This is a genomic window from Cellulosilyticum sp. ST5, from assembly GCF_046529625.1.
GTDB classification, from domain to species: Bacteria; Bacillota; Clostridia; order Lachnospirales; family Cellulosilyticaceae; genus Cellulosilyticum; species Cellulosilyticum lentocellum.
Window position 1 is genome coordinate 3,054,894 of record NZ_CP132338.1, and the last position, 115,343, is coordinate 3,170,236.

The window sequence follows — 115,343 nt, forward strand, 5'->3', positions numbered from 1 at the left end:
ATCCTCTACATCTACTACTTTAATAGTATTTGAAGGACTGCCACTAGCCATTGCATCATTTGCCATTTTTTCAATGTGTATTTCAAAATCTGCTTTTGGAATACCATATGCTTCAAGACTAGGAATTTCACATCTACTACAAAGCTCTGCTAATGCTTCTAAAAATTTACCACTTGCTATTTCATCAGTCATCGTATCATCAGCTACACCAATGATTCTTCCTAGCGTTCCAAAGCGTTCATAAGCACCATCCACCACATAACTCAGGCATTCTCCTATCAGCATTGCATTAGAAATTCCATGTGGTACATGAAAGAGTGCACCAATTGGTCTACTCATACCATGTACTAGGGTAACAGATGCATTATTAATACATACTCCAGCTTCAAAGGCCGCAATAGCCATTTCTTCTCTTGCTTTAGCATGATTACCATCATTATATGCAATAGGTAAGTATTCAAATATACGTTTCACAGCAGATAGTGCATATAAATCCGTTAGCGTATTACTTTTTCTTGAAGTATAAGCTTCTACTGCATGAGTTAAAGCATCCATTCCCGTTGCTGCTGTAATATGCTTTGGTGATGAATAAGTTAAACTAGGGTCAATTACTGCTAGCTGAGGTAAAAGTGCATTGCCTTTTAGAAGCATCTTAATATTTTCCTTAGTGTCTGTGATAATGGTAAACTTAGTCGTTTCTGACCCTGTACCCGCTGTTGTTGGAATCAGTACCATTGGGGGAAATGTGCCACTTATTTCTTTCCCCATATAGTCTGAAACCTTGCCTCCTAGCACACTCATAGCTGCAATAGCCTTTGCACTATCTAGTGGGCTTCCACCACCTATACCAATACAAAAATCACAGCCATTATCCTTATATAAATTGACTCCTGCTTCTATCATTTCATCTGTAGGTTCTCCTGTAATATCGTTAAAGACAGTATATCCAATCCCCCACTGATGCAAATAATCTGTTAAAAGTTTTAAGGTGCCTAACTTAGTAATCATCTTACCAGTTACAATAAACGCTCTTTTTCCATAGCTTTTAATCGTTGTTTCACAAGAAGCTAATGCCCCCTCACCTATGACTACTTTTCCTGGTAATGTAAACTCATATGCCATTTATTCTACCCCCTTCAAGAAACACTGAAATCAAGAAATCTTCCTATCTACATTGTCTAATACTTCATCTAATTTTGCAAGCTCCTCTATAAGTTGCTCTTTGGTAATGATTAATGGTGGGGCAATTAAAATCATATTTTCATGGGAATAAGTCATAAACCCTTTTTCTTTTAGCATGCCAATAATTTTTCCCATGACGCCTTCAGGATCTCTACCATAAGGTACTAATGGCTCTTTTGTCACCTTGTCTTTGACTAACTCCACAGCTGAGAAAAGGCCTATATAACGTACATCTCCCACTGATGGATGTGCTGCTTTCATTTCTTCTAGTTTTTCTCCTAATACCTTTCCAACTGCTACTACATTATCTAGAATATGAGCTTCTTCATAGTATTCAACGCATGCTATACCAGCTGCACAAGCTAGAGGATGACCGCTATACGTTAAACCACAAGAAAGTAAATGATCATCAAAGTAAGCTGCTATTTCTTTACTTACGACGCAGCCTCCAAGTGGTATATAACCACAGGTAACACCTTTGGCAAAGGTAACAATGTCCGGTTTGACATCAAAGTTCTCAAAACCAAATAATTTACCTGTTCTTCCCCAACCTGTCATTACCTCGTCACAAATCATTAAAATACCATATTGATCACAAAGGGCTCTTACACCTGGCATATAGCCTTTAGGTGGAATAATAACGCCATTAGAACCTGTTACTGTTTCCATAACAATAGCTGCTATGCTATCTGGCCCTTCATACTGAATTTGCTCTTCTAATTTTCTTATGTAATAAGCTGTTGCTGCTTCCTCTGATTCAAAACAAATGGCTTCTCTATAAAGATACGGATCGAAAAATTTCACAAAGCCTGGAATACCTGGTTCTAAGGGATATCTCCTTGGTTCACCTGTTAAGTTGCCAGCCCCAAAAGAAGAACCATGATAACTTCTATAGCGACTAAATATTTTATTTTTTCCTGTAAACATCCTTGCCATTTTAACGGCATTCTCATTAGCATCTGCCCCAGCATTAGTGAAAAATGCTTTGCCCATATTATCTGGCATCAGCTCTACAATTTTCTTTGCCAGCTTTGCTCTGGATTCTGCTCCATAAGAAGGAGAAATGAAACAATACTGATCAACTTGCTTTTTAATGGCATCTCCTATGGCTTTATTCCCAAAACCTAAATTCATATTAACTAACTGAGACGACATATCTGTATAGCGATTGCCTTGATCATCCCAAAAGTAAATGCCTTCGCCTTTAACTACCGGAATAGGGTTTAATCCTCTTTGTTTACTCCAAGATTGTAAGTTATAACTTGTTAATGTGCTTTTAATTTCTTCTCCTGTCATATCCTCTTCCTCCCTCAATCTTTTCTTAATCTATCTAAGTATTATCATAGGCTACTTCTTAGATAAAATGACAAAGGGGCCTATCCTATACGGATAAGCCCCTTTGCTTCCTTGTATCTTATGGCTATTATAGCTCCCTCCATTTTTCTTCGCAATTGCCATCTGCCCATTTTTGATTGTGCAATTGCACATCATCCTATTTTTTATTTTTTAGGGACTCCACTTTTAGAGTACATATAGATAAGTGTAAAAACAAATAAATAAAGTTTAAAACCAGAGTCTTAAAGCCTTAGTTTCCTATCACAAGGGTGCACCGGCTAAGACTTTTAGGAGCTCCTCACTCTTCGTTTTAACTTTTATACTTACACCCATAGTCTCTTTACATGTAAGTCGTACTGAGGAGCTACTGCTATGTGCTTTTAGAGCTGCAAGGTAAGTTGTAAAGGTTAAAATAAAGTGCTGGTAAACAAAGAAGCCACCTTTAAGTTCACAAACTAAAAGGTGGCTTCTTTGTTTATATTTCTTTAAAATCTCTACCTTTAAATATCCTTATAGGATTTCCTCTTATAAGCCTATTTTGTTCTAGCCAGGCTAGTTGCTTTTCTTTTTGATTTGCATCTTCATTAACCTGTGCTAGTAAGTCAAGTAGCCTATTCATGGCAATTTGCTTATTCATATGCTGGCTCCTTGCCTCTGTTGATACTACTGCTATACCTGTAGGCATATGAATAGCTCTTACACCTGTTTCCACTTTATTGACGTGCTGTCCGCCTTTTCCCCCACTTCTAAATGTTTCAAACCGAATAATTTCCTCTGTTGATACTTTCTTTACTTCTTCTAAAATACTGACATCAATATACCAATTTTTTCGTTTGCAGTTAGCCCTATAGGGGCTTTCACAAATCCACAACACAGAACCTTGCTTCAAGTCTGCTGCCTCATCTAGCTCACAAGTTATATAAGTAAAGCATCCTTTCGCTTTACCCTGATGGGCCTCTACTAACTTTAGATTTGAATACTCTTCCTTTAATTTTTCAAAATACATGCCAACTGCTAGTTCACATTCACAAGGACCTTTACCTGAACTTATTTGCACTTTCATAAGTCACCTACCCTTTATATGTGATAAGCGGTCTTAATGTAGCCACCACTTCAATCAAACCAAATTTCATCAGACTGTCTATAACTTGCTCAATATTTTTATAAGCTTCTGGCGCTTCTTGAAACAAGAGATTCGTATCATGACATACTACCTTACTCTTTAACTCTGTGCATCTAATGCTATCTCTATCATATTTATTATTGATTCTAGATTTACATAAGCTTCTAGCCCATTTTCTTCCCGCTCCATGAGACAATGAATCTAGGGATAAACTCGTGTCTTCTTTTGGCATACAAATATAACTAAGGCTTCCTCTAGATCCTGGAATAACAATAGGTCCTACCTTAGAAGAAGTCGTTCCTTTTCTATGAATAAATCCTTCACTGGTTTCTTCTAAGAAATTATGATAGCAATCTATCACCGTTACAATTTCATCGTTAACGCCTAAATGCCCTAATAGCTTTTTAGCAACTAGTTCTCTATTGCGCCTTGCCCATATCAAAGCTTTTTCATGTTCTTCCAGATAAGTGACTGCTTCATCTGAATTTTTCAAAATGCCTTCTGGCTTTAAATGTGCACGTAAGATCTTTTCTCCATAGCCTCTTGAACCGCTATGCACTAACAGGAATACTTTATCTTTTTCTAAGCCTAGCTGCTCATATAAATCCTTATTGACCACCTCATGAATACACTGGAATTCTGCAAAATGATTACCATTTCCTATAGTTCCCAATTCTAAAATAGGACTTTCTTCTTCATAGGGATTCATAATCCATAAATCAGAAAGTTGACGAATATTACTTAGGCGTGTTACCCATTTGTCTTGTTTATACTTCTTCAATTTAACGGCTGTCTCAAAAAGTCCCATACCACAGCCTATATCATTCCCAATCAAATGAGGATAAAAACGATTTTGGCTAAGAAGTGCTATTCCAATAGGTGATTTCCCCGCATGCAAGTCTGGTAATCCTACTACCCTTATGACATCTTTTAATTGACTTACACCTACTAATTGATCTTTTGCTATTTGTTCAATCCAATTCTTCTCATTACTTATTAATACTATCTTTTCATTTCCCATTCATATTCTCCTTAATAAACATAACCTTTTTCTAAATTTGAACACAAAAAAAGTACGCAAACACACTGCGCACTTTTAATCTCTTTTATTAGAAAAAGTGTATCGTTGTTTGATATAAAAAATTATTGATTTGTCACCTTTTTCATATTTTCCAACATAACGACCACTCCTCTGTTTATCAAGATAAATATTTTATATTTTCAGACTTATTATATCACTTATAGGATGCAAGTCAAGTTTTTAATTCACCTTTATTATTACTCATGTGTTTAATTATAACCTTATTTTCTTAATCTCTTAGGCTCATCACGACTTCTTCCAACACCTCAAAATATTTCTCAAAGGTCTTCCTGCAGCACATAGGGTCTGAAATAGTAACTCCCTCTGCTCTTAGTCCAATAAGTGAAAAGCCCATTGCCATACGATGGTCATCATAAGTTTCAACTCTTGCTGCTGTTGGCTCTCCTGGATAAATGGTTATCCCATCCTCATCTTCCTCACAACGAATTCCCATTTTACGAAGTTCAGTAGTTATAGCTTGTATACGATTGCTCTCTTGATATTTGATATGACCAATTCCTTTTATAACTGTAGGTGAGTCTGCAAAAGGTGCAAGTGCGGCTAATGTAATCGCTTGATCTGAACAAGCATGCATATCCGCTGTAATGCCTTTATATTTTCCATCTGCTGGACCTTTTACACAGATTCCCTCTGGTGTTTCCTCTACAGTACATCCCATTTCTTCTAAGAAGCTGATAAATTGGATGTCCCCTTGTAATGAATCAAAAAAGACATTTTCCACTACCACCTCTATGCCTAAAAGTGCTGCCATACCATAGAAATAACAAGCTGCAGATACATCTGGTTCTATCTGATACTGCTTTGCCTCATAGGTTTGTCCCTTTGAAATAAAATATTGATGTGCCTGTGATTCTCTAACCTCTAGGCCAAATTGTTTCATCATCTTAATTGTCATATCAATATAAGCCATACCATGTGTGCCTTCTAAAGAAATCGTTACATCCTCCTTAAAGCAGGTAGAAGCAATAAGAAGTGCACTTAAAAACTGACTGCTTTTTTCAATATTCACACTCATTTGATCTTTAGTCACAGGTTTACCTCTTAAGGTAAATGGGAAACAACCTTCTTCTAGTTCATAGTCCACTTCTGTTCCCAAACCTTCTAGCGTATGAAGTAATGGTGCCATAGGACGTTTTCTCATCTGCTCTGAGGCATCTAATTTGTATACTCCATCCGACACCCCTAAAAAAGCTGTTAAAAAACGTGCTGCTGTTCCTGCACTTCCTACATAGATTGCTGCCTCACGCTTTGGCACTTTTCCCTTTAAGCCATGTACTTTAATCATACATGCTGCTTCATCTACTTCTGTTTCAAACCCTAACTCTTGCACACATTGCAGAAAATGACGTGAATCATCACTAAAAAGTGTGCCTTTTAATTCACTGATTCCATCTGCTAATGTAGCAATAAGCAGTGCCCTATTGGTAATACTTTTAGATCCTGGTACACTCACCTTAACTTTTTTATTTGTATTTATTTTATTAAAAAGTGTTTTTACCTCATATACTTCCTGCTTCCACATCTACTTAATTCCTTCCTGTTTTATAATTCCTTTCTACTATTTCATAACACCAATATAATTTTCTGATTATTATAACATAGTTTTCCTTTTCCACCTAGTCCTCTCATTAGTAAAAGCTTAACACATTCTAAGTATTGTTCATAGAAAAAGCCTATAAAATATCATTAATATAAAACCCCAAATATAATTTCACACGATCTTCCAAATCCATGGGGTCAAGCCCCGTAATCTTAGCAACCTTTTTAAGCTGATTAGTGACCGTATTACGATGAACGTACTGCTTCTCAGAGACAATCTGAGGACTTCCGTTATTTTCGAGATAAATCTTTAAAAAGCTCATTATATCTGTCTGATTCTCCTTATCATAGGCCTCAATTTTACCCACACACTCCTTATAAAAATCTCTTAATACTTCTTTATCTTCCACAGATAAAAGGAGCTTATACACACCTAGTTTATCATAGTAAACCTCTTGCCTTTGTTGTTTTTTTGCCATTCGCAAGGCTTCTAAGGCCCTATTAAAATTACATTGTTGATTTCTAATATTTCTCGTATTAGAGCTTACCCCCATATAAAATTGCCACTTAGGTACTTCTTTGTCTGTGATGCTTAAATATTTTTCTATAAAATTCTCTACTTCATAAACACTATAATCCACTAATGCTAAAATCAAATCTCCATTATAAGAAAACGCCACATAAAGCTCATGAATGCTTCTAGCAATACTTTCTGCATATCTCTTTAATCGTTCTATCTTTACTTCGCCATCCTCTTTACTATCTGCCACTACTGAAATCGCAACAAAAGAGAACCGTCCCTCTCTTTGATAACCATAGCGTTCCATATGGGTAATTTGGGTTTCTAAATCCCCAATACCAAAGATAATATTCTTAATGGTGGTTGACATGCTCATTTCAACATCATCATTTTTCATAATACGATGGCAAAAATCTCTAGTCATATCAACCATTCGTGTCTGCCAAGGAATTGTAAAAAGAGGCATCTGCACTTCATCACAAAATTCAATAACCGACCTAGGTACTTCTTTTGTATGAGGGCCAATATTAATAACAAAAGCTGCTGTGCCCACTGCATAAAGCTTTTTAGCAAAATTAAGAAACCATTCTTCTCCTGTGTTTAATATACCAGCAGTAAAGATAAGCTCTTGGCCATGTAAAAATTTACTGACATCTTCATCTTCAATAATATGTACCCACTGTACAAGACGATCTAATCCTTGCTTCCCTGCAATCAATTTCATCTGATAAAGAATAGTAGCATTTTTAAACAACTTCCTTACAGTAATAGCCATGTGTCCCCCTCCTTTTGACCTCTAGCCGACAAACCCCTTTTTTCATATAAAAAGGGACATACTGATTCTCCAGTATGCCCCTTTGCACATTATCTTTTATTTTAGTCGTCATTTTTTATTTTTTCAAGTCATTTATTAAAGCAACCTATTTTATTGAGTAATACTCTAATCTCTGTTTCAATCATTTCATAATCGACTACACTTCTAATAGATTAACCTTAAAAGGTGAAGCTGGCAAGTTTTCTTTATTATATAGATTAGCATTCTCAGGGTTGTCTTCCCATGCATATCTTACTTCTACAGGTTGTTTGATGCACTCATGCCAAACTATTACTTCATTATCTTTTATACTTGATCTTGCAGGAATGAAACGCTTGCCATCTGGCGATATAGTAAATCCTTCTAATTTTCCACCTTTAGCTAGTAGCCCACTGCCTATATGTTCAAAGGTAAGTATCACTTGATCTGCCGATACTCTAGCTCGTTTAAATATGGGGCCGCTGCAAACAATAGGTTCATTATAAACTAAACTTCTTGCTATCAGTGCTAGTCGTTCACCTACGTCCTTTTTGTTTAAAGGATGTAAATCATTCCATTCACCAATATCAATAGTGACTGCCATTCCTGTATGGGCTACTTCTAATGTTTTAAGCTGCGCATCTCGAATTTCAGCCCAAGTACTGTAGCAATATTCACATCCTATATTTTTAAAATTAGGAAGTTGCACATATATAAAAGGTAATTTTTCATTTTGCCACACTCTCCGCCAGTCCTTAATAAGCAGTTCAAATAATTGCTTGTATTTCTTAGGTAACCTACTCGCATTGGATTCTCCTTGATACCATATAACCCCTTTAGGCACAAGATTTTTTAAAGGCGCAATCATCCCATTATGTACCCCTATTGGTTCAAATTGTATAAAAATTTGTGGTGCTAATGCTTCTATTGCTGTGCCAGTACCTACTTTATATAACCACTTACCTTTTAAATCAACACTTTCATTTGCTGTTTCTATTTGATAAGGCTTATCTGGAGTGAATCCTCCTTCTCCCCGCCAACAGACCACCCGTATAGCAAGTATATTCTCTCCTTCTTTTAAAATCCCCTGGGGGATATCATATATTCTAGGCGGATATTGATAACCTGTTTCTCCTATCTTTTGCCCATTGATATATACCGTATCGCTATCAATAATAGTGCCTAGCAAAATCCTAGCTTGTTTTTTTATCATACTTGGCGGTATATTAACCTTTTTTCTAAACCAAACGACACCTGCATCTAAATACATCTCCTCATTTTTCCAAATAGTAGGAAGCTGTATAGTTGCCCAATCCTTATCTTCATAATCAACTTCAAACCATCGAGATTCTTTACTACTCATACCTCTGTCAAGATTATCAAGCCTTTGAAGCCATTGGTTAATTCTTTCCTCATCCTTCTCTAGTACTTGTCTTATATAATCTTTATTCTTGTACTTAGCTATCTGCTCTATATATTCCGGCATTGCCTTAAGTCCTTCTTCACTAATCCACGCTTCTGCGGGTGTTCCTCCAACAGCAGTGTGTATTAAACCTATTGGGACTTGATATTTTTCAAACAGCTTTTTCGCAAAAAAGTAGCCAGTAGCCGTAAAATCCTGTACATTTCTTTTCGTTAAAGGTTGCCAATAACCCTCAATGAGTTCCTCTTGTGGGGCCTCGAAATCATATGCCATGGGAACTTTAAACATTCTAATTAATGGATTTACATAACTATTAATTTCATCTCTATAGCGTTCCATCACCCTACTTACTGGCAATTCCATATTGGATTGACCTCCACAAATCCATAAATCACCCATTAGGATATTCTGTATAATAATCGTCTTATCTGCTTTAATCTCCATGTTATAAGGCCCACCATCTGGTAATGGCTTCAAACATACTTCCCACTTTCCTTCTCTATTTCCTTCTGTCTCATAAATAGTATTGACAAACTTAACAGTTACTTTCTTTCCTTCGCCAATATATCCCCAAATTTTATTAGGCTGTTCTCTTTGTAAAATCATTCCATCGCCAATTAATTTAGGTAATCTCAATTCGTTGCTATTAGCCACTTTATTCATCCCCCTAAATCCTCTATCAATTTGCTTTATTTTCTACCCGACCTATTTTCGTTTCTCACGTACTGTAAATTTATACTGAGTCTCTGATTGATAAATACTATCAGGTCTAAGTATACATGGCTCCTTAAAAACTTCCTCATATCCAATAGCACATTTTTGTGTTTCAAAACATACACCATACCTTATGGCTTGCTCTGCTATTTTCAATTTTTCATTAGGGGGATTATTCATGGTATACATTACAACGCAAGGTTCTGTTGTTGTTATTTCCATACACCTTTCTGAAATAGGGTCATATAACTCTACTACTTTCCCTTCTCCTTGATTCAATAACCATAGATGATCATAGCCTTTTCCATATCTAAGCTGCACTGAATCATTATGAATATCCCTACCTATTGGCTTTGCCTTTCTAAAGTCAAATGAATATTCCTCATCTACAGATAAAAATTCACCTGTTGGAATAGATTCGTTATCTAATTCAAATATACTATCACTATCTATCCACACTTCTTGTTCCAATATTGAACGTTTCCCATTTCCAGACAAATTAAAATAAGCATGATTTGTGAGGTTAACTATGGTTAATTGATCTGTCACTGCTTCGTCTTGTATGGAAAGTTCATTATCATTATTTAGTATATAGGTTACTTTCACCTCTACATTTCCAGGAAAGCCTTCTTCCCCATCTTTACTTTTGCAGCACAATTGAAGTCTTATTTCATCATCCTTGCATTGTACCATTCCATCCCAAAACTTATGATGGAATCCTTCTGGTCCTCCATGTAGCATATTGCCATTCTCATTTTGGGTTAATGAATAAACTTTTTCATCCAACGTTATTTTTCCTTGATGAATACGCCCTGCCATTCTGCCTATTGTAGCTCCTATGTATCCTGGATTTTCCTCATATACATTAATGTCTTGCCATTCCAGCACAACATTTTCAAACTTTTCCTCTTTATCCGGTACGATAACCTTAGTTAATGTTGCCCCTAAATTAAGCACTTCTACTTTCATTCCTACATCATTAGTCATCAAATACTTGATGATACGATTTCCTTTTTTTGATATCGTTATACTTGTATCACATTTCATTATTTATTTCATCTCACTCTCATTCTTAGATACAACGAAGGTAGCTACGCTCTCTTCTAAACCGCTTATTGTTATTAGCAGTTCATTAGCTAAACTTGCAAACTGCTCTACTATCGAATGTTGCTCCTCACTTAGTGCATTAACTTCCTCTACAGCAGCAGCATTTCCTTCGTTAACACAAGCAATATTCTCCATTTTTTTAATCATCTCATCCTTATACTGCGTCATTAACTCTATTCTAGAATTTACTTGCTCTAGGCCTACACTTATTTCTTTCAAATCATTAATCATAAGATTTAAAGACTCATAAGTTTTATTTACAGCTACAGATTGCTCTTCTAATAATTGATTTGATTTAACTACTAAATGAGTAGTTTGAGCTACCTTCCCTTCAATTCCCTTTAATGCGTCTTTTACATGATTAGAGGAATCTTTTGACTGAGTCGCCAGATTTCTTACTTCATCCGCTACCACAGCAAAACCTCTACCTACATTTCCGGCTCTTGCTGCTTCAATACTGGCATTTAAAGCGAGTAAATTAGTCCGCTCACTAATATCATCTAAAAAAGTCATTATTTCTCCAATAGTCTTCGTTAATGTACTTAGTTCCATAATACTTTGACTAATCTCAGCTGACACACCATGAGTAGAAGTCACTGTTGTATTAAGAAATGTCATGTTACTGCTTGCATCTTCAATAATTTGTCTTGTACCTTGAGTATGCTGCAATAAAACGTTTGTATTTTCGATGACTACTTGAATACTACTTGCCAGTTGTTCCATTACCGATACACTATTACTAATATCCTCTGTTTGGCTATTTGAGCCCTCTGCTATATTACCAATGGAACTTGTCAGTTGCGAAATACCTTCTATTGAAGTAGTACTACTTCTTTTAAGAATGCCTGCAGCCTCCACACTATGTTCAACAGTATTCTTCGCTTGCTTTAGCAATTGTTGTATATTGGCTATCATATGATTAAAGCTATTTCCTAGTTCTGAAATCTCATCATTACCTTTAGTCTTAGCGAATACTGTTAAATCTCCTTCTTCTGCTTTTTTCATAAGCCCCTTTAATTGCATTACTGAATTGACAATTCCCTTTGAAATAGTACTTCCCATAGTAATGGCTACTAGCCCAATAATGATTACCATAAGCCATATTAGATTAACGACCTTATCAATTCTATTCGTTAACATTTTCTGTGGAATCTCAGCTACTATCACCCAGCCATTATTAGTTTTTGCACTCGCCACTAAATTCCCATTTACTTCTTCAGACCATTCTTCCGCTTCTAAATCAATGTGAGCTACAACTTGTTCCTTTATAGATTCATCAACATTGGAGCAAATCACCTGGCCATCTACATTTAAAATGCTTACATTAGACCCCTCAAATAAATTGATATTATTTACCTTTTCCTCTAATATGTCATACTTCGCCTTTACCACTAAGAGACCTACTCTTTTTGCAGTCTTTATATTAATAACTTCTTTGTAAGCAAAAACTTCCTTTGCGCCATTTGTATTAATAATCTCCCACTTCACTTCTTCGGTAGTATCTCTACCTACAAAACGCTCTACATCTTCTTCCTTCAACTTAATTCCAGACAAAATCTTTGTTCCATCATCCATTAATAAAGCAATATCTTCTATGTTCTTATCCAGGGATACACTATAGTTAATTTGCGTTACTATACTTTTTATAATATTGTGCTTTTCTAAATCATTAGCATTATTCTTAGGTTTTATTGCTATTTTGGCGTACTCACCAACCAAATTATTAGTCGAAGCATTTAAGTCATTAATAATAATTCTAGTCATACCACTTTCTATACTTTCTGTATAATAACTTGTATTGGCCCCTGTCTGCTTAACCATCTCTATGGCCATTTGGCTCGTTATATCTCTAACTGTAACCTTTGATTGACTGGCTGAAAATAAATTAACAGCAACTAATGGAACTACTGTACAAAGAATATATGAGCTAATCAATTTCCTCTTAATAGAACCTCTTTTCTCTACTGTTTTTTTATCTTTTACTTTCTTTTTATTTAGATTTTTTTTAGCCATTAAGTGTAAGTTCTTCATCTGTATTCCCCCTATTTTTAATCCGTCATTTCTTACCTTAAGCAAATCTAACAATCAAATTTTACTTATCATTACCTTTATATTCAAACCAACCAAAATCCGCATGATTTTTACTCATCTTTCCATTACTACTTGCATACATACCTATACAAGTTCCAACAAAACCTCCTGCTTTATCAGTACTTAATATGCTTGCATCCACACCTGTTACCAACTCATACATCTGTTCAGGATCACTGCCATAATAAAAGTTGAAATTTTGCCCTCTCCCTACTATCTTCATACATATTGGTGAATCACTAAATTGACTTTCAGCTATTAACTTATCTTCTCCTGCTTCACATTTTATAAGCCTAATAACCGTATCACTTTGCTGCATACCATACTCATATCTAAAGTGATATCTTTCATTTTGAATAAGCACAAGGCCTGCAACTTCATTTATAGTATCCGGAGTAAATTCTAATAATGTACTGACTATAAAATCTTGATGCTGCTGCCTTAAACATATAAGACTTGGATGAACCAATTCTTTTATGCTCTCTGGTCTTAACTTAATTCTAAGATACCCCTTCCTCGCTCCTAGGCTACAAAAGTCTCCTTTTGGTCCTCTAAGAGAAATCCATTTATGACTTAATTCACTTCCTATAAAATGAGTACATGCATCTTCGGGCATCACCTCAAACCAAGGTAAGTCTGGTGCCTTACTCATTTCCTCTACAATGCCTTTTCCCTCGTTAACAATAGGCCATCCATTTTCCCAAATAACATTTACCAAAAAGGTCTCTCTCCCAAGATTCCTATAATAGCCCCCATAAGGCCTAGACCCTAGCAAAACCATCCACCATGTACCATCCTGAATCTGTACTAAATCTCCATGTCCTACATTAACAATGGGATAATGCCTACCTAAGTGCCTATGTGTCAAAATTGGATTTGCAGGATTTCCTTCGTAGGGTCCTATAATCTGTTTACTTCTAGCTATTGTTATAGAATGCTCATGACCTGTTCCACCTTCTGCTATCATTAAATAATAGTATTCATCTTTTTTATAAAGATGAGGTCCTTCTGGCCATACCGCATTATTAAAAGCGCCTTGCCATAAAACATACTTTTCGCCTATTAGTCTTCCTTGTTTTATATCTAATTCCTGTAACCAAATCTCATTATCTCCATAATACCTGGAAACTTCTTTTGGTTTTTCCCTTGTTCCTACATAATAAACTCTTCCATCCTCATCAAAAAATAGACTTGGATCTATTCCTTCTGCTTCTAGCACAATAGGATCTGACCAAGGTCCTTCCGGTCTTGTGGCCGTAACATAAAAATTTCCTTCACCTGATATGTTCGTTGTAATCATATAAAAAATACCTTCATGATATCTTAGCGTTGGCGCATAAATGCCACCTGAGTGCTCGGCTCCTTCTAAATGTAATTGACTACTTCTTTCAAGCACATGCCCAATCTGTTTCCAATTCACTAAATCTTTACTATGAAAAATAGGCACTCCTGGATAATAAGCAAAACTTGATGTCACAAGATAATAGTCCTCATTAACCCTACATATAGATGGGTCAGGGTAAAATCCTGGCAAAATAGGATTAGAAAAGTTTCTCATGCTATTGCTCCTTTACGTTCATAAATTAACAATTCTTCATCTTTCATCCTTCATTTTCCTTGAATTTTCTATTTATAAAAAAAGGACAGTATTGATATCTACTGCCCTTCTTATTTAGCTGATTACCATATTCTATAGTTACCACTTAAGGCTAGAAAGGCAAATGCATATAAACAATTATCGTAATACCTTCTGTCACCAGTTCGGAGTGGCGTTTCCCAAAACCTTTGAACACATAACTCACTATATTTTCCCTTGGTAGCTAAAGAACCCATGGCATTAGTAGCTATAATTGCCACTGGATGTAAAGCAGGCTGATCTATAATTGTGCCGTCAATTTCATAAACACACTCTGCATTATCTTTCACTGTATCACAGAAGAATTTTTGAATTTTGTCTGCGCATTCACTTTCCCATTCGCTTTTTCCAAACCAAGCATAATCAAGCCCAATATTAGCAATTACACGATAGGCGTCACTATAATAATATCCATGCCCTTCCTCGTATCTTGGTCTTCCATCATAATTACTATATTCAGGTGCTAATCCTGTTTCAGGATGACAAGCTTTTTTTAGAAATTCTCTACTAGCTCTAGCTGCTTCCTTCCAAAAGTCTCTATCTTCTTCATTAGCCCATAAAGCAAATAGTTCATAAAAATGTGGTAGATGATAAGATGGATCTGTAAAATCAAGTTCTGGGACAAACTTAATCAGCTTATTGGTAGGCTCCCACATAGGGTTTCCTCTCCCATCTTCACCCTTATGGACACATTCATGAAGAAGGTTCTGCGCTTCTTTCGTGTAGTTAAATATACCTACTCCATCCCCCCATCTATGTGCTGCAAAAAATAGGGCCATTGCAAAATACTCTTCACCATCTGGAGCTGAACCTTCAGAATTTCTTTTTCCTCCTGGAGAAACAGACCACGCAAAATAACCTTTATTGTCTCCTTCACTATGCCACATATAAGTTTTTGTCCATTTCCACAGACAATTAAATTCTTTTTGCATATTTCTTTGTACACAGATCATCATTCCATAAGACATACCTTCTGTACGTACATCTATATTTCCAGTATCCAAGATATATCCCATATCATCTTCTACCAAATGATAGAGCCTCTCGTCCTCTGAGCCATAAAAAATAGTATTAATAATTTGATTAAGCCTATCTTCTATTAATTCTTTATCGTAGCCTAATGCTTCAAATAAATTAGGATAGTTGTCTTTTTTAATATATTCCATTATTCTTTTACTCCTCCGATGGTTAAACCTGTTACAAAATATCTTTGTAAGAATGGATATAAACATACAATTGGAAGGGCTGTTATAACTGTGGTTGCTGCACGCATAGTTAATGGAGATACTGTATTACCTGCATTCTTCATTGCTTCAGCATTACTTCCTTGATTCATTACAGAAGAAAGAAGCTTCATTAACTCATACTGCAATGTTGTAAGATTACTAGATGTACGATTATAAAGCATTGCATCAAACCATGAGTTCCATTGATATACTGCAATAAATAATGCAACTGTTGCAAGTACTGGCTTACACAATGGTAAAATAATCTTCATAAAAATTGTGAAATGTCCTGCTCCATCTACTTGGGCTGACTCAACTAGACTATCAGGTAGTCCATTCATAAATGTTCTAATAACAATCATGTTAAAAGCGCTTACCATACCTGGTATAATATAAACCCAGAAATTATTGGTCAATCCAAGATTTTTATATAAAACGAATGTTGGAATTAATCCTCCATTTACATACATGGTTAAGACATATATAAATGAGAGTTGTTTTTTGAAAATAAATTCTTTTCTACTTAAGATATATGCTAATAAAGACGTAACAAATAATTGAGATACTGTTGCGATGACTGTTCTTAATACAGATATTTTAGTTGCAGTAGGTAATAATTCATTATTAAATACTGTCTTATAATTTTGCAACGACCATTGTCTTGGCAAAAGATAAATGCCACCTCTTAATGCATCTGTTCCATCGTTAAAAGAGTATGCTATTGTATTGACTATGGGATAAAGTATGATTAATGTAAACAATGCTAAAATAATCATATTAACTACATCAAAAACTTTATCTCCTATTTTTTGCTTTTTTAATGATTGCGTCCTCATCTCAATTCCTCCTCTAGAATAATCTTTCTTCGCCAGCAGCCTTAGCAAATCTATTAGCTAGGAAAATTAAGACAATACTAACTACGCTCTTAAAGATACCCGCTGCTGTCGCTAATGAATAATCTGCTAAACTAATACCATATCTAAGAACATAAATATCAATAGTTTGAGAAACCTTTTGAACTAAACCATTTGTTAATAGATATTGCATATCAAATCCGGCATTTAAGATATTTCCAATGTTTATAATTAAAAGGATGAATATTGTTGATTTAATACCTGGTAAGGTTACATGTAGGATTTTTCTGAAACGACCAGCGCCATCAATAGCTGCTGCTTCATAAAGCTCAGGATTAATAGCTGTAATTGCAGCCAAGTAGATGATACTACCCCATCCTGTTTCCTTCCATACATTAGTTATACCTACAATTCCCCAATAGTATTTAGGTTCTGATAAAAAGTTAATGGGCTTATCTATAATATGTAATTTTAGTAATAGCTGATTGAGAATACCTGTATCCATTGAAAGTACTTGAAATACAAGCCCTACTACAATAACCCAAGACAAAAAGTGTGGTAAGTAAGAAACTGTTTGTATAAATTTCTTAGCTTTTACATTTCTTAATTCATTTAATAAAAGGGCAAATCCTATGGAAAAAACAAAACCTAATACTAAATTAATCAAGCTCATAGCTAACGTATTTCTAATAACCCCTAAAAATACGTCATTTGAGAATAATTGTTTAAATTTAGCAAACCCTACCCATGTTTGATCAAAAAATCCCTTGGCTGGCTTATAATTTTGGAATGCCATAACCCACCCAGCTAATGGTGCATAGTTGAAAATAATAACATAGATTAAAAAAGGTAGTGATAAAAGAATCAATTGCTTTTGTTTCTTTATTTCACTCCAAGATATTCTCTGTTTCGCTTCTACTGTCTTTTGTGCTTTTGGCTTGCCTATCCCTTTATTTAATTGAACTTGAGCCTGCCTACTCATACTTCCTCCTCCTTTAGTGTCAACTCATAAGTTTATATTCTCTATTGCAAGCAAAAAGGGGACTCTTAATTAATATCACCTATAAAGAGCCCCCCTGTTCTTATTTTTTTACCATTTGATTTTTCTATTTACCTTGTGCAACGTCAACTCTTCTTCTTACTTCAGCTGTGAGTGCATCTTCATAGACTTTCATATCAACTCTCTCACCAAGAACTGACATATATTGATCCCATGCACCTTGGAAGTCGTCTGACATAATTACTTTTGGTAGCCATTCATGTTTTACTTCATCCATATTTACTTTAGCTAAACCGTAATCTGTATCAGCTGTCCAAGTGTTTGAATAAGACCACATTGGGTACCAATCAGAGTTTTCTCCAGCTTCATTTACGAATTCTGCAAATGTTTTATATCCATATGCATCCATAACTTTTTTCTTAGCCTCTGATTGACCATCATAGTACTCACCTGGTTGGTAGTTTGGTGCATATGCATTAATACCATCTAAATTCATACCAACATAATGTGGGAAGTAAGAATAACCTGAGTTACATAATTCATTTATAAGATATTCTTTATCTAAAGCTTTCGCTCTTTGTTCTTCTGTTCTATAAAATACCCCATCATCACCTACCATGTAGTCGATACCTTCTTCGCCCCACCATACTAATGTTTGTATTTCTTGTGAAAGCATATCTTCAATCATTTGGAATGCACCTTCAGGATCTTTACAGCTAGTTGTAATACTTAAACCATTTGATACGTCAAGTGAATAACCACTGTGCCATTTTGGTTCTGTGCCCTCGTCCATTACAAGTGGTAATGGCACATAAGCGTTATCATAAAGTCCTTGTGTTTCAATAGATTGTTCTGCAGTTTGGAAGTTCCAGTATTGATCAACTAAACCTAATACACGTCCTGTAGAAATCTTAGCAATATATTGATCGTAATTTAATGTGAAACATTCTGGGTCAATTATACCCTTCTTGTACTCTTCATTTAACTTATTAAAATATCTTTTTGCAATATCAGTAGTATTATAGTTGTATGCTGTTAAGGTTTCTGGGTCTACAATACAGCATCCATCATTTGGATAACCTGCTAAGAACATTGGAGGATTTTCCAAGCTGTAGTAACGCCAGTCATCACAAATCATTTCAAATCCGATATTTTCTAGTCCGCCTTCCATAGTTGGATTAGCTTCCTTATATTTTGCAATTAAATCAAAATACTCATCAACTGTTTTGATTGTTGGGTATCCTGCCCACTCTAATACACGAATTTGAATCCAGAATGCTTCATCATTGTGATAGGTTTGAGTATCTTTTCCATTAACTACACCAAACTGAGGAATTAAATAAATATGACCGTCTTCTGATCTTACCTTGTTCCAATCACTCTCAGATAAATAATTTTTAATGTTTGGATATTTATCCCAGTACTCATCAATTGGAAGAAGTGCTCCTGCATCAATTAACAACGACGTACCATCTGAGCCTACAACGAAGTCAGTATAGTCGCCACCAGCAACCATTGTTCCGATACTTTCTTTTGCTGTTTGACCTGTTAACCAAGTAATCTTAGCTTTTGCGCCAATTTTTTCAGCAATTTTATTGTATACTCTGTTGTCGGTTGGTATTTCTGTTCCAGGCATTGCTATGTACATTGAGAATTCTTTAATGTCCTTTGCCTCTGTCGTTGTATTCTCACCAGATGCACTTGCTGTAACCTCTTTTGCTGTCTCGGTAGGTTGATTTGTACCATCATTGCCGCATCCTACGCCTAATGAAGCTATCATTCCCATTGCTCCAAGCAGTGCTACAAAAGATTTTAACTTTTTCATATTATCCCTCCACTCGAATTTTAAAATATACCATCTTTCAAGTCGTTACCTGCTGAATATTATTTTCTGATATATCCTCTACTTCTTTACAAGTTAATGTTACCAATTTATCTTGCTCCCCTCAACCCAACAAACTATATAAGAAATATATACAAACTATATATTTTTATATTTTATATCCTGATATAGTTGTGTATTTTTAACCATTATTTAAATGCAAACTCATTCACCCGTTATCATTTCATATACTATTTACTATTATTCTATTCAATCTTTTATATGTAACATTTAAAAACTATATAAATATGTATTAATCTAATTTATCAAACTATTAACAGTCTTCTTTTGTTTTTTTCAAAAACTGTTTACGATATTGCAAAGGCGTTTTTCCTTTTAAGCGTACAAATTTATTAATAAAGTAATCTAGATTGTTATATCCTACTATTTGAGCAATATTACAAACCTTATCATTAGTTCTGATAAGAAGTTCCCCCGCTTTTTCTATTCTGTAATTATTTAAATAATCTTTGAATGAAATACCATGGTTTTTCTTAAAAATTTGTCCTAAGTAAGCACTATTAATATAATATTTTTCGCTCAATGACTTTAAACTTAAATTTTGCATATAATGCATTTCTATTTCTCTTTCTACTTCTTTTAACACACCATGTGAATTGGTTTGTCTTAATTGTGCTAAATAATTTGCAAAATCTTTTACAAAAGCCTTAAAATGTTTTGCACTTCCTCTAACTGCAGATTCTTCAAAAGCACATTGACTAATATAATGTAACACTTCTTCCTGATCTACATCTGGGTCTAATTCTTTAGCTAAATAAATAAACCTACAAAGTAAGTAATCAATATTTATATTGATAATCTTTGGATTGATATTATGTACCTGGAAATTTAAATAGATTTTTTCTACACATTCATCAATTTTATCTACTTCATTTTCTTCAGTATAATGAATGAGCTCATCCATATATTCTTTTTTGATACCATAGGTATTAGACTTTACCGCTGACGTCTCATCATAAAAAGCAATGGCTTTATCATTTTTGTAGTTTTGAAACGATTTAGCAATGACAGCTGACTTAAAAGACTCACTAATTTGATCAATACGGTTAACCTTTTGTCCAATATAGACATTAAACTTATACTTTTGATTAGACTTCATATACTCTTGTAAATCTACAATATATTCTTTCTCACTCATCTTTTTTTGAGCAGAAAAATTTCTAGTATATATAAACCCAATACCATAAATTTCATTACGCTTGTCTACATCTAAAAAGGCATACTTTTCATATGGTGCGATATAGCATTTTAACGTCTCACAAAATTCCTTGAGTGCTTTTCTTCTTTCATCCTTACTCAACCTTTCAAACTTTTCATCATTCAAGCTGATTTCTATACTCATATATCTTAGATTAGTACAATATGGTAATTTATCTTCTACATATGAAATATCACTTTGACCATATATGCCAGAACACAATGCATTTAAATGACGCTCTAACGCGATTTGTTCAGTATATTTCTTATCTTTTGCATTTTTAATTTCTTTGTTATACGCCTCTTTAAACTCTAATAATACTCTTATCAATTCTTCTTTTTGTATTGGCTTCAAAATATAATCCACTACATTATACCTAATAGCTTGTTTAGCATATTCAAACTCATAATAACCACTTAAAATAATAATTTTTAAGTCCTTAGATTTATAATTTCTTATATGTTCTACTAACTCTATTCCATCTACTTCTGGCATCTTTATATCTGTAATGATTAAGTCGTAATTATTGTCTTCTAAAAGGCTTATTGCTTCCTTCCCATTTGTTGCTTCTCCTGTGATCTTAAATCCATATTCCTCCCAATCAATCAAAATCTTTAGCCCTTGACGAATAAATGGTTCATCATCAACAATTAATACATTAATCATCTTTTTTCCCCCTCTATTTCTATTTTCCCTAATGGCATTTGAATCATAATATCTGTCCCCTGCCCTAGTTCACTATCTATATCAAATACAAGCGTGTTCTCACAATACAAATTCATTCTTATAAGCGCATTTAGCATCCCTGTACTCTTACATTCACTTAGTTTATTTATATTGGGGTCTTTTAATACTTCCCTTAGTAGTCGGAGTTTTTCCTCGGACATTCCACATCCAGAATCACTAATTTCTATAAATACATTTTCCTCATCCTTTGTTATAGCAACAGAGATTATTCCTGATTTTGATATTCCCTCTATTCCATGTATGCATGCATTTTCCACAAAGGTTAAAATACTTAGCTTTGGAATCTTAATCTTCTCACATCCTTCCATAACATAAAAACTGAAAGATATCTTATCACCAAATCTATACTTCTGTATGTTTGCATATTGCTGAACGAAAACTATCTCTTCTTCTATACAGATATAATCATTATTCCACGACAAGGATTTTCTCAGAATTTGAGATAATGCTTCTATTACATCAGCTGTCTCATTTTCTTCTTTTAGCAAACTTCTCATTCGTATACTTTCTAATGTATTAAACATAAAGTGTGGATTAACTTGACTTTGTAAAGCTTTTAATTCAGCACCTTTTCTAGATAATTCTGACGCCTGTTTTTCTGCATTTTTTTTAAAAACAACCTCTATTAGTTCCTTTATTTTAAGCACCATTACATTGTAGCTTTTAATAAGATCCCCAATCTCATCCTCCCCTACACTTCCTTCTATTAATTGAAATTCTTCTTGCTTTACCTTCTCAAAATAAAGTTCCATCAATTTTATTCTTCCACTAAACGACTTGGAAATAAGAGTAATAATAATAGTTGGTAACAGTAAATTAATCATAATTAAGTACCACACCATCTGTTCAGATTCTTTAATCATTTTACCTATTCCAATCTTCATGGGCATGATATAAATTGTCCATTCATCTGAAGCTACTCTAAAGTTATCTTGATAGGTAGCTTGATTAATATCCAGTTCACTTTGAGGTAAAAATGCCTTCCTTTCATTTTCAGCTATCTGATTAGAAAATAATACGTACTCTTTATTACATATGTATATATCTCCGTCTATTTTTTCATTTAAAATCTCATTTTTAATAGCCGTATACTGCAAATCAATCTTAACAAACTTTTCCATTACTCCTGTGTCAAAATAATCTAGTTTTTGAATAAGGCTAATAGTACGAGGCGCACTTTGTATACCTAAGTACTTCTTTTTTTCATCATAATAGGTTGCTAAATAAATATCCTTTCCGCTATGCACGAATTCTTTATACCATTCCGTACCTAAGATAGTATCAATCCTCCAAAAGCTTCCCCCATTGATAATAGTAGCATTATCCGTATACAAAATAATTTGATTAATCTTTTGGGAGTTATAGTAATACCTCAGTACATTATTTTGAAGTGTTGTTTTATAATCACTAAAATACTCTAAATTAGAAGTATAATCTCTTACTAAAAATTGATTAATCACTTTATCTGTACATAAATTACTGGCTATGGAAATACATCCCTCTACTTCTGATTGAATATTGTATTTTATACGATCCATTACATTTTGCATACGGATTGCTTCTTGATTACGTGCATTACTTTTTATAGCAGATATTACTACCCAATTTGTGACAATGACAGGTATTAAAACACAAAAAACATAAATGATAGCTAGCTTATTTCTTATCTTTAAATTATTTATAACATTTCTATATTTCATTAACTGCCTCCCCCTTTATGTCTTTTGTTAGTAAAAATGAATAAACTTTTTATTTCAAATATATACTATTATACAATTTTCATTAACTATATTCAATTTAATTAACATAATATTCTTTATCTTTAGCATTATGTCTAAGTCCCTTTTATGTAAAACATCCAATTTTATATTAAAAATTCAAGGCACTTTTACTTATAGAATTTTTAATATAAAAAAAGGTAGCTTTCTCAACTACCTTTTTTATTTATACTAAAGAATTTCATCAAATAATTCTTTTTCCTTAATTTCTTCTCTCTTTCTATTAACAAAAAGGATTTTCTGTAGGATACCTTACACCCTTAGGTTGGTTATATCCTATTTCATCTATATCTACTCCGATATATTTAAATACCTCATATAACGTTTTTCCGAACTTACCAAAAGCAACTGCTCCATGATGAGGATAATTCTTTTCAATGAGAACATGACGATAGAATCTTCCCATTTCTGGAATAGCAAAGATACCAATAGCACCAAAAGAACGGGTTGCAACAGGTAATACCTCTCCTTCAGCAATATAAGCTCTTAGCTTTGCATCTGAGGTACTTTGTAATCTGAAGAATGTAATATCTCCCGGAATAATATCTCCCTCAAGTGTTCCTTGTGTTACTTCTTCTGGTAGACTTCTTGCCATAATCATTTGATATTTCATAGCACAGAATGAAAGTTTCTTAGTGCTTGTATTTCCACAATGGAAGCCCATAAATGTATCTTTTAGTGTGTATTCAAATCGACCTTTGATGTCCTCTTCGTAAATATCAGATGGTACTGTATTGTTAATATCTAATAAAGTTACTGCATCTTCGCTAATGACTGTTCCAATAAATTCACTTACTGCTCCATAAATGTCTACTTCACAGGACACTGGGATTCCCATACCTGTTAAACGACTATTCACATAGCATGGTACAAATCCAAATTGTGTTTGGAATGCTGGCCAACATTTGCCCGCAATAGCTACATATTTTCTAATCCCCTTATGTTCTTCAATCCAATCTAATAATGTTAATTCATATTGAGCTAGCTTAGGTAAAATTTCAGGTTTTAAATTGCCATCCCCTAATTCTGCTGCCATATCCTTAGCAACTTCTGCAATACGTGGGTCTCCGTCATGTTTTTTAAATGCTTCAAATAGGTCAAGTTCTGAGTTTTCTTCAATCTCAATCCCTAAGTTATAAAGTTGTTTGATAGGTGCATTACAAGCCAAGAAATTTTGTGGCCTAGGTCCAAAAGAGATTACCTTTAAGTTATTAAGTCCCACAATAGCTCTGGCAATTGGTACAAATTCAGCTATCATCTCTGCTACTTCACTTGCTGTACCAACTGGATATTCTGGTATGTAGGCTTTAAGATTGCGAAGTTTTAAATTGTAGCTTGCATTTAGCATACCACAGAAAGCATCTCCACGACCTTGCACTAAATCTTTGCCGGTTTCTTCTGCTGCAGCCACATACATAACAGGTCCATCAAAATACTTCGCAATTAATGTTTCCTCTGTTTCTGGGCCAAAATTTCCCAGGTAGACTACTAAACCATCACATCCTGCTGCCTTTACTTCTGTTAATGCTTTTTCCATATCTTTTTCTGTCTCGACCACGGTAGGGCATTCATAAATTTCTCCTTTATATGCTGCTACCACTGCTTTCCTTCTATTTTCGGATAAAGACATAGGAAAACAATCTCTGCTTACTGCAATAATACCTAATTTTACTTCTGGTAGATTCTTCATCATGCTATTAATTCCTCCTGATATTTTTATTGTTTTTAAAAGTAGTTTAAAAAGTAATCATAATATAATATTTTTACCTTTTAGCCCAACAAAAGCACCTTCTTTTTCTAATCCTGCCTCAGAATGAGCTATAAGCCATTTATTACGTGCAAATAACAAGCGATCTTCTTTGATATTGTATTCTTTTTCAATAACTGTGTTAGTTCCTTTAGGTAATACAACAACACACTTAAATCCTTGTTCATTTATATTCTTAACTTCCATTTTCTCCTCCTTAAACATAATTAGTTTAGTGGATAAACTATAATTTATATATAACACTTATTTCTTGAAGCTGCAATATTATTTTTTATAACTTGTATTTTTAATTAATAATCTCATTATTTTCTCTATACTTCTTAGGGTTTTCATACTTTTAAACCTATGCTAATATAATCAATAAAACTAGGAGGACAATTTATGCCTATAGGTAGTCAGGAACTTATTCGTGATATTAATTCGCGTCTTATACTTACTCAACTTATAAATAATGGTCCTATGTCTCGTGCCGCCTTATCCAAAAATCTTGGCCTAACTAAAGCAACTATTTCAGCTATTGTTCAAGAGCTTATAGATAAATATCTTATTACTGAGTTGGGTAGTGATAATACTTCAAGAGGTAGAAAACCCATTTTACTTTCTTTCAATCCGTATTGTGGTCATAGTATTTCTATTAATTTAGAGTATGAAAAACTCACCTTGATGACCTGCTACTTAAATGGAGAGCAGGCTCAAATCCATCATTACAACAATAATAGATCTGACTCAGAAATAGTAAGCTATCTTATTTCCATTATTCAAGAGCAACTTGATATACTTCCCTCTACTCCTTATGGCATTGTGGGGATTTGTATTGGTATTCATGGTGTCGTTAGTCAGAACCAAATTACATTTGCTCCATATAGTCCATATTGTGATATTGACTTTTCCACTTTATTAGAAAAGCACTTTTCTACTTCTGTTTATTTAGAAAATGAAGCTAATTTATCCATTATTAGTGAAAAAGCATTTTGTTATCACTACCCTAATATGGTAGGTATTAGCATCCATTCAGGAATAGGATTGGGGCTTATTATCAACCATGAACTCTTTTCTGGCTTTAATGGTAATGCCGGTGAATTCGGACATACCATTGTAGAAGTCGATGGAAAACCTTGTCCTTGTGGTAACTTAGGATGTTTTGAGCAATATACTTCTGAACGTTCTCTGCTATTAGATTTTACAGAAAAGAAGCATTTACCTACTGCTAGTATAGAAATGTTAATTGAGGCTTATCGTACACAAGATCCTATAGCAATCGAAATTATTCAAAGCTTTATTAAATATATGGCTATAGGTATTAATAATATTTTAAATGTGCTTAACCCCAATGTTATTGTCATCAACTGTGCTCTCACTACTGAATTTCCACTTTTGCTTGAACAAATCTCAGCACTTTTAAAAAATAGAATGCATAACTTCTGTCATCTTGTTCCTTCAAAATTACAAGGGACTTCCGTTCTAATAGGTGGCGTTTGCATTTGTACCAAGCATTTCTTAGGCTTGCAGGATTTAGATTTTAAAATTAATTTTTCTCATGAAATACTTAAGGAGTAGGAACCATTGGTTCCTACTCCTTTTTTATTAAGAAAATATTCTTTTTTACCTAAATGACTATTTTTAGCATTCCTGCAGAAAAATAGTTATTATTAATAGTAATTTAGTTAAATTGATATAATTATTAGTGATTTTCTCTTTAATTAGTTGGTATGCCTTTAATTTTCTGAATGCTATGATTAAATATGTATAAGATTTTATTTATTTTTATTTGTGTAGAGTCAACTTGCACAATTTTTCATTGAAACAAATTTATCAAAGAAGGAGAATGAATATGAGTCTACTAAAAAAAAGGATAGCTTATCTCACAACTTCAACTTTACTTGCAAGTTCAGTGCTTGGAATAACACCTTGTCTCTTTGCTAGTTCAACGCCAAGCACTATCACCTACAATTTTGATGGAGGTACTGAGGGCTGGATAGCAAGAGGAGATGCGCAGGTTACTACAACCAGTTCTAGCCTCACCATTGATTCAACTAATCATTGTTTGTATGTAACAAACAGGACCTCTAATTGGCATGGTGTTTCAAAAGAGCTAAAAGATACACTTAAAGCGGGTGAAACCTATACATTTAGTGTCTATGTAAAATATGATGAAGGTGCAGATACCGAATCACTTAGCTTAACTTTAGAAACAGGACTAGAGGAAAATGGTTATATCACTATCGCTAGTAATTCCGCTGTATCAAAGGGTGAATGGACCCAGCTAACAGGTGAAGTTACCGTACCAGAAGCTGCAACCAAAGCTAATGTTTATATGGAAGCAGCCAACGCTGATCTTAGTTTTTATGTAGATGAGCTTAAAATCACAGGTTCATTTGCTACTGATTCTCCAGAGGTTCCTAATGCTCCCCTTACTACTTGGGATTTTGAATCAGGCCTAGGTGATTGGTCAGTCAGAGGTTCAGGCGAAGCAACAGCAGAAGTTTCTACTACTGCACCTCATGGCGGCAATCAGTGCGCTTTTGTATCTGGTCGTACACAGGATTGGAATGGTATCCAAGTCAATCTAACAAATTCAGCTAAAAAAGGTGGCAAATACACCTTTGAAGCTTGGGTAAAATATGATGCAGCCGACGAAGGCACTGAGCAATTCGTTCTAGCATTACAATATGATGCTGAAAGTGAATCTAGCACTCAGTATAAATGGATTACTAATGCTGATGTCAAAAATGGTGAGTGGACTAAATTGCAAGGTGAATATACCTTACCTAAAGACTTTACTGACATTTCTCTTTACATACAAGTTAATGGTAGTACAATTGATTTTTATGCGGATGATATTACAATGCAAGGTGAGCCCGAACTAGATATAGAAATTCAAAAAGATATTCCTTCTTTGAAAGAAGTGTATAGTGATTATTTTAAATTCGGTACGGCTATTGCTTCTAATAACTTAAATGACCTAGAACAAGAGCTAGTACTCAAACACTTTAATAGCATCACTCATGAAAATGCTTTAAAACCAGAATCAATTTTAGACCATGCTGCCACTATAGCGTATATGAATGCTAATGGTGATCAAACACATCCTCAAGTTACCTTAAGTTCCGATGCTAAAGCGACTTTAGATTTTGCTAGGGATAATCATATTCCTGTAAGAGCCCACGTTCTTGTATGGCATTCACAAACGCCAAACTGGCTATTTACAGAGAATTACTCAACAGAAAAAGATGCTCTTGTTGTTTCTAAAGAAGTGATGAAACAAAGGTTAGAAAACTATACTAATGCTTATTTCAAATTATTATCAGAAGAATATCCTGATGTTGATTTTTATGCTATTGATGTAGTCAATGAAGCTGTCAACCCAGACCGCCCAGATGGTTTACGTGCTCCTGCCACAGTAGCTACTACTTCTGGTGATGATGATAATGATGAAAACGCTAATAACTCTATGTGGATGACAACCATTGGTGCTGAATTCATTGAAGATGCTTTTACTTATGCAAGGGCTGCAGCTGACCAATATATGCCAAATGTAAAACTTGCATATAATGACTATAATGAGTGTGATTCTAAAAAAACTGAAATTATATATAGCATTTGTAAGGATCTTTACGATAAAGGCCTCTTAGATGTTGTTGGTATGCAGGGACATTACAATATGTCTTCACCAAGTACCTCCCAATTTGAAAATGCACTGCTTAAATATGCTTCAATTGGTGATAATATTGAAATTCAAATTACCGAATTAGATATCACTCAAGATGATACTTCTGAAGAAGGATTAATTAAACAAGCTTATCGCTATAAAGGATTCCTTGATATTATGAAAAAACTAGATTCTGAAGGTGCTGCAAATATCACTTCCTGTGTTGTGTGGGGTGTAAAAGATGATGAATCTTGGAGAAGTGAAAGACTCCCTCTTCTTTTTGATGCTGACTATCAAGCTAAACCTTCATTCTGGGCAATCACAGATTCAAGCAAACTTCCTGTTCTTGCTCAAGAAGTAAAAGCTTATAGCCTAGGCAGCAAGGATTATACTCATGCTTTTCTAATTCAAAAAGGTACTGCTTTAGAAACAACTAGTGGTACTCAAATTGCTTCCTATAAGGTGGCTTGGGATGCAAATAATATTTATGTTAATGTCATTCCTGCTGAAAAAGGTAAATCTGGCACTGTAAAAGTATTCGTTGACGACAATAGCATTTCAGCTAACCTTACTGATAATACCGTGATTCAGATTCCTTTATCAGAGGCAGTTTCTGAGAGTGATACTTTAAGCTTTGATCTCTTTGTCCAAGTTGGAGACGAAAAAGCTACTTGGAACAATCTAGCTTATGATGGTACCTCTACACCAAATAAATCTAATTTTGGAAAACTATTACCTACTAAGGCTCCTCATTTCGCTTCTGCCATCAAAGGCACACCTATTATTGATGGAAAAATTGATGAACTTTGGAGCAAAGCTGAAACCATCAATGTTGATACCTTCTCTGTCGGCACCTCTGGCGCTACTGCTACTGCCAAGGCTCTTTGGGATGAGAATTACGTTTATATCTTAATGGAAGTTAAAGACAGCTTATTAAGTAAAGCAAGTGCCAATACCTACGAACAGGATTCAGTTGAAATCTTTATTGATGAAGATAATGCCAAATCCACTTCTTATGAATTAGGAGACATTCAATACCGTGTCAACTTCGATAATGAACGTTCTATCAACGGTGCTTCTGATGCAGACAGCTTTATTACAGCAACCCAAATTATTGATGGTGGTTATATTGTGGAAGCTGCTCTTCCTTCTCGCATTGCTGCCTTCACTAAGAATCAAGTTATTGGGTTTGATTTTCAAATTAATGATGATGCAGATGGGAATGGCAAGAGAGATAATGTATCTAACTGGAATGATTTAACTGGCAATGGTTGGTCAAGTACAGCTGGCTATGGTGTTTTACAATTAATCAAACCTAATACTACAAATGATTCAGGTTCTGGGTCTGGGTCTGGTACTGGGTCAAGCTCGACTTCTACCTCAACTACATCCGTTAACAAAACTCCTGACCAAATCATCGCGTCTGCTTTATCCGACAATACAGCACTTGAATTATCTATTGGCACTACTCCTATTACTATTAGTCAAAATTCAATTGAACAGTTATCTACTCAAGAGAGGGCTTTAGTATTGAAATCTGGAAAAGTAACAGCAACAATAACACCTGCCTTTATCAATACTAATCTCTCTAATGCTAATAAGATTTTATCTTCATTAGAAGTATCTATGCTACCAGTATCAGATACATTATTTACCTCAATCAAAAATCAATTAGCAAAAGATAATAACTTGTCTATAGTTGGTACTTCAGCTAACACGAGTGTTATAAATATTAAAGGACATAGTAGCCTTTCAACATTTACCGAACCATTACTCCTTAGTGTCGATTTAGAGAATGCAACCATTACTGATTCTTCTCACTTGACTTTAGCAAGAGTTAGTGAGAATACTGATGGTACTTTCACATTCACTCAACTAGGTGGAGACTACCAGTTAAATAATCATACTCTTACCGGATATGTTACTGAGCCAGGTACTTATATTGTTATTGAAAAGAAAAACCTTATTAAGTTAAACTTAATAATTGGCAAAACTACAATAAACTCTAACCAGTCTACTAGTATTACCAGTGATACTGCTCCTAAAATTGTAAATGGTACAACTATGGTACCTCTCCGTTTTGTAGCAGAACAACTTGGTGCAGACGTTAAATGGAATGCAGTAAATAAAGAAATAACCTTATTACTTGACAATCAAAAAGTAATCTTAAATATGGGCAAAGGTCAAACCTCTTCTAACCCAGAAGCAATACTTGAAAACGGTAGAACTTTAGTTCCTCTTAGATATGTTTCTGAAAATCTTGGCGCTAATGTCCTATGGATTCCAAGTAGTAAAACCATTGAAATTGTAAAATAAGCTTCTCAATTCCCCCTATCGTAATATATAATAAAATAAGCTTACTGAAGGAATCCTCCCTTTCCAGTAAGCTTATTTTTAATAAGTACACTTCTTATTACATAATTCCATAGCACAACTAGTGGTTCCTATACACTCTAAACTAGTAATAACCAATGGCATTAAAATGCTACTCACATTTTTAATACACTTTATATATCACTCACTCTATCCTTACTTTCATGCTTCAAAATAGAATAATAGAGTCTATCTTTGTAGTGTCCCTCTATAAAGAAGAAGTCCCGTAAGGCTCCCTCATATCTAAATCCACATTTCTTAATCACTCTTTCAGAAGCTTCATTTCCTTGTCGATGACAAATTTGCACCTTATGTAGATTAATTTTCTCGAAGCCGTAGTCAATAACAGCCTGAGTAGCTTCAGTTGCTAATCCTCTTTTTTGAAACTGTCTTCCTATACAGTACTCAGTCTCAGCAAAATGATTTTGACTATTCACCATAAAAAAGGCTATTTGACCAATACATTCTTTGCTCTCTTTAAGAATAATCGCCCAGCGATAAATATCCTGTTTTTCATAAGCTTCTATATATTTCTTTAGAAGTCCAGTAATCTCCTCCTTTGTTTCATAAACAGGCTCTCCATACATACCTTGTACTTTCGGGTCACTTACCCAATTCTTCTGCATTGCCTCACTGTCTTCATATGTAAATCTTCTTAATGTCAAACGTTCAGTATTTATTATCTCTGTACCACAATGTGTTAACATATATTCTTTCCTCTCTATACTTTATTTTTGATTTGTTAAATTCTTCTTATATTCTCGACTTATCATATTCCTACTTTTATAATTTGTACAACAAATCATATATAATATCAATTCATATTACCAATCCCTATGCTGAATAGTATGATAACTAAAAGCTATACAACAAAAAGCACCTTTTCGGGTGCCTTTCTTTTCTCATATACTCACATTTTACTACAGACACACATTATCAAGAACTAAACATTATCTCATCCCTATTTTAAAAATTTTCTGTTATTTATGCAAATAGCCTAGTATACTTTTTAATTAATGTCAATTTAAATCATAGATTTGTATACATCTTTTAATATATTTCAACATTGCTTGTATGGCATTAAATTTGTTAATTTAATTTTAAACGCAAAAAAACACCCTTTCGGGTGCTCTCTTCTCACCTCTCAAATATAAGCACAAAGTTCGTGCTTATCATGTATTAGTGCAAATTACGCACTAATCAAGAAGAAATACTACAACCATTTAACCTGCTACCATAGGCATTAAGAATCTCTAAGCTTTGCTATAAGTAGTCATGCAACTACCCATAGTTTATACGGCATTAGCGTTTGTTTCCAAACGTTATCCCCTGCATAGGACAGGTTATCCACGCGTTACTCACCCGTTGGGCACTAATCTTGGAGAGCAAGCTCTCTCAGTTAGTTCGACTTGCATGTGCTAAGCACGAAGCTAACGTTCATCCTGAGCCAAGATCAAACTCTCATATGAAATTTGATAATAAGCTTAGTTGTTTTGGCTTGAGCTTTATGCTCATTTACTTGTACATAATAACTTTAACCTAGGCATCGCGTTTTGAAGCTGTACTCATTTACTTCTTACAAAGCTTAATGAATCGACTGGTTTTATGATTACTATTTTGTTTGCAAAGTTCATTATTTACATTACCCTCAGCAATAAGCATTTTGTTATCATGTGATACTTGACAATTGTCAACTATTTTAGAGCTATTTTTATGCATAAATTTCTTTAATTTAAGAATAAAACCATATTATTTCACTGGTTTTTGAATGAGCAATCCTTCACCCTTTACAAACTCAGTAGGTGCAATGCCTGTATACTTTTTAAACACCTGACAAAAATGCTTATACTCATTAAACCCCGTCATATCAGATATTTCATATACTTTATGTGTTCCTTCATTAAGCAGTTCTATAGCTTTTTGTAGTCTACACTTATGTAATATTTCTAAAAACGTCTGAGAAGTTTCTTCTTTAAGCTTTCGACTTAAATAGCTACTACTAACTCCTAGTTCTTCAGCTATGCCTTCTATGGTTAACTTATGATTATAATTTGTTTTGATGATACTTAAGGTTTTCTCCACATAAGGATTACTTGCCTCTTGGCGCTCGATATAAATTTCAAGATTACTCAGTTGTATCTCACTTTTATCTTTTGTCTTCTCCAACCAATTACTATAGGTACGTTGCTCGTATATTTCTCTTCGCATTTTTTCAACAATATTCTTTAATGCCTCTTCATCTACTGGCTTCAATAAGTATCCATATACTTTGAGGTTTATTGCCTTCTGGGCATATTCAAACTCCGAATAGCTGGTCAGAATAATACTCTTAAAGTCTCCTATGCTTTTAGCTGCCTCTAACATTTGAATCCCCGTCATTTTAGGCATAATGATATCTGTAAAAACAATATCTGGTCTAAGTTCTTGTATTTTTTCTAATCCCTCCTGCCCATTCCTAGCCTCACCCACAATGATGCACCCCATACTTGTCCAATCTAAAGTATGTATAAGGCCTTTCCTAATCATATCCTCATCTTCCACAATTAAAACCTTCAGCATCCCGCTCCCTCCTTTTATTGATTGGTAATATTATTTTTACAACCGTACCTTGGCCTACTTCACTTTTTATATCTATACCGTAAGCCTTACCATACATTAATTGTATGCGTCTGTGTACATTGTATATCCCAATATGAATGGATGGATTACTCTCCTTTTTGAGTAGCTCTTGTAACTCCTGCAACACTTCTAATTGCATGCCTACGCCATCATCATAAATAACAATTACCAAATCATCCGCCAAAAAACTTATTTTCATCCTAACCATCAGTTTCTCCTTATCTCCAAAACCATATTTAATTGCATTTTCTATAATAGGTTGAAAAATAAGTTTAGGGATAATACAGTCTTCCGTTCCTCTTTCCATATAAACGGTGTAGTTAAACCTTTCATGGAAACGATATTTTTGAATCAGTAAATAGCTCTTCGTATATTCTAAGTCTTCAGCGATTGTTACATCTAAAATAGTGTTGTTAATGCTATACCTTAATATAGAAGATAAGCTAACAATCATTTTGTTTACAGCTTCTGGTTCTAGTTTTGTCATATATCGAATATGCTCAAGGGTATTAAATAAGAAATGAGGATTAAACTGAGATTCTAGTTGCTTAATTTCTGCAATGCTTGTTTGCCTAATTTTTTCTTCATTACTGACAATAAGGTCCTTAATACTAGCCAGCATCAAATTATATGATTCACCTATTATTTCAAATTCATCATAGGACTTAATATGTAAAGTTACATCTAAATTACCTGCCTGTACTTCTTGAAATGCCTCTACCACTTTGTCAATAATCTTAGTTTTTTCTTTAGTGATTTTTTTTGCTACTTTTAACATCACGATACTTAAAAAAGCTAAAATACCAGTAAAAAAGATGCCTGCCCAAATAAAAACATTATATAAGTTTCCGATGGCCGTAAATGTATAAATGTTTAATTCTCCTTGGATAATGCTACTTGCTTGTTTATAATATCTCTCTCCCTCTATGGTAATATAGCTATTTTCTGTTTTAAATTCATCTTTTATCTTATCTAAAGAATTAGTAAAACCTGAACAACTAGCTAAAAACAATTTATCATATTCATCCGTCACCATAATGTGGGTAATAGACGTCCCTGATGTTTTTACAAATTCATCTCCATATAATACAAATATCAAATATCCCTTAATAATATGATCTTCTACAATTGCCTTTCCTATGAGAAGCTTTGTACGGCTTAAATTATCTTTATAGATTTTATTACACTCTAAAATTGCCTGCCTAGGATAAGCGTTCATTCTTTTAGTAATCCCCCAAGATATCTGGCTATCCTTTGGGATAAACGCAGGTATTTCTCTAGTGCTCCCTGCTAGCATTTGAAAGTTTTTATCTAAAACATAAAAATCCACTTCTTCTTCTATACTATTAGTAATATGGTATAGTTCTTGATAAGCATCACTTTTATACTTGGGGTCCTTAAGTTTTTGATAAAAGCGGGTATTCTCCGTAAGCTCAACTGCTTTACTTATAAAATCATTAACAACCCATTCTAATTTCTCTTGCATTCGCGTATTCTTATCTTCTGTCTGAAAAATGATGGTATGATGCCAAATAGCAAATACCACACCATAAGTAATTAAGGCAATTACTGCAATAGGAATAAGGGCATAAACAACAAATATACGATAAATAGCTTCCTTAAAATATCGTGGTCTTTGTTGTTTCATGCCCTCACCTCATTTCTTTACATAAGTTTTCGACTCAAACAAACATTTTTTAATATTTTATTTTATTATACATTTTTCATCATAATATGTCATGTATTAAATATTAACATCTTTACTTCCTGATAATTTAAAGAAAATGAGAAGTGAAATAACAGTTGTTACAGTTAGTATGGTTGATAGAGCTGCTGCGGTACCATAACTCGCCCTAATAACCTCCGTATAAATTGCTACTGACATGGTTCTTGTATTACCTGTATAGAGAATAATGGATGCGCTTAACTCATTAATAACTGTAATCCAGCTCAGAATTGCACCTGCTAAAACACCTGGAAGCATCATGACTGCTGTTATCTTAAAGAAAGTGCGAACAGGAGAATAACCTAAACTAATAGATGCTTCTTCCATACTTGGACTAATTTGATATAAAATAGCTGCACTAGAACGTAGTGTATACGGCAACCTTCTAATAACAAAAGCCACAAGCATGATAATAACTGTTCCACTTAATAACAATGGCCTTTTATTAAAAGCTAGTAATAAAGTAATACCCAGTACAGAACCTGGAACAATGTAAGGGAACATTGTTACTGTATCAATAATACTCGTAAAAATATTCTTCCTACGTGTAGATAGATAAGCAATAAACATACCTAATAAGATGATAATGATAATGGCAATAATACCATAAATATAACTATTAGCAATTGCTTTTCCAGCATTCTTTAAGACTGATCGATAACTGTCTAAAGAAAAACCTGAAGCAAACATAGAGCCTTTTGTTTTTAAGAAAGATGTATAGATAACTGTAAGCTGAGGAATAATAGATAAGAATACTAAAATATAAATAAATGCATGCATTAAGAAACCACTTATCCCCTTAGCCTCTTTGGGCTGAATAGGACGTAATGAACTCATTGTGAATGATTTTTTATTAACCACATATTTCTGAGCCATAAAAAGTAATGCTGTAATCAATACCATAATGGATGCCATTGCTGCTGCAAAATTTGCTTGCCCACCTACTTCACTAATAAACTCCGAGTAAATAATGACTGGCATAACACTAAACCCTTCTCCAATTAACATAGGTGTTCCGAAGTCTGCTAAAGCATTCATAAAAACTAAAAGGGCACCTGCTAATACGGTTGGTAAAATCAGTGGAATGATAATGGTAATAACTTTTTTAACAGAATTACAACCAAGACTTTCTGCTGCTTCACTTAAAGAAACATCTATTTTTTTTAGTGCACCAGACACGTAAAGGTAAATAAAAGGATATAATTTCAGGGTAAATACCAGTAAAATTCCTCCAAACCCATAAACCGAGGGTAGTTCAATACCAAATGTGTTAAGAAAAAACTTAGTAATCACACCACTTCTACCACCTAATAAAATCCATGAGTAAGCGCCAATAAATGGGGGTGATAGCATAGAGATAATAACCAATACCTCTATTAATCCTTTACCTTTAATCTTATAGCAAGTCATAAAGTAAGCAGTAGGTGCACCAATTAATATGGCTAAAAATGTTACGCTAACTGTTACCTTAAAGCTGTTAATCATAGACTGATAATAATACTTTTTCTCAAAGAATTTAGCAAAATTACTTAAAGTAAAAGCACCGGTCTCAGCATCTTGAAAGCCACTTATAAATAATGAAAAGAGTGGATAGATCAAAAACAATGCAAATATCGCCATAATGACTAGTGTCATCGTGCTCCAGAAATCCCATCTGATTTTTGCTTTATTCATATGCACTCACATCCTTAATTAGACTTTGACTGCCATCGTCTGTAAAAATATTAATTTTAGACTTATTAGGAGCTAGAGTAATGGTTTCACCCACTTCATAAGTTCTCTCAGCATGCCCTATGTCTTGTGAATACTCAATAGAAGGCTGTCCTGGTACAATCATATCCTCCTCAAATGCTAATTCATAATTTACATATTTACCTAAAAAGGTTTTACTCTTAATAGTTGCACTAATACCTTTATCAGCAATAGCAAACTCTTCTGGACGCACTGCAATAATTACATTAGCTTTATCTCTAGTTTCTTCAACCAAGGTATCCATCTTCATCTCATACCCATTTCTAAACTTCACAAAAACACCTTCATTAGTTGCTGTTAATACACCCTTAAATAAATTAGAATGTCCTATAAAAGTAGCTACAAAAATATTAGTTGGCCTGGTATATATTTTATATGGTTCACCTACTTGTTGAATCACTCCTTCTTTCATAACTGCAATTCTATCAGAAACCGCTAAAGCTTCTTCTTGATCGTGGGTTACATAAACGGTTGTAATGCCTACCTCCTTTTGTACATCACGTATAGCACCTCGCATTTCCACTCTTAACTTCGCATCTAAATTAGACAGGGGCTCATCCATTAATAGCACACTAGGATGAATAACTATAGCACGTGCCAATGCCACACGTTGTTGTTGTCCACCTGAAAGCCTTTCTGGTAAACGATCTTGATATTCCTCTATCTTTACTACCTTTAAAATTTTATCTACTTTTTCCTTCATCTCTAGTTTATTTAATCTTCTCAATTTCAATCCATATTCTACATTCTGTCTTACTGTAAGATGCGGAAATATTGCATAGTTCTGAAATACCATACCAATATTTCGTTTATGTGCAGGAATATCATTAATAACTTCCTCTCCAAACTTAATAACGCCACCTTCTATACTATTAAAACCAGCTATCATCCGAAGTAACGTTGTCTTTCCACAGCCTGATGGACCTAGTAATGTAAAAAATTCGCCATTTTTAATTTTAATAGATAAATTCGGGATAACTGTCACATCTCCATATTTTTTTACTACCTCTTGGGCACTGATTGAAACACTCATTGTATCCCCTCCTCGTTTATATTTAGTTGTAATAAAGCCCACATAGGATATCCCAATGTGGGCCATAATTTAACCTTGTCTACTAGAACTATTGAGCACTTGTAAAAATATCTTTAAATTTATCTAACCACTCTTGTTTTTTCTCTACTACAAGTTCTTCATCATCATAAATTAAATTAATATTTTCCAATTTTTCAAGCCCTGCTGGTGCTGGTACATCTTTTCTTACAGAACGGCGATTAAGTTGCTCAATTATAATGGTTTGTGCATCTTTACCTGTTACAAAATCAATGAATTTCTTAGCATTTGCCATATTTTTAGCATCCTTAATAATATAAACGCCATCTGGTTTAGAAATAACGCCCTCTTTCATATAAACGAGCTTAACAGGTGCACCGTCAGCTACATATTTAGCTCCACCTTCCTCAAATGTAAGCCCTACTGTATATTCTCCATCAGCTACACCCTTATATACTGCTGAAGAACCACTTAGCAATTTGCCATCTAAGTTTTCACATAATTTCTCTACGTAATCCCACCCATCTTCAGGATTACCATTTCCCATTGCATAAAGCATATTAATTAAATGTTCATAAGAAGATGAAGATTTAGACGGATCACAATGAGCAATTTTCCCCTTTAACTCAGGATTTAATAAATCTTCATATCCTTCTATTTTAATATCACCTATAAGATCTGTATTTACCATAATAACGCTAGGGATATTAGTAAAACGAGTTAATGGTCCTTCAACATTCTTCATATTATCATAAACATATTCTTCATTAATGGATTGATAGTTTTCAAATAAGTCTTGTTGAGGCTTCATTGTAGAAAGTGAACCACCCCAGAAAATATCTCCAAGGGGATTACCTTGTTCAGATTCAACTCTCTTTAGAAGTTCTCCAGTACCAGCAGCTACTACTTCCACAGAAATACCTGTTTGTGTTTCAAATTCACTTACTAACGGTTCAATAAATTCAAGTGGATGTGGGCAATAAATAACCAAGTCCTTCGTTTCTGGATCCGTTTGTTCCTGTTGTGTAGCTTCTGTTGTAGCTTTCTGTTCAGGTTCACTACTTGTGGTTGGTGTACTGGTAGTTCCACCACATCCTACCATTGAAACAGCCATCATAATACTTGTAACTAGCACCGCAAATTTCTTCATATTACTTCCCCCCTAAAATATTATTTATTGATTTTATTTTAAATTTTTTACCATTTTATCTCAATCCCAAAAAACCTTTAAAATATCCTTAAAACTGAACACATTAATCTCATAAATGGTAGTATGCAAAAAAGACACCTTTTCAGATGCCTTTTAACTTGCTTTTTGTTCTGTTTGCATGTTGCCTGCTTCTTTTGAAACTAAGTTGCTTATTATACCGTGTACAGTTATTTATTATTTTTTCCTCTCAAATCAATCTTTACCCACTTGACATCTTCATGTGTTTCCTGAATTATTTTATTTAATGTATCATTCTTGTCTACAATAGATTTTTTATCTTGATGTATATCAATGTATGAAATCGTATTAGTTAAATGATTTAATGGTATATCCTCCCCTTGCTCCAGCACATTTGACTCAGGCATTTTTTCATCACAGTACATCTCATTACCTGGAATAGGCTCCTTTTCAATTTGCTGACTTCCACTCTGGTTAGCCATTAATAACTCTAAGTCAGGTAAAATATTTAAAATTTGTTGTATACGTTTATCAAATATTTGTCTGTCCATTGGTTCATTGCAATAATCACTATAGACTTTCATTTGATATTCAAATAGACATTTTTTCATTGCATTTAAAAGCATTTCATTTACAGCACTATTACTACCTTTATCAGATAAAATTTCTTTATATATAATGATAATTTCTTCATTATTAGTTAGTGTCTTATTTTGCAAAAGAATCGGTGTATTTAAAGTACTACAGACATACTGTTTATGAGTCTTTTCTAACTCTTCAATAGGAATAATAACTTTTATCTCTGGTGCCAAAGGATATTCATCATAATCACCTATGCATATAGGTTCATCACCTAATTCAACGCTTCCCATCCCCTCAAAACTTACCTTTACCCAATGTGTATGTCTTCTCTTCCTTAAATTATTTTTCATATCATTCATTCGTATCATCAATTTAGCTAACTTTTTATTGGTAATCTGCAAAGAGCCAATGGCTACTTCATTTGCTGACTTTATTACAGATATTCTCATTTTATTTATCTCCTTACTGCTCCATCATTCACTCTTTGTTATACAAAGTTTTTCATTTTATATCTTAAACTATAGTTGTTTTACAGTAAAGAAGTAATCCGGACTAGATTCACTAAAAAACAGCCTCATTTACTAATTCAATAAAACGTTTAGTTACTTTAGTACCTTCGGCACATGATACAACTGATTTTGGTTCAAATTTGTTACCGTTTTTACCGCCCATTGCACCAGGCATTTGTGCTCTTTTAACAGCTTCTTTTGCCCAAGCACTGATTTTATTGTTATCTGAGAAGTTATTTTCTGCTTGATTTTTAGGCATTCTAAATTAAATGCTTTTACATAATTATTTTAAATAACTGCCATTTGTTCACGGCCGATACCTTGATTTGGTTCAAACTTACCATTACCTGTACCGTTTACAAATTTATTTTCATTTGCCATTCAACATATCCCATGTAGTAAGCATCTGATTTTACATCACTAAAGTTGCTGTCTATACAACCACTTACATCTATACCTGCTAATCTCCCAAGAACTGTTACAAACATTCCTCTTGCCATAGTTGTGTTTGGACTAAATGAGAGATTGTTAAGTTTGTGGCTTTATCGGCTTCTCTACCACTTACTTGATTTTTATCTGCAGCTAATACATTCACTTGCCCTACGCTCAAAGCCACTGCTGGTGTAGGCACTATAGTAAAAACGTGTTTCTTGATACTTTTCTCTTGCTCATATAACTTGGGATACTTAACTATTGACATAAAGCCCATTTACAAGAAATCATAGTTTTTTACAAAAAAAACACCCTTTCGGGTGCTCTCTTCTCATACTCTCAAAAACAAATACTACAACTATTTAACCGTTTTATCTAGGTCAAACCCTCGAACCGTTAGTATTGGTCACCTCAATGTATTACTACACTTACAGCTCCAACCTATCTACCTCATAGTCTCTAAGGGGTCTTACTCCTTTCGGATGGGAAATCTTATCTTGTGGTCTGCTTCACGCTTAGATGCCTTCAGCGTTTATCAGATCCAGACTTGGCTACTCTGCTATGCCTTTGGTAAGACAACAGATGCACCAGTGGTCCGTCCATCCCGGTCCTCTCGTACTAAGGACAGCTCCACTCAAATTTCCTGCGCCCACGACGGATAGGGACCGAACTGTCTCACGACGTTCTGAACCCAGCTCGCGTACCGCTTTAATGGGCGAACAGCCCAACCCTTGGAACCTGCTTCAGCTCCAGGATGCGATGAGCCGACATCGAGGTGCCAAACCTCCCCGTCGATGTGAACTCTTGGGGGAGATAAGCCTGTTATCCCCGGGGTAGCTTTTATCCGTTGAGCGATGGCAATCCCACTTTCATACCACCGGATCACTAAGTCCTACTTTCGTACCTGCTCCACCCGTCGGTGTCGCAGTCAAGCAACCTTATGCCTTTGCACTCTTCGAATGGTTTCCGACCATTCTGAGGTTACCTTTGAGCGCCTCCGTTACTCTTTAGGAGGCGACCGCCCCAGTCAAACTGTCCACCTGACATTGTCCCAGACCCGGGTAACGGGCCATGGTTAGAAGTTAAGTATTACAAGAGAGGTATCCCACCGGCGACTCCACCTAGACTGGCGTCCAGATTTCTCAGTCTCCCTCCTATCCTGTACATGTAATACCCAACCTCAGTATCAAGCTACAGTAAAGCTCCACGGGGTCTTTCCGTCCTGTCGCGGGTAACCAGCATCTTCACTGGTACTACAATTTCACCGGGTGCGCTGTCGAGACAGTGCCCAAATCATTACGCCTTTCGTGCGGGTCAGAACTTACCTGACAAGGAATTTCGCTACCTTAGGACCGTTATAGTTACGGCCGCCGTTTACTGGGGCTTAAGTTCAAAGCTTCGACTTACGTCTAACCTCTCCCCTTAACCTTCCAGCACCGGGCAGGCGTCAGCCCTTATACATCACCTTTCGGTTTAGCAAAGACCTGTGTTTTTGTTAAACAGTTGCTTGGGCCTATTCTCTGCGGCCTACCTAAGTAGGCACCCCTTCTCCCTAAGTTACGGGGTCATTTTGCCGAGTTCCTTAACAACGCTTCTCCCGTCGGCCTTAGGATTCTCTCCTCATCCACCTGTGTCGGTTTACGGTACGGGTACCTATCACGCAATAGCAGCTTTTCTCGGCAGTGTGGATTCAGCAACTTCTCTACTTTAATTTCGATCCCCATCACACTTCATCCTCGCCTAACGGATTTTCCTGTTAGGTGCGACTTTGTGCTTGGCCCAGGATACCATTCCTGGGTTTGCTTATCCTCCTGCGTCCCTGCAGTTCTGATAATAGGTAGTACTGGAATATGAACCAGTTGTCCATCGACTACGACTTTCGTCCTCGCCTTAGGTCCCGACTTACCCAGAGCAGATCAGCTTTACTCTGGAAACCTTGGATATTCGGCCTACAAGATTCTCACTTGTATCTCGCTACTCATTCCGGCATTCTCACTTGTAATTACTCCACAGCTCCTTACGGTACTGCTTCTGCGTCGTTACAACGCTCCTCTACCAATCCACTATTGTGAATTCCATAGCTTCGGTGGTGTGTTTTAGCCCCGGACATTTTCGGCGCAAGATCTCTCGACTAGTGAGCTATTACGCACTCTTTGAATGAGTGGCTGCTTCTAAGCCAACATCCTAGTTGTCTTCGAAATCTCACATCCTTTTCCACTTAACACACACTTGGGGACCTTAGCTGATGGTCTGGACTGTTTTCCTTTTGACCACGTGTCTTATCACTCGTAGTCTGACTGCTGATGGTATCTTGATGGCATTCTTAGTTTGATATGCTTCGGTAAGCTTGTGGGCCCCCTAGGCAATTCAGTGCTTTACCTCCATTAGACTCCTATCAACGCTAGCCCTAAAGCTATTTCGAGGAGAACCAGCTATCTCCGGGTTCGATTGGAATTTCTCCGCTACCCACACGTCATCTCCACCTTTTTCAACAGATGTGAGTTCGGACCTCCATTACCTTTTACGGTAACTTCATCCTGCACATGGGTAGGTCACCCGGTTTCGGGTCTACTAACAATGACTATTTTGGCGCCCTATTCAGACTTGGTTTCCCTTCGGCTTCGTACCTCCTGGTACTTAACCTTGCCACAGCTAGTAACTCGCCGGACCGTTCTACAAAAAGTACGCGGTTGCGCATCATATGGCGCTTCCACTGCTTGTAAACATAGAGTTTCAGGTTCTCTTTCACTCCCCTCCCGGGGTTCTTTTCACCTTTCCTTCACAGTACTATGCGCTATCGGTCACCGAGGAGTATTTAGGCTTGGGGGGTGGTCCCCCCGGCTTCCCACAAGGTTTCTCGTGTCTCGTGGTACTCTGGATACTGCTAGGCTTCACTTGGATTTCGCTTACGGGATTATCACCCTCTTTGATGAGACTTTCCAGACTCTTCAGCTATCCGCATTCCTGCCACGTCGCAGTCCTCAACCCCAGATTACAAGTAATCTGGTTTGGCCTGTTTCCCTTTCGCTCGCCGCTACTTAGGAAATCGATGTTTCTTTCTCCTCCTGAAGGTACTTAGATGTTTCAGTTCCCTTCGTTCCCTTCCTATAGTTATGGATTGGCTATAGGATGACAGAGGTTTGCTCTGCCAGGTTTCCCCATTCGGATATCTACGGATCAAAGTTTATTTGCAACTCCCCGTAGCTTTTCGCAGCTTATCACGTCCTTCATCGGCTCTCGGTGCCAAGGCATCCACTCTACGCTCTTAGTAGCTTGACCTATTTAGAGTCAGTTGATGAAACAAGTGTACTTCTTGTTGAATTTACTGACTCTCACACCCGGAGGGTGTTTGTTTGTACAGCGTTCAACTTTATCGAAGCCTTATTCCACGACTTTCTCTGGTCGTTTCGTGCCTTGTTAATTATCATTTCTGATAAAAACAAAGAATGTTTTAAGTCATTTCTGACTATATCGGTTAAATTGTAGATTTTACACCCTGACAAACATTTTTGCATTATACAATGCGTGTACATTTATCGTTAGGCGCAAGTTATATTGCTATAACTTACAAATCTATAATTGTTGTAGTATTTGTTTTTCAAAGTACGATGATTACTTATTAAGTAATCTTTGTTTTGTCGCTGCTTACTGCTGACGACTTGTATAATACTACACCATTGCATTACATAAGTCAACACTTATTTAAAAATTTTTATGTCGCAATAGTGTTCTTAATTTAGCTATAGCAAAACCATCTTTTAAGTATAAATACTAAACTAATTAGTTGCGCTACTCTATTTTTGCTGTAGCTAGAATACAATTAATTAATTCTCTATGGTCTATATCTCTATTGCTAGCTATCACTACACTCCAAAAATAGCCTTCATTATCATAAATTTTTATAATTATGTTCTTGCCTCTTCCTGTCTGCATAGCCTTTATATACTCATCTTCAAAATTTATACTGCCTTGGTCCATTGTTCCATTTACCAAACTTATATATTTAGTTACTAGAAGAGCAGGTAAAAATGCTATTTCTTCACTACTCATCTCATTATTAATATCTTGTATAACACTATTCTCAGTTATCTTTTGATACATATATCCTGAATCTAATACTTCTTTCCCATATGTCTTTACTAGATATGCTCTACACTGTTGTGCTGTTTCTTCTTTTAAACAGTCTATTATGACTTGAAAAGTAGGTGCTTTATATTTTTGCATAACAAGCATTTGAAAACCTTTGTTTGCATTTATGACTATAAATACTTTACCATTTTCTAGTTGCTTAATTTCTTGCTTATAATCGTTACTATCACCGGGTAATTGAAATTTCAGATTATCAAGTGCAACAGATTGTAGTTCTTTATAGTTCTTTATTTTTTCCCTGTCTATTTCCCCTTTTTCTACTCGTTTAGTCATTGCTTGTGTATTTTCTATATCAATTACTTTATTAAATTCTTGCTGTAATAAAACAATTGTTTCCTGTTTTGATTTAGTTCTGTTTTCAAACTCATCCATTATTTCTTGAATATGTTCATATCTATCTGTATTTTCTTTTTCCTGAACAACTGAACTTTCTTCTTGACTTGTTATATTGCTTTTCTTCTTGTTTTGAATACCTACCACTAAAACTATGATGATGATGCCTACCAGTACACATACTTCTATAAATAGTCTTTTATTTCTCAACTCGTTTCCCCCTAATAGTTCATTATTAAATTCTTTATGTGGCATAACCCTTTTTATAAATGCACAAACAAATTCCATCTTATATTGGCTCCCAATGGTTATCTATGTATTCATTTCTTCTCTTTTATTGCTTACCTTTTAATATGTCTTCAATATAATAAGGTAAAAGCTTCATTTGGTAATCACTAGGAGCTTTCTTAAATAAACAGTCTAAGAAATATCTCTCCCATTCATCATATTTTATGCCACCCTCCACATAAAAGCCTTTCTTACACTCCCACGAGCTCGAATATACACGATAGCTCCAGCATCCTCCAGGCCTTACCGGATATATCATACATCTTCCTTCTTCTGAAAGCATTGGACAAGGTAGATTAAGAGCAAAGTAATCTGCCATAAAATGATAGATTTCTTTTTCTGCTGTTCCAGATATATAATATTTATTCTGTTCTGTATCTAAACCACTTGCTTTGATGCAGTTCTTCCATTCCTCTACTTTTTCTAAAATACTTTCTTTAATCTCTGGTGCAAATTGACTCATATAAATAGCAATAGCTTTTGCTTCTGTGGGAAGCACTTGAATAGCTTGCTTACAGCATGCACTACATCCCACACTGCATACACAATGTATTCCTGTTTCTTGTTCAACCTGATCTAACTTACTCGTAACCTTTCTAATCTCGTTACTTATCCATTTTGTTAGAATCTTATCATCGATACTATTAGGTAATGTTATTAATCCTTGTTCTTTAGCTACTGCTACTTCCTCCATAGATTTTTGCCAAAGCCTATCCATTTTTTCTCCCAAATGCTCACGCATTTTATCTCCTCCTGTAATGGTCATCATTTATTGGCCTTTTTGTATGTATGATTTATCCTTTAGTTGACACTACTTCTTATACAGATACAGTACTTAATAAATTACTTTATTCTTCTATTCATATCTTGGGTATGCAATGAAGTGTACAAATGAATAAATTAGAAGTATAAGTAGTTTATTTCTAGTATAAGTAAATGTCTTTGTAATCACAATATTTATTAAATATTTAAAATTTAATTTTACAAAACTTTATTTTCAAGATATGTACTGATTAGTATTTCTTATGAAACATTCATTCCTTTTAAATATGTAATTACTTTTTTGAACCCGATCATCACTATTAATCTACAAATTTATAGCTTATCGTTCTATGGTTAAAACAGAAAAAGTGTGTATCTCATAGTTTTAGTTCACTACAAGGTACACACTTTTAGGCAAAACAACGTTTTTATCACAGCTATTTTAGAAGAAACGCTTTTTAATCTCTTCATATTTTTCTACTGTTAAAAGAGCATCTTTATCTATGTCTTTAAACTTTACAATATAAGTCCAACGCCCATAAGGTTCGATTTTAGTAATTTGAGATAAATTAATAAGATATGATTTATGACTGCGTAAAAATTGATCTGGTTCTAGCTTAGTCTCTATATCACTTAAGCTAGCTGTAGTGGTGAAAGCATCCCCTTTAGTATAAATGACTGTACTGTTATTTTCTCTTTGAACTAAAATAATGTCATTAATATCCACAAAACTCATACTTTCTTTACCCTTTACTAACAGTTTATTAAGACCTTGTTCATATTTAACGATTTTATCAATCTCTTCGTTTCTTTGTGGCAATTTAAGTGCTTTAATTCTCTCTAACGTTTGACTTACTCTTTCCACATTAAAAGGTTTTACTAGGTAATCAAAAGCGTAGACTTCAAAGGCATTGGACATAAATTCATTATGAGCTGTGGCAAAAATAATTTTAGTTTTAGGGTCTAAATCGGCTATTATTTTAGCACATTCTAGACCACTCCCCCCATTAATTTCGATATCTAGAAATACAACCTCTGGTTTTTCCTTAGTAAACAGCGAGATGGCCCCTAGCATTTGATCACTTTCTCCTACCACTTCAAAGCCATCTACACGCTCAATAATCTTTCTTAAAAGCGTTCTTATACCTTCTTCATCTTCTACAAGTAGTACTTTTATTACCATAGCTCCCCCTTATCTTCTATGTCTTTTCTTATACTTTGGTTCTCCTAAAACTTCTGCCCATAAAATAGCTTCTCTTAACTGCTGCTTATTAGGTCTAGAAAAACTACTTGTTGGCATCTGCTCAGATACTGTAGCTAACTTCTTTACTTGAGTCACAGATAATGGTGGTGCTTCAACTTCTGAATGTGTTTTCTTTTTCTTTACGAGCTTCTTCTTAGTATGTTTTTGGGGACCACTTTCCTCTTCTAAGGTATATTGGCCTTCAAATTCTTCTAAAACCCCTCTATTATTCGCTTCATCATCTTCATACTGTTTATCATAACCATTGGCACATCTCTTTTGATTACTCACATTATTCTTTTCCCCACTTATGGAGAAACTGTCTTCTAGTTGACGTCTCAGCTCCCCTTCTAGACCTAGTAAAGCTCCTAAATTAACTGTTGAAGTTGCCATCCCTATTACCTCCTAAAGGGCTTTCCTTTTCCTTTGTTTTAGAAAGGGCAGCTCTCATTTCGGTGTCTGCTTTTAAGTTTTGCATATCATAGTAGTCCATAATCCCTAACTTACCTTCTCTAAGTGCATAAGCTAGGGCTTTTGGCACTTCTGCTTCTGCTTCTACTACGTAAGCTCTCATTTCTTGTTCTTTGGCCACAGCCATGGCTCTTCTTTCCTCTGCTTTAGCTTGAGCAATATTTTTGTCTGCTTCTGCCTGAGAAATTTGAAGGTGTGCACCGATATTTCTACCTACATCTATATCTGCAATATCGATAGACAAGATTTCAAATGCTGTCCCTGAATCTAAACCTTTGCTAAGTACACGTTTTGAGATATGATCCGGATTTTCGATAACTTCTTTATGAGAAGTTGCTGAACCAACAGTGGTAACAATACCTTCACCAATTCTAGCAAGCACAGTAGCTTCTCCAGCACCACCTACTAAACGTTCAATATCAGCTCTTACTGTTACTCTTGCTTTTACTAAGAGCTCAATACCATCTTTGGCTACAGCTGATACATTAGGTGTTTCAATCACCTTAGGTTGAACGCTCATTTTAACTGCATCTAATACATCACGACCTGCAAGGTCAATGGCTGCTGCCTTTTCAAAAGGTAATTCAATTCCTGCTCTTTCTGCTGCAATAAGCGCATCTACTACTTTATCTACATTACCACCTGCAAGGTAATGTGCTTCTAACTGATTAACACTTAAGCTAATGCCTGCTTTAGTTGATTTAATAAGTGGCAAAACAATTCTAGATGGTACAACACGTCTTAGTTTCATACCTATAAGGTTAAAAATACTTACCTTTACATTAGCCGCTAAAGAGGATACCCATAAGCCTACTGGTATAAAGGTAAAAAAGAAAACGATAAATAAACCAATAACACCAATTAATACGATTGTTCCTACTAAATTACTCATTTCTATTCCCCACTTTCTTCTATGGACTTAACCATTAATTTTGAACCCTTTACCTCGTAAATCTGGATTTTTGTTCCTACTTGAATATACTTACCTGCTGAAATCACATCAAAATCTATCCCATCAAAATTTCCCATCCCCGATGGTCTAAGATCTGTAGCTGCAACTCCTTTTTTGCCTAGTAAATAATTTAAATCACTAGAGCTAATATAACCCTTATCTTTATTTTGCTCCTCATTTAAAATAATTGGAGAACGTAATTTCCCTTTGGATAAAAACCACAATATGCCTGCTAGCATAACACCTAAAATTGCTAATATAATAACTGCTAAAGTTGTACCTTCTTGTAAACTATCTGCTGAAATAATGACGCCTACTACAAGGCATATACTACCCAATACACCTGGCATTGAAATTCCCGGATGAAGCATTTCGATACCAATAAGAATAAAACCTACTAAAAATAATGCTACACTTATTAAAGTAATGCCATCTAGTAAATTAACCACCTACTAGCCCCCCTTTCTTTGACTCATTTATTTGTTTCTATATTAATCATAGCCTATTCTTAAATTAGCTACTATAAAAAACCTTCAAGTTATACACTTTCACCTTTATCCTGTCATTTTTTATTATTTATATCTCACTATGAATTAATCTTAAATTTTAACTATTTACCTCCTTAGGTAATTGAATTTGAAAGCTTGTCTTCTCCTCAGTTGATGTAACATGAATAGTTCCTCCTGAGGCTCCTATAATCTTTTGCACAATATATAGTCCCATTCCATGACCTACTTCTTTCTTAGTCGTATAGCCTTGTTTAAAAATTTGCTCTAACTGATTATTGTCAATGACAGGTCCATCATTACAGATATTAAATAAGTAGCATTCACCTTCTTCATTAATATCTACAATCAAATGCCTTTCACAAGTTTTTAAAAGAAGGGCTGTTATACCATTATCGATGATATTAGCAAGTACTTTGCAAAGCTCCCAAGGTTCTATCTTAAGGTGTCTTAAATCTGTTTTTATATTTAAGGTCATATGTACCTTGTTCTTCTCTGCTACTTCTAGTTTGGCTTGTAATAATGCATTAATGGCTGGTTGGGCTGTTTTTAAAGCTCTGCTTACCTTAATAACTTCATTAAATACCGGCTCCATATACCTTTTAGCCTCTTCATACTCCTCTAATTCTATTAAGCCATATACCACTTGAAGATGGTTTAAATAATCATGCCTTTGCACTCTTAATGTAGTATTAAGCTCTTCTAAGTTTTTCATACTTTCTAGTAAATCCTCATTTCTAAGTCTATTAGCATAAAGAACACCTACTACTGTAGCTAAGCTATTAATAAGAGCAAGACCTACTACCAAATATAAGGAAATACCTACATTTTTCCAAGCCCCTTCCCCCTTATTAATCCACATACCTAGTACTAAAATAATTTGCATGAGATTAACAAAAAGTAACACACCTATAACTTTTTTTATATTCAATTCATTCCCTCCCCTAAATACGCCTAGTATCATTATAGCATATACTCATGCATATACTCATCATATATAATGTCGCATCATGGTTGAAATAAGAGATGAAATGACTACACATAAGCATAACTTCAAGGTATTTTTCGTGCCATTCTATGCATTGTTTAATCCTAGGTCTATTTTGTCCTACTATTGCATATGTATAGAGTATCAAATTACATGGAGGTCTACTATGCCTGATAAAGGAAAAAGCAAATCTAACTCTACTGCAAAAGGTAAATCTATAGCTGCTTCTAAATCAAAAAATGATACTAAAAATGCAAAAAATACTAAGAAAAAATAATAAATAAGAGCATAATAATAATGAGGGTGTAATCCATGTTATGGTTTATACCCTCATTACTATTGTAGATGCACTAAAAGCCATTGGCCATTCTTATCTATGACATTAACGCTCTAATTATATATAAAAACTCTATCTTTTAACTATGCTTTTCTCTATCTTTAAATTTCTTATATGAAGTAAATTTGACTTATACTAATTTTAAACTCATCTCACTTACTTCTTTTATAAGATCAATCTCCATAATCTTAACAGCACTACTATCTACTATCACTTCATCTTGATTATGACAGCCTACAATAAAGGAAATCCCAAACTTTCTAAAGAGTAGAAGCTTGCTTTCTTCCTTATACAGTTTGCTAAAGGCTTCACTTAACATAGTCCCCAGCATTTTTATTTCATCTACTGTAATAATGGATTGTAACAGATACTTTTCTATAACTGCTAAAATAATAAGTTCCTTTTTCTCTACTTCTTTTATATCCCCGTATAAGCTATTAAATACTTCTCTAGCAGCAGTGCTTATAGCTTCTTTTGCCATAATGTACTCTATGTCAAATACCTTTTCACCCTCTTCTTTATTAAACAAGGCAGCTATTTCTTCTAATGAAGTTCCATCCTTCATAGAAAGAATTAATTCTATACGTTCTAGAATTTTATCTCTTCTAAAAAAAGTCTCTTGCCCTGTAGTCGAAGATTTCTTAATAAACCAATCCTCTGGAATAATATTCATGCGTTTCCATCTATATAACTGTCCATATGAAATATTTGTTAAATCTAATAGCTCTTTTTTTGAAATCAATTCTTCCATCACTCTCACCTCTGCCTTTCATTCTAGATTTGATTAACTGTATCTACTATTGCTTCTGGATCAACATCAATTTGGTCACTGTATTCCACTACACCAATTCTACAGCCTTTACCAATTTTAATATTTTTACCTCTTACTACTTTAGCTTCACAGTTTTCCAGAATAATTTCATCGCCTTCAATAGTACTAGCCACAACTTTATTTTCCTTTAAAATTTTAGGCATAAAAGGTCCAAGGAACTTTGTTACACTCTCATACCCTTGTCTAATTCTTACTCTAGCAGCTCCAACCTCATTTAAAACAGATGTTCCTACAGCTGTAAACACCAATACTTCACAGTTTAAGAATTTACCACAGTTTAAAACCCCTTCAATCTCAATCATTTCTCCTGCAATATCTTCTTTTACTTCTAAAAAGCCTTTTCCTTTAACTGTATTAGCTTTTAAACATTGTTCTATTTTAGTCATCCCATTAACACGAAGTTCCTCTGACACCTCTACATTGCCCTCACACTTTAAAACCCCTGATACATCAATATTTTCGGCTAAAACATTGCCTTCTACCTTACAAGTACCTGATACCCCTAACTTCTTTGTTTCAAGCTCTCCTAAAAGAGCCCCAATACCTGAAACTTGAAACTTTTCGCTTTTTACGCTTTCAGTAAATTTACCACTTCCAGCTATGCTAACTTTATCAAACTCACCTCCACCATAGGTTCCTAGGCCATCGATTTGAATTGAATGAAGTTTACTATTTTCCATTTCCATACCTCCGTAACATTGTTTTATTATTTAAACAAATATTAGCATAACATTGTTACGTTGTCAATTAAAATTAGATTAACGTTGTAAAACTCTTTATCATCATTTTTTAATCTTTTATACGAAAAAGAGCGTGTTTAGTTTCCAATTGCTAGAATTACTAAACACGCTCAATATAGCATTTGATCACATATCAAAGCTATTGTTGGTTCTCTATCATTTATTTAATTGTATAATGTTTGAATAAGGTCAAGCCTGCTTCCTTTAGTATATCTTTATATACTCTTCTTCGAAATATCTATATGAACCTCTCCTATATGAGCTTTTTACATCCAAAATAACTCATCTAAAGTCTTATGAAGCTCTTTACAAATTGCAATACACAGGTTTAACGACGGATTATATTTTCCTGCTTCTATGAGTCCTATGGTTTGCCTTGTAACACCTACGGCTTCTGCCAATTGCTCCTGAGATAGGGCACATTCTATCCTAGCTATTTTCATCTTTATATTCTTCATATTCTTCTCCATCTAAACATTCAGCTTTTCTTACTTCTTGGTCTGCTTTCTTTTCGCTTATAGAAATCATTAATTTCATCATGAAATAAAAAAGAACTCCCCAACTTACTGCCATTCCTACTATCCATAAAAATCCCCAAGGATTAAACATATTATCTTTAATCATATGAGGTCCCCCCATTATAATTCCAAAGAATAAGGCTCCTATACAGGTTCTCTTTTTGAATTCTTTTATTCCAGTCTTTGCTCTCTCTTTTCCGCCCCAAATTAGTAATCCCTTTTTAATAACATAAACAGTTATAATCATAGCAGGTATAAACCATACACCCATGTAAATAGATAATATATCTATATTTTTAGGAAAAATGAGCATTAGTATAAATTCTCCTATTATCAAAATAAAAAAACTTATCCCATAACATTTCGATATGACACTTTGTTTCATTCGTAAAGTCTGCTCATCTCTTGCTTTTTGGAATAATAAGCCTCTAACACCAAGACTAATTAACATATATCCTAGAGTTATTGGAATAACAAGTATCTCTATAATATACATTGTTATTTCCTTTGTAAACTGCCATTTAATGCATATCCCTAAGATAAGTAATACTAATGTCAAAAAATACATGGGACTTAATATTTTGTTGGTTTGATTTATAATTCTTTCATCTTTTAACTTTTTCATTACATCTTCCCCTTTATAAATGAATGATACTCTATGACAAATATATCTAACGCAACTATAATATATTTATTACAAAATATCAAATATATATTGCATTTAAAAAATACTTCTTAAGGTGTCGACTTGAATTGTAATGCATATGGCTATTATAAATTCAAAAATTTAGATGTAGAATACTACACACATACAATAAAAAAGTAGCTAAGATATATTTAAAAAATCCTCTTAACTACTTATAGTTCACCATACTTAGCATACCTTAACTATTAATATAGAATCAAAAAAAGTCTTTGAAAATACTAGCTATATCATAGCTCCTTATTTTCAAAGACTTTTTGACAAATAAAAAATCTGGCAATCACCTACTCTCCCAGTCAGTCTCCCAACAAGTACCATCGGCCGCTTAGGTCTTAACCTACGTGTTCGGAATGGAAACGGGTGTTTCCCCTAAGCGCATCATCACCAGAAATTTATTAGAATTCAATTTTACACTAGATCTTAAGCAACACCTCACCGCCGTTTCACTTCGGTTCGGTGCTTTGATAGTTACATCTAGCGATGAACTCTCAAAACAAAACAGTAACTATTAAACCTTCGATTTCTATCCTTAGAAAGGAGGTGATCCAGCCGCACCTTCCGATACGGCTACCTTGTTACGACTTCACCCCAGTTATTGGTTTTGCCTTAGACGGCTCCCTCCCCGAAGGGTTGGGTCACCGGCGTTGGGCCCCCCCAACTCCCATGGTGTGACGGGCGGTGTGTACAAGACCCGGGAACGTATTCACCGCGACATTCTGATTCGCGATTACTAGCGATTCCAACTTCATGTAGTCGAGTTGCAGACTACAATCCGAACTGGGACTGCTTTTTTGAGGTTTGCTGACTCTCGCGAGATCGCTTCCCTTTGTAGCAGCCATTGTAGCACGTGTGTAGCCCTAAACATAAGGGGCATGATGATTTGACGTCATCCCCACCTTCCTCCAAGTTATCCCTGGCAGTCTCTCTAGAGTGCCCAACTTAATGCTGGCTACTAAAGATAGGGGTTGCGCTCGTTGCGGGACTTAACCCAACATCTCACGACACGAGCTGACGACAACCATGCACCACCTGTCACCAATGTCCTAGCAAGCTAGGAAAGAAGGCATTACCCTTCGGTCATCGGGATGTCAAGTTTAGGTAAGGTTCTTCGCGTTGCTTCGAATTAAACCACATGCTCCACCGCTTGTGCGGGTCCCCGTCAATTCCTTTGAGTTTCAATCTTGCGATCGTACTTCCCAGGTGGAATGCTTAATGTGTTAACTTCGGCACCGAGACCCGTAAGCCCCGACACCTAGCATTCATCGTTTACAGCGTGGACTACCAGGGTATCTAATCCTGTTTGCTCCCCACGCTTTCGTGCCTCAGCGTCAGTTATGGTCCAGAAAGCCGCCTTCGCTACTGGTGTTCCTCCGAATCTCTACGCATTTCACCGCTACACTCGGAATTCCACTTTCCTCTCCCACACTCTAGTTCATCAGTTTCAGAAGCAGCTTAGAGGTTGAGCCCCTAAATTTCACTTCTGACTTAACAAACCGCCTACGCACCCTTTACACCCAGTAAATCCGGATAACGCTCGCTCCCTACGTATTACCGCGGCTGCTGGCACGTAGTTAGCCGGAGCTTCTTAGTCAGGTACCGTCATTTTTTCTTCCCTGCTGATAGAAGTTTACAATCCGAAGACCTTCTTCCTTCACGCGGCGTCGCTGCATCAGGCTTGCGCCCATTGTGCAATATTCCCCACTGCTGCCTCCCGTAGGAGTTTGGGCCGTGTCTCAGTCCCAATGTGGCCGTTCACCCTCTCAGGCCGGCTATGGATCGTCGCCTTGGTGGGCTGTTATCTCACCAACTAGCTAATCCAACGCGGGTCCATCCTATGCCGATAAAATCTTTACTATAACAATCATGCGATTGTCCATAGTTTATGCGGTATTAGCGTTCGTTTCCAAACGTTATCCCCCTGCATAGGGCAGGTTACCCACGCGTTACTCACCCGTCCGCCACTAAGTTCTAGGAGCAAGCTCCTATCACTTCGTTCGACTTGCATGTGTTAAGCACGCCGCCAGCGTTCATCCTGAGCCAGGATCAAACTCTCATAAAAAAGTTTGTCCGTGTAGTATTTCTACTACTGACTATTTTACTTAGTACAAGTTGTACTGATTCTCATCTCTTATTAGAGACGTAATGAATCGACTGGTTTATAGTTACTATTTTGTTTTCAAAGTTCATTTGTCATCAGCACTTGTTCTTGCTGACTTGTATTAGTCTACACCACTTCCTTACATATGTCAATAGTAAATTTAAATAAAAATAACAAACTATCAATATAACGCAAAAATAAGAGGAAAAAACTATTCTCAAGTACCTCTTGAACTAGTCTTCCTCTTATTTTTAATATCTAGTTAAACATCAATTCTTTTATATCCAATTTCTTTACTCTTCTATTTTAATAACTGGAGGCACATCTATACCATTTGTTTCTACTCGAATACTCTCTATAACTACATCCTCTATAGGTTTATCACTTGAGTCCGTTTCTACATTTCCAATTTCCTCTATTATATCTAAACCAGAAGTTACCTTACCAAAGGCAGCATAGTTGCCATCTAAACTTGGTGTATCTGCTGTCATAATAAAGAACTGACTTCCTGCTGAATCAGGTGCCATGGATCTTGCCATAGAGATGACCCCTTTGGTGTGTAATAGAGTATTTGCTGTATACCCATTATTAGAGAATTCTCCAGCAATACTATACCCTGGACCACCAGTACCTATACCATCCGGATCGCCACCTTGAATCATAAAATCTTTAATAATACGATGGAAAGTAAGTCCATCATAAAAACCATCATTGGCTAATGTTATAAAGTTGTTAACCGTATTAGGTGCCATATCTGGATAGAGTTCTAAAGTAACTGTTCCATAATCTTTTACTATCATTGTAACAATTGGAGTTGTTTGTATTGCCTCAACTTGGACTTTTTCGGTAGACTCACTACTATTATTGGCTTGATCTTTATTATTATCTACTTGATTGCATCCTGCACCAACTATAAGCGCTGTCATTAAAAATATAAGTCCAATTACATTTTTTAAATATCTTCTTTGAAATAAATTCATTTTTCCTTCCTCTTTCTTTAGCTTTTACGTTACTACCATTTTATTCCTTACCTATTTGTTTTTCAATATAATTTTCCGAACCTTTATACCTATTGGTCTAGATTCCTTACTTAAAACACCTAGTTTAATTAATACTGGATTTAATAGCTTCATACAAGCTTGTAAAATAGGCCCAAACAATAACATAATACAAATTGTCCCCACACCAATAGGCCCTTGCACTAACCATGCACCTAGCACAAAAAGTATCTCTAATAGGATTCTGCTATTTTGAATAGAAAGATGAAATCTTTCTTTTATAGCTAGCATGATATAATCTACAGAGCTAGTAGATATCTCCATTAAAATATATAATGCGCCACCTAGGGCTGCAATAAGTAAACCTATTAAAAACATAACGCCTTTATGAGAAGGTAGTTTTGGGCTAGTGAATCGATTAAAAAGTATCCAGCCCCATAAATCAAAAATGATACCATAGAGAATAGAGGTTACAATTGGCTTCCCCTCTAAACTTCTCTTTTTTAAAATAGCACCAATTATAATAAGTGTGATACCTATTAAGTTAATGACCATTCCAAAACTAAACCCTAAAATTCTTGCAAGACCTATTGCCAAAGCATCAATTCCGCCCGTTCCTAAATCTGATAATAATAATATCCTTGCACCGAGGCCTAGGGTGACTAACCCCGTAATAAAGAGAATGATTCTAACCGTCTGCTTTTTTTTCATTCTTCTACTCCACTTTCTTCTATCATTCCCTTTTATTTTGTGAAGAAGTCACATTTCTATACATTTACTTTGGTTCTTTGCCGCTAATTACTTCACCTTTATAGTAAATAACAATGTGGTCACTATTTTTATAGGAATAATCATTGCTTTGATCGTATTCTTTCCATTGATCATTAGTAATGCGAATACCAAGTGTTATCTTACCCTCTCCTGCTAGATTAATATCCTTATTATTAAAATGGATTTCTAAGTAATGGTCAGCACCATCCTTTACTTGATCCATACCCGTTATCTTTCCTGATATATTGCTATTCAAATTAATATACCATGGCTCTTTATTCATATCTATTTGTGCATTGTCGCACCTGAATTGCTGTTTATCTTGAGTGTCAGACGTGTAATAGTAGTGTATACTTAGGTCTTTTAAATCAAATTGACTCTCTTTCTTTCCTTTTATTTCAAGATTTAAGTTAATCGTGTTACTTTTGCTATTACTAGCATTCGTTTGTTTCAGTTCCACTTCACCTCCGTCTGTTTGTAATTTTTCCTCTCTATTATTTGAAGAATTTACATTTTCTTTAGCTGGATTGCTATTTGTTTTTTCTGTCGTCTGTGGTTTATTAACTAAAGGAGTTCCTTGTCCCGGCTCACTTCCAAAAACAAGTATGCCTCTATCATAAAGGGCAAAGTGTTGTGCCTGAGTTAATTGATTACTACTAGTACCTTTTAAGTCTATATATGAGTAATCCTGTGTATAATCCCACTTCCTATTACCGGTTATTCTAAACTGTACTTCTAATCTTTGCTCACTTTGTCCTCCGGGATAGAGTGTATGACCAATTAAATCAACTTCAACATAATATAAATGTTTAGATTCATTCCAAGGTAATACTTTAGAAATCATTACCTTGCCACTACTATTATTGTAGCTAGTTATTAAATCACTAGGTACTCCTCCTGCTTTTATATAGTCAGTTAAATCTAAAAAGTATTTAAAAGAAAGGTTATCTGTTACTCTAGCAGGCCAAGCTGTATGGTTATATACTAGAGCTTTTACCTCTATATATTGTTTTTCATTTTGTGAATCCTCTGCATTAATGCCGGCTTCTATATAAAGTTCTTCTCCTACTTCTTCAATAGCAGTCAAATTTTCTATTGGTGCGCCACCATATTTTTTATACATCTTAGCTAGTAAACCTGTGAAACCTGCATTATAATCACAAGCTACTTCATTGGCTGTATAGTCACTTCTTTCATCCTTGTATTCATCATTTACATTTGGCCCACCTACTAAAGCTCCAACTAAAATATGCCTATTTTGACTAGGTTCACCTGAAACATTATTCTCCCATCCACCATGAGCTGTTCGATGATGTGGATTTTTAGGATAATTCTCTCCATAGCCAATCATGAAGCTTCTCCCTGAACTACCAAGGGCATATTCTGCTTGGCTAAGAGCAAACGCCTGATAAATCTGTTGCTTTTCTTTACTACATCCTTCCCACTCTGAATAAATACTGGCTAAAAATGCTGTGGTTGTTGCATAACGCAAAGATCCCCATGTATCTAACCAAGCTAAGCCTTTAGGCGTATATTGTATTTTCTTCCCCTCTACTCCCACAGTCCAATAGTCTAGATTATTCTCGATGGCTTTTTTATAAAGCTCCTCCCCAGTAATACGAGCTAATAATAAGGCGGCTCCATAATGTACGTCATCCCATGAATGTGCCCAGGTATAGTTAGCTGTATTTATATCCCCACCTGCATAAAGGTCAGCATAGGTTTTGGCTTTCTCTAGATATACCTCTTCACCTGTAGCTAAATATAGCCATGCTCCTGCAAAAGCTAATTCATCATAGTAGCCACTCCATGATTTGTAGTAAGCACCGGCCACTGCATCATAGCCACTATCACCTTTCATTTCCTCTGCTAAAGCATATAAAGATTTTGCAGTCTTTAAGCACGTACTAGCATAATCTGAGTCCACTTTTTTAAATACCATACTCGATGCAGCTAAAGCTGCTGCCCCTTCCCCACAAACAGCAGAACCTGGATTATTGATATCAACCTTGTAGCTTGGTCTTTCCATTTGCAGGATTTCAGCAGCTCCCCAAAAAGCATGATCAGCGCCTCCATCCCCTACTTGAAAATAATACATCTCCTCTTTGGGGTGACATTTTATCAGGTAATCATTTACCCAACGTAGTTCTGATAGTATGTAGTCATACTGGTTTGTTTCCTTATAGACCTCCTCATCTTCAATAACAGACCAAGCTAGCATTGTGGAGGTATAAGCCATAGGTAAATTAAACTTAACATGATCACCTGCATCATACCAGCCACCAGTTAAATCTAGACCCACATCCTTACCATCACTTAAACCAGAATCACCTCTCCAATTACATCTTATTTGCTCTGGTAAATCTCCTGAACGTTGTAGCTCATAGAATAAAATGGCTTTTTGTAAAGCTTCTCCATAATTGTAGTTACCCGTTTGAGAACGATATTGATTTGCTTTACCCACCTCTTCTTTGCTCTCGCCTTGTTTATCTATTGTATCTCTCTCTGTAATTGTTTCCTTTTCTGAGACGAGCACATCTGTACTTTTTTTATTAATGTCACTTCCGATGACTATTGCAATCATTAATACACATAAAATGCCTACGCCTAAAATGAAATACCTCTGTTTTATCTTCATCTTTCTCCCCTCTTCTCTTTTTCTTTTTCTTTTTCAATCTATTCTTCTCCATAGTTTCCTATAAATGCTTTACATCGGCCTCTATTTTCCACTTATTTAACAAAATTTTATTATTAATTATAATATATAAAAATTACTTTTACTTTTCAATTTATTCTTTCATATCTAGAACAGAATAACCTTTTATCATTTTAATGCCAAAGGTGTTTCACCGTAAACATATATTCTATCCAGCAACACTGGTGATTTTTCAAATTAACGTCACAATAAAGAAGCTGGAAAGTATCTTTACTCTCCAGCTTCTTTTCAATGTATTCTTATGTGTGCATTATTTTAAAGTTACATTATCAATAACAAAATTTGCTTCGTCTTTAATATCATCTATACTGCTACCACCTGTTATTTGTGCAGTAATCATAAGTAACTTACCATCCTTAATGAGGTAAGCACATACTTGCTCAAGATTCATATTTTTCATATATGCTTCTGCTCCGCCAATTGCATCAACTGCTTCTTGAGTAAGTAATCCCGATTCGATGCTCATGTCAATGAGTTCTTCTGTCATTTTTGTACTCACTTCTGCATACACAATGTCCCCATAAGGTTTTGTTTGAACCTCTAATTTATTTGCAGTAATGCCCATTGCCTTTTGTGCCTCAAGATTGGTTGCAATCGCTTCTTTATACTCATCAGCTGATAAGCTTGCTATTTCTGCCGGTGCTTCCATCGCAATTACGTTCATCGATTTATTATTACCATTCGCAATACTAATAGCACCCTCCATAACTTGAACATCTACTTTTTTCCAATCTTTTGGTGCTACAAAGCTAAAACTATCACCTTCAAAGGTTTCTCCCGCTTCTACTCCCTTCTTAGATTCTGCTGAGGTTGCATTACTATCATTACTTCCTCCTGTACTATCATTACATCCTGCACAAAATGCTGTAGTAACCACTACAAAAATTGCCATGAACTTCTTTAATTGTTTCATTACTATTTCTCCCCTTTATAAATCATACATAAATTTTATTACAGGTGAAATTATAATCAACTCAATTATATTTGTCAAATTGATACTATGTGTCGTTTTTTATATTAATTTGTAGTATTCAAAAAAATAAATATATTTTTATAACAATTATGAGATAATTCATTCAAATTAGGTTGTATTTTTTTTCTTTACTATAATGACCCTTGCTATTTTGCATACTTTTAATCATTTTGATAACTATATTTTTATTATAATTAACAAATATTTAAAATTTAATATTTTCTCTGTTTAATCTTTCTATCATATATTTTTCGATCTTGATTTATATTAACGCAATATTAATAAAGTGCTATAACTACCGTATCACACTTATTTATATTTCTAAATGAGGGGAGAACATTGAAAAAAGTATTTTTATTATCGCTATTTGGATTGGTTTTATTCTAATTACAGCAAATTCTAGTACAATCTTATGCAAAAACAAGCCTTTCTCACAGGTCATTGTATTTTGGGATAGCTATTCAGATACTGGAAACACTAAGATCCTTACCTCTCAAATTACCCATTTACCGCATCCTCCTGAGGGCGCTTATATTAAGCCTTCAGATAAGTTTTATTGGAATGGTAGATATTCTAATGGTAAAGTAGCCGTAGAAATATTAGGGGAACAATTGAAGATTCCTTTAGTTAACTATTCTATTGGGGCGCTACTTCCGGTAAGTTTAACTATTCATCTTGGTTAGATACATTAGGACCTACAGGGCTTTTAGGACAAGTTGAGACGTTTAAAACAGATTTAAAGAGAAAGCTCGTCGATTCTAATGCACTTTACTTTATATTTATTTCAGCAAATGATTTCTATTATTATATGGACTATAATCAACCTGGAACCATAAGACAAGTAGCCGACTGGTCTATATCCAATATAGTGACTGCAATCCAAACTTTATCTGACCTAGGTGCAAGACATTTCTTTATTATTGGCAGTGCTGATCTATCACTTAATCCTTACGAAATCATAACGCAACGTATCGAGTCTGCTCAATTATTTACCTCCTATTTTAATAGTAAGCTGGCTATGTCACTGAATCAGCTACCACCTGCCAGGTATGCTTCTTTGCAAATTTTTGACTTAGCTAAATTTAATCTCTTGATTATGTCCAAAGCAAAACTTATGGCATAGATGAGCTTTATATCCCTTATCAAATGACTTTCCTGAAATAGGAGCACCGCATACCAATTCAGAGAAATATTACTTTTGGGATGAATGGCATTACTCGGCTAGGGTTAATGCACTTTTAGGTAAATATATGTATCAGCAGCTTCAAGAAGGCTGTTAATTTATTAAGCTACTTACTAAACAAAAAGATAGAACTTATTCGCTAAAAATGCTAATAAGTTCTATCTTTTAATTTATTAGTGTAAATTGAGAGTAAAGCTAAGTTCTGATTTATTACAAGTCACTTGTAACGCTTTATTTTCTTTACTCACCTTGATATGAGTAAAGTGAGCTGGATTATGATAATCCTTACTAAAACCATCATCTTGATAGAACTCATAAGAGGCTTCATCCTTTATAAAACCACATAGTTCTAGATGATTTTCATCTAATGCTTCTATATATTCTCCTCCACTACAGAGTGGTATGAAATGATTTGGCTTAATAAAGCATACCATTTCTTCAAGTTCTACTTGTATATAATGATGTCCCTTTTCCATGATTTTATAAGATCTATCTGTGAGGCTTTTGAATTTTATCATAAGCATTTCTTCTGGCAGATAAACATAACGTCCTCTTGCATTTTGTTCATAAACCGGAGCAACCATTAAGCTTTCTCCTACCATTAATTGATCTTCTACATTCTCGGCAAAGCTATCTTCTGGATAATCCATCATGAGGGTTCTAAAATAAAGTTCATTACGAAGTGCTGCCTTCATATACTCGCTATATAAATAAGGTACTAAACCATAGCGAATACCTATAATATTTTTAAAGCTTTCTAAATCTGTAAATTGATAAGCTTCTTGCTCTCTCGTTCCAAGTGCTGAGTGATTTCTCATAAGAGGGGTAAAGCAACCAAATTGTAGCCACCTTAATAATAAATCTTCTGTCGTATTCCCACCAAAACCACCGAGGTCTGCACCAGTATATAGTATGCCGCACATATTAAGAGATGGCATCATTTTAATATTTAAAAGTAAATGGCTCCACCATGATATATTATCACCTGTCCAAATACCACCATAACGGTGCATACCAATATAAGAAGCTCTAGAGAATAAAAGAATTCTCTTATCAGGTTCTAAAGTTTCAAAAGCTTCACCTGCTGCTCTTGTCATATTATAGCCATATAAATTATGCACCTTGTCATGACGAATACGCTGGTCTCCTACTTGATGATAAAAGCGCTGATAGTCCTTTGGATTATTCCCTGTGTGGGATACGGAATCTTTAAGGTCAAAATATTCATAAATACCAATATTATCTTTTTGTCTTATTTCATCTACCTTTTCAAAAGCTTCTTGTAAACCTTCTGGTGTGTAGAAAATAGCAGGCTCATTCATATCATTCCAAAAGCCCTCTATGCCTTCATCTAATAATATCTTATATTTTTCTCCAAACCATTTTCTTGTATCCTTATTTAAAAAATCTGGGAAATGAACAAGACCTGGCCAAACAGCAGCTACGAAGTCTTCTCCTTTTTCATTGGTACAAAAATAACCTTTTTCTACACCTTCTTCATAAACATCATAGCCTTTTTCTATTTTTACCCCTGCATCTACAATAGGTACCAACCGTATACCTTGCTCCTTTAATTCGGCAACAGTTGCTTTAAAGTCTGAAAAACCGTTAGGGTCAATGGTAAAGTCTTTAAAATTATCCATAAAGTCAATGTCCATATAAATGGCATCTAATGGAATATGATTTTCTCTGTAGCCTGCTACCACCTTTTTTAGATCTTCTTCGTTTTTATAGCCCCAACGGCTTTGCTGATAACCAAAAGCCCATTTAGGTGCTATGTAGCTTGGCCCAATAAGTTCTCTGAAGGCTTTGATAATAGCGGTGAAACTTTTTTCTTCTATAATATATAAATCAAAATCTTTACTTGTAACTGTTATCTTTAATTGATCTTTATGACTATAGCCACAGTCAAAAATCACCTTACTAGGCATATCAATGAATAATCCAAAAGTCTTTTCGCCTTTGATAATAAGAAAATTATGGGCCCCATATAAAGAGCTTTTCCCTTCATCGTGCATAGGATCATCACTGCAGTTGCTTTCATAGATATGGCCTCTTTTGTTGATACCCCTTATATTCTCACCAAGCCCATATAAACGGTCGTATGCATTCATATCGTATTCAAAAACATAAGCCTCTTCTGTTTCAGTTGCTGCTAAATAAGGAACTGTTCCTTCTGTAGGTGCTAATGTTTTTACAACTGCCTCTGTTTCTATAGGCTTACCATATATATAACGTTTAATCATCATTAGTTCCCCCTTGTTTACCAACTATTTCATATATGTTATTATAATATAAAAAATTAGGGATTTCTTGCAAAATATCCATTAAAACTAACACTATTCTGCTATGGAGGTACCAAAATGATTGTTAAAAAAGATTTAAGTTTAAAAGAAAATAATATCCATGGTGATTTTTTACTTCCTATTATGAAATATCACTGCATTGTTCCTGAACATTTTGCTTTACTCCCTCTCCATTGGCATGAAGAAATGGAATTTACACTCATACAAGAAGGAACTGCTCTTTATCACATTAATTTAGAATCCTATGAAGTTAAAGCCGGAGACCTCATTATTATTACTCCTTTTATTTTACATGACATTCATCAGCAAACGACTTCTTCTATGACTTCAGATACCTTTGTTTTTAATCTCAGCATGCTTAATCTGAAAACACCAGACGCTTGTTCTATTAAATATCTGTCTCCTATATTTGAGGAACAATATACCTTTCCCTACATTATTCATCCAGAAAACCCTAGCTATCCTAGACTTCTGGCTTTGTTTCATCAGCTTAATTCTTTCTATACAAAGCAAAAAGAAGGCTTTGAATTAGGTATTAAGGCTACTTTATTTGAATTTTTTGCTGTGCTTTTTTCCCATGGACTAGCACAAAAAAATTATAATGTTACCTTGAATAGCTCTCACTCGGAAAAGCTTAAATTAGTTTTAGATTACATTAGCCAAAATTTAAATAAACCCCTGTCTATTAAAGAACTGGCTAACATTTGCCAGTTTAGTGACTATTACTTTATGAATTTCTTTAAAAAATATACCGGTATGACCTGTGTACAATATATCAATATCCAACGTTTAGAGCTAGCTGCTGATTATTTACGTACAAAAAACCTACCTATTATGGACATAGCCTTAGAGGTAGGTTTCGATAATATTTCTTATTTTAATAAATTATTTAAAGCTAAATATCATGCGACTCCCAAAGAGTATCGTGCTGCTTGTAAAGCACTTCATTCTTAGTTAATCTAACGCCACTCATTAGTAGCTTCTAGATAATATTCTATAAGCTGTGGTCTAGATAAGGTATTTGCCATTATTTTGCCTTCATCAATCTTTTCGTCCTTACTAAAAACAAATAGTCTCTCCAATGTCTCATCATTTAGAAATCTAGTAGGTACCTCTAACGTTAGTTTACTTACATCCATTTTATTTTTAGATACCAATTGAAATCCCCAGTCACCAAAGCTTGGCACTTGTACATGGTAAGGGATGACTTCTAATCCTTCTTCTTTTATAGTCTTATTAATGCACCAAAAAGCCTTGGGTGCATAATAAGGGCTAGTGGATTGAATACTCATGACTCCTGTCTCTGTTAAACGATTAGCTGCCAAGCGGTAAAAAATATTGGTATAAAGCTTATTTAATGCATCATTATTAGGGTCTGGCAAATCAATAATGATGATATCAAAGTACTCCTGTGAGTTCTCTAAATACTTATAAGCATCCTCAATAACGATTTGTAATTTTTCACTACTTAGTGCATCTTTATTAACGGCTGTTATTTGGGAATTTGTTTTACACAATTCCACAATCTCAGCATCTAAGTCTACTAATGTAATCTCCTTGATTTCATCATACTTAAGAAGTTCTCTCACAGCTAGTCCATCACCACCACCTAAAATAAGTGCTTTTTCCTTGTGAGGATTTGCCATCATTGGAATATGTACTAAGCATTCATGATAGCGGTATTCATCACTGCTACTAAACTGCAAATTACCATCTATAAAAAGTCTTAAATCATCTTTATGTTTAGTCATGACCAGTTTTTGATAAGGCGTTTGCTTAGAAAAAATGACTTGATCTCTATAGAGGTGCCCCTCAATATTATTAGCAATATCTGCAGAGAATAAGGAACCTAATATCATTACCACTAAGCTTATTCCTGCTATGCTTCCAAAAAGCCTACTGTTCTTAATCTTCTTACGATACTCATAAACAATGATTAAGGCCACTGTAATATTAAGACTTCCTGTAATGAAAGCTGTAGTAAAATAGCCAAACTGAGGTAGTAATAATAATGGGAACGCAATAGAACCTACTAATCCACCAATATAATCAAAGCTAAATAAAGTAGATAAGGTCATTCTTAGATTAGGACTATTTTCTTCTATAATCCTCGTTAAAAGTGGAATTTCCAGTCCTACTAAAATGCCAATCAAAATGATTTGTATATACATCACTAATGCGTAGGCCTCTATATAAAGATAAGCAAAAAATAAGATAATCGTAGTAAGTCCACCTATGATCCCTACACCAATCTCTACAAATACAAACCAATCAAATAACGCTCTTTTTAAATACCTTGATAAATAAGACCCTATTCCCATAGCACTCATATATAGGCCTATAGTAATAGAAAACTGTTTAATACTATCCCCTACTAAATAAGAGCTTACCGAACTAATCAGTACCTCATAAATAATAGAGCATCCTGATATAAGTAATGTCGTAAGCATTAAAAGCCTTACATTAAATTCTTTTTCCTTGGTCACGTGATTTCCTCTATTCCGTCTTTTGCTTTTGAATTTACCCTTTATTCTTCATTCCTAATAAATAACCCCACTTATAACGATACCAAGCCCAATGAACATTCCCATAATCATAATACCTGCAGCCGTATTGCCCTTACCAATTTCATCATTTAAGTTATACTTTCTATTAAATAAAAGCATAATTAAATAACCTAAAATACAAAGTATAATGCCCGCTGCTGAATAAAGAAGTGTCCCTGTAATGCCTTCTAATAAAGTTTGCTCTACTACCGTGGCTACTGCTGGTGACATTACTGCACTTTTCACGATAATCCCAATAGCAATAGAAGCACCTGCCATAATAAAACCAACTGCTTGATTTCCTTTTTTGATTTCTTCTGGAAAATCACATGGAATAGCTAGGTCCACTAAAAAGCAACCTATCATCATTAAAATCACACCTATTACCGAATAAATCACTACATTTAATAAATCTACCAACATCTTATTTCCCCCTTTATTTTCCTGAACTTGTTCCGCCACCAGAAGATTGTCTAGCAGCTACACTTTCTTGTTTGATTGTATCTGAATATTGCTTATAACGATTATTACTATTTGTACTTACTGTACCATCTGTGTAATCATCAAATGCATTAACACCTTTATAATGATTATAATCATCATTATAGCCCGTAGTATAATAATAGCTTCTATAAAAACTCCCCGTATGAAGATAGCTATGATATGGTCTATGACGACTACTATAAACATATTTTCTAGTACTTACTTGTACCAATGTAGTATTTTCTTCTGATGTATATACAAGACAATAATGTGAATTTGTAATAATGGCAACTGAGCCATCTTCAGCATTCTCATCCACATTCTCTACACTTTCACCGGCTAATAGCAAAATGATTTTTGCAGCATCTTCAACTGTTGTATCTACCTGATAAACATCTGCTTTTTGATTATTATCAATATCGGCTGTCATAGAGGTGACGTATGTAAAACGACTATCTCTTTGTATTGCGCTGCTTAAATCAACTTTTTTATGTGAATTACCTGCAAAAATACTCCCCGCAATGGATATAAGTATACCAATACCTATAAAAGCAGCCACAAATAAAATAATTTTTCTATAGGGGTTAAAGTTAACAGAATTTCCTCTTCCATAGTCGTTACTAGAATAATTATGACCTGAATAATCACTTCTATTAGAGCTACTATCAAAAATACTATTGCCATTGCTTACATTACTATAAGCTACCGGTCCTCTTTCTATCTCTTCTTCATCCAGATAATATCCTGTAGAGTATTCTACTTCATCCTCCCATATTTCTATGCCTATAATTTTTTCTTCTGTGGTATCTTCATATTCTGTAAAACTTACTTTATCAGAATAAGCTACATCTACATTCCCCTTGAAGTCCATAACCTTCGCTGTTCCTCTGTCTACCTCTTTATAGCCATATTGCTTAATATGCTGTTCTACCTGGCTACTACTTTGCGTATAAAGTGCATACTCACTATATGCAATATCTACGCTTAACCATTTGATTACTTGGTTGTTTTCATCTATTAGTTTGTATTCTGTCCAGTTACAATCGTCTGCTACATTTAAGAAATTAATGTAGCCATCAACCAAGTAGCTTCTTCCATTAATCCTAATACGGTCACCTACTCCAAAACACATGTTACCTTTTGCCATATCCCCACACTCTCCGCTTTTATTTTCCTAACTTCCTACTAAATATTATTCATTCTATCAATTATATATAGATCATCTCCCCATACATTAAACCACACATATATTCTATCAATTCAAATTTGTTTAATCAACTTTTTCTCTATAATCTATTTGATTATTTCTTTTCAATTAATAAAAGGTTTAGGTAAATTTTGCTTACCTAAACCTTTTATTAATATTGTTTTAAGAGTTACTCTCTTACTATTTAAGCACCTTACTATGAAACTTACTATCTTTTAGTATCAATAACATTTTGAACAAGCGCTTTACATCTACCACAAGCTGTACCTGCTCCTGTAACTTCTCCAACCTTCTCAACTGTGTCAGCACCATTTTTTACTGCCTCAACTACAGAAGCTAAAGATGTTCCTGTACAACCACATACAGAAGCTAAAATTTCTTCAATAGCTCCAGTGCAGCGACCACAGCTTGTACTTGCTCCTGTTTTTTCTTTGATTTCTTCTATAGTACGTGCTCCTTCAATCATTGCTTTTCTAATAGTTATATAGTCAACTTGTTTACAGTGACAAATCATTCTGTTTCCTGCCATTTTTATTTCTCCTTAAATAGGTTTTATAATATATAGTATAACTTATTATAACAATAAATCTACCTATTTTGAAATACTATTTAATAATAATTATTTTCCACTTCTTGCAAGTTTGTTATTTCTTAAGGACAGGTATCTTTTCATTCTATTTTTTAATATATTTTAGCTTTCTCTCAGGGTTCCTTTTCTGGTTTTCATCTATAAAATCTTTCTCCTGATTTTCTTCAAGATCATGCCTAAAAAATATTATCATATCATTTATATTTTAACTGAAATTATAAACGTCTAGATATACATTTATAACTGTAATTTCTTTTAGCATAAATCTTTTACAAAATAATGGTGAAAGCTCGTATCAGTCGTTAATTCTGGGTGAAAGGAAGTCGCCAGCATATTTTTTTCTTTGCATGCCACTATTTCTCCTCTTACTTCCGCTAAAATTTCTACCTGTTCTCCTATTTTACTTACTAATGGTGCTCTAATAAAAACAAGAGGAATAGCTTTCTCCACAGCATTAACCTGCTGCATTGTTTCAAAGCTTCCTAACTGTCTTCCATATGCATTACGTCTAACCGTAATATCCATGACTTCTAGATGCTTAGTAGTTTCTTCTTCTATTTCTTTGGCTAATAGAATCATACCTGCACAAGTCCCCCATACTGGCAAACCTGCTAGAACCTTTTGTTTTAAAGGTTCCAGCATATTAAAGACTCTAAGCAATCTACCTAGTGTCGTACTTTCACCACCAGGAATAATTAAACCATCTATTTCCTCTAATTGGCTGATATACTTAACATCAATACTTTTTACTTCTGGTAACTGAGCTAAAAGATGATGGTGTTCTTCTACACCACCTTGTAAGCCTAATACACCAATATATTTCATTCTACCATCCCCTTGATGCATAAAGCTGCTTTTCATCTAACTGTCTTATATCTAATGAATCCATGGCTTCACCTAATTCTTCTGATACCTCAGCTAATACATTTGGATCATTGTAGTAAGTTGTTGCTTTAACAATGGCTTCTGCTCTTTTTTGTGGGTTTTCAGATTTAAAAATACCAGACCCTACGAACACACCATCTGCACCTAATTGCATCATAAGTGCTGCATCTGCTGGTGTAGCTATTCCACCTGCTGCAAAGTTAACTACTGGCAATTTACCAGTTTCTTTAATGGTTAAAATAAATTCATAAGGTGCACCTAATTCTTTGGCAATAGTCATTAGTTCTTCTTTGGTAGCTCCTACAACTCTTGCGATATCTCTATTCATGGTACGCATATGTCTAACAGCTTCAACGACATTTCCTGTCCCTGCTTCTCCCTTTGTACGAATCATAGAAGCTCCTTCTCCAATACGACGAAGTGCTTCTCCTAAGTTACGTGCACCGCATACAAAAGGCACTTTAAAATCATGCTTATTAATGTGATAATCTTCATCTGCAGGTGTTAATACTTCACTTTCATCAATATAATCAATCTCTAAACACTCTAAAATTTGTGCTTCTACAAAATGTCCAATACGCACTTTCGCCATAACTGGAATACTAACAGCAGCTTGAATCTCCTTAATCATCTTAGGATCAGACATTCTGGCAACTCCACCATGTTTACGAATATCTGAAGGGACTCTTTCTAAAGCCATAACCGCTACAGCTCCAGCTTTCTCTGCAATAATAGCTTCCTTAGCATTAACAACATCCATAATAACGCCGCCCTTTAGCATTTGGGCTAAATTCTTATTAAGCTCTAATCTATCACTCATATCCATTCTCCTTCTTACATTTTTGTACCGATACAATTGTTTTATTTCTTCCGGAAATTAAAGGTATGTTAGCATAAGTGATAACATATGAAAACATTTATTTAGACTATTCAATATTATATTTTATTTTGTATGCATACAATTTCAAGAAACGATAAAAGTTGTCTTAAATTTAAATGACTTAAGTTCCCTTTTGTATGCTTGTTGTATACTAGAAAAAGTGATGAAAGAATAACTGAAAGAATAAAAAAACAGCACAACAGTTTTAAAAAACTGTCATGCCATTTTTACTGTTCTAAGGTATGGTCAAGATAATTTCTTTAACGTTACTAATATCTATAAAATCATAGAATAGAAACTTAGTTTTTCCCGATTTATCAGGTTTGGCATAGCTTCTATTATAACCAACCCTAACAAATTTTTGAGTACCATCTTGTAGAAACAGGGTGAGCTGTATATCTTTAGAGAAAGGCTCATCATATAGGCGGTAATAAGAATCTAGCGGCTCTGGAAGCATTAATCCGACAGGTGAAAGATAACCAGTTAGCTCTTTGATATTCTGCCCATTTTGCTTGATTTTAAAGGGGATAGTACATTCATCTAAAGAAATAGTTGGACTAAAATCTAAGTGCCACAGGGCATTGGTGATTTCTGACTCTGACAGACTCATAAAATCCTCTTTCCCCATACCCAAAATATAATCATAAGTACGGTAATGATAGAGAACTTCTAAATCCTTAGCTGTATAGCCTTTCGGCAAGTCAAAGATATATTCAGCATAATAAGCATCATTTGTGGTGAATTTACAAACGGTACTCGTATACTTTCCATCCTTTAAATAGACATCGCTTTGAGTGTCCCAAGTTTTATCACTTATTTTAAGTGTCATATCTAAAATACGATTGATACTCACATCACGTGGACGTTCATATTTAATGAGAACATGAAGTCGATTATCGATAATGCCATAATTGGAAATAACAACACCAGGTACATTAAGGAGTGAAATACGCATTTCGTCAGGCATTAAGAAGGTTTGAATCTGCTTGGAATAACCTGAGTAGCCATCTCTTCTAAAATCATCAAAATCAGCTTGAATGGTAGCTGGGTCATAGCCAGTATCTGTGAAGGCAAGATTAAAGTCATAAGAGGATTCACCCTCTTTGGCACCAGTGGCAATCAGATTAATAATAAGCTCTAACTTTGTAAGCACATCACGATTCCCCTCTTTAAGTAATAAACCATCTTCATAATGAAGAAAACGATAGTTAAAAGTAGCTGTTTTAGTTTCGGCGTCATAGTCTACAAGCCTTATGCTATCTGTAATGGGAGAATCAAGGGGCGTAATACTAAGAATATTACCCGCTGCATGATACCCAAATATAGAATTACGTCTGTAAGGATCAATGGTATCATCACCATATCCACTAATACTATAATCATAGATAAAGGTGGTCTCATCTAAACGGTCACCTTCTAAATCTTGCAAGGAAAAAGTGAGATAAACTGCATCATTATCTCGGATATAGCCAATGAGTTCAGCTTTAATACCATTGAAAACGCTACTTCCTTCAAGAGGCTGCATATAGCTTAGAGCCTTATCTGCCATTTCTTTATTGGGAAAGAATTGGTTATAGGCATGTCTTAAGATTTCTGGTAAATCGATATTTGTAGCAAATGCTAGGCTAGATAAAGAGAAAAGTGCAAGGACTACTATAAGCGTTCTCTTTTTTCTTATTAATGAAGAATATCTTTTAGGTTTAGATATGGTGACTTCATAAGAACGAATTTCTTGATTTACTATAGAGGTGATGCGACGAATACTTGCCTCATCACATTTTGGAGTGTTAGTATTCATAGTTTACCTCCTGACATTATAAGCAGTTTCAGTTTATTTTTACTATGATATAAGTTATTAACGATACTCCTGGTAGGAACCCCTAAATCTTTGGCAATATGAGCAGGTTTTTCCCCACCTACATAGCGTCTTAGTAAAATCTCTTTATCATTAGGTGAAATCATGTCCAACACCTTATATAAATCTTCATATTCAAAATTCATAAGAATAGGGCTAAAGTTAGCACTAAAAAAAGAAGTGGACATAGCTATCTCTTCTTCTGCAATAAGTTCTAAAGGAATATGTACATTTTGAACTTTACTAAGTTTACGATATTGGTCTAGTGCCTTGCTTTTAGCGATGAGGCAAAGATAATTTTTGAGTGTACCTCTTTTAGAATCGAAGTAATCAGGATATTGCCAAAGGTAGATAAATACATCTGCTACGCATTCTTCAATATCTTCACTACTCCCTCTTTCTTTTAAAATACTTTGAACAACGCAAAATAATAAGGGACTATATTGAGCAACTACTTCATTAATTTTTGAAATTTCATTATTTTTAAAAGCCTTTAATTTTCTAGTTTCATTCATTAAGAAGCCCCTTTCTTCTATTATTAATGTAACGTTACACTTATAATACGTAAAAAAGCAAAAAAAATCTTACAAAAATTTGTTTTTTAAATTTTTATAAGATTTACATATAATTTGAAAGTGCATTAGCTATATCGGTAAACTTATAGGGACAGGAACTTCTAGGTAATTTGCAAACTCTTTTATACCACTATCAATTGCTTCTAACATCTCTCTTGTAATAGTCACTTCTGGCTCCCACCACCAATTTTTCATAGTTAATGGTGTATTTCTCCTTACCTTTTCTGGTTCAAATCTAGCAATCATTCTATCTCCATATAAAACGGGTAAAACATAATAACCATACTTTCTTTTTTCTATAGGCGTATATACTTCCCAACGATAGTCAAAATCAAATAATTTAGAAACCATCTCTCTATCCCATAGCAAATTATCAAGGGGTGCTAAAAATTTCACCTTACTTTTACTATCATCAGCATCAAAAAATTGTATATGTTCTTTTGCCAAATAAAAAGGCACATTTATGTCTTCTACAAATAACTGTACTATTTCTCCCTCTTCAACTAACCTCTGCAATACTCTTTCCCTAAGCTTCTTCTCTGACAAAAACTGTCCTTGCCAAGCACCGCCTCTTTTATCCCACAATAAACCAACACTACATACTCTGCGTTTTACATACCAATCTAGAAAATCCTCTTCGCTTTTAAAATCTTCTATTTGTAAATCTTTCATGTTTAAAACATGAGTTGTAAAGTCATATATCTTTTGGGTCCCTATTTTATCGGCTACGCATAACTCACCTATATTATACAGATAATCAAGTGCTGCACTTGAAAGTTTCTTATGCCCCCAACGACTTTCTCTATTTTCACCAATAGAGATATCCTTTGATCCTATTCTCCCCTTTGTGATAATGCATTCCCTAATTTCATCTAATATATCAAGTGCACCAAGTTGATTACGGTAATTCAATGTATTTTTCGTGCTCTCACTTTGAGCAATTCTTACTCTGTTAAATCTATTAAAATCTTCTGCCAAGTAGATACACATTTCTTTGTCAAACCCATCCACTAGCTTATGTTGTGTATATAAAAGTTCTTGTAGCATTTCCGGTTTATAATCTTTTACCCTAGACTGTAATACTAAGTCTGCATTTCTTCCTACTACATTTAATGGATCATATTGAATACTACCTACCTGCTTAAAATAAGCAACTATTCCTGCCATTCCTACGTAACCTTGACTATCATTTAAGTTGTGATAGTTGATAAGAAACTGCCTAGCTTGCTTTCTTGATATCATTTGTTTTGAATCCCCCATAAAGTTCCCCTTTACATTTATTATCTCAAAAGATATATGACAACAGCATATCATAAAAGTAACACTAATGCCTTCCTTTTGTATAATAAAAAGGGGATGTAAAAAAACTCCCCTAACGAAAAAATCGCTGAGGTCGTAAGACTTCAGCAATTTTTTTGGTATAATTTATTTATGGTACTAAACAAAAATACCAATGATAATTTTACACCAAGACAGCTAAAATTACCATTTGATATCGAAAAAATAATTGATATTTCAGATCCAGTATATACTTTATGCGAAGTAATGGATCACATTGACCTAACACGATATTTTGTAGAGAAGGACTGCAAAACAGGTCGTCCAAGATGTGATTCAGATAAAATGCTTAAGATTATACTTTTCATTTTTATGGAGCATGGCATTAGTTCTTTAAGAAATATTGAAAAACTCTGCCGTACAGACATCAGATATATGTATCTTCTTGACGGAATGAAAGCTCCATCTTTTGCTACTTTCGGCAACTTTATTCGTAATGAATTAACGACTTCAATTGAACAAATCTTCATTGATATCAATTCTTATATTTTTGATCAAGAGCATGTGGATTTACATCTCACTTACATCGATGGAACAAAGATCGAAGCTAATGCTAATCGCTATACCTGGGTATGGAAGAAATCTTGCATCAAAAATAGAAACAAAGTGTTCGAAAAGATCTCATTACTCATCGATACAATGAATTCAGAGATTCTTAGTTTTCTTAATGTGAAGTTAGAAAAAAGAGATGAATATGCGATTGATTACGTTGAGGCATTGCTTGAAAGTTATCAGAAGGCAATAAATCTAGAGGTTTCAAAATTTGTTTCTGGAGCTGGGCATAAGAAAAGTATCCATCAAAAACAGTATCAGGAAATGCAGGGGTATCTAGAACGCCTCAAGAAATATGCAAAGCACATCGAAGTATGTGGAGAGCGAAGAAATAGTTATTCAAAAACTGATTACGATGCAACTTTTATGAGAATCAAACGTGATTATATGGGAAATGACCAGCTCCTTCCTGCTTACAATATGCAGGCTGCCATATGTGATGAATATATAGCTGTAATAGACGCAAAACCTTATGCTTCAGACATGGAATGTTTTCAACCCTTAATGGAAAAGTTTAATGCTACTTATGGTCATTATCCAACGTATCCTGTTGCTGACGCAGGATATGGTTCTTATAATAATTATCTTTATTGTGAGGAACATGGCATGGAAAAATATATGAAATTTACTATGTTTGAGAGGGAAACTAAGAATGAAAAATATCATTATGATCCATATCGTGCAGTAAATTTCAAAAGAGATGAACACGGAAACCTGATCTGTCCTAATAATAAAAAGTTTATATATAAATGTGATAGGCATATATATAAAAATCAATATGGTAGAACAGAAGAAATATATGAATGTGAAGACTGTGCAGGATGTCCATATCGTAGTGAATGTTGCAAAAGAGCACATGGAAATAGAACAGTACGCCTTAATCGAGAATTAACAGAAATACATAAGGAAGTAATAAATGATCTAGAATCAATTCATGGTGCCTTATTGTGTATGAACAGAAGTATTCAATCAGAGGGGACATTTGGGATAATTAAGTGGGATAGATCTTATAAAAGATTATTTCGGCGAGGTGAAAAAGCTGTCATTTTAGAATTCACGTTAATTTCTTGTGGATACAACCTCTATAAGTATCATAACAAGAAACATCGGACATCCATAGCTGCATAAAAAACGGATATAATATCATCATTTAAAACCTATAAAACCATAGGCTTAATAAGTGACTTCTAATTTTGTGATAATGATAATAAATCTATTAAAAAACAAGGGGCAGGTCGCTACAGGCGACCTGCCCCTTGTTTCGAGGCTGTTTTTTTACAGCCCCTTTATTTTAACTGTTATATGCTATTGTTCTAATTGATCTTCCACCTCCCACGCCATACAACGCTTAACGGCTCTTTTCCAGCCTCTATATGCCTTATCTCGTTTCTCTTCTTCTAAACTTGGTGTAAAAGTACAATCCACTCGCCATTCTTCTAAAATCTCACGCTTATCTTTCCAATAGCCTACAGCTAAGCCTGCTAAATAAGCTGCTCCAAGTGCTGTTGTTTCAACGACCTTAGGTCTCACTACTTCTGCTCCTATAATATCTGCTTGAAACTGCATAAGGAAATTATTCTTGCTGGCTCCACCATCTACTTTAATAGAAGTCAGCTTACGTCCTACATCTTCTATCATTGCATCAATGACATCTCTACATTGATAACCTATAGACTCAAGAGATGCCCTTATAATATGATTTCTATTAGTACCTCTGGTTAATCCAACAATGCCACCTCTGGCATACATATCCCAATAAGGTGCCCCCAATCCCACAAAGGCAGGTACTACATAGACGCCTCCACTATCTTTTACCTTACTTGCAAAATAATCTGTATCGGAAGAGTCATTCACTAATCGTAGTTCATCTCTAAGCCACTGTACTACTGCTCCACCTACAAATACAGAACCTTCAAGTGCATATTGTACTTGTCCATCTAATCCAATAGCAATAGTTGTTAAAAGTCCATTTTTACTTTTTACTAGCTCATCACCTGTATTCATGAGTACAAAGCAACCTGTTCCATAAGTATTTTTTACATCGCCTTTATCAAAGCAGCCTTGTCCAAATAAAGCAGCTTGTTGATCACCAGCAACGCCTCCTATAGGAACACGTATCCCACCTTTTGTTCCTAGATTAGCATACCCATATACTTCAGAAGAATTTTTCACTTCTGGCAAAATGCATCTTGGAATATCAAGTAGGTCTAATAATGTTTGATCCCATTCCAATATATTAATATTAAAAATCATGGTTCTAGATGCATTCGTATAATCTGTTACATGTACTTTCCCATTGGTTAATTTCCAAATAAGCCAAGTATCTACCGTTCCAAAAAGTAACTCTCCCTTGTTAGCTCTTTCTCTGGCACCCTCTACATGATCCAAAATCCACTTAATTTTAGTAGCTGAGAAATAGGCATCTAAAACGAGTCCTGTGTTTTTCTTGATGTAGTCTTCCCACCCCTTTGCTTTGAGTTCTTCACAAAAGTCAGCTGTTCTTCTACATTGCCATACAATTGCATTGTAAATAGGTACTCCAGTTGCTTTGTCCCAAATGATTGTAGTTTCTCTTTGATTAGTAATGCCTATGGCGGCAATATTTTCCTGTGTTAAATTGTTCTTTGCCATAACCTCTTGAAGTACACCGTACTGAGAAGCCCATATCTCCATTGGATCATGTTCCACCCAGCCTTCCTTAGGATAAATTTGTGTAAATTCCTTTTGGCTACTTCCTATTATATGTTGCTGTTTATCAAAAATAATAGCTCTTGAACTCGTTGTTCCTTGGTCCATTGCAATAATATATTTTTCCATCTTATCGCCCCTTTAATAAATTACCTTTTCACCCATTCTTCTCCTAATTATATGTGTAAAGTACTAGTTAAGTCAAAAAGTATTATTTCAATCTTTACTATTTTATCTTGATATTGTTTTAGTTTTTACAGGTCTATCTTTATAATATTCTCTATGTATTCTATACATAAAATACCCTATCATAGATTGTAGATAAACTATTTTATGTAATCATTTTCAATCTTTTCGATCACTCCAAGTAAAATCCCTATATACATAAACTATATTTGCAATTGGTTTATCTACACCTATTAATCTAAGACCTATATTACAAAGGAGCGTGCTAAAATGAATACTAAGAATTTTTCAACTGCAATCTTTTTTAATGAACCTGAAATTAATTATATTAGCCAACATAATCTGTGGGATTTTTTAGATGAAAAACTCAACTGGATTACTGCTCGTGCGCCTATTGCAAAAATCTATCTAGAAACTCATCGTGGTGGCAAATATGTTTCAAAAGAAACACTTATAAGAATGAAGGATTTGTGCCAAAAAAATAATATTGAAACAGCTGGAGGAATTACTTTAACCACTACTCCTACAAATCATGACTCTGATTTATTTACCACCTATTGCTACTCCAATCCTAAAGATTTAGAAGATATTAAAGCTATTGTACGATATACGGCTGAGCTTTTTGATAGCTACGTCATCGATGATTTTTTCTTTACTCACTGTAAATGTGAGCTTTGTATTAAAGGAAAAAAAGATTTATCTTGGGCAGAGTATCGTACGCAACTTCTTAAAAAAGTATCAGAAGAAATTGTTATCAAAGAATCTAAAGCTGTTAATCCTAATGTACAAGTTATTATTAAATATCCTAACTGGTATGACGAATATCAACAATCTGGTTATAATCTAGAAATGAGCTCATTCCTATTTGATGGTATTTATACAGGTACTGAAACCAGAGACCCTCTTCATACGCAACAAAATTTACAACGCTATTCTTCTTACTTTACAATGCGCTATTTAGAAAATACCAGACCAAATGGCAATATGGGGGGATGGTTTGATACATTAGATTGTAGCTATAACTTAAATAGTGTAGCCGAACAAGCTTATCTGACATTGCTTAGTAAGGCTAAAGAAGCAACTATTTATTCTCTAGGTACGCTTATTAGAGAAGATCTTATATCTGTTCCTGTTCTTGGCTATGCTTTTGAACATGTTGATAGACTTATGCCTATGCTAGGATCACCTATAGGTGTAGCTACTTATAAACCTTTCCACTCTTCTGGTGAAAATTACCTTCACGGTTCTTTAGGTATGTTAGGCATTCCTTTCGAGCCTACTCCATATTTTCCTATGGAGGCAAATACACTTTTCCTAACAGCATCTGCTGCTTGTGACAAACATATTATCAGTAAGCTAAAAGACTACTTAAAAGGAAAGCATACACTTATTCTTACCTCTGGCTTCGTAAAGGCCATGGCCCAAAAAGGATTAGATGAATTAATAGATATTAAAGTAACTGATTCTAAAATAAGTTCTAATCATTTTGGTGTTGGCTGGTACAGTTGTGCTTATAATCACTATGCTACAAGCCCAGAACCTATTACTTTCCCAATACTTGAGTTTGCTACAAACGATACTCAAAATACAATTGCAGCACTTACTAATAATAAAAGTTACCCTATTCTTCTACAAACCAACTATCACAATAGCCAAGTGTATGTTTTAAACATACCTGATGAATACGGTAGCTTAGAAAAGCTCCCTCAAGATGTATTAAATTATATAAGGAAATTATGCCTTAAAGATTTTAAACTTGAAGTTAATGGACCTGCTCCTTTTAGTGTATTCCTTTATGATAATGAAACGATTATCCTTTATAACTTCACGGACCATGTAGGTGAGTATTCCTTGATAATTGATAATAACTGCTGTAAACTACAAGACTTGGATAGTAATAGCTTCATTACTGGTGATATCGTAAATAGTAAAAATACCTTTAATTTTAAAATTAACTCTCACCGTTTCAAGGTGTTAAAAATAGTATCTAACTAAACCCTATCTTATATCAACTTTATATAAAAAGAAGCCTTGAGTTTTAAGCTTATAAAGTCATCTCTATAAGCTATACCTCAAGGCTTCTTTCTACTAATCATGTGTTTATTGCAAAGTTAAATATTCTCATCATTTATACTCTTATTTCTATAAACTAAATCATCTCGCTCACTAAAACCTATGCTTTTCACCCCACCTTCTACTTAATAAGTACTTTTGTTATTCAATCTCTGTTGGCAACATTTATGCTTATTTTATAAGTTATCCTCTGCTTTTGTCATAAGCACTGCCAATATAATAGCTATAAAACCACTACTTAATTTTGCTATAATCATCGGTAATAACATATCAGGAGCCACATCAGCTGTATAACCCAGATGCGCAGCAAATACCGCAATACCACTTACAAAAAATGCTGTAGTTACTACTTTTCCTCTTTCATTCATCTCTGGAAAAAGTTTAAATACCGGCAACACACTAATGCAAGAGAATAAAATTCCACCAATAGAAGATGCATTTAATCCAAGTAATTCACCTAACTTTTCAAAAGGCTTCTTAAGTAAATTTAAAATAAGTGTCATCAGTGGTAAACTTCCTAAAAGTACAATACAAATACCTGATACTGTCTCCATACAACTCATAATACTTGGCATATTAGGAATAACCTCTATATCGGTTAAATATGTAAATGCTGCTAAACCCAGTCCTATGGTAGTAATCATTTTTATACCTTTTCCAAAATAGCCGAAACCTTTTACCATCTGCTTTTGCTTAAAAATAAGACCTAGCATTAAACATAGTGCAATGAGTAAAATAGGGATACTATTAATGATAACAACTTTTATAGGTAGTCCCATTAAAATACCACCTATAATGCTTCCAAAAGGAATAGGAACTAAACCTATTAATAACCCTTTAGCAAAATAGGTATGATCTTGCTTTGGAATCAAACCTAATCCTACAGGAATAGTAAATACAATTGTCGCCCCCAACATAGTTGAAACAATAAGTCCCGAAAACTGTCCTATTTGTGGATTCTCTGCTAGTGCCATTGCTAATGGATAACCTCCCATATCAATAGCCAAAATACTAGCAAACATAGCCGGATCTGCACCTAACAAGTGAAAAGCAGGTATAATAACTGGCTTTAATACTTCTGCCAGAAAGGGGGATAAGCAAATAATTCCCACCATACTTAAAGCAGTCGGTCCTAAGCACATAAAACCCTCTTCAAATTTTGCACCTAATCCCCACTTATTACCCAGAATAGAATCAACCACTCCAATTATAACGCCAATTCCCATAATAAACATTAAGACTTCATTTAATGACATGCGATGCCTCTCCTCAGATATTAAATATTTGTAATTATTCAGTCCTTATTAAAAATTAAAATTTAATGTTCTCCTTATCAGTTGGATATAATTTCGAGATATTCAAGCGTTCACACACTTTTATTTAATCATTTCATAAGCTAGTTATAGTTTATCTCTATCTAGCTTACCAAGTATTTCTGCCATATAACTATAAAATGCCTCTAAAAAATCCTTCTCATCTTTTAATATATCATCTAATAAATTCTGTTGTCTTCGACAGACTTCTTCTAACTGTCTTATTTCATTCTCTACATTAGGTTGTCCCATTTTTATTTTTGCTTTCAGACTATGAACAATATCAAATAAATCCTCATGCCCGATAATCCTTCCAGCTCCCCACTTTACTCTATCTATAGGTTGACAAAGCACATAGTCTGTAAAATATTCATAGACTTGTTTTTCAAATAAAAAGGCATATTTGTTATTATCAATTTGATAAATTGAAGATAATGCTTCTATAATCTCTTTTTCCTCTAAAGCTAAAATAGCTTTCTTTATACACTGTAAATTCTTAATGATTATTTCATGTGGAAAGTATACCTCATCATGCCAATTAAGTCTTACAAGTTCGTCCTGTTCTCTAGCAAAACCGGCTAATAACTGTTTTTCTAACCAACGATAATCCCTATATATCTCCGCCGCTTTTTCAGTATTCTCCTGCATTAAATAGGTCAAATATTGCTTATTTACACGCTGCACATAGGCATAAAGCTGTTTACTCAATCCTTTTAGCTGATTGAGTAAGATATTAATTACCTTTATATCCATTAATGATTGATCTATGGAACAGAGACTTCTCCCCATTTCTTCAAATAATCTCATAAAGTTTAGTGGTACAACTGCTGTCTGATCTAATGCCATAACTAACTTGGTATAAAACTTATGATGGAATGTATAGACTGCCTCATTGTAAAAATCTTTGTTATCAAACTGTGAGTGATAGTGTGTCTCCATAAAGCTACCACTACTAAAATCATTCACCATAGATGGAATTCCTGCTATAGCAATAGAAAAATCATCTGACCATGTTTCAATAGGATAGGTCACTTCAATCCCTTCCGGATAGGCTTCCTCAGGAATTTTTATTTCTTTAATAAACGCATCAATAAACTCTGCATACTCATAAACACAACGTACTTTATCCTTCTTCCCGTGTGCATGAGCAGGTAATTCAAAATTCAAATCTGCAATTACTTTTCCTTTCCAACCAGGGTGTACATGGAAGACTTCTTCATAAGCTCCTGTAGACCAGTCATACTTAGAATTAATAAGTCCCCACTCTTCTGCAGCCATAGCGGCAAAAACAAGTGTACGCTTTGGCTTATAACCACTTTGCTTTATTGCCCTTGCAATGCCCAGAATCATAGCCACTGCCACATTATCATCTTGAAAACCTTCAAAATAAGAATCATAATGTGCTGAAAGCAAAATCATAGCATCAGGGTCTGTCCCCTGTATCTTTCCTACGATGTTATATGTCTTTTGATTGGGCTTTACAATAGAAATAGCATCAAAGGTAACCTCTATTTCCGACCTAACCTTTAATGCCTCTTTTAAATAATAGGCATCTCTTTGTGAAATAGAAAAAGCCACCGCTTCACTGGGGCCAGCTATATCTTGTGCATTAAGTGCTGTTTGATCTATCTCACCATATCCACTTGCTTGTACTGCAATTAAAGCTGCTGCACCTTTTAAATAAGCTTCATAAACCGGAAAATTAATCCACCATTCATCTCTTTGATTAATATCTACTAACACTAACTTTCCTTTTACATCAACACCTTTATAATCCTCAGCTGTCCCCTTTTCTAAATAAACCATGGAGAATTTTTGTGGTCCTTCAGTTTGAAACTGCGTTTGATAAGCTCCTAACTCAAATTGATAACTCTGACCATCTAAGTCCTCAAAACTTAATTGCGCCTTTTGGAATTCCCAACTATCTACAGTAATTTCATCCTTAGTAATATGCTCTAATCCAATTTGCTGCATCTCTTTATAAATAAGCTGCCCTGTTAAGATTTCTGCCCTAGATCCAGCTGTCCTAAAACCAAGTTTTGTATTACATTTATAGGTCTCTAATTTTTTTGCAAATTCATAAGCATAATGAATATCAATATATTTTTCTACTTGATCTCTCATCTCTTCTTCGCTTCTTTCTTATAAATTCAAAATACTTATGCACCTATTATCCCATATTCATCATTATTTTTCCAGTCGGATGAAATGGACTACTAATCTACAACATGTATAATGTAAAAAATTCCAACCCTAATAATAAGGTTGGAACTAAGATATTCTTTAGTATTTTACCTGTCTACTTGACTGGAAACACTTTAATCTTCTTTTTGTTTCTCTTTTCCTTTTACTATTTAACTTTTTAATTTACTTTTATTATCTTTTATTGTTTTTGTTCTATATATCTATAATCTTATTATTTCTTATACTCTTAATGCCTTAATACTTATCCATAACTGCTCTAAAGCTTGATTTAGAATCTCTCTAGGACAAGCAATATTAATCCTCTCAAATCCTTGTCCTGACTCTCCAAAAATTGAACCACTATTTAGCCATAAATTTGCTTTCTTTACAATAAACTCTTCTAGGGCTTCTTCCTTTAACCCTAATGCACTAAAATCTAACCATACTAAGTATGTTCCTTCTGGTTCTACTAACTTAATTTCTGGTAACTTTGTCTCTATGAATTTCCTTAAATATTCAAGGTTTCCCATAAGATAAGTTTTAAGTGCCTCAAGCCACTCTCGCCCTTCTGTATAAGCTGCTTCACAAGCTACTAACCCGGCACTATTTAATTGACTATAACCTATTCTAGCAATTTCTTTTCTTACCTTCCGTCTAACACTTGCATTTGCAATAAAAATATTAGATACTTGAAGGCCTGCTAAATTAAAAGTTTTACTCGGGGCTGTACAAGTAATCGTAATCTCTTCATACGCCTTATTTAGATTCATAAATACTTCATGTTTATAGCCTTGATAAATAAAATCTTGATGAATCTCATCACTTACCACAAGAATTTGATGCTTTAAGCAAATATCTCCTAGCTTGATAAGTTCCTCTTTGGTCCATACTCTTCCTACTGGGTTATGTGGATTGCAAAGAATGAAAAGCTTAACCTGATGTTCTACAATCTTTTCTTCAAAGTCATCGAAGTCAATAGAGTATCTCCCATCTTGATAAATGAGCGTATTACTCACTAACTTTCTATCATTATTTAAAATCATCTTACTAAAAGGATGATAAACAGGTTGTTGAATTAGTATACTATCACCTTCTTTCGTTAAGGCTCTAATTGCCATAGCAATAGCAAATACTACTCCTGGTGCCTTGATTAGCCATTCTTCTTTGACCTTCCAGTTATGATAAGTCGCCATCCAATTAGAAACCGCTTCAAAATAGGATGTACCCACTTCACTATATCCAAAAATACCATGTGCTGCTAACTCATTTAACCTCTTAGAAACCACCTCAGGCACTTTAAAGTCCATATCAGCTATCCATAATGGTAAGATATCCTTTGGTTTTCCCCTCTCTTCAGCAAAATCATATTTTAAAGAATTAGTTCCCTTCCTTGGGATAATTTCATTAAAGCTATATGACATCTTACTCATCCTCTCTGTCTATTTTTTCTCTAAGCTATCATCTTTGTCCATTCATACATTCTTATATTTAAATTTCTTATTTATCTGATTTTTCTTATTGTATGCTTAGTTCACTCTTCATTGCTAATATTTATGCTGAGGTATTAGTGAATTCTTCTGCTGTTTCAGTTCAACGGATAATCTTGCAATATATTATCAATGTCTAGAGCTTTTTCTATTTCCTCTGCCATTTCTGCATGAATTTAATATTTGTATATGTATAATTTACCTGATACTTTCACATCTTTTCATAGTCTCTATAAACTGGGGACTTCAATGATATACGTGAAAATAAAACATAGTCCTGGCATATAAATATACATATACATATACATATAATTACAGTATCGCATATCATTGCCTTTAGTTTCTTTACCGTGCTTTTCACAGGCTTATATTTTTATAGTATTTTTATAGTATTTTTATATGTTTAGTATGTTTTAATATCATAAAATAAATATTCATAATTGTAAATACCATTGCGGAAATTATTAAAAACAAAAAATAAGAGGTATCTACTTAATCTCCAAAATAGATATCCCCTACCTTCTTATAATTATTGCGCTCTCAAAAGGATCTTTTCTCTTTTTAAATACTCATCTGATTTAGCCCTATTCTTCATGCAAATTACTTTCTTTTGTAGTTTCCTTATAAAATCAGACACTTTCTCATTCTATTATATAAGCCAATCTATTTAATTTACCTTTGTCATCTCCATCTTTAATCTTCTTCCTACTGTAAGTAACATTGTCACATAACATGCTATTCCACCGATAAAATTAGAAATTGACTCAGCCATAAATACCCCCGTTACTCCATATCCCATTCTTGGTAATAGTATGGTAAGAGGTACTACAATAATAACCTTTCTAAAGATTGAAAAGAATACTGCTTGTTTTGATTTGCCTAAAGCCACGAAGGTAGATTGCCCAGCAAATTGAAAACTCATCATAAAAAATCCAAAAAAATATGTAGCAAGTGCTGGTACAGCAACCTTTACCAAATCAGATTCATTGTTAAAAATCTTAATAAAAAAACTACCAAAGAAATGAACCATCATCCATGCTAGTGTTGCATAAACCACACAGACAATAGTTGAAAACTTGATGCCAGTTATCACTCTTTTGTAAGCTTTAGCACCATAATTATAACTCATAACAGGTTGTGCCCCACTAGTTATTCCCTGCACAGGCATCATCACAATTTCTCTTATAGAATTAATAACGGTCATAACCCCTATATAAAGATCTCCACCAAAAACTGATAGCGTTGCATTGCAAACTACCTGAACACTGCTATTTGTAATGGCCATAACAAAACCAGAAGACCCTAACCCTAAAATTCTTTTCACAATCTTACTATCTAACTTCATATCCTTTTTCCTTAGTTTTAATATAGTTTGTTTTCCTGTTAAGAATCTAAGAATCCAAATGCAAGAACAAAATTGTGAAATGACAGTCGCCCATGCAGCTCCTGATACTCCCATTTCAAGCATATAAATAAAAATAGGATCTAAAACTAGATTAATAACCGCACCTAATGCTACTGATAGCATTCCTACTTTTGCGAAACCCTGTGCATTGATATAGCTATTAAGCCCTAAACCCATCATAACAAAGATAGTCCCTAATAAATAGATACTAATATAACTGTCTGCATAAGGAAAAGTTATATCACTCGCTCCAAACAAATAAAGAATTGGCTTCTTTACCAATAGACCAACTATAGTCAGTACTATTCCCAGAATTAAAAGCATTGTAAAACTATTACTCATGATTTTTTCTGCTTTCTCATTATTTCCTTTGCCTCTTTCAATAGAAGACAATGGTGTTCCTCCCATTCCTATTAAATTAGCAAATGCTGTAATAATGGTAATAATCGGGAAAGTAAGCCCTAATCCTGTTAAGGCCACTTTTCCATCTCCAGGAATCCTTCCTATATATACGATCCACCACATTATATAAAACATTAATAAGCTGAGCTATTGTCATAGGTAATGCCAATTCTATTATGTTTCTTGCTACGCTTCCTTGGCTAAAGTCATTTTCCCTTTTCATTTTCTTCCTCCTACTATTATGATAGCACGGATTTCACTATTATTTAATTATCCTTTATCTTCATTTATTAATAGTTCTTAATAGCATATAAACTTTCTATGTTTTTAGATGCAAAAAAACACCCTTTCGGGTGCTCTCTTCTCATACTCTCAAAAACAAATACTACAACTATTCAACCTTCATTATCTAGGTCAAACCCTCGAACCGTTAGTATTGGTCACCTGAACATGTTACCATGCTTACAGCTCCAACCTATCTACCTCATAGTCTCTAAGGGGTCTTACTCCTTTCGGATGGGAAATCTTATCTTGTGGTCTGCTTCACGCTTAGATGCCTTCAGCGTTTATCAGATCCAGACTTGGCTACTCTGCTATGCCTTTGGTAAGACAACAGATGCACCAGTGGTCCGTCCATCCCGGTCCTCTCGTACTAAGGACAGCTCCACTCAAATTTCCTGCGCCCACGACGGATAGGGACCGAACTGTCTCACGACGTTCTGAACCCAGCTCGCGTACCGCTTTAATGGGCGAACAGCCCAACCCTTGGAACCTGCTTCAGCTCCAGGATGCGATGAGCCGACATCGAGGTGCCAAACCTCCCCGTCGATGTGAACTCTTGGGGGAGATAAGCCTGTTATCCCCGGGGTAGCTTTTATCCGTTGAGCGATGGCAATCCCACTTTCATACCACCGGATCACTAAGTCCTACTTTCGTACCTGCTCCACCCGTCGGTGTCGCAGTCAAGCAACCTTATGCCTTTGCACTCTTCGAATGGTTTCCGACCATTCTGAGGTTACCTTTGAGCGCCTCCGTTACTCTTTAGGAGGCGACCGCCCCAGTCAAACTGTCCACCTGACATTGTCCCAGACCCGGGTAACGGGCCATGGTTAGAAGTTAAGTATTACAAGAGAGGTATCCCACCGGCGACTCCACCTAGACTGGCGTCCAGATTTCTCAGTCTCCCTCCTATCCTGTACATGTAATACCCAACCTCAGTATCAAGCTACAGTAAAGCTCCACGGGGTCTTTCCGTCCTGTCGCGGGTAACCAGCATCTTCACTGGTACTACAATTTCACCGGGTGCGCTGTCGAGACAGTGCCCAAATCATTACGCCTTTCGTGCGGGTCAGAACTTACCTGACAAGGAATTTCGCTACCTTAGGACCGTTATAGTTACGGCCGCCGTTTACTGGGGCTTAAGTTCAAAGCTTCGACTTACGTCTAACCTCTCCCCTTAACCTTCCAGCACCGGGCAGGCGTCAGCCCTTATACATCACCTTTCGGTTTAGCAAAGACCTGTGTTTTTGTTAAACAGTTGCTTGGGCCTATTCTCTGCGGCCTACCTAAGTAGGCACCCCTTCTCCCTAAGTTACGGGGTCATTTTGCCGAGTTCCTTAACAACGCTTCTCCCGTCGGCCTTAGGATTCTCTCCTCATCCACCTGTGTCGGTTTACGGTACGGGTACCTATCACGCAATAGCAGCTTTTCTCGGCAGTGTGGATTCAGCAACTTCTCTACTTTAATTTCGATCCCCATCACACTTCATCCTCGCCTAACGGATTTTCCTGTTAGGTGCGACTTTGTGCTTGGCCCAGGATACCATTCCTGGGTTTGCTTATCCTCCTGCGTCCCTGCAGTTCTGATAATAGGTAGTACTGGAATATGAACCAGTTGTCCATCGACTACGACTTTCGTCCTCGCCTTAGGTCCCGACTTACCCAGAGCAGATCAGCTTTACTCTGGAAACCTTGGATATTCGGCCTACAAGATTCTCACTTGTATCTCGCTACTCATTCCGGCATTCTCACTTGTAATTACTCCACAGCTCCTTACGGTACTGCTTCTGCGTCGTTACAACGCTCCTCTACCAATCCACTATTGTGAATTCCATAGCTTCGGTGGTGTGTTTTAGCCCCGGACATTTTCGGCGCAAGATCTCTCGACTAGTGAGCTATTACGCACTCTTTGAATGAGTGGCTGCTTCTAAGCCAACATCCTAGTTGTCTTCGAAATCTCACATCCTTTTCCACTTAACACACACTTGGGGACCTTAGCTGATGGTCTGGACTGTTTTCCTTTTGACCACGTGTCTTATCACTCGTAGTCTGACTGCTGATGGTATCTTGATGGCATTCTTAGTTTGATATGCTTCGGTAAGCTTGTGGGCCCCCTAGGCAATTCAGTGCTTTACCTCCATTAGACTCCTATCAACGCTAGCCCTAAAGCTATTTCGAGGAGAACCAGCTATCTCCGGGTTCGATTGGAATTTCTCCGCTACCCACACGTCATCTCCACCTTTTTCAACAGATGTGAGTTCGGACCTCCATTACCTTTTACGGTAACTTCATCCTGCACATGGGTAGGTCACCCGGTTTCGGGTCTACTAACAATGACTATTTTGGCGCCCTATTCAGACTTGGTTTCCCTTCGGCTTCGTACCTCCTGGTACTTAACCTTGCCACAGCTAGTAACTCGCCGGACCGTTCTACAAAAAGTACGCGGTTGCACATCATACGGTGCTTCCACTGCTTGTAAACATAGAGTTTCAGGTTCTCTTTCACTCCCCTCCCGGGGTTCTTTTCACCTTTCCTTCACAGTACTATGCGCTATCGGTCACCGAGGAGTATTTAGGCTTGGGGGGTGGTCCCCCCGGCTTCCCACAAGGTTTCTCGTGTCTCGTGGTACTCTGGATACTGCTAGGCTTCACTTGGATTTCGCTTACGGGATTATCACCCTCTTTGATGAGACTTTCCAGACTCTTCAGCTATCCGCATTCTTGCCATGTCGCAGTCCTCAACCCCAGATTACAAGTAATCTGGTTTGGCCTGTTTCCCTTTCGCTCGCCGCTACTTAGGAAATCGATGTTTCTTTCTCCTCCTGAAGGTACTTAGATGTTTCAGTTCCCTTCGTTCCCTTCCTATAGTTATGGATTGGCTATAGGATGACAGAGGTTTGCTCTGCCAGGTTTCCCCATTCGGATATCTACGGATCAAGGTTTATTTGCAACTCCCCGTAGCTTTTCGCAGCTTATCACGTCCTTCATCGGCTCTCGGTGCCAAGGCATCCACTCTACGCTCTTAGTAGCTTGACCTATTGCTCATTATTGAGCGGTCTAATCATGCTTTCACATGATTGGTGCCTTGTTAATTACTATTTCTAGTAAAAACAAAGAATGTTTTAAGTCATTTCTGACTATATCGGTTAAATTGTAGATTTTACACCCTGACAAACATTTTTGCATTATACAATGCGTGTACATTTATCGTTAGGCGCAAGTTATATTGCTATAACTTACAAATCTATAATTGTTGTAGTATTTGTTTTTCAAAGTACAAGTAGTACATTTAGTACAATCATGTCCATTATTTGGACAGTGGAGATTAAGGGATTCGAACCCTTGACCCCCTGCGTGCAAGGCAGGTGCTCTCCCAACTGAGCTAAACCCCCATAAATGTGGCAACCACTTACTCTCCCAGTCAGTCTCCCGACAAGTACCATCAGCCGCTTAGGTCTTAACCTACGTGTTCGGAATGGAAACGGGTGTTTCCCCTAAGCGCATCATCACCACAAATGAGTGAAATATTCAATTCCGTAGTATTTTATATGCTAACACTTCGACTCCGCTTCGCTTCATCTCAGTGAAAGTTGATTCACTACGTTCATAAACTTTCAAAACAAAACAGTAACTACTAAACCAACGATTTCTATCCTTAGAAAGGAGGTGATCCAGCCGCACCTTCCGATACGGCTACCTTGTTACGACTTCACCCCAGTTATTGGTTTTGCCTTAGACGGCTCCCTCCCCGAAGGGTTGGGTCACCGGCGTTGGGCCCCCCCAACTCCCATGGTGTGACGGGCGGTGTGTACAAGACCCGGGAACGTATTCACCGCGACATTCTGATTCGCGATTACTAGCGATTCCAACTTCATGTAGTCGAGTTGCAGACTACAATCCGAACTGGGACTGCTTTTTTGAGGTTTGCTGACTCTCGCGAGATCGCTTCCCTTTGTAGCAGCCATTGTAGCACGTGTGTAGCCCTAAACATAAGGGGCATGATGATTTGACGTCATCCCCACCTTCCTCCAAGTTATCCCTGGCAGTCTCTCTAGAGTGCCCAACTTAATGCTGGCTACTAAAGATAGGGGTTGCGCTCGTTGCGGGACTTAACCCAACATCTCACGACACGAGCTGACGACAACCATGCACCACCTGTCACCAATGTCCTAGCAAGCTAGGAAAGAAGGCATTACCCTTCGGTCATCGGGATGTCAAGTTTAGGTAAGGTTCTTCGCGTTGCTTCGAATTAAACCACATGCTCCACCGCTTGTGCGGGTCCCCGTCAATTCCTTTGAGTTTCAATCTTGCGATCGTACTTCCCAGGTGGAATGCTTAATGTGTTAACTTCGGCACCGAGACCCGTAAGCCCCGACACCTAGCATTCATCGTTTACAGCGTGGACTACCAGGGTATCTAATCCTGTTTGCTCCCCACGCTTTCGTGCCTCAGCGTCAGTTATGGTCCAGAAAGCCGCCTTCGCTACTGGTGTTCCTCCGAATCTCTACGCATTTCACCGCTACACTCGGAATTCCACTTTCCTCTCCCACACTCTAGTTCATCAGTTTCAGAAGCAGCTTAGAGGTTGAGCCCCTAAATTTCACTTCTGACTTAACAAACCGCCTACGCACCCTTTACACCCAGTAAATCCGGATAACGCTCGCTCCCTACGTATTACCGCGGCTGCTGGCACGTAGTTAGCCGGAGCTTCTTAGTCAGGTACCGTCATTTTTTTCTTCCCTGCTGATAGAAGTTTACAATCCGAAGACCTTCTTCCTTCACGCGGCGTCGCTGCATCAGGCTTGCGCCCATTGTGCAATATTCCCCACTGCTGCCTCCCGTAGGAGTTTGGGCCGTGTCTCAGTCCCAATGTGGCCGTTCACCCTCTCAGGCCGGCTATGGATCGTCGCCTTGGTGGGCTGTTATCTCACCAACTAGCTAATCCAACGCGGGTCCATCCTATGCCGATAAAATCTTTACTATAACAATCATGCGATTGTCCATAGTTTATGCGGTATTAGCGTTCGTTTCCAAACGTTATCCCCCTGCATAGGGCAGGTTACCCACGCGTTACTCACCCGTCCGCCACTAAGTTCTAGGAGCAAGCTCCTATCACTTCGTTCGACTTGCATGTGTTAAGCACGCCGCCAGCGTTCATCCTGAGCCAGGATCAAACTCTCATAAAAAAGTTTGTCCGTGTAGTATTTCTACTACTGACTATTTTACTTAGTACAAGTTGTACTGATTCTCATCTCTTATTAGAGACGTAATGAATCGACTGGTTTATAGTTACTATTTTGTTTTCAAAGTTCATTATTATCAAGGCTTAATGCCTTTTCTTGTCTGCTGCTGTTTGCTGCTGACTCGTATAATACTACAGCATCTTTTTATCAGCGTCAACACCTTTTTTAAACTTTTTTTAGTTAGGAACAACTTTTTTAAGTTATTCACTTATTATCCACAGCATTTATAGATTTATACACAAAATTATCCACCTTTAAGCGTTATTTTTGCAAAAACAGGTCAACTTTTGCCGTTGTTTTTAATAAAAACACATCACTAATATCCTTATTTCTTTCTTAAAACTAATCTTTCTAATAAAATAAACTAAGATTTACTTTTTTTGTTACTGCCTTCTCTTTTCTTTGGTAAAAATACTTTCTAAAATATATCTTTTAATCTATGTTAAAAATACTCTCTTTTCTATAATAGCTAAAAAGGACTGTTACTCTACTGCTAATGAATAAGCTAGCTGTATTTACAGTCCTTTTTATAACTCACGAATAGATTATCCTATTTTCCCTAAATATAATTCTTTTACTTGCTCATTATTTAATAAATCCATTCCAGGTCCCTCTAATCCTATGGTACCTGTCTCCATGACATAACCATAATCTGCAATCTTAAGTGCAGCATTAGCATTTTGCTCAATGAGTAGTATCGTCATTCCTGCTTTTTCATTTACTTCTTTTATAATGGCAAATATATCTTTTACCACTAATGGTGCTAATCCTAAACTAGGCTCATCCATCATAAGTACTTTTGGTTTTGACATAAGCGCTCTACCTACTGCTAGCATTTGCTGCTCTCCCCCAGATAAAGTTCCCGCTAGCTGATTTTTTCTTTCTTTTAAACGCGGAAAGATATCATTAACATAGTCTATATCTTTTTTAATTTCACTTTGATCTTTTCTAGTATAAGCCCCTATTTTTAGATTTTCTTCTACTGTTAGGTCTGCAAATACCCTACGACCTTCTGGCACTAAGGTAATGCCTTTCTTTACAATATCCTGAGTAGTGCAATTCATTATACTTTCACCTTTATAGGTAATTCCCCCTGATGCTGGTGTAATTAATTTAGTAATTGCTCTAAGAGTAGTAGATTTTCCTGCTCCATTTGCACCTACTAAGGTAACGATTTTACCTTCTGGAATTTGCATAGAAATGCCTCTAAGTGCTTCTATTCCTCCATATCTTACATATAGATTCTCAATGGTTAACATTCTTATTCCTCCTCTCCAAGATAAGCTTTAATAACAGCCTTATTATTTTGGATTTCAGTAGGTGTTCCATAAGCTATGGTTGTTCCATACTCTAATACATAAATACGTTCTGATATCCCCATAACCAATTGCATATGATGCTCTATTAATAAAATAGTTAAATCAAACTGATTTCTAATTTGTCTAATAAACTCTGTTAAATCTTCACTTTCCTTAGGGTTCATACCAGCTGCTGGCTCATCTAATAAAAGTAATTTAGGTTTTGTTGCCAAAGCTCTGGCTATTTCAAGTCTTCTTTGTAAACCATAAGGCAAACTTGAGGCAATATCGTCTTTATGTTCCAAGAGGCCAGTACATTCTAATATAGAAAGAGAATACTCTAACATTTCCTTCTCTTCTTTTTGAGCATTGGGTAAATGAAGCACTGAACTAAAAAGACCACTTTTTAGTCTGAGATGATTTGCAATCAGTACATTTTCTAATACTGTAAGGTTTTTAAATAGCCTGATATTTTGAAAGGTGCGAGCAATACCTAATTCAGCAATTTTATTTGGTTTCATTTTATTAAGACATTTACCATTAAATAGGATGCTTCCTATAGTAGGTGTATAAACACCTGTTATCATATTAAAAGCTGTAGTCTTTCCTGCTCCATTAGGCCCAATGATGGCCACGATTTCACCTTCATTTATTTCTATATTAAGTTCATTAACTGCTATTAATCCACCAAATTGCATGGTGGCATTTTTGGCTTCTAGCATCGGCATCTGCTACACCTCCTTAGTTTCTTGTGCTACTTTAGTTTGCTTTCTTTTAAATAGTCCCAGCAAACCACTCCAAGAAAATTCCTTGTTTCCAAATATACCTCTGCTCCAAAACAAAATAATACACATAAGCATGACAGAGAAAACAACCATACGCATACCTTCGATGCCTGGATAATGGATAAAACCAAAGTTAATTGGCTCATCTACAAATCTTAATATTTCTTGAGCACAAGTAATAATGAAAGCCCCTACAATTGAACCAGAGATGGAGCCTTGTCCTCCTAGAACAACCATCAACAATAAGGTATAAGCAAATGTAAATTTGAATTGTGTAGGATCAATCGCACCTACTAACGAACCTAATAACCCCCCTGCTATGCCTGCGATAAACCCAGACAATACAAAAGCTAACATTTTATGCTTAAATAAATTAACTCCCATTGCTTCTGCAGCTACTTCGTCTTCTCTAATTGCTTTTAAAGCACGTCCATAAGAAGTCTTCATCATAACTAACATAAATATCGTAATAATAGCTAATACACCAAATGCCATCCACATACTAACGTGATTAGGAATTTTATTAATACCTAGTGGGCCATTGGTGATATTTTGCATATTTTGAAGAATAACACGAATTATCTCTGAAAAGCCAAGGGTAGCAATTGCTAAGTAATCTCCCCTTAATCTTAAAACTGGAAAACCTATGATATAAGCACAGGCTGCTGCAAGTAACCCTCCTAAGACAAGAGCCACAATAAATGGAAGATGTGCACTCTCTAAAAATGCTGGCATAGGTGACATATAAAATACAGATTGTTTATCAGACTGTGTGAGAGTTAATATAGCTGTAGTATATGCACCTATTGCCATAAAACCTGGTTGTCCTAATGAAAACAAGCCAGTGAAACCATTAACCATATTCATGGACAGAGCACAAATAGCATAGATAGCACTTAATTTTATAATGCGAGAAACATATTTTCCGAATACAGGTTCTGCAATAAATAAAAATATGATCAGCACTGCAATAGCAATTAAAGAAAGGATTATATTGTTTTTTTTACTTAAGTTGATCTTTTTCATTATAATCCCCCCTATACCTTTTCAGCTATTTTCTCACCAATAAGCCCATTTGGTCTTACAAGTAAGATAATAATAAGTAAAATGAATGAAAAAGCATCTCTATATCCCGTTAAAGATGGAATAAATGCTACAATTAATACTTCTATTAATCCTAGTAATAGCCCCCCTACTACAGCACCTTTGATATTACCAATACCACCAATTACTGCTGCAATGAAACATTTCATTCCCGGCATAACACCCACATCTGGTTTAATCTGCAAGTATTTCATTCCCCACATGATAGCTCCAACTGCTGCAAGAGCTGAACCTATCCCAAAGGTGGCTGTAATTACTTTATTAACACTAATCCCCATAAGTCTTGCTGTTTCTACATCTTTTGAAACAGCTCTCATAGCCATACCAGTTTTTGTATGATTGATGAGATAGAGAAGTGCCAAAAGTAGCACTAAAGTAATAATAGGCACCATAATGGCAAGACGTTGTATATGTATACCTCCTATAGTTATCATATCCGTAAAAAAAGGAATTTGAGGAAAGTTTTTAGGACGCCCTGTAAAAAGCACTGTTGCTAAGTTTTCCATAAGATAAGAAGCACCTATTGAAGAAATCAATAGCGAAATGCTTGGAGCCCCTTGCTCTCTAAGAGGTTTATAAGCTACTTTTTCTGTTGCAATTCCCAATAAAGCGGTTAAAGCAATAACTAATATAAAAGAAATGTACCAAGGTACACTGAATATGCTAATACTAAAAAAGGCTATGTACATGGCCATCATAAATATATCACCATGAGCAAAGTTGATAAGTCGTAAAATACCGTAAACCATTGTATAACCAATTGCTACTAGAGCAAACAAGCTACCTAACGTTAGCCCATTAACTAGTTGTTGCAAAAAAATCTCTAAGGTCATAGATCTGCCTCCTCATTTTTATTACTACTCCTCTTTCATCACATTCTAGTAAGGTTTTCTTCCATATGATTAGAAACAAGAGGGGTTATCCCCTCCTGTTTTAATACTGTCTCAATAAGTATCTAGTTTTGTAATACTTTAATAGCGTGTTTTATTAATTACTCTGCTGATACAGAATCTACATAAGTAAATTTACCATCTTTAATTTCTTTGATAACAGCACTCTTAGTTGCATCCCCGTTTTCATCAAAATTAATGTACCCTGCTACTCCCGGGAAATCTTTTGTCTCTTTAAGCGCTTTTTGAATAGCTGCTGGATCTGTACTACCCGCTCTTTCAATGGCATCAAGTACTACATTGTATGCATCGTAAGCAAGTGCTGTAACAGCTGCTGGTTCTTCCCCATTATGGCTAGCTTTATAGTTTTCAACAAAAGTTTTAGTTTGTGGTGTGAAATCTGCATTGGAATCAAAGAAAGTAGAGAACAATGCACCTTCTACTTCTGTACCACCAATCGTTATGAACTCAGGTGTTTCCCAAGTATCTCCACCCAAGAATGGTGTTGTTACGCCTAATTGACGAGCTTGTTTGATAAGCATTGAACACTCTGTAAAGTTACCTGGTGCAAAAATAATATCTGGATTGGCTTTGGATATATTAGTGATTTGTGCATTAAAGTCTTGATCTCCTGATTGATAATCTGCTGTGGCAACAATACAGCTCTCATCTCCGCCATTTAAGCGGATGAATTCATCAGTGAAGAACTGTGCAAGGCCTACTGAGTAGTCAGCTCCTACTTCACGAGTAACTGCCGCTGTTCTAGCACCTAATTTATTGTACGCATAGTTGGCCATTACTTTTCCTTGATAAGGATCGATGAAACAAACTCTAAAGTACCAATCATTACCTTGAGTAACTAATGGGTTAGTACAAGATACACCTACAGTTGGTATACCTGCTTCTTTAATAACATCTCCAGCTCCGATAGAAGGTGTTGAAGAATATGAACCAATAATAGCAGCAACTTTATCTTTTTCAATTAATCTTGAAACGGCATTAGCCGCTTCTACTTTTTCAGATTTATTATCTGCAATAACGAGTTCAACTTTTTTACCTAATACTTCGCTTCTTTCAGCATAGGCAATCTCAATCCCTTCTTTTTCAATAGCTCCGCCTGCTGCTAGGCTTCCTGTGATTGGTTCAAACACTCCAATTTTAATAACATCCTCGTTAGAGCTACTTGCTTTGTCAGTTGCTTTACCTGTGCTAGTACAACCTGTTAGAAGCATACCGCATAATAATACGCTTGTTGTAAGAGCAGTTAACCTTTTAACTATTTTTTTCATATTAAATCCCCCTTTACATAATTCTTTTTAAAAAACAAAAAAGGTGCTATGAGCTGTACTGGCTCATAGCACCTTTGCTATTTATCCCTATCATATAGCCGAACAATACATTTGTCAATATTTTCTTCACATACGAATTATATCGACTATTCCAACTGCTTGTTAGTATTTCCTGTCAACGAAAAAGTGGTACAGCATTGAACTGAATCATTGCCATACCACTTTTATATAACGGAGAGACTGGGATTCGAACCCAGGGAGGTGTTACCCTCGCCGGTTTTCAAGACCGGTGCCTTAAACCAACTCGACCATCTCTCCTTATTAAATTAAAGTAGAATTTATCCTACTAACAGGGCTAGGAGGATTCGAACCTCCGAATGCAGGAATCAAAATCCTGTGCCTTACCGCTTGGCGATAACCCTACATTACTATTTTCATAGTAAAGGGTGGGTAATGGGGCTCGAACCCACGACACCTGGAACCACAATCCAGTGCTACTACCAACTGAGCTATACCCACCATCTTGCATTCATGTCGTCCTGACGACTTGTTTAATATATCATGTATTATATACATACGTCAAGCGGTTTTTTACTTTTTTTATAAATTATTTATGAGCAATTTTTACACCCCTGACAATTACCGCATTCATGCCCTATTTCTTCAAAACCTATTTGTGTGGTGCTCCACTTAAAATCATCTTTGTTAAGTCTATAAGTAGTATGCTCATCTACAATCATAACTTGATTTTCGAGAAAGCTAATTGTTATAGGTGAAATAACCCATCTCTCAATATCTAACTGACTTCTTACTAAATGAGGTGCAATCACCTGTTCTTCTCCTTGATCGTTATTCATTCGTATAGCAGTTGATACAGTTGTTATTCCTTTTATTCTTCCATCTTCGTCTAGAATAAGAGAATTAGTGTCGCCGTGTATACCAATAGGCTCATTGCTATAGGCCATAATATCTCCTATTGGTGTCTTTATCTTGGTAGGTACATATGGTTCTAAGGACTTAATATTACCATTCTCATAAAAAGCTATACCTAACCTTATAGCAATATTCTTCTTATGAAGCTGAACTATTAGAACTTCCTTACTCCATAAGCTAAGACTTTTTAAATATCCACTAGGATAAAAGCAATAGCTATTCATTTTATTACTTACTTGCAGCTCACCTATTTTTAAAGTAGCTTTTTCTGCCAATTGGTATTCTTCTTCTTCTGACCAATACCCACTGACTTGACCATAAAGAGGAAATAAGCGGTGAATAGTTCCTTGTTTATAAAATGTAATAAATTCTCCCTTAACAGTCCCTACTGTAGTATTTACAATTACAGGCTCTTTTAAGTAAATACTTTTAAGTTCTCCTGTATCATAAAAGCTGATAGCTTCCCTCAATTTAGTACGTGTATCCATGTCTCCATATTGTGGCACAAGAAAGCCTATGGAAGTGGTTATGGCATTATATTTTTCTAGTTTGCAGCTTCTAAGATTACCATTTTTATAATAAACAAGATCTGTAGCCCCTTCTAATACACCATAGGATGTTTCTATTCTTTTCATATCATTTCCTCCTTAACTTTATCATCTATTCTAATTAGGTGCCTTTATACAATAAGTGAACACTCTTCACGAAATAAAATCTTTATATAACTTTAAACAATAGATCTATATCTCAAGTCATAAGTTAACTATTAAAAAGATGAGTAATATATTTATTGACTATAAACTTAGCAAGAACATACTTTATGAGTGATACTAAGTGTATAGATTCCTTGCCCCCTACTGATACTCATTATTAAACTATTCTGCTCTAAATAATTTTCTAACCAAGGCATAACATGACTGCAATTAACTTTTAGACTACGAAATATAGTATTGCTGAAAAAAGGAAGAAGTATTTTCTTAGAACTCATTTCCGGATAAGCCTTTTGTACGGCTATCATATCAATAAAGTAGTTATCCGCCCCATCTAATGGTATGGGAGACCTACTTATATGCTCTGTTGACATCAAATGATTACTCCCTTCACCTTCTAATTCCATTGTTTGTTTTTTGCTTGTTTCCTCTGGTATTTTGTAATAATCTTCGTAGATTTGTTCTAAAAGTAGCATTGAAAATGTAGGTGCCTCACATAATTCATATCCTGCTCTGATTAATAAATAATAAGGCACACCAAGAATAAGTGTGCCTACTATGACTTTGCAGCACTTTAATTTTTCTATAAGCGCTAAGGTAAAGTTCTTTATGTCATTTTCTCTTTTGTATGCTAAATCTTTTGTTTCTGTCATTTGTGTTACTTGCCATTCACCTGCTTTTTCATAAATATAGATTAATGTAGCATCTACAAAACTAGCTAGTTGTTTTTCCTCATTTAATAATACCGCTATCTTATTACTCATTATTGTCCTCCTTAAACCCATCTTTTTTAAGTATAGTATCGCTCCTCTTTGATTCTTATCTTTCATAGATTACTTTACACTATACACATTCTTCTCAGGACTTCTATTTCTCCATAGCGTGATACAGAGACTTCATTGGTATGAAAGCTTCATGCTAATTGACCTTTGCCTAGGATTTGCTCTAATCTTTGTTCTACTTTTTTAATATGACTCTTATTAATTCCGAAGTCAAAATACCTTTCAGCTGCATGAACTAAATCATAAAGGTTGCAGTTACCTGTACGTTCCCCAAGTCCACCTAAGGTACAATCTACATGACTAGCTCCTGCTTTAAGCCCTTCAATAGAGTTTGCAACCGCCATACCTAAATCATTGTGAACATGAATTTCTACCTCTATGTCTACTTGATTCATTAATTCCTGAACCATAGTTCTTGTACGGCTTGGTGTCAAAACACCCACGGTATCTGCTATACGAATAAGCTTTATCCCTAATTTACTTACTAATTTTGCAGTACTAATAATATAACCCATATCCGCTCTTGAGGCGTCTTCGAAACCTATAGTCACTTCTATTCCTTGATTATGGGCTATTTCAATGCAATCTACTAAATTTTTTTGTATCCACACTTTATTTTTCTTTAACTTGGTATAAATCTGTATATAAGATATAGGCGTTCCAATATGAATAATATCCGGGCTGCAACAAGTAGCATGTTTGATATCCTCTGTATTAGCTCTAGTCCAAACAGAAATTTGTGCTTGTTTTTTTCTTTTCATCACGGCTTTGAGATAGCTTATTTCTCCTGCTCCCAAACTAGGAATGCCCGCTTCGATTTCATGAACACCTATAGCATCTAATAGTAATGCTATTTCTAATTTTTCTTCTGGTCTTAAGGCTATGCCTGCTTGTTGTTCGCCATCTCTTAGGGTCGTATCAACTATCTTTCTCTTTTCTCTCATAAGCCATCACCTCTCTTACTATGACTATAAATTCTTCATCACTTATGCTCCTTCTTTTTTTCATGCTTACTTGCTTTACTGCGAGAAGTAACCGCCTCATATGCGCCTCATCTAGCATGGGGATTTGACACTCTTTAAGCTTCGCTGCTACAGCTGAGCTTCCTGAATGCTTTCCTATAACAATGGTTCTCTTTTGACCTACCTCTGTTGGAGAATATGCCTCATAAATCGCTTCCTTTTTCATAATGCCATCTACATGAATGCCTGATTCCACACAAAAAATAGCTTCTCCAATAATAGGTTTATTCTTTTGTATATGTTCTCCTGTCATTTGTTCAAAAAGAGTTTTAAGCTGAACTAAAGCACTTATATCTTGATTAATCTTATATCTACTGGTTATTCTTAATGCCATTAATACTTCTTCTGTGGCAGCTAATCCCCCTATACCTGTAAAACTAGTTGTTACTTCTTTTCCCCCTTTTAAAGCCCACTCTACAGCAATTGCAGTGGCACAATGATACAGATTTTCAGGGCAAAGATTAACTTTGCTATTTTTTAATGTAGTCATAATCTCTTGCATTACATAGGTATAATTGTGACAAAGCAAATCGTCTAAGCCTATAATTCTTATATAACTACAGTGTTCATAGGCTTTGAGCTGCACAACCTCTCTAATATCATTCATTTGAATTTGGCCAATAGTCCCCTCTATTTGAGACCTAGGGATAATCAGCTTATAAACATCAGGATAAACTTTTACACTCTCTGGTGTATTTAATAAAGTCAAATAAAACCTAAAGCCTTCTGGTAAACTCTCTAGTAGCTTATAAATCTTTACTGAAATCTCTAAATCTACAATGCCAATGTCTCTCATGAGGTAGCAAAATGTAAGTACTTGCTCCTTACTTGGAAGGCAATGATCGAGTCTAGCTAAGGTTGAATCGATTATTCTAATCATTCCTCTCCCTCACCTTCTCTATTTTTATAGTTTTATTAGATAAGTAGGTCACTAACAGGTCTGCCATTTTCAAAATGTTCTTCTACAATGCGCTCTACATCATCTTCCGATACATTACCATACCATGCTCCTTCTGGATAAACCACTACGATAGGCCCTTTATCGCAGATGCCGAAGCATCCTGTATTGTTAATAACTACATCTCCTGATAAGCCCCTATCTTCAATCTCCTCCATAAATCTTTCTACAATCCCAACTGAGTTCTTAGAATGACAAAAACCTTTTTGCTGACCATTAATCCTGCAACTCGTACATATAAAAACATGATATTTAGATTGAACCATTTAAAACATCCCCTTTTTAATTTGACTTTTATTAACTTAGTATTTATGAAAATAGAGAGCAAAGCTTTGAAAAGAAAACCCCTCCTCTAATCTCTTGTCTATTGCCTATTAACATCTCTTTTTATTACATACTTAAACAAATAATATTTTACATAGCTTCAACTGCTTTTTTAATAGCATCTGGTATACGATCATAGGTGCTAAACACTTGAATGCCCTTTTCTTTTAGCTTACTTTTTGGCGATTCTCCTATTCTTAAAGTAATAACGCCTTGGCAATCTTCAATAGAATCTATAATTCTTGTAATCTTATCTTCTTTTTCATCACAAGCATCTTTACCCATACAGTACTTATTAATTTTTCTCTTCTCTATGTATGTTGCTTCTTCTCCTTGGTAATCGTAAATGTAAAATTCTTCAACATGCCCAAAATGTTGGTCTACAATCATGCCACTCTTAGAAGCTACTGCAAAACGATATGGCTTTTGGATTTGCTGTTTAATAGGACTGCACTTACCTCGGCAGCTACCTAACTCAATGCTTAAGTCCTCACCTAAAATACCAATAGCATCTGCTCTACATTGCTTGCAGTGATACATTTGTTTCATAGTTTCACCACAATTTTTTCTAATCTTATTAATCTCTACTTGACTAGCCATAGGTAAATCTTCAAAAGCACTTCCCTTAACTGGAATAAGCTGCATAATATTAGTCATGTAGCAATCTAGCTCCTTCATCTTAGCTACTACCTCTGGAATATGCTCATCATTGATACCTTTCAAGGTAACAATATTTATTTTACAAACAATACCCTTGCTGGTTAATAGTTTAATACCATTGAGCTGATTGGTTAAAAGAATTGCTGCTGCTGTTTCCCCAATAAAATGCATACCCATATAATCTACATACTTATAAACCTTCGCTCCTATTTTAGGATCCACAGCATTTACAGTGACTGTGACATGACTGACTCCTAAATCCACTAATTCCTGTGCATAAAGTGGAAGCATTAAGCCATTGGTAGATAAACAAAAGGTAATATCGGGATCATAGTCTCTAATGATCTGCAAGGTTTTCTTGGTTTCATCAAAGTTCGCTAGAGCATCTCCAGGTCCTGCAATACCTACCACACTGAGATTTGGCAATTTTTCTTTAACAACCTTAAAACGCTCAAATGCTTCTTCCGGCGTTAGAATAGTAGTTGTTACACCTGGCCTGCTTTCATTAGGGCAATCAAATTTTCTGACACAGTAATTGCACTGAATATTACACCTAGGTGCTATAGGTAAATGAATTCTTGCATGCTCATGAGCGCCACAATTATAGCAAGGATGTGTCTTGGTTTTCTCTAACATTGTTTCTTTACTTAACATGTTCTTCACCTCCAGCATGTCATTACTTTGTGTGAATTCTTTTTCTTTGGCTTTATCTTTTATTATTTCTTCTACTTTGCCAGCACTTTCTTCTTTATAATAAGCATTAAACAAATTTTCTCTAAAACTGGTTTCTGTTACAGCTAAAAGTGCATTAGAAAGTTCATCTAAAAAGGTCAGTGAACCTTCATAGCCTAGAGTACGCAGTCTCTGTCCTCCTACCCTGTCATGAATAGGAAAGCCTCTTCTTACTAGTGGGATATGGTATTTCTCCTCTATACGCCTGCCATCTGAATTACCTATTAATAAGTTGGCCTTATACTGAATGGCTAAAGCTTCAATAGTTTTGAAATCAATATCATCTACAACTTGAAAGTCTTCTATAAAATAGCGTGCTGCTACATCTCTTAATTCTTTTTCTAATAAACTTTTTAATTCTGGACAAACACTACCTGTAGCTACTACTATTGGCATAATGCCGTTCTCTGCAGATAATCTAACTGTTCCAAGAATGAAATCTGGATCGCCATAAATAACAGCTCTGCCGCCACTATTATATTTATGACTATCAATCATAGCATCTAAATATCTGCTTCTCATCTCTACAAGCTCTTTGGGAATAGGGTTACATGAAACTTCTGATAATACCTTATAGAAAGTATCTGTATCTCTAAGCCCCATGGGCAGATTTAATACTTTACAAGGTACACCATAATGCTCTTCTAAATATTTCCCGGGCGATAAAGCTAGGGGAACACTGCAAAACTCTATGGTCATTCTAGAACCAGCCATTTTTTTGATTTCTTCTATAGAAGTTCCACCAGAAGGAAGTCTATTATAAGCTTTTGAAAAACCCGCATCTAAGTTAGAGGATAGATCAGATAATAAAATAGCTTCTATATTAAATAAAGCAAATATCTTCTTTAAATACCTAGTATCAGCCGGACTAATCATTCCTGTAACCACATTGACTTTTTCATGTTTTTTCATAGACATTTTCACTTGAGCTACTATTTGAGTAAGGGTATTAAAATAACCATTAAACTCTGTACCGCTGTAGCCTGAGGAATGCACCGGTAAAATAGTGATATTCTGATACTCTGGATAACACTCATAGAATTTTTCCACAATACGCTTAATATCTTCTCCTATGGTTTCTGCAAGGCAGGTAGTCGCTACGCCTATTACCTCTGGCTCATATAAATCAATGACATTCTTTAAGCCTTTGAGAAGATTTTCTTCTCCTCCATAGACTGTACCATGCTCAGTTAAAGAGGAGGAAGCCACATCTACTGGTTCATTATAATGAGTCGCCATATGCCTTCTAATATAAGTACTACAGCCTTGGGAACCATGCAAAATCGTAATACACTTTTGAAGCCCATAAAAAGCTGTTACAGCACCCATAGGCATACACATTTTACACGGGTTTGTATTCAAATGAACCAATGGTTCTACTTTTGTCTTCATCCCCATCCCTCCTCTAGCTTTAAATAATCCCATATTGGGTGATTGATACTTGAATTAATTTCTTTTGTAAAATTAACAACGCCTTCAAAGCCTGCTAAGGGATGCTTTCTTTCATGGTTATGATCACAAAAGGCAATGCCTAGTTTATACGCAAGTGGCCTTTCTTTCACACCCCCTACTAAAATATCTGCTCCTTTTTCCTTTAAAAAGGTTTCTAGTTCTGCTGGATTGGCATCATCTAAAATAACAGTATCTGAATCTACTAAGCTGGCTATAATCTCATAATCTTCCTTTTTACCTGTTTGCGTACCAACCACTACCGTTTTAATCCCTAAGGTTTCAAACTGTCTAATAAGAGAAATGGCTTTAAAGCCTCCTCCTACATAAATGGCTGCTTTTTTCCCATTTAAATTATTTTTATATTTATTCACGAAGGCTTTTAGCTCCGCTGTTTTTCGCTTTGTTAACTCTATAGCCTTTTCTCTAGCTTCCATATCTCCTAGAGCCTCTGCTATTCTAATAAGAGAACTGGTAGTATCCTCTATTCCAAAGAAACTAACCTTTATAAAAGGTATTCCCATCTCTTCTTCCATTCTTTTAGCCAAATAGGTACTAGATCCTGCACATTGCACTACATTTAAAGCAGCACCAGGTGCTTTAATTAAGCTTTCATAATCTGAATCTCCTGTTAAGCCTGCTACAACTTCTATACCGATTTGTTTTAGATAATCTTTAATAATCCACATCTCCCCTGCTAGATTAAAATCACCTAATATATTAATTCCTTTTACCTTTTCTCTATCCTTATAAGGTTTTATAACCTCCATAATCGCATTACAGGCCATACGATATCCTGTCGATTTATTCCCCGAAAAGCCTGGGGATTTAACTGGAATAACTGGAATCCCATATTTACTAGACATGGTTCTGCAAACTGCATCTACATCATCACCTATAACACCTACGATGCAAGTAGCATAGATAAATATCACTTTAGGATGATACTTAAGAGCCACTTCTTCAATAGCTGCAATTAACTTCTTCTCTCCTCCAAAAATAACATCTGTTTCTCTTAAATCTGTAGAAAAACTATTGCGATATAAATCATCTCCACTACTTAAGCTTCCTCTAATATCCCATGTATAGCTAGCACACCCAATAGGTCCGTGTACAATATGAAAAGCATCCGTTATTGGATTAAGTACAACCCGCGCACCACAATAGACACATGCCCTTTGGCTAACGGATCCAGAAACACTGTCCGTGTCACACTTAATGCCCTGCCCACTGCAAGTAGATTCCATTAACCGTATAGAGTCTTTTCTATCTTCTAAAATGCTTTTTTCCAAAGTTGTTTTCTCCATTAAGCCCATTTTTAACACTTCCCTTCGTTTCCTTCTCCTGTTAATTCAAGTACACAAGAGTGGATAGAAGAAACGGTCCTCTTTCCTGCTCTTGTGTATATACCTATTAATATTTTGAGGGAATATTTAATAGATTTTAGATTCTACATAACAACTTCTAAGTCTTTTTCTTCACAGTGGCTATCTTGATAATCCATGAGTGCATTAGCTATAAGCTCTGCCATTCTCATGGCTCCTTTATAACCTACTAACGGCATATAAGAATGAATATATCGGTCAATGATAGGGAAGCCCATTCTTACGAGTGGTATATCTTCTGCTCTAGCAATGGTTTTGCCATGAGTACCACCAATGAGTAAATCAACCTTTTCATTTTTAATCCATTGATGTAATAAAAATAAGTCTCCATCTGCCTTGACGGTGCAACCTTCCACACCGAATTTGTCTAGTAGCGCTTTTCCTGCGCTTTCAAATTGGCTACCTGGCGTACCTGTTAACATATATTTAGGAATCATACCTAATTCAAGAGCAAAAGCTGCTATGCCTAATACTGTATCTGGGTCACCATAAATGGCTACCTTTTTACCATAGGTATAAGGATGAATGTCAATCATCATATCCACTAGCTGACCTCTTTCTTCTTCAATGTTTGCAGGTACATCCTCTTTAGAAAATGCTTGAAGTGCTAGCATGAATTCATCAGTTGCTTCAACACCCATAGGAAGAGGTAATGATTTAAAAGGTACACTGCATTTTTTCTTAAGTGCCTCTGCTGAAGCTTCTGAAGTCTGCACCCCTAATGCAATGGTTTCTTTACAATCTCCAAGGGCTTTAATATCATTAATTAAAGTGCTTCCCTTTGGAAACATCTCGTATTTCCCTGTCATTGGTCCATCTAATACACCAGTTGTATCAGGAAGCATAATGAAAGGTACTTTCATAGCATTTAACAGCTTTTTATACTCTCTCATATCTCCTGGATTTACAAAGCCTGGCATCAAACATACTTTTTCATTAGAGGTCCCTGTTTTAGTGGCTAAGTAGTTAATAAATCCTGTTACCATGTTAGTGAAACCAGTGACATGAGAACCTTTATAGCTTGGTGTATTACAATGAACCACATATTTGCCTTCTGGAATGCTCATATCTGTAATCAAAGCATTAAGGTCATCACCAATAGTTTCTGATAAGCAAGTCGTATGAACAGCAATGATTTCTGGATCATATAAATCAAAAATATTCTTTGTAGCTGTTTTTAAATTGCTACCACCACCAAATACAGAAGCGCCTTCTGTGAAGGAACTAGATGACGCCATAACCGGGTCTTTAAAATGTCTTGTTAAATACATTCTGTGAAAAGCAACACAGCCTTGAGAACCATGACTATGAGGTAAACAACCATGCACACCTAAAGCTGCATATAATGCACCTACTGGCTGACAGGTTTTAGCTGGGTTAATACGAAGTGCTTTTCTATCACATATTTCTTTTGGTGTATAATTAAGCATTATGCTTCACCTCCTAATGTACCTTGAATACTAGGAACCTTTTGCCATGGCGCTCTAATATAACTCCAAGCTGGTGTATAAAGTCCCATGACAAGGTCATGACCAAATGTTATAGCTCCTCTAAAACCTGCATAAGGCCCACTATAATCATAAGAATGTAGTTGCCTTGAGAGCATACCATTTTTCTGAGTCACAAATTTATCTTTAATACCTGAGAAAAAGACATCTGGTTTTAATACCTTTAAAAATTCTTCTGTTTCAAAATGATTTAAGTCATCAGTGATAATAGCGCCTTCTTCCATGCCCTTAAACATACCTTCGTAATAGTTAAGCGCTACACCTTTTTCAAGGAGTTTTTCTTTTTGCTCCTGTGTTAAAAGTACTTTGTAATATTTGGGATCTGGCTCTACTTCAATACTTTCAATATTCTTGCTATCTGCATCTGGCTTAATATCAGGAATAACTTCTCTTCCTTCATAATCATCTCTATGAGCAAATTCATAACCAGCTAATACTGTACGTACACCGAAATCTTTTAATAAAAGTTGATAATGATGGGATCTGGAACCTCCTACATAAAGAGCTGCCGATTTACCTTTTAGCTTGCTTTTGTAGTAATCTAACTCATCAGTAATGGCCGCTATTTCATCAGCTATCACTTCTTCGATTCTAGCTTTTAGCTCTTCATCCCCAAAATATTCTCCTATGTCTCTAAGAGATTTAGCACTTGATTCAATACCTACAAAATTAACTTTCAGCCAATCAATACCATATTTATCCTGCATCATCTCAGCTACATAGTTAATGGAACGATGGCACTGAACAAGATTTAAGTGAGCTAAGTGGGAATTTTTAAGGTCTCGATAGCTACCACCACCTGTAAATACAGAAACAACTTCTACACCACAGCGTTTTAAAAGTCTCTCAACTTCCCAGCCATCACCACCGATGTTATATTCACCTAATAAATTCACACTGTATTGGGTCTTTGGTTCTTTATCTCCTGTGCCTATGATATAACGAATCAATTGATTGTTAGCAATGTGATGACCTGCTGATTGGCTTACACCCTTGTAGCCTTCACAGCTAAAAGCAATGGCTTTGGTTCCAAGTTCAGTTTCAGTCCACCTTGCTACTGCGTGAATATCATCTCCAATCAGCCCAACTGGACAAGTAGAACAAATAAGCACGATAGCAGGATGAAAAATATCAATTACTTCTGTAATCGCTTGTTTTAACTTTTTCTCACCACCAAATACAATGTCTGGCTCTTGCATATCTGTTGAAAAGCAGTATTCTAAATAGCAATCTGCTTTCTCTCCATCTTTTTCATCTGCAAAAGCTTTATGTCTTCTCGTTCCCCAAGCATAGAAAGCACATCCAATAGGTCCATGCACAATGATAGCTGCATCTTTAATAGGCCCCAGTACAACACCTTTACATCCTGCATAGCAACAACCTCTTTGGGTGATGATGCCAGGTATGGCTCTTGTATTAGCCGTTATGGTATCTTTATTTCCTTCACCAATGGCAATAACATGCTCTTTTCTATTTTTATAAACTCTCGCACTATACTTCTCTAATACTTTTTCTCTTAAATCTGAAGCCATATCCTCACCTCCTAATAGGAAGAATCTATATCGTCTACGGTTTTTCCATCTCTTACACGATATGATTCCATAATAGGTAATACAAATATTTTGCCATCTCCCGGATTCTCTGTACTATTCACTTCCATAATGACTTCTACAAGGCGTTTGACCTCTTCATCAGGTACTACTAACACAAAACACCTTTTAGGAATTAGTCTTGAAGCTTCTGTAATATACTCACCTACTGGTGAAACAGGCATAGCTTCTGCTTCTAGAATAGTCTTTACTACGGATGGGTCTATAGGCTTTTTGCCTCGACCCATCACTTTTCTACAGGTGAATGCAGGAAAACCCGCTTCAGCTAATGCATTTTTTGTAGCATTAACCTTATTCTGTCTTACAATTGCCATGATTTCTTTCATAGACAGCCCCTCCTATAAACCTGATGATTTCGTACTAATGGTGTAAGCTTCTTCTACTGGACTTACGAAAATACGTCCATCACCAAAGTTACCTTTTTCACCTGTTCTTGCATATTTCATAATCATTTTAACCACATCATCTTTATCTTCATCTTTGACAACCATTAAAAGCATCTCTTTTGGAATCTCATCATAGTAAACCTCTCCTACCTTAACACCTTTCTGTTTACCACGCCCAAATACATCCATCTTGGTAACTGCAGGAAAACCCGCTGAAAGAAGTTCAGATAAGACCTCTCCTACTTTATGAGTTCTAATAATTGCACGAACCAATACCATATGTTCTACCTCCCTTAATTTAAAATAGTAGTAAGCAATTAATAATGAATAATTGTAAGTGATTGGTTTGTTTTATCTTTCATTTTCATTCTTAATTCTTACTTTTTAATTCTTAATTGCTCTTCTCAGTCCAAAATACCATGTTGCATTAAAATAGATTCTAGTTTATCTATTGATAATGGTTTAGGAATAACAAACATATCATTGCCATCTACTTTTCTTGCAAGTTCTCTATATTCATCTGCTTGTGGTTCTTGTGGACTAAAATCTATAACTGTTTTTTTGTTAATTTCTGCCTTCTGTACGGCATTATCACGAGGTACAAAGTGAATCATCTGAGTCCCTAACTCCTTAGCAACAGCTTTCACCAGCTCTGCTTCCCCATCTACCTTTCTTGAATTACAAATTAGTCCACCAAGCCTTACACCACCTGTACTTGCATATTTCATAATACCTTTAGAAATATTGTTAGCTGCATAGAGTGCCATCATCTCACCTGAACATACAATATAGATTTCTTGAGCTTTACCTTCACGAATAGGCATTGCAAAACCACCACATACAACATCGCCTAATACATCGTAAAATACATAATCTAAATCTGATTCATAAGCACCCAACTGTTCAAGTAGGTTAATAGAAGTAATAATACCACGACCTGCACAACCAACACCTGGTTCTGGTCCACCTGATTCTACACCTTTGATTCCGCCATAGCCTTCTTTCAAAATGAAGTCAAGGTCAATATCTTCACCTTCTTCACGAAGGGTATCAAGTACTGTCTTCTGTGCAAGTCCCCCAAGTACAAGTCTTGTTGAATCTGCTTTAGGGTCACATCCAACGATCATAACCTTTTTCCCCATTTCTGCTAAACCTGCTGTTAAATTTTGTGTTGTTGTTGATTTACCAATTCCGCCTTTACCATAAATCGCTACTTGTCTCATAACCCTACCTCCTATTTTCAAATACTATGATTTTATTTTACAAACGCTTAGAGAACCTGCTTATTTTTACTTCCCGGGCTGGTAAAAATAAAAACAGCGCAGAAAATGATACTACTCATTTTTCTACGCCGTTGTAAAAAACGTTATTTATTTTTGTGATTCCCTATGCTCTCATTATAGGAATCCTTATATGGGCTTTCAATGATATGATATTACTAAAAATTGTTCACAATTTACTGAATATTTTTGTTTATAATAACACATAACTTTTTGGAAAAAAAGAGGTAATTTTATCAGAAAACATTTTAAAAGCCTCTCTACTCTAAGAGTATCAAGGCTTTAGGCGGAATAAAAATATTTATTTCTTTTGAATTTGGTACTTGCGCTTTAGAAAACTTACAGCATAAAGGCTGTGCTGGTCTACTTTTTTTCTCCTGTACTAAATAGTCTATTTCAAAGGGAAATTCTAAATAACTCAGTATTTCCATGTTAAAATAGTTATCGTTTACTTGACCTTCTAACTTAATATCATGTGCTCTAACCCCTACATATTTAGCGGATGCTTTAATTTCTTCTTTAGTGGTCAGCTTAAGATTCCAATCCACTGCCAAAAGCTGATGTTTACCTAATCTTTTTATAGGAGAAATATTTTTACAACCCGTTAACTGTGCTACTGCCATTTTCCTTGGCTGGCAAAAGATATCTTTTGTACTGCCTTCTAATAAGGCCCTTCCATTCTCCATGACAATGAGCTGATCACAAAAGGTATAAAGTTCATCTCTACTATGAGATACCATAATTATATCTCCTTTAAAATCTTCCAAGACTTCTAGAAGTTGTTTCGCTAAGGCATCCTTTAAAAAACTATCTAAAGCTGAAAAAGGTTCATCTAATAGGAGGACCTCTGGCTCATACGCTAAAATTCTAGCTAGGGCTACTCTCTGCTGTTGCCCACCCGAAAGCTGTGAGGGATAATGCCCTTCCAAACCCTTTAATCTGAACCTTTCGATTTGATCACTTATCTTTTCTTTGATTTCCATCTTACTTCCTCTCATGCCTATACTAATATTTTCTTCAACCGTCATATGAGGAAATAATGCATAATTTTGAAACAAATATCCTACCTTTCTTTCTTGAGGGGGTATATTAATTCTTTGTGCTTTATTAAAAAGGGTTTTATCCCCTAATCGAACTACTCCTTTATCTGGCTTTTCCAAACCAGCTATACATTTTAAAGTCATACTTTTACCACAACCAGATGCCCCTAAGATTCCCGTGCATTTTCCCCTTGTTGTAAAAGCCATATCTAGTTCAAAGCCCTTTAGCTTTTTATGAAGTGCCACCTCTATACTCACATAGTCCACCTCCTCATTTGCTTCATCCCCTTACCGGAAATCATGTTAATGGCTAAAACAATCACGAAGGAGAGAATGACTATAACTGTCACCCAAAATCCTGCCACTTCAAAATTTCCTGCTGATACTTCTGAAGCAATAGCTAAAGCTATGGTCTGTGTTTTCCCTAAAATATTGCCTGCTAGCATAGAAGTAGCGCCATATTCGCCAATGGCCCTAGCAAAGGTAAGAACTGTCCCTGATGCAATCCCCGGCATGGCAATAGGCATAACAATCTTCCAAAAGATTTTTCGCTCTGACATCCCTAAGGTTCTACCTGCAGCAATCATATTTACATCTACCTGTTCAAAAGCTGCCCTTGCATTACGATACATAAGTGGAAAAGCAATAACTGCTGCTGCTAATACACATCCTGGCCAACTAAGTACTACCTTCACCCCAGTATTAATCCATAAATATTTGCCAATTGGCCTTTTAAGGCTAAATAGAAGTAATAAGAAAAAACCTGCTACTGTAGGAGGTAATACAAGAGGGAGAGTCAAAATGCCATCTACAATCCACTTCATCGTATTCCCTAATTTCATTACAAATCTAGCTGCTAAAATCCCTATGAAAAAAGCAAGTATAGTTGCTACTATTCCTGTTTTTAAAGAAATAAAAAGTGGACTCCAATTTACTTCTGTAAGCAGTGCCTCCATTGTACTTCCCTCCTTTTATAATCAAAATTTATTTGTTATGACTAGTAAAGCCATAGGCTTCTAAAACCTTGATTGCATCTTCCGTTTGTAAGTAAGCTACAAATTCTTTAGCTGCTGTTGTCTCTGCATCACTGGCTTCTGCATTCTTGATAAGTCCTACTGGATAAACAACTGGCTTTTCTAAACTTCCGGCAGGTGCTTCGGCAATAATGTCAACTGAGTCTTTAACAGAATTAGCATCTGTAGCATATACTACACCTACTTCATTACTGCCTTCGCTGACGGCTGACAGGACTGCTGTTACATTCGCACCTTCATTAATTTCCCTAGCCATGACTTGATCTAAGATGCCAAGACTGGTAAAAATCTCTCTTGCATACGAGCCAACAGGTACATCTTCTCCTGCCAAAGCAAGATTAGCAGCTTTCGTAATATCTTCAAAACCAGTAACAGCTGTTTCACCTCCTACTGGTTTAATAAGTACAACTTTGTTCTCTAATAGCTGTACAATTGAATCTGGTAATACATAACCGCCATCATTAAGTACATTCATTTGTTTCATTGCTGCTGAGAAGAAAACATCACACGCTGCTCCTTCTTCAATTTGTTTTTGAAGGGTACCAGAACTATCTGCATTAAATGTAATCTCTACTTCGGGATGAAGCACCTCATAATTGTTTTGTATTTCTGTCATAGCATTTTTTAAACTAGCTGCTATAAATACTTGCAAGTTAACTTTTTCCTTTGGTGTTTCTGTAGGCTCAGCTTGTGGTGTTTTCGTTTCCTTTGCCACCTCAGGTGAAGCTGAGACCTTAGCTTTATTAGCTTCACTTTCCTTGGCACTACATCCAACAAGTACTACTAATAACACTAACATCATCATTAAAAGTCTTACACGTTTCTTCATATGCTCTCCTCCATTTCACTATTTTGTTGTTTTGTTTCCTTTTGTTAAGTTTTGTTCATTTTGGTATAGGAACATCTAACTACATGAGCCCCCTTGTGTCAACGAATGTAAGTCATTTACGTCTATATACAGTAGCCAATTCATTTTTCTCATCCATGTTATACTTCATTATGTACTATCCACGGATTGTTTGAGTAAGTATTTTTGTTCATAATCAAGTATGCCTGCTTCTCATAATCATTATGTTCTGCATGAAATTTTACATTCTTTAGCCTTCCTATATACTTTTATCCTTAAACCCCTATAATAAAAACTATATTTTTATATGACTACTTTAGGAGGTGCATAGCCATGAAGGTTAGTGCAAGAAATCAACTCAAAGGAAAAATCGTTAATATTA

At 35.4% G+C, this 115,343-nt stretch carries 83 protein-coding genes, 4 tRNA genes, 6 rRNA genes and 3 pseudogenes (2 of these 96 cut by a window edge); 7 read left to right on the plus strand and 89 right to left on the minus strand.

Annotation, left to right across the window (positions count from 1 at the left end; translation table 11 throughout):
• From QTL86_RS14985 to QTL86_RS15070, 18 genes and pseudogenes are all read right to left on the minus strand, one after another.
• Positions 1 to 1,122 carry the 5' portion of an iron-containing alcohol dehydrogenase gene (locus tag QTL86_RS14985; protein WP_410495280.1) on the minus strand. 33 nt of this gene lie to the left of the window's left edge, so only the first 1,122 of its 1,155 coding nucleotides appear in the window; its start codon is at positions 1,120 to 1,122; its stop codon lies beyond the left edge, outside the window.
• Positions 1,123 to 1,152: 30 nt separating this feature from the next.
• A complete protein-coding gene (locus tag QTL86_RS14990; RefSeq protein ID WP_410495281.1) occupies positions 1,153 to 2,478 on the minus strand; it encodes an aminotransferase class III-fold pyridoxal phosphate-dependent enzyme in 1,326 nt (441 codons plus the stop codon).
• A gap of 514 nt (positions 2,479 to 2,992) precedes the next feature.
• On the minus strand, positions 2,993 to 3,580 hold the full coding sequence (prfH, locus tag QTL86_RS14995) for a peptide chain release factor H (RefSeq protein WP_013655573.1): 588 nt from the start codon (positions 3,578 to 3,580) through the stop codon (positions 2,993 to 2,995).
• Positions 3,581 to 3,587: 7 nt separating this feature from the next.
• Positions 3,588 to 4,661: an RNA ligase RtcB family protein gene (locus QTL86_RS15000; RefSeq protein WP_041713276.1), complete on the minus strand. Its 1,074-nt coding sequence runs from the start codon at positions 4,659 to 4,661 to the stop codon at positions 3,588 to 3,590.
• A gap of 289 nt (positions 4,662 to 4,950) precedes the next feature.
• Positions 4,951 to 6,264 carry a 3-phosphoshikimate 1-carboxyvinyltransferase gene (gene aroA, locus QTL86_RS15005; protein WP_410495282.1) on the minus strand — a complete coding sequence of 438 codons (1,314 nt, stop codon included), beginning with the start codon at positions 6,262 to 6,264 and terminating at the stop codon, positions 4,951 to 4,953.
• Between the two features lie 151 nt (positions 6,265 to 6,415).
• Positions 6,416 to 7,576: a PucR family transcriptional regulator gene (locus QTL86_RS15010; protein ID WP_410495283.1), complete on the minus strand. Its 1,161-nt coding sequence runs from the start codon at positions 7,574 to 7,576 to the stop codon at positions 6,416 to 6,418.
• Positions 7,577 to 7,772: 196 nt separating this feature from the next.
• Positions 7,773 to 9,680, minus strand: coding sequence for a sialate O-acetylesterase (locus QTL86_RS15015; protein WP_410495284.1), 1,908 nt, complete (start codon positions 9,678 to 9,680; stop codon positions 7,773 to 7,775).
• A 42-nt stretch (positions 9,681 to 9,722) separates the two neighbouring features.
• Positions 9,723 to 10,778 carry an aldose epimerase family protein gene (locus QTL86_RS15020; protein WP_410495285.1) on the minus strand — a complete coding sequence of 352 codons (1,056 nt, stop codon included), beginning with the start codon at positions 10,776 to 10,778 and terminating at the stop codon, positions 9,723 to 9,725.
• A gap of 3 nt (positions 10,779 to 10,781) precedes the next feature.
• Positions 10,782 to 12,869, minus strand: a complete 2,088-nt coding sequence (locus QTL86_RS15025; protein ID WP_410495286.1) for a methyl-accepting chemotaxis protein — start codon at positions 12,867 to 12,869, stop codon at positions 10,782 to 10,784.
• A 61-nt stretch (positions 12,870 to 12,930) separates the two neighbouring features.
• Complete coding sequence (locus QTL86_RS15030) at positions 12,931 to 14,487, minus strand: glycoside hydrolase family 43 protein (protein ID WP_410495287.1); 1,557 nt, start codon at positions 14,485 to 14,487, stop codon at positions 12,931 to 12,933.
• Positions 14,488 to 14,609: 122 nt separating this feature from the next.
• Positions 14,610 to 15,731 carry a glycosyl hydrolase family 8 gene (locus QTL86_RS15035; protein WP_410495288.1) on the minus strand — a complete coding sequence of 374 codons (1,122 nt, stop codon included), beginning with the start codon at positions 15,729 to 15,731 and terminating at the stop codon, positions 14,610 to 14,612.
• A complete protein-coding gene (locus QTL86_RS15040; RefSeq protein ID WP_410495289.1) occupies positions 15,731 to 16,627 on the minus strand; it encodes a carbohydrate ABC transporter permease in 897 nt (298 codons plus the stop codon). Before QTL86_RS15040 ends, QTL86_RS15035 begins: the two co-directional genes overlap by 1 nt.
• 13 nt (positions 16,628 to 16,640) lie before the next feature.
• Positions 16,641 to 17,627, minus strand: a complete 987-nt coding sequence (locus tag QTL86_RS15045; RefSeq protein WP_190283500.1) for an ABC transporter permease — start codon at positions 17,625 to 17,627, stop codon at positions 16,641 to 16,643.
• 124 nt (positions 17,628 to 17,751) lie between these two features.
• Positions 17,752 to 19,470, minus strand: coding sequence for an extracellular solute-binding protein (locus tag QTL86_RS15050; RefSeq protein ID WP_127065551.1), 1,719 nt, complete (start codon positions 19,468 to 19,470; stop codon positions 17,752 to 17,754).
• Positions 19,471 to 19,801: 331 nt separating this feature from the next.
• Positions 19,802 to 21,412 (minus strand): response regulator, encoded by a 1,611-nt coding sequence (locus QTL86_RS15055; RefSeq protein ID WP_410495290.1) that lies wholly within the window; start codon positions 21,410 to 21,412, stop codon positions 19,802 to 19,804.
• The gene (locus QTL86_RS15060; protein WP_410495291.1) at positions 21,409 to 23,193 is read right to left on the minus strand and encodes a sensor histidine kinase; all 1,785 of its coding nucleotides are present in this window, start codon (positions 23,191 to 23,193) and stop codon (positions 21,409 to 21,411) included. The genes QTL86_RS15055 and QTL86_RS15060 overlap by 4 nt, the downstream gene beginning before the upstream one ends.
• Positions 23,194 to 23,494: 301 nt before the next feature.
• Positions 23,495 to 24,961 carry an L-fucose/L-arabinose isomerase family protein gene (locus tag QTL86_RS15065; protein ID WP_410497313.1) on the minus strand — a complete coding sequence of 489 codons (1,467 nt, stop codon included), beginning with the start codon at positions 24,959 to 24,961 and terminating at the stop codon, positions 23,495 to 23,497.
• A 57-nt stretch (positions 24,962 to 25,018) separates the two neighbouring features.
• Positions 25,019 to 25,213: pseudogene (locus QTL86_RS15070) on the minus strand (DUF4867 family protein); the annotation flags it as partial.
• Between the two features lie 207 nt (positions 25,214 to 25,420).
• Between QTL86_RS15070 and QTL86_RS15075 the strand changes: the two are divergent.
• Both QTL86_RS15075 and QTL86_RS15080 read left to right on the plus strand, forming a co-directional pair.
• On the plus strand, positions 25,421 to 26,596 hold the full coding sequence (locus QTL86_RS15075) for an ROK family protein (RefSeq protein ID WP_410495292.1): 1,176 nt from the start codon (positions 25,421 to 25,423) through the stop codon (positions 26,594 to 26,596).
• 274 nt (positions 26,597 to 26,870) lie between these two features.
• Positions 26,871 to 31,004, plus strand: a complete 4,134-nt coding sequence (locus QTL86_RS15080; protein WP_410495293.1) for an endo-1,4-beta-xylanase — start codon at positions 26,871 to 26,873, stop codon at positions 31,002 to 31,004.
• 191 nt (positions 31,005 to 31,195) lie between these two features.
• On the opposite strand, the gene QTL86_RS15085 is transcribed toward QTL86_RS15080, so the two are convergent.
• The 29 genes from QTL86_RS15085 to QTL86_RS15225 all read right to left on the minus strand — a co-directional run bounded on the left by QTL86_RS15085 (position 31,196) and on the right by QTL86_RS15225 (position 61,218).
• Positions 31,196 to 31,768 carry a GNAT family N-acetyltransferase gene (locus tag QTL86_RS15085; RefSeq protein ID WP_410495294.1) on the minus strand — a complete coding sequence of 191 codons (573 nt, stop codon included), beginning with the start codon at positions 31,766 to 31,768 and terminating at the stop codon, positions 31,196 to 31,198.
• Between the two features lie 1,042 nt (positions 31,769 to 32,810).
• Positions 32,811 to 33,620: a response regulator gene (locus QTL86_RS15090; RefSeq protein WP_013655554.1), complete on the minus strand. Its 810-nt coding sequence runs from the start codon at positions 33,618 to 33,620 to the stop codon at positions 32,811 to 32,813.
• Positions 33,592 to 35,328 (minus strand): sensor histidine kinase, encoded by a 1,737-nt coding sequence (locus QTL86_RS15095; RefSeq protein WP_127065546.1) that lies wholly within the window; start codon positions 35,326 to 35,328, stop codon positions 33,592 to 33,594. The genes QTL86_RS15090 and QTL86_RS15095 overlap by 29 nt, the downstream gene beginning before the upstream one ends.
• A gap of 96 nt (positions 35,329 to 35,424) precedes the next feature.
• The gene (locus QTL86_RS15100) at positions 35,425 to 37,080 is read right to left on the minus strand and encodes an ABC transporter permease (protein WP_410495295.1); all 1,656 of its coding nucleotides are present in this window, start codon (positions 37,078 to 37,080) and stop codon (positions 35,425 to 35,427) included.
• Positions 37,073 to 38,191, minus strand: a complete 1,119-nt coding sequence (locus tag QTL86_RS15105) for an ABC transporter ATP-binding protein (protein ID WP_410495296.1) — start codon at positions 38,189 to 38,191, stop codon at positions 37,073 to 37,075. Before QTL86_RS15105 ends, QTL86_RS15100 begins: the two co-directional genes overlap by 8 nt.
• Before the next feature lie 88 nt (positions 38,192 to 38,279).
• The gene (locus tag QTL86_RS15110) at positions 38,280 to 39,359 is read right to left on the minus strand and encodes an ABC transporter substrate-binding protein (protein WP_410495297.1); all 1,080 of its coding nucleotides are present in this window, start codon (positions 39,357 to 39,359) and stop codon (positions 38,280 to 38,282) included.
• Between the two features lie 227 nt (positions 39,360 to 39,586).
• Positions 39,587 to 40,408 (minus strand): hypothetical protein, encoded by an 822-nt coding sequence (locus QTL86_RS15115; protein WP_410495298.1) that lies wholly within the window; start codon positions 40,406 to 40,408, stop codon positions 39,587 to 39,589.
• 112 nt (positions 40,409 to 40,520) lie between these two features.
• On the minus strand, positions 40,521 to 40,727 hold the full coding sequence (locus tag QTL86_RS15120) for an S-layer homology domain-containing protein (protein WP_410495299.1): 207 nt from the start codon (positions 40,725 to 40,727) through the stop codon (positions 40,521 to 40,523).
• 29 nt (positions 40,728 to 40,756) lie between these two features.
• Positions 40,757 to 40,849: an S-layer homology domain-containing protein gene (locus QTL86_RS15125; protein ID WP_410495300.1), complete on the minus strand. Its 93-nt coding sequence runs from the start codon at positions 40,847 to 40,849 to the stop codon at positions 40,757 to 40,759.
• Complete coding sequence (locus tag QTL86_RS15130) at positions 40,825 to 40,956, minus strand: hypothetical protein (protein ID WP_410495301.1); 132 nt, start codon at positions 40,954 to 40,956, stop codon at positions 40,825 to 40,827. Before QTL86_RS15130 ends, QTL86_RS15125 begins: the two co-directional genes overlap by 25 nt.
• Positions 40,947 to 41,168, minus strand: a complete 222-nt coding sequence (locus tag QTL86_RS15135; RefSeq protein WP_410495302.1) for a hypothetical protein — start codon at positions 41,166 to 41,168, stop codon at positions 40,947 to 40,949. The genes QTL86_RS15130 and QTL86_RS15135 overlap by 10 nt, the downstream gene beginning before the upstream one ends.
• A 108-nt stretch (positions 41,169 to 41,276) precedes the next feature.
• Positions 41,277 to 44,179, minus strand: a 23S ribosomal RNA gene (locus QTL86_RS15140).
• A gap of 510 nt (positions 44,180 to 44,689) precedes the next feature.
• Positions 44,690 to 45,592 carry a hypothetical protein gene (locus QTL86_RS15145; protein WP_410495303.1) on the minus strand — a complete coding sequence of 301 codons (903 nt, stop codon included), beginning with the start codon at positions 45,590 to 45,592 and terminating at the stop codon, positions 44,690 to 44,692.
• Positions 45,593 to 45,716: 124 nt separating this feature from the next.
• Positions 45,717 to 46,412, minus strand: a complete 696-nt coding sequence (locus QTL86_RS15150; RefSeq protein ID WP_410495304.1) for a YkgJ family cysteine cluster protein — start codon at positions 46,410 to 46,412, stop codon at positions 45,717 to 45,719.
• A gap of 462 nt (positions 46,413 to 46,874) precedes the next feature.
• Positions 46,875 to 47,615, minus strand: coding sequence for a LytR/AlgR family response regulator transcription factor (locus QTL86_RS15155; RefSeq protein ID WP_410495305.1), 741 nt, complete (start codon positions 47,613 to 47,615; stop codon positions 46,875 to 46,877).
• A gap of 9 nt (positions 47,616 to 47,624) precedes the next feature.
• Positions 47,625 to 48,068, minus strand: a complete 444-nt coding sequence (locus QTL86_RS15160) for a hypothetical protein (protein WP_410495306.1) — start codon at positions 48,066 to 48,068, stop codon at positions 47,625 to 47,627.
• Positions 48,049 to 49,038, minus strand: a complete 990-nt coding sequence (gene floA / locus QTL86_RS15165; RefSeq protein ID WP_410495307.1) for a flotillin-like protein FloA — start codon at positions 49,036 to 49,038, stop codon at positions 48,049 to 48,051. Before floA ends, QTL86_RS15160 begins: the two co-directional genes overlap by 20 nt.
• A gap of 2 nt (positions 49,039 to 49,040) precedes the next feature.
• Positions 49,041 to 49,547 (minus strand): NfeD family protein, encoded by a 507-nt coding sequence (locus QTL86_RS15170; protein WP_410495308.1) that lies wholly within the window; start codon positions 49,545 to 49,547, stop codon positions 49,041 to 49,043.
• A gap of 157 nt (positions 49,548 to 49,704) precedes the next feature.
• Entirely contained in the window at positions 49,705 to 50,535 is an 831-nt protein-coding gene (locus QTL86_RS15175) for a sensor histidine kinase (protein WP_410495309.1), read from the minus strand.
• A 524-nt stretch (positions 50,536 to 51,059) separates the two neighbouring features.
• Positions 51,060 to 51,680 (minus strand): YhbD family protein, encoded by a 621-nt coding sequence (locus QTL86_RS15180; protein ID WP_410495310.1) that lies wholly within the window; start codon positions 51,678 to 51,680, stop codon positions 51,060 to 51,062.
• A 23-nt stretch (positions 51,681 to 51,703) separates the two neighbouring features.
• Positions 51,704 to 52,441 (minus strand): hypothetical protein, encoded by a 738-nt coding sequence (locus tag QTL86_RS15185; protein ID WP_410495311.1) that lies wholly within the window; start codon positions 52,439 to 52,441, stop codon positions 51,704 to 51,706.
• A gap of 326 nt (positions 52,442 to 52,767) precedes the next feature.
• Positions 52,768 to 52,959 carry a helix-turn-helix transcriptional regulator gene (locus tag QTL86_RS15190; RefSeq protein WP_410495312.1) on the minus strand — a complete coding sequence of 64 codons (192 nt, stop codon included), beginning with the start codon at positions 52,957 to 52,959 and terminating at the stop codon, positions 52,768 to 52,770.
• Entirely contained in the window at positions 52,931 to 53,644 is a 714-nt protein-coding gene (locus QTL86_RS15195) for a DUF6773 family protein (protein WP_127065532.1), read from the minus strand. Before QTL86_RS15195 ends, QTL86_RS15190 begins: the two co-directional genes overlap by 29 nt.
• Before the next feature lie 349 nt (positions 53,645 to 53,993).
• A 5S ribosomal RNA gene (rrf, locus tag QTL86_RS15200) occupies positions 53,994 to 54,111 on the minus strand.
• Positions 54,112 to 54,255: 144 nt separating this feature from the next.
• Positions 54,256 to 55,781: ribosomal RNA gene (locus QTL86_RS15205) — 16S ribosomal RNA — on the minus strand.
• 332 nt (positions 55,782 to 56,113) lie between these two features.
• Positions 56,114 to 56,800 (minus strand): peptidylprolyl isomerase, encoded by a 687-nt coding sequence (locus QTL86_RS15210; protein ID WP_127065531.1) that lies wholly within the window; start codon positions 56,798 to 56,800, stop codon positions 56,114 to 56,116.
• Positions 56,801 to 56,851: 51 nt separating this feature from the next.
• Positions 56,852 to 57,529, minus strand: coding sequence for a YczE/YyaS/YitT family protein (locus QTL86_RS15215; RefSeq protein ID WP_410495313.1), 678 nt, complete (start codon positions 57,527 to 57,529; stop codon positions 56,852 to 56,854).
• A 64-nt stretch (positions 57,530 to 57,593) separates the two neighbouring features.
• A complete protein-coding gene (locus QTL86_RS15220) occupies positions 57,594 to 60,227 on the minus strand; it encodes a glycoside hydrolase family 9 protein (protein ID WP_410495314.1) in 2,634 nt (877 codons plus the stop codon).
• Between the two features lie 328 nt (positions 60,228 to 60,555).
• Positions 60,556 to 61,218 carry a hypothetical protein gene (locus tag QTL86_RS15225; protein ID WP_410495315.1) on the minus strand — a complete coding sequence of 221 codons (663 nt, stop codon included), beginning with the start codon at positions 61,216 to 61,218 and terminating at the stop codon, positions 60,556 to 60,558.
• A 766-nt stretch (positions 61,219 to 61,984) separates the two neighbouring features.
• Between QTL86_RS15225 and QTL86_RS15230 the strand changes: the two are divergent.
• Positions 61,985 to 62,401 (plus strand): annotated as a pseudogene (locus tag QTL86_RS15230) (SGNH/GDSL hydrolase family protein); the annotation flags it as partial.
• A gap of 233 nt (positions 62,402 to 62,634) precedes the next feature.
• On the opposite strand, the gene QTL86_RS15235 reads toward QTL86_RS15230, so the two are convergent.
• Complete coding sequence (locus QTL86_RS15235) at positions 62,635 to 64,707, minus strand: TIM-barrel domain-containing protein (RefSeq protein WP_410495316.1); 2,073 nt, start codon at positions 64,705 to 64,707, stop codon at positions 62,635 to 62,637.
• Between the two features lie 117 nt (positions 64,708 to 64,824).
• Here QTL86_RS15235 and QTL86_RS15240 point away from each other — a divergent pair, with 117 nt between their 5' ends.
• Positions 64,825 to 65,721 (plus strand): AraC family transcriptional regulator, encoded by an 897-nt coding sequence (locus tag QTL86_RS15240; protein ID WP_410495317.1) that lies wholly within the window; start codon positions 64,825 to 64,827, stop codon positions 65,719 to 65,721.
• Positions 65,722 to 65,726: 5 nt separating this feature from the next.
• Here QTL86_RS15240 and QTL86_RS15245 read toward each other — a convergent pair whose 3' ends face one another.
• The 9 genes from QTL86_RS15245 to QTL86_RS15285 form a co-directional block, all read right to left on the minus strand.
• Positions 65,727 to 67,253, minus strand: a complete 1,527-nt coding sequence (locus QTL86_RS15245; protein ID WP_410495318.1) for a polyamine aminopropyltransferase — start codon at positions 67,251 to 67,253, stop codon at positions 65,727 to 65,729.
• Positions 67,254 to 67,307: 54 nt separating this feature from the next.
• Positions 67,308 to 67,736 (minus strand): DUF350 domain-containing protein, encoded by a 429-nt coding sequence (locus tag QTL86_RS15250; protein WP_410495319.1) that lies wholly within the window; start codon positions 67,734 to 67,736, stop codon positions 67,308 to 67,310.
• Between the two features lie 13 nt (positions 67,737 to 67,749).
• Entirely contained in the window at positions 67,750 to 68,943 is a 1,194-nt protein-coding gene (locus QTL86_RS15255; RefSeq protein ID WP_410495320.1) for a DUF4178 domain-containing protein, read from the minus strand.
• A gap of 268 nt (positions 68,944 to 69,211) precedes the next feature.
• Complete coding sequence (locus QTL86_RS15260; RefSeq protein ID WP_127065522.1) at positions 69,212 to 69,532, minus strand: (2Fe-2S)-binding protein; 321 nt, start codon at positions 69,530 to 69,532, stop codon at positions 69,212 to 69,214.
• A gap of 315 nt (positions 69,533 to 69,847) precedes the next feature.
• The gene (gene pdxT, locus QTL86_RS15265) at positions 69,848 to 70,417 is read right to left on the minus strand and encodes a pyridoxal 5'-phosphate synthase glutaminase subunit PdxT (RefSeq protein ID WP_127065521.1); all 570 of its coding nucleotides are present in this window, start codon (positions 70,415 to 70,417) and stop codon (positions 69,848 to 69,850) included.
• 1 nt (position 70,418) lies between these two features.
• Positions 70,419 to 71,297 carry a pyridoxal 5'-phosphate synthase lyase subunit PdxS gene (pdxS, locus tag QTL86_RS15270; protein ID WP_127065520.1) on the minus strand — a complete coding sequence of 293 codons (879 nt, stop codon included), beginning with the start codon at positions 71,295 to 71,297 and terminating at the stop codon, positions 70,419 to 70,421.
• A 295-nt stretch (positions 71,298 to 71,592) separates the two neighbouring features.
• Entirely contained in the window at positions 71,593 to 73,155 is a 1,563-nt protein-coding gene (locus QTL86_RS15275; RefSeq protein ID WP_410495321.1) for a hypothetical protein, read from the minus strand.
• A complete protein-coding gene (locus QTL86_RS15280; RefSeq protein WP_410495322.1) occupies positions 73,152 to 73,727 on the minus strand; it encodes a sigma-70 family RNA polymerase sigma factor in 576 nt (191 codons plus the stop codon). The genes QTL86_RS15275 and QTL86_RS15280 overlap by 4 nt, the downstream gene beginning before the upstream one ends.
• Before the next feature lie 129 nt (positions 73,728 to 73,856).
• A complete protein-coding gene (locus tag QTL86_RS15285) occupies positions 73,857 to 75,047 on the minus strand; it encodes a DNA glycosylase AlkZ-like family protein (RefSeq protein ID WP_410495323.1) in 1,191 nt (396 codons plus the stop codon).
• A gap of 171 nt (positions 75,048 to 75,218) precedes the next feature.
• On the opposite strand from QTL86_RS15285, the gene QTL86_RS15290 reads away from it, so the two are divergent.
• On the plus strand, positions 75,219 to 76,805 hold the full coding sequence (locus QTL86_RS15290; RefSeq protein WP_410495324.1) for a transposase: 1,587 nt from the start codon (positions 75,219 to 75,221) through the stop codon (positions 76,803 to 76,805).
• A 177-nt stretch (positions 76,806 to 76,982) separates the two neighbouring features.
• Here the strand turns inward: QTL86_RS15290 and glpK are convergent, their stop codons facing one another.
• Positions 76,983 to 78,494 carry a glycerol kinase GlpK gene (gene glpK, locus QTL86_RS15295; RefSeq protein WP_410495325.1) on the minus strand — a complete coding sequence of 504 codons (1,512 nt, stop codon included), beginning with the start codon at positions 78,492 to 78,494 and terminating at the stop codon, positions 76,983 to 76,985.
• A 327-nt stretch (positions 78,495 to 78,821) separates the two neighbouring features.
• Here glpK and QTL86_RS15300 point away from each other — a divergent pair, with 327 nt between their 5' ends.
• Positions 78,822 to 80,546: a hypothetical protein gene (locus QTL86_RS15300; protein WP_410495326.1), complete on the plus strand. Its 1,725-nt coding sequence runs from the start codon at positions 78,822 to 78,824 to the stop codon at positions 80,544 to 80,546.
• A 254-nt stretch (positions 80,547 to 80,800) separates the two neighbouring features.
• Here QTL86_RS15300 and QTL86_RS15305 read toward each other — a convergent pair whose 3' ends face one another.
• The 31 genes and pseudogenes from QTL86_RS15305 to modA form a co-directional block, all read right to left on the minus strand.
• Entirely contained in the window at positions 80,801 to 81,880 is a 1,080-nt protein-coding gene (locus QTL86_RS15305) for an ethanolamine utilization protein EutH (RefSeq protein WP_410495327.1), read from the minus strand.
• A 144-nt stretch (positions 81,881 to 82,024) separates the two neighbouring features.
• Positions 82,025 to 84,061, minus strand: a complete 2,037-nt coding sequence (locus QTL86_RS15310; protein ID WP_410495328.1) for a M28 family peptidase — start codon at positions 84,059 to 84,061, stop codon at positions 82,025 to 82,027.
• A gap of 299 nt (positions 84,062 to 84,360) precedes the next feature.
• A complete protein-coding gene (locus tag QTL86_RS15315) occupies positions 84,361 to 85,542 on the minus strand; it encodes a MalY/PatB family protein (protein ID WP_410497314.1) in 1,182 nt (393 codons plus the stop codon).
• Positions 85,543 to 86,275: 733 nt separating this feature from the next.
• Positions 86,276 to 87,638 (minus strand): annotated as a pseudogene (locus QTL86_RS15320) (MATE family efflux transporter).
• 187 nt (positions 87,639 to 87,825) lie between these two features.
• A 23S ribosomal RNA gene (locus QTL86_RS15325) occupies positions 87,826 to 90,728 on the minus strand.
• A 283-nt stretch (positions 90,729 to 91,011) separates the two neighbouring features.
• Positions 91,012 to 91,084, minus strand: a tRNA-Ala gene (locus QTL86_RS15330).
• A 4-nt stretch (positions 91,085 to 91,088) separates the two neighbouring features.
• A 5S ribosomal RNA gene (rrf, locus tag QTL86_RS15335) occupies positions 91,089 to 91,206 on the minus strand.
• 145 nt (positions 91,207 to 91,351) lie between these two features.
• Positions 91,352 to 92,878: ribosomal RNA gene (locus QTL86_RS15340) — 16S ribosomal RNA — on the minus strand.
• The 16S, 23S and 5S rRNA genes sit together here with 1 tRNA gene alongside, the layout of an rRNA operon.
• A gap of 602 nt (positions 92,879 to 93,480) precedes the next feature.
• Complete coding sequence (locus tag QTL86_RS15345; RefSeq protein WP_410495329.1) at positions 93,481 to 94,194, minus strand: ABC transporter ATP-binding protein; 714 nt, start codon at positions 94,192 to 94,194, stop codon at positions 93,481 to 93,483.
• A gap of 2 nt (positions 94,195 to 94,196) precedes the next feature.
• Positions 94,197 to 94,961, minus strand: a complete 765-nt coding sequence (locus QTL86_RS15350; RefSeq protein WP_410495330.1) for an ABC transporter ATP-binding protein — start codon at positions 94,959 to 94,961, stop codon at positions 94,197 to 94,199.
• Between the two features lie 3 nt (positions 94,962 to 94,964).
• A complete protein-coding gene (locus QTL86_RS15355) occupies positions 94,965 to 96,044 on the minus strand; it encodes a branched-chain amino acid ABC transporter permease (protein ID WP_410495331.1) in 1,080 nt (359 codons plus the stop codon).
• Positions 96,045 to 96,055: 11 nt separating this feature from the next.
• The gene (locus QTL86_RS15360; RefSeq protein ID WP_127065509.1) at positions 96,056 to 96,955 is read right to left on the minus strand and encodes a branched-chain amino acid ABC transporter permease; all 900 of its coding nucleotides are present in this window, start codon (positions 96,953 to 96,955) and stop codon (positions 96,056 to 96,058) included.
• Between the two features lie 158 nt (positions 96,956 to 97,113).
• Positions 97,114 to 98,301 carry an ABC transporter substrate-binding protein gene (locus tag QTL86_RS15365; RefSeq protein ID WP_410495332.1) on the minus strand — a complete coding sequence of 396 codons (1,188 nt, stop codon included), beginning with the start codon at positions 98,299 to 98,301 and terminating at the stop codon, positions 97,114 to 97,116.
• Between the two features lie 232 nt (positions 98,302 to 98,533).
• Positions 98,534 to 98,619: transfer RNA gene (locus tag QTL86_RS15370), tRNA-Ser, on the minus strand.
• 32 nt (positions 98,620 to 98,651) lie between these two features.
• A tRNA-Gln gene (locus QTL86_RS15375) sits at positions 98,652 to 98,723 on the minus strand.
• A gap of 23 nt (positions 98,724 to 98,746) precedes the next feature.
• Positions 98,747 to 98,820 (minus strand) — tRNA-His (locus tag QTL86_RS15380).
• A gap of 92 nt (positions 98,821 to 98,912) precedes the next feature.
• Positions 98,913 to 99,869, minus strand: coding sequence for a hypothetical protein (locus QTL86_RS15385; protein ID WP_410495333.1), 957 nt, complete (start codon positions 99,867 to 99,869; stop codon positions 98,913 to 98,915).
• A gap of 167 nt (positions 99,870 to 100,036) precedes the next feature.
• The gene (locus QTL86_RS15390; RefSeq protein WP_190283496.1) at positions 100,037 to 100,708 is read right to left on the minus strand and encodes a Fe-only nitrogenase accessory AnfO family protein; all 672 of its coding nucleotides are present in this window, start codon (positions 100,706 to 100,708) and stop codon (positions 100,037 to 100,039) included.
• A 149-nt stretch (positions 100,709 to 100,857) separates the two neighbouring features.
• Positions 100,858 to 101,670, minus strand: coding sequence for a homocitrate synthase (locus QTL86_RS15395; protein ID WP_410495334.1), 813 nt, complete (start codon positions 101,668 to 101,670; stop codon positions 100,858 to 100,860).
• The gene (locus tag QTL86_RS15400) at positions 101,645 to 102,628 is read right to left on the minus strand and encodes a hypothetical protein (RefSeq protein ID WP_127065504.1); all 984 of its coding nucleotides are present in this window, start codon (positions 102,626 to 102,628) and stop codon (positions 101,645 to 101,647) included. The genes QTL86_RS15395 and QTL86_RS15400 overlap by 26 nt, the downstream gene beginning before the upstream one ends.
• A 35-nt stretch (positions 102,629 to 102,663) precedes the next feature.
• A complete protein-coding gene (locus tag QTL86_RS15405) occupies positions 102,664 to 102,972 on the minus strand; it encodes a 2Fe-2S ferredoxin (protein ID WP_410495335.1) in 309 nt (102 codons plus the stop codon).
• Positions 102,973 to 103,120: 148 nt separating this feature from the next.
• The gene (gene nifB, locus QTL86_RS15410; RefSeq protein ID WP_410495336.1) at positions 103,121 to 105,814 is read right to left on the minus strand and encodes a nitrogenase cofactor biosynthesis protein NifB; all 2,694 of its coding nucleotides are present in this window, start codon (positions 105,812 to 105,814) and stop codon (positions 103,121 to 103,123) included.
• Positions 105,811 to 107,178 carry a nitrogenase iron-molybdenum cofactor biosynthesis protein NifE gene (gene nifE, locus QTL86_RS15415; protein ID WP_410495337.1) on the minus strand — a complete coding sequence of 456 codons (1,368 nt, stop codon included), beginning with the start codon at positions 107,176 to 107,178 and terminating at the stop codon, positions 105,811 to 105,813. Before nifE ends, nifB begins: the two co-directional genes overlap by 4 nt.
• 143 nt (positions 107,179 to 107,321) lie before the next feature.
• Positions 107,322 to 108,686 (minus strand): nitrogenase component 1, encoded by a 1,365-nt coding sequence (locus QTL86_RS15420; protein WP_410495338.1) that lies wholly within the window; start codon positions 108,684 to 108,686, stop codon positions 107,322 to 107,324.
• Positions 108,686 to 110,296: a nitrogenase component I subunit alpha gene (locus QTL86_RS15425; protein ID WP_410495339.1), complete on the minus strand. Its 1,611-nt coding sequence runs from the start codon at positions 110,294 to 110,296 to the stop codon at positions 108,686 to 108,688. Before QTL86_RS15425 ends, QTL86_RS15420 begins: the two co-directional genes overlap by 1 nt.
• An 11-nt stretch (positions 110,297 to 110,307) precedes the next feature.
• Entirely contained in the window at positions 110,308 to 110,700 is a 393-nt protein-coding gene (locus tag QTL86_RS15430) for a P-II family nitrogen regulator (RefSeq protein ID WP_410495340.1), read from the minus strand.
• Positions 110,701 to 110,712: 12 nt separating this feature from the next.
• Positions 110,713 to 111,039: a P-II family nitrogen regulator gene (locus QTL86_RS15435; RefSeq protein ID WP_013655495.1), complete on the minus strand. Its 327-nt coding sequence runs from the start codon at positions 111,037 to 111,039 to the stop codon at positions 110,713 to 110,715.
• A 125-nt stretch (positions 111,040 to 111,164) separates the two neighbouring features.
• On the minus strand, positions 111,165 to 111,983 hold the full coding sequence (gene nifH, locus QTL86_RS15440; protein WP_410495341.1) for a nitrogenase iron protein: 819 nt from the start codon (positions 111,981 to 111,983) through the stop codon (positions 111,165 to 111,167).
• A 317-nt stretch (positions 111,984 to 112,300) separates the two neighbouring features.
• Complete coding sequence (locus tag QTL86_RS15445; protein WP_410495342.1) at positions 112,301 to 113,338, minus strand: sulfate/molybdate ABC transporter ATP-binding protein; 1,038 nt, start codon at positions 113,336 to 113,338, stop codon at positions 112,301 to 112,303.
• On the minus strand, positions 113,335 to 114,036 hold the full coding sequence (gene modB / locus QTL86_RS15450) for a molybdate ABC transporter permease subunit (protein ID WP_127065496.1): 702 nt from the start codon (positions 114,034 to 114,036) through the stop codon (positions 113,335 to 113,337). The genes QTL86_RS15445 and modB overlap by 4 nt, the downstream gene beginning before the upstream one ends.
• 28 nt (positions 114,037 to 114,064) lie before the next feature.
• Positions 114,065 to 114,943: a molybdate ABC transporter substrate-binding protein gene (gene modA / locus QTL86_RS15455; protein ID WP_410495343.1), complete on the minus strand. Its 879-nt coding sequence runs from the start codon at positions 114,941 to 114,943 to the stop codon at positions 114,065 to 114,067.
• Positions 114,944 to 115,294: 351 nt separating this feature from the next.
• On the opposite strand from modA, the gene QTL86_RS15460 reads away from it, so the two are divergent.
• Positions 115,295 to 115,343 carry the beginning of a molybdopterin-binding protein gene (locus QTL86_RS15460; protein ID WP_013655490.1) on the plus strand. It continues 164 nt past the right edge of the window, so 49 of the gene's 213 nt are visible here — the first part of the coding sequence; the start codon lies at positions 115,295 to 115,297; its stop codon lies off the right edge, out of view.

What these genes read in the sequence shown, in the direction of transcription:
- QTL86_RS14990 (WP_410495281.1), bottom strand. Translation starts at nt 2,478, where the DNA reads ATGACAGGAGAAGAAATTAAAAGCACATTAACAAGTTATAACTTACAA.
- prfH (WP_013655573.1), bottom strand. Translation starts at nt 3,580, where the DNA reads ATGAAAGTGCAAATAAGTTCAGGTAAAGGTCCTTGTGAATGTGAACTA.
- QTL86_RS15000 (WP_041713276.1), bottom strand. Translation starts at nt 4,661, where the DNA reads ATGGGAAATGAAAAGATAGTATTAATAAGTAATGAGAAGAATTGGATT.
- aroA (WP_410495282.1), bottom strand. Translation starts at nt 6,264, where the DNA reads ATGTGGAAGCAGGAAGTATATGAGGTAAAAACACTTTTTAATAAAATA.
- QTL86_RS15010 (WP_410495283.1), bottom strand. Translation starts at nt 7,576, where the DNA reads ATGGCTATTACTGTAAGGAAGTTGTTTAAAAATGCTACTATTCTTTAT.
- QTL86_RS15015 (WP_410495284.1), bottom strand. Translation starts at nt 9,680, where the DNA reads ATGAATAAAGTGGCTAATAGCAACGAATTGAGATTACCTAAATTAATT.
- QTL86_RS15020 (WP_410495285.1), bottom strand. Translation starts at nt 10,778, where the DNA reads ATGAAATGTGATACAAGTATAACGATATCAAAAAAAGGAAATCGTATC.
- QTL86_RS15025 (WP_410495286.1), bottom strand. Translation starts at nt 12,869, where the DNA reads ATGAAGAACTTACACTTAATGGCTAAAAAAAATCTAAATAAAAAGAAA.
- QTL86_RS15030 (WP_410495287.1), bottom strand. Translation starts at nt 14,487, where the DNA reads ATGAGAAACTTTTCTAATCCTATTTTGCCAGGATTTTACCCTGACCCA.
- QTL86_RS15035 (WP_410495288.1), bottom strand. Translation starts at nt 15,731, where the DNA reads ATGGAATATATTAAAAAAGACAACTATCCTAATTTATTTGAAGCATTA.
- QTL86_RS15040 (WP_410495289.1), bottom strand. Translation starts at nt 16,627, where the DNA reads ATGAGGACGCAATCATTAAAAAAGCAAAAAATAGGAGATAAAGTTTTT.
- QTL86_RS15045 (WP_190283500.1), bottom strand. Translation starts at nt 17,627, where the DNA reads ATGAGTAGGCAGGCTCAAGTTCAATTAAATAAAGGGATAGGCAAGCCA.
- QTL86_RS15050 (WP_127065551.1), bottom strand. Translation starts at nt 19,470, where the DNA reads ATGAAAAAGTTAAAATCTTTTGTAGCACTGCTTGGAGCAATGGGAATG.
- QTL86_RS15055 (WP_410495290.1), bottom strand. Translation starts at nt 21,412, where the DNA reads ATGATTAATGTATTAATTGTTGATGATGAACCATTTATTCGTCAAGGG.
- QTL86_RS15060 (WP_410495291.1), bottom strand. Translation starts at nt 23,193, where the DNA reads ATGAAATATAGAAATGTTATAAATAATTTAAAGATAAGAAATAAGCTA.
- QTL86_RS15065 (WP_410497313.1), bottom strand. Translation starts at nt 24,961, where the DNA reads ATGAAGAATCTACCAGAAGTAAAATTAGGTATTATTGCAGTAAGCAGA.
- QTL86_RS15075 (WP_410495292.1), top strand. Translation starts at nt 25,421, where the DNA reads ATGCCTATAGGTAGTCAGGAACTTATTCGTGATATTAATTCGCGTCTT.
- QTL86_RS15080 (WP_410495293.1), top strand. Translation starts at nt 26,871, where the DNA reads ATGAGTCTACTAAAAAAAAGGATAGCTTATCTCACAACTTCAACTTTA.
- QTL86_RS15085 (WP_410495294.1), bottom strand. Translation starts at nt 31,768, where the DNA reads ATGTTAACACATTGTGGTACAGAGATAATAAATACTGAACGTTTGACA.
- QTL86_RS15090 (WP_013655554.1), bottom strand. Translation starts at nt 33,620, where the DNA reads ATGCTGAAGGTTTTAATTGTGGAAGATGAGGATATGATTAGGAAAGGC.
- QTL86_RS15095 (WP_127065546.1), bottom strand. Translation starts at nt 35,328, where the DNA reads ATGAAACAACAAAGACCACGATATTTTAAGGAAGCTATTTATCGTATA.
- QTL86_RS15100 (WP_410495295.1), bottom strand. Translation starts at nt 37,080, where the DNA reads ATGAATAAAGCAAAAATCAGATGGGATTTCTGGAGCACGATGACACTA.
- QTL86_RS15105 (WP_410495296.1), bottom strand. Translation starts at nt 38,191, where the DNA reads ATGAGTGTTTCAATCAGTGCCCAAGAGGTAGTAAAAAAATATGGAGAT.
- QTL86_RS15110 (WP_410495297.1), bottom strand. Translation starts at nt 39,359, where the DNA reads ATGAAGAAATTTGCGGTGCTAGTTACAAGTATTATGATGGCTGTTTCA.
- QTL86_RS15115 (WP_410495298.1), bottom strand. Translation starts at nt 40,408, where the DNA reads ATGAGAATATCTGTAATAAAGTCAGCAAATGAAGTAGCCATTGGCTCT.
- QTL86_RS15120 (WP_410495299.1), bottom strand. Translation starts at nt 40,727, where the DNA reads ATGCCTAAAAATCAAGCAGAAAATAACTTCTCAGATAACAATAAAATC.
- QTL86_RS15125 (WP_410495300.1), bottom strand. Translation starts at nt 40,849, where the DNA reads ATGGCAAATGAAAATAAATTTGTAAACGGTACAGGTAATGGTAAGTTT.
- QTL86_RS15130 (WP_410495301.1), bottom strand. Translation starts at nt 40,956, where the DNA reads ATGTTTGTAACAGTTCTTGGGAGATTAGCAGGTATAGATGTAAGTGGT.
- QTL86_RS15135 (WP_410495302.1), bottom strand. Translation starts at nt 41,168, where the DNA reads ATGTCAATAGTTAAGTATCCCAAGTTATATGAGCAAGAGAAAAGTATC.
- QTL86_RS15150 (WP_410495304.1), bottom strand. Translation starts at nt 46,412, where the DNA reads ATGCGTGAGCATTTGGGAGAAAAAATGGATAGGCTTTGGCAAAAATCT.
- QTL86_RS15155 (WP_410495305.1), bottom strand. Translation starts at nt 47,615, where the DNA reads ATGGTAATAAAAGTACTACTTGTAGAAGATGAAGAAGGTATAAGAACG.
- QTL86_RS15160 (WP_410495306.1), bottom strand. Translation starts at nt 48,068, where the DNA reads ATGGCAACTTCAACAGTTAATTTAGGAGCTTTACTAGGTCTAGAAGGG.
- floA (WP_410495307.1), bottom strand. Translation starts at nt 49,038, where the DNA reads ATGAGTAATTTAGTAGGAACAATCGTATTAATTGGTGTTATTGGTTTA.
- QTL86_RS15180 (WP_410495310.1), bottom strand. Translation starts at nt 51,680, where the DNA reads ATGGAAGAATTGATTTCAAAAAAAGAGCTATTAGATTTAACAAATATT.
- QTL86_RS15185 (WP_410495311.1), bottom strand. Translation starts at nt 52,441, where the DNA reads ATGGAAAATAGTAAACTTCATTCAATTCAAATCGATGGCCTAGGAACC.
- QTL86_RS15190 (WP_410495312.1), bottom strand. Translation starts at nt 52,959, where the DNA reads ATGAAGAATATAAAGATGAAAATAGCTAGGATAGAATGTGCCCTATCT.
- QTL86_RS15195 (WP_127065532.1), bottom strand. Translation starts at nt 53,644, where the DNA reads ATGAAAAAGTTAAAAGATGAAAGAATTATAAATCAAACCAACAAAATA.
- QTL86_RS15210 (WP_127065531.1), bottom strand. Translation starts at nt 56,800, where the DNA reads ATGAATTTATTTCAAAGAAGATATTTAAAAAATGTAATTGGACTTATA.
- QTL86_RS15215 (WP_410495313.1), bottom strand. Translation starts at nt 57,529, where the DNA reads ATGAAAAAAAAGCAGACGGTTAGAATCATTCTCTTTATTACGGGGTTA.
- QTL86_RS15220 (WP_410495314.1), bottom strand. Translation starts at nt 60,227, where the DNA reads ATGAAGATAAAACAGAGGTATTTCATTTTAGGCGTAGGCATTTTATGT.
- QTL86_RS15225 (WP_410495315.1), bottom strand. Translation starts at nt 61,218, where the DNA reads ATGAAACAATTAAAGAAGTTCATGGCAATTTTTGTAGTGGTTACTACA.
- QTL86_RS15235 (WP_410495316.1), bottom strand. Translation starts at nt 64,707, where the DNA reads ATGATTAAACGTTATATATATGGTAAGCCTATAGAAACAGAGGCAGTT.
- QTL86_RS15240 (WP_410495317.1), top strand. Translation starts at nt 64,825, where the DNA reads ATGATTGTTAAAAAAGATTTAAGTTTAAAAGAAAATAATATCCATGGT.
- QTL86_RS15250 (WP_410495319.1), bottom strand. Translation starts at nt 67,736, where the DNA reads ATGTTGGTAGATTTATTAAATGTAGTGATTTATTCGGTAATAGGTGTG.
- QTL86_RS15255 (WP_410495320.1), bottom strand. Translation starts at nt 68,943, where the DNA reads ATGGCAAAAGGTAACATGTGTTTTGGAGTAGGTGACCGTATTAGGATT.
- QTL86_RS15260 (WP_127065522.1), bottom strand. Translation starts at nt 69,532, where the DNA reads ATGGCAGGAAACAGAATGATTTGTCACTGTAAACAAGTTGACTATATA.
- pdxT (WP_127065521.1), bottom strand. Translation starts at nt 70,417, where the DNA reads ATGAAATATATTGGTGTATTAGGCTTACAAGGTGGTGTAGAAGAACAC.
- pdxS (WP_127065520.1), bottom strand. Translation starts at nt 71,297, where the DNA reads ATGAGTGATAGATTAGAGCTTAATAAGAATTTAGCCCAAATGCTAAAG.
- QTL86_RS15275 (WP_410495321.1), bottom strand. Translation starts at nt 73,155, where the DNA reads ATGAATACTAACACTCCAAAATGTGATGAGGCAAGTATTCGTCGCATC.
- QTL86_RS15280 (WP_410495322.1), bottom strand. Translation starts at nt 73,727, where the DNA reads ATGAATGAAACTAGAAAATTAAAGGCTTTTAAAAATAATGAAATTTCA.
- QTL86_RS15285 (WP_410495323.1), bottom strand. Translation starts at nt 75,047, where the DNA reads ATGGGGGATTCAAAACAAATGATATCAAGAAAGCAAGCTAGGCAGTTT.
- QTL86_RS15290 (WP_410495324.1), top strand. Translation starts at nt 75,219, where the DNA reads ATGGTACTAAACAAAAATACCAATGATAATTTTACACCAAGACAGCTA.
- glpK (WP_410495325.1), bottom strand. Translation starts at nt 78,494, where the DNA reads ATGGAAAAATATATTATTGCAATGGACCAAGGAACAACGAGTTCAAGA.
- QTL86_RS15300 (WP_410495326.1), top strand. Translation starts at nt 78,822, where the DNA reads ATGAATACTAAGAATTTTTCAACTGCAATCTTTTTTAATGAACCTGAA.
- QTL86_RS15305 (WP_410495327.1), bottom strand. Translation starts at nt 81,880, where the DNA reads ATGTCATTAAATGAAGTCTTAATGTTTATTATGGGAATTGGCGTTATA.
- QTL86_RS15310 (WP_410495328.1), bottom strand. Translation starts at nt 84,061, where the DNA reads ATGAGAGATCAAGTAGAAAAATATATTGATATTCATTATGCTTATGAA.
- QTL86_RS15315 (WP_410497314.1), bottom strand. Translation starts at nt 85,542, where the DNA reads ATGTCATATAGCTTTAATGAAATTATCCCAAGGAAGGGAACTAATTCT.
- QTL86_RS15345 (WP_410495329.1), bottom strand. Translation starts at nt 94,194, where the DNA reads ATGTTAACCATTGAGAATCTATATGTAAGATATGGAGGAATAGAAGCA.
- QTL86_RS15350 (WP_410495330.1), bottom strand. Translation starts at nt 94,961, where the DNA reads ATGCCGATGCTAGAAGCCAAAAATGCCACCATGCAATTTGGTGGATTA.
- QTL86_RS15355 (WP_410495331.1), bottom strand. Translation starts at nt 96,044, where the DNA reads ATGAAAAAGATCAACTTAAGTAAAAAAAACAATATAATCCTTTCTTTA.
- QTL86_RS15360 (WP_127065509.1), bottom strand. Translation starts at nt 96,955, where the DNA reads ATGACCTTAGAGATTTTTTTGCAACAACTAGTTAATGGGCTAACGTTA.
- QTL86_RS15365 (WP_410495332.1), bottom strand. Translation starts at nt 98,301, where the DNA reads ATGAAAAAAATAGTTAAAAGGTTAACTGCTCTTACAACAAGCGTATTA.
- QTL86_RS15385 (WP_410495333.1), bottom strand. Translation starts at nt 99,869, where the DNA reads ATGAAAAGAATAGAAACATCCTATGGTGTATTAGAAGGGGCTACAGAT.
- QTL86_RS15390 (WP_190283496.1), bottom strand. Translation starts at nt 100,708, where the DNA reads ATGAGTAATAAGATAGCGGTATTATTAAATGAGGAAAAACAACTAGCT.
- QTL86_RS15395 (WP_410495334.1), bottom strand. Translation starts at nt 101,670, where the DNA reads ATGAGAGAAAAGAGAAAGATAGTTGATACGACCCTAAGAGATGGCGAA.
- QTL86_RS15400 (WP_127065504.1), bottom strand. Translation starts at nt 102,628, where the DNA reads ATGATTAGAATAATCGATTCAACCTTAGCTAGACTCGATCATTGCCTT.
- QTL86_RS15405 (WP_410495335.1), bottom strand. Translation starts at nt 102,972, where the DNA reads ATGGTTCAATCTAAATATCATGTTTTTATATGTACGAGTTGCAGGATT.
- nifB (WP_410495336.1), bottom strand. Translation starts at nt 105,814, where the DNA reads ATGAAGACAAAAGTAGAACCATTGGTTCATTTGAATACAAACCCGTGT.
- nifE (WP_410495337.1), bottom strand. Translation starts at nt 107,178, where the DNA reads ATGGAGAAAACAACTTTGGAAAAAAGCATTTTAGAAGATAGAAAAGAC.
- QTL86_RS15420 (WP_410495338.1), bottom strand. Translation starts at nt 108,686, where the DNA reads ATGCTTAATTATACACCAAAAGAAATATGTGATAGAAAAGCACTTCGT.
- QTL86_RS15425 (WP_410495339.1), bottom strand. Translation starts at nt 110,296, where the DNA reads ATGGCTTCAGATTTAAGAGAAAAAGTATTAGAGAAGTATAGTGCGAGA.
- QTL86_RS15430 (WP_410495340.1), bottom strand. Translation starts at nt 110,700, where the DNA reads ATGAAAGAAATCATGGCAATTGTAAGACAGAATAAGGTTAATGCTACA.
- QTL86_RS15435 (WP_013655495.1), bottom strand. Translation starts at nt 111,039, where the DNA reads ATGGTATTGGTTCGTGCAATTATTAGAACTCATAAAGTAGGAGAGGTC.
- nifH (WP_410495341.1), bottom strand. Translation starts at nt 111,983, where the DNA reads ATGAGACAAGTAGCGATTTATGGTAAAGGCGGAATTGGTAAATCAACA.
- modB (WP_127065496.1), bottom strand. Translation starts at nt 114,036, where the DNA reads ATGGAGGCACTGCTTACAGAAGTAAATTGGAGTCCACTTTTTATTTCT.
- modA (WP_410495343.1), bottom strand. Translation starts at nt 114,943, where the DNA reads ATGAAGAAACGTGTAAGACTTTTAATGATGATGTTAGTGTTATTAGTA.